This window comes from Pseudarthrobacter sp. TRD_SC_9 (genome assembly GCF_055361265.1).
Genome location: NZ_CM143956.1, coordinates 1647893 through 1763235, shown reverse-complemented (window position 1 = coordinate 1763235; position 115343 = coordinate 1647893). Strand labels below are relative to the sequence as shown.

Genomic DNA, 115343 nt, shown 5'->3' with positions numbered 1-115343 from the left:
TGGTCCTCGCCCAGGAACCGACCCGGCACCACCCAGTGTGCTTTCCCATCCCACTTGCGGTTCCGGGCGACCACGAGGTCCCCCACCTCCGGCGCCGCCGCAGTGCGGTCAGGTGGGTTGGACGTCACAGGATCGGCAGGCTTCCCGTGCTCGGATGCTGCTGGCCGGGCAGGGGACGCGCAAAAGGTACCTTGGTGCCCAAAACCTGCGCTACGACGTCGTGCGTTATTTGCTGCGCGGTAAGCCCGACGCGCTCCATGACCTGGCCACGCGTGCCATGGTCCAGGAAGTCGACGGGCAGGCCGACCTCGTTCAAAGCGGTGTCCACGCCGGCAGCGCGCATCTCCTGGCGGATCCGCGAACCCACGCCACCTGCCCGCACGCCATCCTCGATGCAGATCACCAGGCGGTGCCTCGAAGCGAGGGCAATGATCGATCGCCGGACCGGTAGCACCCAGCGCGGATCAACCACTGTGGTACTGATTCCCTGCGAGCCCAGGCGGTTGGATACGTCCAAAGCCAACTCGGACATGGCACCCACGCTGACGATCAGGACGTCATTATCTGTGGAGCCGGCCGGCCGACGGGCCAGGACGTCCACGCCGTCGGAGAGCCGCTCAATGGCTTCTACCTCTGCGCCGACAGTGCCCTTGGAGAAGCGGACCACGCTTGGGGCATCCGAAATCGCCACGGCCTCGCGAAGTTCTTCCCGCAGCCGTCCCGCGTCCCGCGGAGCCGCCAGATGCAACCCCGGCACAATCTGCACCATGGCCATGTCCCACATGCCGTGGTGGCTCGCACCATCAGGTCCGGTTACACCCGCCCGGTCCAGGACGATCGTCACGCCGGCCTTGTGCAGCGCGACGTCCATCAACAGTTGGTCGAAGGCACGGTTCAGGAACGTCGCGTAGATGGCCACCACAGGATGGAGCCCGCCAAAAGCCATCCCCGCAGCCGAGGTGAGGGCATGCTGTTCGGCAATTCCGACGTCGATCACGCGGGCCGGGTGCCGGGCCGCCAGCTTGTGCAGGCCGACCGGGATCAGCATTGCGCCGGTGATGCCGACGATGTCAGGGCGTTCATCCGCAATGTCAGCAATTTCCGTGGCAAAGACCGAGGTCCAGGACGGTGCGCCCGCCGGGTCAGTGGGCTCGCCCGTCTCGGGATCGATAATTCCGACGGCGTGGAACTGGTCCGCTTCGTGGGCCCGGGCCGGGGCGTAGCCGTGGCCCTTTTCCGTCATGCAGTGCACGATCACAGGGCCGGCGTAGTTCCGCGCCGTGGACAGGGCATGTTCAAGCGCGTGGAGGTCGTGGCCGTCCACCGGTCCGATGTACTTCATGCCAAGGTCCTCGAACATGCCCTGCGGAGCCCACCAGTCCTTGATGCCCTTTTTCATGGCGTGCAGGCTCTTATAGGTGAACTGGCCCACGGGGCCGCCGCTCTGAAGCTTCTTTTTCCACCAGTCCAGGGTGCCCTCGTAGGCGGGAGCGACGCGCAGCGAATCAATCGTGGGCCGCAGGGAGGCGAGGTAGTCAGCCAGCCCGCCCACCGTAGGTGCATAAGACCTGCCGTTGTCATTGACCACAATGACAACGCGGCGGCGTTTGTCCGCGGCGATATTGTTGAGGGCTTCCCACGTCATACCGCCGGTCAGGGCGCCGTCGCCCACAACGGCAACGACGTAGCGCTCACCCTCGCCCGTCAATTGCCGTGCACGCGAGATGCCGTCTGCCCAGGACAGCGAAGAGGAAGCGTGCGAGCTCTCAACGATGTCGTGTTCGGATTCGGCGCGGGACGGGTACCCGGACATCCCGCCCTGCTGGCGAAGGGTACTGAAGTCCTGCCGTCCGGTCAGCAGTTTGTGGACATAGGACTGATGGCCCGTGTCAAAGACAATGCTGTCCCGGGGGGAGTCAAAGATGCGGTGGACTGCCATGGTGAGCTCGACGACGCCGAGGTTGGGTCCAAGATGGCCGCCGGTCTGTGAGACGTTGCTGATCAGGAAAGACCGGATCTCCGCGGCCAGCTGGTCAAGCTGCTCACGGGACAACTCGCCCAGGTCCTGCGGGTTCCGGATGGTATCCAGGATTCCCAATGGCCCTCCTTCGGATGGTAGACATGCCTATTAACTCTAACGCCTCGGCTCCCCCTGGAACGTCAAGGCCCCGGCTGGTCCATGACCAGCCGGGGCCTTGAGGGGTGATGCGGGGGGAGGATTTCCGCTAGTTGGCGGAAATCTGGCGCAGCACGTACTGCAGGATTCCACCGTTGCGGTAGTAGTCCGCTTCGCCCGGGGTATCGATGCGCAGCACGGCATCGAAGGACTTGACGGAGCCGTCCTCGGACGTGGCGGTAACCTTCAGTGTCTTCGGCGTGGTGCCTTCGTTGAGGGCTGTCACGCCCTCAACAGCAAACGTTTCCGTGCCGGTCAGGCCGATGGTTGCCGCGGACTCGCCGGCCGGGAACTGCAGGGGCAGAACACCCATGCCGATCAGGTTGGAGCGGTGGATTCGCTCGTAGCTTTCAGCCAGGACAGCCTTGACACCCAGGAGCGCAGTGCCCTTGGCAGCCCAGTCACGCGAGGAACCCGATCCATATTCCTTGCCCGCCAGGACCACCAGCGGAGTGCCGGCTGCCTGGTAGTTCTGCGCGGCGTCGTAGACATATGCCTGCGGGCCGTCAGCCTGGGTAAAGTCACGGGTGAACCCGCCCTCCACACCGTCAAGCAACTGGTTCTTGATTCGGATGTTCGCGAACGTACCGCGGATCATGACCTCGTGGTTGCCCCGGCGTGAACCGTAGGAGTTGAAGTCCTTGCGCTCCACACCGTTGGCCAGCAGATACTGGCCGGCAGGGGTGTCGGACTTGAACGAACCGGCCGGGGAAATGTGGTCCGTGGTGACCGAATCGCCCAGCTTCAGCAGGACCCGGGCGCCCTCAATGTCCGTAACGGGAGACGGCGTGGCCTGCATGCCCTCGAAGTACGGGGGCTTCCGGACGTAAGTGGAGTTCGGATCCCAGGCGAAGGTATCGCCTGCCGGAGTGTCCAGGGCCTTCCAGCGGTCGTCGCCGTCGAAAACGCCCTCATAGCCGCGGGCGAACATTTCCTTGTCGATCGAGGAATCGATGACCTGCTGGACCTCTACCGGGTTCGGCCAGATGTCCCTGAGGAAGACGTCGTTGCCGGCATCGTCCTTGCCCAGGGGATCCGTCTCGAAGTCGAAGTCCATGGAACCCGCCAGGGCGTAGGCAATAACCAGCGGCGGCGAGGCCAGGTAGTTCATCTTCACGTCCGGGTTGATCCGGCCTTCGAAGTTGCGGTTGCCGGATAGCACTGCGGTAACCGAAAGGTCGTTGGCCTGGACGGCCTCGGAGATTTCGGCATCCAGCGGGCCGGAGTTACCGATGCAGGTGGCACAGCCGTAGCCAACAATGTAGAAGCCAAGCTTCTCCAGGTACGGGGTCAGGCCGGACTTTTCGTAGTAGTCGGTGACAACCTTGGAACCCGGGGCGACCGAGGTCTTGACCCATGGCTTGGATGTCAGGCCCTTGTCCACGGCATTGCGGGCCAGCAGTGCGGCGGCCAGCATCACGGAGGGGTTGGACGTGTTGGTGCAGGACGTGATGGAGGCAATGGCTACGGCCCCGTGGTCCAGCTCGAACTCGCGGCCGTCTTCCGTGGTCACCTTGACGGCGTTGGAAATCCGGCCGGCTGCACCGTGCGCCGCGGAGTAGATCGGCGGCTCGCGGTCCGTGTCCGTCACGTGGGTATCGGACTGCGTGAAAGAGGGCGGGTCCGAGGCCGGGAAGGTCTCCTCGAGGGACTCGTCCAGGGTGCCGGCGTCGGCATCGTGTGCGACGTAGTTGCGGAGGTCGTGCCGGAACTGGTCCTTGGCCTCGGTGAGCACGATGCGGTCCTGGGGACGCTTCGGGCCGGAGATCGAGGGGACGACGGTGGACAGGTCCAGTTCGATGAACTCTGAGAAGCGCAGTTCACGGGACGGGTCGTGCCAGAGTCCCTGTTCCTTGGCGTAAGCCTCGACCAGTGCGACGTTCTCGTCGGAACGGCCGGTAAGCCGCAGGTACTCGAGGGTGACGTCATCGATGGGGAACATTGCAGCCGTGGAACCGAATTCCGGGCTCATGTTGCCGATCGTGGCGCGGTTGGCCAGCGGCACGGCAGCGACGCCTTCACCGTAGAACTCAACGAACTTGCCCACCACACCGTGCTTACGCAGCATCTCGGTGATGGTCAGGACGACGTCGGTAGCGGTAGCACCGGCAGGGATGGAACCGCTGAGCTTGAAACCAACAACGCGCGGGATCAGCATGGAAACCGGCTGGCCCAGCATGGCAGCCTCGGCTTCGATGCCACCAACGCCCCAGCCCAGCACACCGAGGCCGTTGACCATGGTGGTGTGTGAGTCGGTGCCGACGCAGGTGTCCGGGTAGGCCCGGACGACGCCGTCAATTTCGCGGGTCATGACGGTGCGGGCCAGGTACTCAATGTTTACCTGGTGCACAATGCCCGTTCCCGGGGGAACAACCTTGAAGTCGTCAAAGGCCGTCTGGCCCCAGCGAAGGAACTGGTAGCGCTCACCATTGCGCTGGTATTCGATCTCCATGTTGCGTTCCAGTGCGCCGGCGTTGCCGAATGCATCGATCTGGACGGAGTGGTCGATGACCATTTCTGCCGGTGCCAACGGGTTTACCCGGGTAGGATCGCCGCCCAGTTCCTTAACAGCCTCACGCATGGTGGCGAGGTCGACGACACAGGGAACACCCGTAAAGTCCTGCATGATCACGCGGGCCGGCGTGAACTGGATTTCTGTATCTGGCTGGGCGTTGGGATCCCAGCCGGCCAAGGCGCGTACGTGATCGGCAGTGATGTTCGCGCCGTCCTCGGTCCTCAACAGGTTTTCAAGCAATACCTTGAGGCTGAACGGAAGGTTTTCTGCACCTTCAACGGAGTTCAACCGGAAAATTTCGTATTCGGTTCCGGCTACATTAAGTTTGCCTTTTGAACCGAAGCTGTCCACAGTGCTCATCGCAGGACTCCTCTCGCAACAGTTTTATCTTTGTCGCGCGGTTGTCCGCTAGCTAGTTAGGACTGCCTAATTAGCGGTTCCGGGCATATTGCTTGCCATCAGCTGTGATGGCGGACGCGACAGGACTACTGGGCCCATAGTAGTAGCTTCAGGCCCGGGGAGTCAGCAGCGCCACCGTTTCCAGGTGGTGGGTGTGCGGGTACAGATCGAAGGCACGGAGCGCGGCCAGCTGCCAGCCATCCTGCCGGAAGTAACCCAGATCACGTGCGAACGACGCCGGATCGCAGGACACATACGCGATGGCCCGCGGCTTCGACTCCATCAACTGGTGCACCACGACCTTGCCGGCTCCTGCACGGGGCGGGTCCAGCACCAGCGCGTCGAAGGCATAAGGCTTTTGCCGCAGTACCTTCTCCACTCGCCCCTGGACAATGCTCACCTGCGGCGCCCCGTGCAGGTTCTTGCGCGCATCGCGGCTGCCGCCGGGCGACCCCTCCACGGACAGGACAGCGCCGGACTCTCCCACAAGGTCAGCCAGTCTTGCTGTGAACAGGCCGGCCCCTGCGTATAGGTCAGCGACACTGCCTCCGGGCTGGAGGTAGCCGCCGTCGCCAAGGAAATCGGTCACCGCGCCCACCAGGGTCTCGGGGCCGTTCCGGTGAATCTGCCAGAATCCTGCGCCGGTGACCCGGTACGTGTGCCCCACTGCGGACTCCTGGACCCATGTGCGGCCACGGAGCTGCAGGGTTTCGGAGGTCTCGGGATCGAAGGTGGCAACCGATACGTCCCCTGGCAACTGCGCGAGGATGGCGGCCAGGCGCTTCGCCTTGGTGCCGGCGGCCGGCGCCAGCAGGATCAACGGCCGGGACCCGTTTGCCGGGGCAGCGACCTCAACGCGCTCAACGCCCTGCAGGTCCACGTCCCACAGCCGCAGGTTGTTGATGGCACTTACCGCAAGCGGCATCTCCCGCACCGCGTAGACCTCGTTGGAGCGGTGGGCGTGCATCCCCAGGCGTCCGCCCCGGGTGACGGAGAAACTGGCCCGGGTCCGCCAGCCGAGGCCGGCCGTGGCTCCATCGGCAGCTTCGCGACCGAGCGGGACCTCTTCGACATCAATGTTAAGTTCGACACCGGGCTCCAGTCCGGCGAGTCGCTTCAGCTGTTCAGCCAGCACCGCAGTCTTGAGGGCGCGTTGCCGCGCGGGGGCAATATGGCCAAACTCGGCCCCGCCCACCGGTGGATGGCCGTTGGCCCAGGCGCGCCCTGAATCTGCGGTGTGCCAGAAGTGTTCCACCCGGTCCGGGGATGCCTCCAGAACCTCCACGACATCGCCTCGCCAGAACCGGGCCGACGGCCCGGCTTCGGTCAGGCGCACCCGGACCCGCTCCCCCGGAATGCCGTGGCGGACAAAGATGACCCTGCCGTCGAGGCGGGCAACGCAGTGGCCGCCGTGGGCTACCGGGCCCACTTCCACCTCCAGTTCCGTGATCTCATCGGGAAATGTTCCCGGGCCTGCCTCCCGCCCGGACTCGACGACGGATGATGTGCTGGTGCTGGTAGTGCTGTTGATGTCTCTCCCAGATGGTGTCATCGCAGGTCCTGCAGGTTCTTGGCTTCTTCGGACGATTTTAGTTGCCACGGTACGCTGGCCACCATCACGCCGGGTTCAAAGTGCAGCCGGGTCTTGATCCGGAGGGCAGTCTGGTTGTGGACCAGTTGCTCCCACCATTTGCCCACCACGTACTCGGGGATGTAAACCACGATCAGGTCTCGCGGGGAGTCCCGCCGCATGTTGGTGATGTACTCCATGATCGGCGTAACGGTCTCGCGGTACGGGCTGTCCAGGACGGTGAGCGGCACCGGGATGTCGAGCTTTTCCCAGTCGGCAACCGTATGCGCGGTTTCTTCGGCATTGATGTCTACGGTGATTGCATCAAGGCGCGACGGCCGGGAGGCGCGGGCGTAAGCCAGGGCCCGAAGCACCGGCTTACGGACGTGGGAGACCAGCAGCACCGCGTGGACTCTGGTGGGCAGGGCCCGGGGCGAGGAATCCTCGTCGACGGCCAGTTCCTTCGCCACGTTGTCATAGTGCGCCTTGATACTCCACATGATCAGGAAGAGCGCGATCATCGCCAGCAGGGCAATCCAGGCTCCCTGTTCAAACTTGGTCACCAGAACGATGACCAGTACCAGTGCCGTCATGCCGAAACCGATCATGTTAATGGTCCGGGACTTGGCCATGCGCCGCCGGAGATTGCGGTCCTTGGCAAGTTTCAGTTCGCGTCCCCAGTGCCGCACCATGCCCAACTGGCTGGCCGTGAAGGAGATAAAGACGCCAACGATGTACAGCTGGATGAGCTTGGTGACATCGGCGTTGAACGCCACGATCAGCACCAGCGCCCCCGCGGCCAGGGCCAGCACGCCGTTGCTGAAGGCGAGCCGGTCCCCCCTGGTACGCAACTGCCGGGGCAGGTAGCCGTCCTGGGCCAGGATTGAGCCAAGAACGGGGAACCCATTGAAGGCGGTATTGGCGGCGAAAACGAGGATAAGGCCGGTGGCCGCCACCACGACGAAGAAGGGCACGGAACCCGCGCCAAAGATCGTCTGGGCGAGTTGGCTGATGGCCGGGTTCTGAATGTAGTCGGCAGGCAGCGGCTGGCCGTTGAGGCGGAATTCGGTGGCGGGATCGGCGACGACGTGGACCTTTGCGGCATTGGCAAGGAACATGATGCCCGCCATCATCGCCGAGGCAATCACGCCAAGGAGCAGGAGCGTGGTAGCCGCGTTTTTACTCTTCGGCTTACGGAAGTTCGGTACGCCGTTGCTGATGGCTTCAACGCCGGTCAGTGCCGCAGCACCGGACGAAAAGGCGCGAAGCAGCAGGAATGCGCCGGCCAGGCCCACCAGGCCCTCATCAAATCCCGGCGCGGGAACAATCTCGAGGGCGGCTGACGGTGCCTGCCTCAGTTGCCCGGTGGCTGCCTGGAAGATACCCACCGCCGTCATACCCAGGATCGTGAACAGGAAGATGTAAGTGGGAATAGCGAAGAGACGGCCCGCTTCCCGGACGCCACGCAGGTTCACCAACGCAAGGATTACGACGCCGATCGTGGCAATTGCCGTCTGCTGGCCGTACAGGGCAGGGATAGCCGTGCTGAGGTACACCGCGGCCGAGGACAAGGAAACGGCAACTGTCATCACGTAATCCACCAGCAGCGCCGAGGCGACTGTCAGCCCGGCGTACTTGCCCAGGTTCACGTTGGCGATTTCGTAGTCGCCGCCGCCGGAGGGATAGGCGTGCACGTTCTGCCGGTAAGAGGCCACCACGGTCAGCAGCACCACCATAACCGCGAGCCCGACCCAGGGCGAGAAGGCCACGGCGCTGACCCCGGCCAGTGCCAGGGTCAACAGGATTTCGTCCGGCGCATAAGCAATGGACGACAGCGCATCCGATGCAAATACAGGCAGGGCGATACGCTTCGGAAGCAGGGTGTGGGGCAGGCGGTCGTTCCGGAACGGCCTGCCGACGAGTACCCGCTTCGCCGCGTTCAGTATTGTCAGCACTCCACAAAGTTAGTCGTATTCGTCTTCGATGTCATGACGGCGGGTGCTTCCCCGCGAACGCGGAACCTATCCGCCCACTGCCGGTAGAGTTCTGACTGCAGCATGGAACATCAAATTGAGGAGATTGGCGTGGCGCACTTCGTGATCATGGGTTGCGGTCGTGTGGGCGCAACCCTGGCGCATACCCTGGAAGAAGCCGGGCATTCCGTGGCGATCATCGATCAGGATGACCGGGCATTCCGCAGGCTCCGTCAGGGCTTCACCGGACGCAAGGTAACGGGGGTCGGCTTCGACCGCGAAACCCTCAAGCAGGCGGGCGTTACCGAAGCGTATGCCTTCGCCGCCGTTTCCAGCGGTGACAACTCCAATATCCTGGCCACCCGGGTGGCCCGCGAAACTTTCCATGTTCCCCACGTTGTGGCACGCATCTATGATCCCGGTCGGGCCGAAATCTACCAGCGCCTGGGCATCCCCACCGTGGCTGCCGTCCGCTGGAGCGCAGACCAGGTCCTCCGCCGCATCCTGCCCGAACAGCATCTCGCCGGTGAGTACCGTGAGCCCTCCGGGCGGCTGGTACTCACCGAAATCGATCTTGATCCGGCCTGGATCGGGCATGGCATCGGCACGATCGAGAACGTCGCCGATGTCCGCATTGCCTACCTGACCCGGTTCGGCGAGGGTATTTTGCCCTCCGCCGCCGCCATTTACCAGGAAGGCGATACCGTGCACGCCATGCTGTCTCTGGACCGGGTCTCCGAAGTGGCCCATGTCCTGGCTAAACCGCCCGTCAAGGAGCTGTAGTGAAAGTCGTTATTGTCGGGGCCGGCAGTGTGGGCTCATCGATTGCCAGGGAGTTGCTTGCGCACAAGCATGACATTCTCCTGATCGATCTCAAGCCCGAGGTCATAGGCCGCAGCGGGCTCCGGGGCGCGCACTGGCTGGTGGGCGACGCGTGTGAACTGAGCACCCTGCAAGGTGCCAGGCTTGAGGATGCCGACGTCGTGGTTTCGGCCACGGGTGACGACAAGGTCAACCTGGTGGTATCGCTTCTGGCCAAAACAGAGTTCGGCGTGGGCCGCACGGTAGGCCGGGTCAATAACCCCAAAAACGACTGGATGTTCAATGACTCCTGGGGCGTGGACGTCGCGGTCAATACGCCTCAATTGATGACCGCACTCGTGGAGGAAGCCGTGGAGATCGGCGACCTCGTCAGGCTGCTGACCCTCCAGACCGGCGTCGCTTCGCTGGTGGAGTTCACCGTGCCGCATGACTCGCACGTGATCGGTTCAACGGTGGGCGACATCCAATGGCCCGAAGACGCCACTCTGGTGGCAATCCTCCGCGATCACGCGCCCATCACCCCCAGCCGTGATGACGTCATCGACGGCGGCGACGAACTGTTCTTCGTCACCACAATCGCAGCAGAGGACGACCTCAGGGCCCTGCTGTCACCGGAATCGGCCGAAGCCGAAGCTACAGGCGCGGCTGCTCAGGCATCGGTGGATGACGCGTTCGACGACGGCTTCGAAGGCTGATCGCCGGCAGGCACCGGGCGGGTCAGCAGCCAGGCTACCCAGATGCCCAGGATGTACAGCGGCGCGCCCATGAGCAGCCTGGTTGTGGCCAGGGCAGTCAGTCCCTCGGATCCCATCAGGTAGAGCGGTACCTGCACCACCAGTCGAAGTGCCAGGACCAGGACAATCACCCAGGTCCCCAGCCGGTAGGCCTTTAGCCGGGCGGGATCCTTGCGCCAGTCGAGTCCTTCGTTGCGGATGAAACCGAACAGCAATCCGGCGATGGGCCAGCGCAGGGCAATCGAAGCAACCATGGCCGCAATATAGGCGGCGTTGGTGATAAATCCCGGGAGATAGAAATCCTCTGCCTTACCCGTGGTATTGGCGAGCCAGGCCGAAATCCCGACACCCACGATCCCTGCCAGCGCCTGGGTCAGCGGTCGTCGTTGGATCAGCCTCACAACCGTGAACACCGCCGCCGAAGCCAGCGCGGCCACGAGCGAGACGGGAAGGTCGCGCCAGATGGTGAAGACAACCAGGAATACCAGACCCGGAAGGATGCTCTCCGCGATTCCCTGGATGCCACCGGCGCTCTTGAGGACGTCAACCTTGCCGTCACCGGAACGGTGAAGCCCGGCCTTCGCGGCGTAGCTGCCGGCAACGGCGCCCAGGCTGTCAGGCCGTTGTTCGGGCCGGTCCTGCTGCTCGGGACTCATACTCGCTCCTGTTTGGACAATATTTCGTAGCGTGGATTAAACATGGTGGCTTTGCCTTGGCTGCGGGTCAGCATTCCCTCGAGCTTGATTTCGGTGCCGGCTGCCAGTCCGGGTATCCGGCGCCTGCCCAGCCAGATGACCTGCAGCCTTTGGCGGTCGGTCCGACGGATAACGCCGGGGTCCGACACCATGGCGGTAAAGGCTGCGACGCCGCCGGACGGTGCGTACGTTACCGAATCGATGTTGCCGCGGCATACCACCCGCCCACGTTCGGGCAGGTGGTTGATCATCATAACGTTGGCTTTGGCCGGAGGCCGCCGGGCATCGCCGGGTTCAGCCAATGTGAGTGGTCTCCGGCCCGCGTTCAGGCTTGTGGAGTTCCGGCTGCTGTGGCTGTGGCTGTGGCTGTACCGATGTGTCCTTGGGAAGGCGCAGCGGCAGCAGGTCGCGCGGCGGCATGGGGCTGTCGCCCCGGATCACCACGACCTGGCGGAACAGTTCCTCCAACTCTTCGGCTGCGTCACGCTCCATGGCTGCAGAACCGCCCAGCACACCGCGCAGGAACCAGCGCGGCCCATCGACGCCGATGAAGCGGGCCACCCGGTAGCCCTGGCTGCCGTCGGCAGCAGCCGCAGGCAGTTTTGCCACCAGTTCGGTGCCGAAACCACCCTGGATTTCTTCAACCTGCCCGCCTTGGCTCCCTACAGACTGTCCGATCTGTTCCCGGATGTCGTCCCACAGCCCTTCAGACTTGGGAGCAGCAAAAGCCTGCAACTGCAGGCTTGAACCGTTCAGATCCAGAGTTACTGCGATAACCCGCTGCGTCTTTTCCTCGATTTCGAGTCGAAGCTGAAGTCCTTCGCTCGGCGCAATGAGGAGGGCGCCCAGATCAACGTAGCCCTCACGGCTGGTGATCTCAGAAATGTCAAAGGGGCCCGTAGTACTGCGGGCGTCATCAGTTTCTGTGGTGGCCGGGGCTGTGGCCTCCGGTTCCAGTGCGGCACCCGCCTCAGCGGATTCCGCCTCAGGGAATTCCGTCTCAGCCTGCTGTTCGTTCCTGGATTTCCTGCCTAGTCCAAAAACCATGGGTCGTCTCCTTCATTGGGATGGTGCGGGCCTTGCCGCTGATGGAAAGCGGCCGGCCCACCACGGTGCGCTGTGCCGGGATTCAAGCTCCCGGCGTCGTGAATCCACCGGTTGAACCGAAGCCACCGGCGCCACGGACGGATCCGCTCAATTCGTTCACAGGGACAAACTGCGCATGCTCCACACGCTGGATGACCATTTGGGCTATTCTATCGCCGCGGCGCAGCTCGATGGCGTCCCGGCGGTCCGTATTCAGGAGCGTGACGGCGATTTCTCCGCGGTAGCCGGCGTCCACGGTTCCGGGGGCATTGACCACAGTCAGTCCATGTTTGGTTGCCAGCCCGGAGCGAGGGTGGATGAGTGCCACAAAACCCTCAGGAAGTGCGATGGCCACACCGGTCGGCACCAGTTTCCGTTCGCCGGGCTCGAGACGGACGTCCACTGTGCAGCGGAGATCGGCACCGGCATCGCCGGGATGGGCGTAGGAAGGAGGTTCGAGTCCACTGTCCAGCATTTTCAGCTGGACCTGGAGGGTGGCTTGGGAGAGTCCTGGAAGTTCAGTCACAGTTCCTCACTCTAACGCGGCGGCGTTGCAGCGGCCTAGCCGTCCTCCAGAGGAGGAGGCGCCCGAAGATGAAAAGCCGGGTCAAAGGTGAAAAGCTGGGGTATGCCTGATTCCAGCCCCACATCCCCCCTGCCTAGCGGTGCCTCGCCTGATCCGAAGAACGGGCAGCCCGTTTTTGCCGAGAAGCTCCTGCCGTCCCTCTGGATCTGGCTGTTTGCCGTGGGGTTCTCCGGCGCCGGAATCCTGGTGTTCGCGCCCATCAGCCCCACTGCAGGATTCATCGCCGCAGCCGTCCTGCTGGTCATTGTGTCCACCCTGCTGCTGCTCTCCACGCCGCGGATCATTGTCACGGACACGGAATTGACCGTGGGCAGGGCAACGATCAGCCGTGACTTCATTTCCGGGGCGAGCGCCCATCGCGGACCGGACGCCACCCGTGAGCGGGGCACGGGTCTGAACGCCTTGGCATATCTGTGCATCCGGGGATGGATTGACCCGGTGGTCCGGATAGAACTCTCTGACCCGGCAGACCGCACCCCTTACTGGCTGACCTCAACACGACGGCCTGAGGAACTGGTCACAGCGCTCCAGCCCTTCCCCGGGAAGTAACTGCGGGACACGTCACTACAGGCTCATCCTTCACACTCGGCGCAAATGAGCTGGCCGCCCGACTCCCGCACCAGCTGCGAACGGTGATGAACCAGGAAACACGAAGCACACGTGAACTCGTCAGGCTGGGGCGGGAGAATCCGAACCAGCAACTCTTCGCCGGACAGGTCCGCGCCCGGCAGCTCGTAGCCACCGGCCAGATCGGTTTCGTCCTCTTCCACCCCTGCCGTGGGCTTGTCGATGCGGGCGGACTTGAGCTCCTCAAGTGAATCCGAAGCGAGGTCCTCTTCTGACTTGCGTGGCGCGTCGTAGTCTGTCGCCATGGCGTGCTGGTCACTCTCCGTATGCCGTTGAACGGGTCCTGCGTCAACATAACGCCCGGCGACACCCTTTTGTGCCCACGCTCCCCTTGAACCAGAGGGATTCACCCTGATTCGCCCGGAATTTCGCGGCGCGCCCTTTCCCCTAAGCGATAAACCCCCTGCCAGATGGCAGAGTTTCGATTGATAGTAATGCCAGGGTGGAGGATTTGTATGCAGGATCTACGGCTTGTAGGCGTGCACGACGACGGGACTCACCTCCTGTTGACCGGGCCCGGCGGCGAGATGTTCCGGCTGCCGATCGATGAAGCACTGCGATCGGCCAGCCGTCAGGTGGCCAAACCGGCCGTGGGGACGCCGGTGGCTTTGTCGCCCCGCGATATCCAGGCCCGGATCCGTGCCGGGGCCACCGCTTCGGAGGTGGCGGATCTGGCAGGCATTCCGCTGGCCAAGGTAGAGCGCTATGAGGGGCCGGTCCTTGCCGAACGTGATTATGTTGCCCGGCAGGCACGCAAGATCGAAGTAGCGGCGCCCTCCCCCGGCCATGAAGCGTACCGTGCCGCCTTTGGCGACCATCCCGCCACTCTGGATGACATGGTTTCGCATCGGCTCAGGGCGCACGGTATCGAGGAATCCGCCGTCGAATGGGATTCCTGGCGGCGCCCGGACGGTTTCTGGACGGTCGTGGCACGCTTTGAAATCAGCGCTGCGCGGCCCGCCGGAATCGGCGAGGAGCCCCCGGCCATGTGGACGTTTAGCCCTGCACGCAAGACCCTGCAGAACGCGAACCGCTGGGCACAGCAACTCAGCGAACTGGAACCCCTCGATGGACCCGTTCCTGCGCGTCGGCTGACTGCCGTGACTGACCGGCCCTTTGACTTCGAAGCCGAGGCTGAAGCCCCGGCCGAGCCTTCCGCAACGATGCCTTCCGCGGTACCGGGACAGGACGCCGATGGCATCCTGGATCTCCTCCGTGCCCGGCGTGGCCAGCGTCTTGGAGTGGATGAGGACGGTGACGATGCCCTCGCCCTGCTGCTCAGCCAGGGTGTGCCGGCAGCCCATCCGCGGCCATCGGAAGTGCCGGACGAGCCACGCCCGGCAGAAGACGGCCAGCACAGTAATGATCACGAAACGCCTGCGGCCCAGGGGGAGACCCGCGACGGCAGGCGTAAGGACGGACGGCCATCCATGATGGCGCGGCTAAGCCTCATCCCTCCGTTGCGCGAGAACAACACCGGTGCAGCGGAAGCCCCGGACCGCGAAGACCCGCTGGCATTGCACGACGGCGTCAGCACCGAAACTCGTGAGATCACCATTACGCCGTCCCCGGCAGGTCCTCCAGGCAACGGCTCTACGGGCAACGGTTCTACGGGCAACGGTTCAAGCGAAGGTTCCGGCGCGGGCCTCGATGAACTGCTTGGCGGCGGGCAAAGGCGGCGGAACACGGAGTCCGCCCACCCCGGCCCGCATGATCCAGGCCCGGCCTCACCTCCCGAACGGCCCGCAAAGGCTAAACGGTCAAGCGTCCCCACCTGGGACGAGATCGTTTTTGGTACCCGGGGCGATTAACCCCGCCAGTGGCACGCGTCCACTTCGAAGGGCAGCAACTGGTCCTGTTCGGCCATGATTCTTGCCCCGTGGGCGGTAACGCGCCGCATGTAGTGACGGCGGCACAGGGTCTCATAACCCACCACCGGACCCTGGCCGGAATCATGCCCGTCAGGCCCGGGATCGGCGCCCATGTCGACGTCGCCCACCACCACTTGGGCACCTTCGACCACCATGGCTCCATCAATTGTCCGGGCATTATGCGTTGCCCGCCGGCCGCACCAGCAGAGCGCTTCAACCTGAAGCACCTGGACCCGGTCCGCGAGCTCAATGAGACGCTGCGAACCGGGGAAGAGCCTGGTCCTGAAGTCAGCTGTGATACCAAAAGCGAAGACATCGATCTCCACCTCATCCACCAGCCTGGCCAGCTGTTCAACCTGTCCGGGTGAGTAGAACTGGGCTTCGTCGCAGATCAGGTAGTCCACGTGCTGACCGCGCATGCGCCGGGTCATCACTTCATCCCAGAAGTCCGTGTGGTCCAGGACTTCGTTGGCATCGGTCTCGAGTCCCAGTCGGCTGGAAATACGCGATCCACCGGCGCGGTCGTTCCGGCTGAACCGGACGCCGCCGCGTCCGCGGGCCCGATGGTTGTAGTCCATTTGCAGCGCCAAGGTTGATTTGCCGCAATCCATGGTTCCTGAGAAGAACACCAACTCAGCCACGGCGCGACGCCTTTCCCTGGGCCGTGAAGCAAAGCAACGGCACTTCCCGCTCAGCCCGGGTCAGCGAGCCATGCTGGCCGATGACGTCCAGGGCAGCAGGGCGCACGCGCCGGGTGTCGTAAAGGGCGATACCTTCCCGCGCGGCAATCATGAGATCACCGATCCTCTCCCCCACGCCGTCGCGGACTTCTCCGAAAAGTCCCGCTCGCACAGCCTCCTCCCGGGTAAAGACCCATGCCCTGTCGCCGAACCGGGCCTGCCAGCTCCGCAAGAGCCGCCCCCGCACGTCGCTCCCGGCATCGGGCTCCAGGTAGAGATGGACCATCCGGGGCTCGCCGGCTGTATGCCGGACTCCCTCTACCAGGGCCGGGTCAGCCGAGTAATCGATGCGTTGTGATTCGGGCACGTCAACCATCCCGTGGTCTGCGGTCAGGACTATGGTGGTTCCCGCAGGCAACCCAGTGTTGAGCCGCTTCACGGTGGCGTCGAGTTCCTCCAGCTGGTGCTCCCACTGCTCAGACGCGGAGCCATGCCGGTGCCCGGCTTTGTCCAGCTCATTGAGGTAGTAATACATGAGGGTGGGGCCCTGGCCTGACATAGCCTCGGCGGCCGCCGCAGTGCGGGCGTGGGGAGTCACAGCTGAGACGAACCGGCCACCGCGCAGGGCCGCACGGGTCATGGGCGAGTCTGCGAACTGTGGCAGGCTCACCGTGACCACATCTACCGTTCCGGCAACGTCCTCAAGAATGGTCGGGAGCGGCTGCCAGGCCGCCGGATCGACGCCGTCGTCCCAGTTGCCCAGCATATTTACCACCCGGTCCTGGGCCGGATCCAGCACGTCGTAGCCCACCAGTCCGTGCTGCCCGGGCGGGCGTCCGGTCCCCAGACTGGCAAGCGAGGCAGCAGTGGTGGAGGGAAAAGCGGAGTCGAGCCACACGGGAACGGCTCCCTGGCCCGCCTGGACCACGGAACGCAGGAATGGTGTGTGCGCAGCCTTTTTCTTGAGCAGGTTTCGTCCCAGGCCGTCTGCCAGCACGACGCAGACTCTCGAAGACGCGGGAAAGGCCAGGTGGTTGGAATAGCCGCCAACGCCCAGACTTGCGGCGGCGCTGCCAAAAACCTCAGCAATGGACTGGCGGCCGTACGCGGGCGGCTGTGGGAGGCGGATGGATTCGCTGGTCAGCTCAGGCAGCATGTCAGCGCTGGTGGCCGCGGCCAAGCCGGCTGCCAAAGACCCCTCGAGGCCATGTGGGCAGGGCTTTCGCCGGATGGCCAACCACACTCGAGGGCCCGGCCGTGCCTGTATTAACCGCCCTCAAGGCCCGGGCAAAGAGCTTGGCCTCCTGGACCGCCTGCAGGCCGTCCGCTTCGGCACTGATGCGGAGCACAATGTCCTCCTGGGCAATGGTGCCGGTGTAGCCGTGGTCCGCCTCGCACTGCGGGTCTCCGCAACTGGCCGGGCCCATGTCCAGCCGCTGGCCCCCGGACCACGCAATCGACAGGGTCACTTCACGTACGGGATCCGACGGCTTGTAATTGTGTGGCTGTGTGTACATGTAACTGAGCACTACGGAGCGGATCTGCGCCACCGGGACGGACTCGGTGGAAACCTGCGCCACCATCTGCTCGCCGGCTTCGTCCAGTTGCTGGTCGTCCACATGCGTGATCACCAGCATGTCGTCGGTCAACACCAGCACCGTAATGTGGCGGCGCACCTCGGCACGGTCAAAGTGCGTCTCCAGGTGCACCAGATGGGCAACACAGTCCCGTCCGTCCAGGGCATCTTCCACAACGTCGGCCACCAGCCGGGGGTAGAAACCCGCCTTCTGCAGTGCGGCGTCGAGGCTTTGCCCTTGGGCGCCATGGCTGTGCGTGCCCTGCTGGCGTCCGGCCGGCTGGCCACTGCTCTCTGGTTGCACCTGCGGTTGCTGCTGGGGCGCGGGTTGCGGCTTTGGCTGCGACGATGAGGGCTGTGGGGTCATGTCCCCATTTTCACAGATCGACTGGACACTTGCTAACTGCCAGCATGTTAGCCGAGCATGGCCCGGCGCGCGCTGTCCGTGCGCTGGGCCGGATTGGCGATCCGTACGTCGGCGGCAAGGATGGACAGTCCAGAGGTACCGCACAGAACCGGGTTGAATTCCACGAGCGCGATTTCGGGGTGGTTGTCTTTAAGGAGCGACAGTCGCGCTGCCAGGTCTTCGAGGGCTTCGACATCGGCCGGCGGGAGGCCCTGGTAGGCAAACAGTTTCCGGGACGCGCGCGGGGCACGGATGAATTCTCTGAGGTCCTCGGTAGTCAAAGGCGGCACCCGGTGGGCCCAGTCATCCAGCAGGTTTACAGCGTCTCCCGCCATGCCGAAGGAAACGACGGGGCCCAGGAGCGGATCCTCGATGGCGCGCATGGTGCAGGCCTGCCCCACAGGAGCCATCGCCTGCACTTCCAGGGCGGCAGTACCATAGCCGGCCAGTGCCCGGCGCATCTGGGCCAGGTTGCGCCGCAGGGAGTCAGCATCCTGGATGTCCAGCCTGACTCCGCCCAGGTCAAGGCGATGGCGAAGGGCCGGGTCTGTGGTCTTCAGGACTACTGGCCAGCCAAGGCGGTCTGCCGCTGCAACGGCCTCGTCATCCGTTTCAAAGCGCGCGGAAGGCAGCACCGAGATCCCGTAATGACCCAGCAGGGTTGTTGCCGCCTCCTGGTCAAGGGGTTTCAGCTGTTCACCGTGCACGTCCCGGAGCAGGACTTCAAGCCCGGCACGGACGGCGTCGGCATCGCAGCCCTCAGGCTCCACGAAGGCTCCGCGGTCGCGCCTGGCCCACTCCGCGTACCAGACGACGGCGGCAAGCGCGCTCACAGCCGCGCCGGAGTTGGCGTAGCACGGAACGCCGGGGCTCCTGCCGTCCTGATCCTTCCCGCCTGCCAGCCCCTCAACGTAGACCGAAGGGTCCATAATCCCGGCAAAAACGGCGATCACCGGTTTACCGGCTTCAGCAGCACACCCGGCCAGGATGCCTGCGATGTCTTCGACAGTCAGCCCCCGGGCCGGAAGCAGGGTGACCACGGCGGAGTCCACCGAGTCCTCAGCGAGAATGCCAGCCAACTGCTGACGGAGAACCGGAAGCGCAATCGACATGCCGGCGTCGAGGTTCAGGTCCGTAACGGTCCGCTCCACCACCAAACCATTGGCCGCGGCACTATCCGCAACCACCATGCCCAAGGCGTAGGAATTGCTGACCACCGCCACCCGGGGACCCGCCGGCAGTGGTGCTGCCGACACAATCTGGCTGACATCCATCAGGGCTTCGATAGTCTGCACCCGGATCACTCCGGACTGGCGCAGCATTGCGTCAAGGGCGCCCACTGGCGCTTGGGTGGTGCGGACGGCATGGCCGCGGGGAAGCTGCAGGCCCATGGTGTCGGACTTGGCAACTATTACCGGTTTGGTCTGCGCCAGCCTGCGGGCCAGCCGGGAAAACTTACGCGGGTTGCCGATGGACTCAAGATAGAGGGCGACGGCGCCGGTGTCGGAATCGTCCTCCCAGTACTGCATCAGATCGTTACCGGAAACGTCTGCCCGGTTGCCCGCAGACACGAACGTTGACACTCCCACCCGGCGCCGGCTGCAGGCGGCATACAGCGAAACACCGATGGCCGCAGACTGGCTGAATGCCCCGAGGCCGCCGCGTTTGGGCAGGTACGGTGCCATCGATGCGTTCAGCGAGATGTCCGGGTGGGTGTTGATCATGCCCAGCGAGGCCGGCCCGATCACCCGCATGCCGTTGGCCCTAGCCTTGCGTACCAGCTCCCGTTGCCGCAGCAGCCCGCGCTCGCCGTCGTCAGCGAACCCTGAGGTGGCGATCAAAAGGCCCTTAACGCCTGCAGCCGCGCAGTCGTCCACTACGGAAGACACTTCCTCGTACGGTACCGCGATAATTGCCAGCTGGATGGGTTCCGGAATCTCTGACAACCGGGAGTAGGAGAGCATGCCGGCGAGTTCCAGGGCTTCCGGATTCACGGCGTAGACGGGGCCCTTGAAACCACCTTCAATCAGGTGTTCCAGGAGCTGGTACCCAAGCTTTCCCCAAGTCCGGCTGGCGCCGATCACCGCAACGGACGATGGCGCCAGCAAACTCCGCACGCTGCGCGCCTCCGCCCGGTGCTCACGGGCCTCCATCACGGCACGGGATTTTTCCGTGGGGTCGATATTGAATTCGAGGCTGACGACGCCGTCGTCGAAATGCCTTTTGACGTCATAACCGGCATCGGAAAAAACCATCAGCATCTTGCGGTTTTCGGGGAGGACCTCGGCGGTGAAGCGCCGGATGCCGTTTTCCCTCGCTGCCGCAGCCAGGTGTTCGAGCAGGATGGAACCGATGCCGCGGCCCTGGTGCACATCCGCAATGTTGAAGGCCACCTCTGCCTCGGACGGATCATCGAGGCGGTCATAACGGCCGATCCCGATGATCGCGCCGCCGATGGTGATAACGAACGCAACGCGGTCATGGAAGTCCACTTCGGTGAACCGTTTGAGTTCTTTACTGCTCAGCCGTGCTTTGAGGGCAAAGAAACGCATGTAAATTGAGTTCTGGGACTGCCCGGTATGGAAGGCCTGGACGGCGTCCACATCTGTTGGCTGAATGGGCCTCAGATGGGCTGTTCCGCCATCGCGCAGAACGACATCGGCTTCCCAGTATTCCGGATATACGCCGTCCGCGGGCTGTTCCACCATAGGCTTAGCCTAGCTAAAAAACTCCCTTGCACACCCCTAAGGATCCATCAGCCCTATGGCCCGCCGCCAAAGCCCCGCCCCTGCCAGTGATCCCGGCGAGGATTACAGCGAGAGAATCGTTGACATCGATGTCACGTCCGAGATGGAGGGCTCCTTCCTGGAGTACGCCTACTCGGTGATCTATTCGCGCGCCCTGCCGGATGCCCGCGACGGCCTGAAGCCGGTACAGCGCCGCATCCTCTACATGATGAGCGAAATGGGACTGCGGCCGGACCGCGGGCACGTCAAGAGTGCACGCGTGGTGGGCGAGGTGATGGGCAAGCTGCACCCTCACGGCGACACCGCCATTTATGACGCCATGGTCCGGATGGCGCAGGACTTTGCGCTGCGGCTGCCGCTGATCGATGGCCACGGCAACTTCGGGTCCCTCGACGACGGTCCTGCCGCACCGCGGTACACCGAGGCCCGGATGGCTGCCGCAGCCCTCACCCTGACAGACCACCTCGACGAAGACGTCGTTGATTTTGTTCCCAACTACGACAACCAGCTCACCCAGCCAGAGGTGCTGCCGGCTGCTTTCCCCAACCTGCTGGTTAACGGCGCCACGGGCATCGCCGTCGGCATGGCCACTAACATGGCGCCGCACAACCTGGGTGAGGTAGTGGCAGCAGCCCGGCACCTGATCGCGAACCCTGACGCCACCCTGGACGACATCATGAAGTTCGTGCCGGGGCCGGACCTTCCTACCGGCGGCAGGATTGTGGGCCTGGACGGTGTGCGCGACGCCTACGCGACAGGCCGCGGTTCGTTCAAGACCCGGGCCAAGGTGGAGGTCGAACAACTCTCCGCCCGCCGCACGGGACTCGTGGTGACAGAGCTGCCTTACATGGTGGGTCCTGAAAAGGTCATCGAAAAGATCAAAGACGCCGTCAACGGCAAGAAGCTGTCCGGAATCAGCGACGTCGTAGACCTGACGGACCGCAAGCACGGGCTGCGCCTGGTCATTGAACTCAAGAACGGCTTCAACCCGCAGGCCGTCCTGCAGCAGCTGTACCGCTACACGCCGATGGAGGATTCGTTCGGCATCAATAACGTCACCCTGGTGGACGGGCAGCCGCAGACGCTGGGGCTGCTGCCGCTGCTCACCGTTTACGTGGACCACCGGATTGACGTGGTCCGGCGCCGTACCGTGTTCCGGCTGGGCAAGAAGAAGGACCGCCTGCACCTGGTGGAGGGCCTGCTCATCGCCATCGTGGACATCGATGAGGTCATCCAGATCATCCGGTCTTCGGACGAAGCAGCCGCGGCACGGGTGCGTCTGATGTCCATCTACGACCTCACCGAAATCCAGGCAAATTACATCCTGGAACTGCGGCTTCGACAGCTCACCAAGTACTCCCGTATTGAATTGGAGAAGGAACAGGACGAACTGCGCCGCGAGATCGCCGAACTTGAGGCAATCCTGGCCTCCGAGGAGCGGCTTCGCGGCCTGGTCTCGGCGGAGCTGGGCGAGCTCGCCGACAAGTACGCCACAGCCCGCCGCACCGTACTGCTCGAGTCCGAGGCTGTGCCCCCCACTGTCGCCGCTGCGCTCGCAGGGGGCAACGGAAAAGTCAAAGCCGTGCCCCTGGCCCTCGAAGTCGCCGACGATCCCTGCTGGGCTATCCTGACGGCCTCCGGCCAGATCGCCCGCACCCTTGCCCTGGAGCCGCTCAGCGAATCCGGCCCTCGTACCCGCCACGACGTTTTCCGCTCAGTGATTCCGACGTCGGCACGCGGCGAAATCGGGGCTGTCACCTCCACGGGGAGGATGCTTCGCCTGCAGGTGGTGGACATGCCTGTACTGCCCACCGTGTCCGGGTTGCCCAACATGGCAGGCGGCGTGGCGGCCAGGGACTTCCTGACACTGCTCAAGGGCGAGACCCTTGTGGCATTTGCACCGCTGGACCAGGTCCTGGCGTTGGGTACTGTGCAGGGCGTGGTGAAGCGGGTCCAGCCCGACTATCCCTTGAACCGGGAAGACTGGGAGATCATTGCCCTGAAGGACAAAGACTCGCTGGTGGGCGTGGTTCCGGCCGCGTCCGACGATGCCGAGCTGGTTTTTGTGACGCAGCAGGCGCAGCTGCTGCGTTTCCCGGCTTCGGCCGTCCGTCCGCAAGGCCGCACCGCGGGCGGTATGGCGGGCATCAAACTGGCACCGGGCGATGCCGTGCTGTTCTTCGGTGCGGTTGCAGCCGAGGACCCCGCCGCCGTCGTCGTCACCATTGCCGGCACCACCGGTGCCCTGCCGGGCACGGCTCCCGGCACGGCCAAGGTAACGGCCTTCGACGAGTACCCCGCGAAGGGCCGCGCCACCGCCGGGGTCCGTGCGCACCGCTTCCTCAAAGGCGAAGACACCTTGCTGCTCGGCTGGGCAGGCCACGGACCGGCAAAAGCATCCTCAGCGGCGGGCGTGGCGCGTTCGCTGCCACAGGAACACGGCAGGCGCGACGGCTCGGGGATTCCCCTGTCTCAGGCTGTCGACGCCATCGGTCCCGCCATGGCCTGGCCTGAGCATGTGGCCGAAGAAACCCCGGCTGTTCAGGAAACAATCATTTAGCGCACCGCATGGGAGATGCCGGGAAGCCGGCCACCTCCCGTAGACTGCAGCCATGCCGATCATTCCTGATGTAAAGGACTGGACGTGGGTGCTGTCCGAGCGGTGCCCCGAATGCTCCTTCGATCCTGCCACCGTTACGCCCGCTACCGTGCCCGGAACCGTCCGCAGCGTGCTGCCCAGGTGGAGGTCGGTCCTCCGGCGCCCTGACGTAGCCGAGCGACCCGATGACAGCACCTGGTCAACGCTTGAATACGCATGCCATGTGCGGGACGTTTTCAGCGTCTTCGACCAGCGGCTCAACCTGATGCTCACCAGCGACAACGCTGAGTTCGAGAACTGGGACCAGGATGCCACGGCAGTAGAGGCGGATTACGGTACAGCGGATCCTGCGAAGGTCAGTGCCCAACTCACGGCCGAAGGTGAGCAGATCGCCGAAGACTTTGCCCGCGTGCGGGAAAGCGACTGGAACCGCAAAGGCCTCCGGAGCAACGGCTCGGAGTTCACTGTGCTGACCTTTTCACGCTACTTCCTGCACGACGTCGTTCATCACCTTCATGACGTCAAAGGCTAAAGCAGTTTTTCCCAGCTCACGCGTTGGTTGACGGGCGTGTATCCCATCGTCAGGTACAGGGCCAACGCGCCCGTGGGGTTCGCCGAGTCAACGTCAAGCGAGGCCGCGTCCATGCCATCCGCTGCGAAGCGGCGCATCACGTCAGCCAACAACGCCTGTGCAATGCCGCGCCCACGGTAAGCCCGCCGGACACCAAGGAGCTCGGTGTAGCCTTCCTTGAATCCGCGCTCCGGGGCGCTGTCCGGATCGAAGCTCGCCACCTGATACCCGGCCACTTCACCCGTGGCCTTATCAAGCACCACGGTGGTCCAGTCCGGCCTGGCGAACGGGTGTTCCAGGGTGAAGCGCCATGACTGCTCGTCCCGCGGCTCGCTCCCCCAGTGGTCCCGGAACGCATCGTTGTGCGCGAGCCGGGCGGCCTCGTGCAGCGCCGGGTCCATCAGCACCAGTTCAAGCCCCTCGGCAACACCACGGTTCCACCGGCAGACTCACCGGCCACCGCGTCCGCGGCGAAGCGGGCTCGAGTCCTGGCCTCTTGCCAGGCCACGATGGCAGTGCCGACGCCCTTCCGCTGCCACTGCGGATCCACGCAGCCCATGGTCTGGGCCTTATCGCCGTGTGGATTCTTGCTGATGCGGCCGTAGGCACGCGGAACTCCGGAATCGTCAATCCCCAACACCGTGTGGGTCCGGGGATCATTGTTGCTGTTCTCCAGCACCTGCTCCAGGTCCCCGACTTTTTAGAACCAGGCAGGATGCTCGACGGAGGCGGTGCGGGCGATCAGCGCAGCCCAGGAGTCCAGGTCGGCTGCAGTGGCGGCCCGCCAGTGCAGCCCGGTCACCGGATCCGGCAGTTGGACAGCAACAGGGCGCGTTGATTCGGTCAGCCGATTGCTTGAGGAAGACATGACAACAGGCTACTGACGGCCGGCCCCCGCTGCCAGCAGCGCCGTGCCGTGGCCTGCCTGGCTCGGTTCGGCGGAGATTTCCCGGTCCTGTCCCGGCAGCTCCAGCCGGGAGTCGTCAGGATGTATGTCAACAACGTTGTGCGTCACCATAACCACCGTGACGTCCCGTAGCCCCGTCCGCAGCTGGGCCAGCAGCTCCCGGGCCGCGGCCGCGTCCAGGTGGGCTGTAGGCTCGTCCAGCAACAGCACCGGCGCACCGGTGAGCAGTGTCCGCGCCATGGCGAGCCGCTGCCGCTCCCCGCCGCTAAGGAAAGAGCCGCCGGGACCGATCCTCGCGTCCAGTCCTTCCGGAATAGCGGCCAGCAGCGGCCCAAGTCCGACGGCGTCCAGTGCGGCCAGGAGCTCGCTGTCTGCAGGTTTCCGGTCCGCGGGACGAGCGAGGAGCAGATTGCCGCGAACAGTGGAATCGAAGAGATGGGCGTCCTGGGGGCACCAGGCCGCCGCCCCGGTGACCCGCGCCGCGCCGTCGTACACCGGCAGGAAGCCGAGCAACACGGACAACAGCGTGGATTTTCCGGAGCCGGACGGTCCGGAAACCACCAGCCAGCGGCCGGGATCCCCCTGGGCCGTGAGGCCGCTGAACACGGGACTGCCGCCGGGCCAGGCCGCAGCGAGGTTCTCCAGCTCCAGGCCGGGAAGGCCGAGCGGACGGTCGGGAACCGCCACGATACCGTCGCCTTGGCCGCCATCGCCGGCCGTTGCTGAAAGGGCACCGGTTCGGGCAAGGCGCTGCAGGACCAGTGCCAGGGCCGGTGCCTGCCGGACGGCGGACACCACCGCTGCATAGGGCTCGATGAGTGCCAGCTGCATCAATACGACAGCCGCCACCAGCCCCGGGACCAGTCCGGCCGCCACGGCCGGGGCCGCCAGCACACCCGAGGCCAACGCGGCCAGTGTGCACGCCAGGACAGTGGTGGCCTGGCCGATCCCTTCGGCCCAGGCCGAACGCTGGGCAACTGCCGTTGCGGCCCTGTCGCGGCCGCGCAGTTCGTCGAGCACGGCCGGTGCGAGGCCATTGGCTGACAGTTCGGCCCTGGCATCCAGCGCCAATGTGATCCGGCGCAGCACCATCGAGCGCAATTGCTGCTCGGCCTGCGCCGCCCTGCGGTCTGCCGCAAGTGCCAGGACCGGGGATATCACGAGGCAAACGAGGGCGCAGATAACCACTGCAGGAACTGCCGGGGGCAACAAAACTGCTGTCGCCACAACGGCGGCTCCCGCGACGATGACCGCCGCAAGCGGCGGCAGGATCACCCGGGGCAGCAGTTCCCTCAGGGTGTCGACGTCGTCAACTACGGTTCCCAGGACATTGCCGCCCCGCAGCAGCCGCCTGAGCTGCAGTGCCCGCCGGCTGAGCGATTCCCAGAGTGAGCCGCGAAGTCTGGTCATCCCGGCGAAGACGGCATCGTGCGTCAGTAGGCGTTCCCAGTAGCGCAGTAAGGCCCGGCCGATGCCGAAGAACCGTACACCCACGATGGCACCAAGAAGGTACAGGATGGGCGGTTGCTCGCTGGCCCGGATGATGAGCCACCCGGACAACGCGGAAAGAGCTACCGCGAACAGCGCGGCCAAGGCGCCTACGAAGCAGGCACCGGTGAGACGTGGCCATACCGGGCCCAGGACGCCGGCAAGCGCACGGATGGTTCCGGGTGGCAGCGGCGCTGACCCCGGATCCGGTGTCACCGCCGTCTCTGCCGGGATGGACGTGCGGTCTGCCAGGTGGTTGGCATGAATGTTGCCGTACCCCGCGCCTGACACCGTCACATCTGCGTCTGCTCGGGTTTCAGATACCGTGACGGGCCCGGTGCCGGTGCCGGCGCCGCTGCCGGGGCCCGAACCAATAAACACCACTTGGTCCGCGAGTGCACTCGTGTCCGGGTCATGGGCAACGAGGATCACGGTAACCGTGTCCGGCAGCGAGATGATGGCGGAGCGCACTGCACCGGCGCTCACGGCATCAAGGTGCGCGGTGGGTTCGTCAAGCAACAGGACAGTGGCGCCGGACTGGAGCCGGGCCAGTCCGCGGGCAACGGCAACCCGACGCAGTTCCCCGGGGCTGAGTTCGGACGGGTGCTTCGCTGCCAGATGCGAGGCGGAAACCCGGTCCAGGAGCTCAAGCGCCAGCTGCCCGGTATCGCCGCTCCCTTGCCCCTTTTCTTGACAATTTTCCTGTCCCTTTTCTTGTACAGGGAGCCAGCCGGGATCGCGGCCGAGGTAAAGGAGGACTTCCCCGAGCACGGTCTCTTCGAGCATCACCGGGTGCTGCGGAACCCAGGCGATATTGGCGTCCGGGACACCGGATACCCTGCCGGACACCGAGGCTTCTGAGCCGTTGCGGATGGTGCCCGCCAGGACACCAAGAACAGTGCTCTTTCCCGTGCCGCTGGGTCCGGCAAGGGCCGTAATCCGGCCGGAGGGTGCGTGAAAGTCGACGGGCCCGACGGCGGCAGCCTCCCGGCCCGGATACCTCACCGACAGGCCGGACACATGGACGCCCGGAGCACCGTTGCCCAAGCCTGCGGCGGTTTCGGCTGCTGTCGATCCGGCCCCGGCGGAGGTGCCTGCCGAACCCGGGCCACTGCTGGCGTCCGGCTTGCCGGTTCCGTCCAGAAAGTCGTTGGCCGAGGCGAGCGCCGCCCGACCGTCGTCACTCGCGTGGTGGGCGGTGCCGAGTTCACGCAGGGGCAGGTAGCAGTCCGGGGCGAGGATGAGTGCCAGCAGCCCGGCCTCCAGCGCCATATCCCCCGCCACAAGCCGCACGCCGATGAAGACGGCCACCACTGCTACGGAGATCGTGGCGATGAGCTCAAGCGCCAGTGCCGAAAGGAACGCCGTGCGCAGGGTACCCATGGTCCGGTGCCGGTATTGTTCGGAGATTTCCTCGAGGGCGGCCCGTTGCTCACTCGCGCGACCGAGGCCCACCAGGACCGGGAGCCCCTTGGCCAGTTCGAGGATATGGCCTGACAGCCGGCGCAGGGTCGCCTGGGCTTCACCGACCCTGTCCTCGGTGTGCCGTCCGATCAGGATCATAAAGACTGGCACCAGGGGTACCGTCAACACAATCACTACGGCGCTGACCCAGTCGGCGAAGAGAATCCTGGCTCCGAGCAACAAGGGCACTGTGGCGCAGTTGACCAGGGCAGGGAGGAACTGTGTGTAGTAATTGTCCAGGGCGTCCAGGCCACGTGTCGCCAGGACGGCCACGCCACCGTCGTTCATGGGCGTGCCGGTTCCCACCGCTCCCTTTGGACCCAGCGCGTGGTGCAGGAGACGGGAACGGAGCTCTTCCTTGACCCCAAAGGCCGCCCGCCGGGCCGCAACGCCCTGGGCCCACACTAACGCGGCCCGCAGCATCGCCCCCGCCACCCCCCATACCAGCTCCTCGCGCCAACCGGTATCGCCGCCGGCAAGTCCGGCCAGCATGGCGGCTACCGCCTGTGCCATGAGCACCAGGGAAAGGGCCTTCAGGGCTGCCAGGAAGCCCAGCCAATAGAGGGCGCCGCGCGTGGCCGTCCCGCTCGGAAACTCCGGCCTCACGGTCGGTCACTGCTCCTGGCGGCAGCCTCGTCGCTGACCAGCACCCTGGCGGCGATCGCCGGGAGGAACCAGTGCGCCGCCGGAATGTGGTCCGCGCTGACGCGGCGGCGGAATACCCAATAGGTCCAGGACTGGTAGGCAATCACCAGCGGCAGCCCCACTGCCGCCACAATGCTCATCAGGCCCAGTGTGTAATCCGATGCCGAGGCGTTGTAGATGGTCAGGTCAAATTCCGGGCTGATGGTCGACGGCAGCACTACGGGAAAGGCTGCGCCGAAAATGGCTGCACTGCCCAGCAGCAGGAATGCACCGAGACCCATAAAGGCACGGCCTTCATTTCCCCGCCGCGCCGAGCGCCAGGAATAGGCGGCACAGGCTGCGGACAGGGCTACGGCGAGGATTGTCCAGATGTTGCCAGTCAGCATCTGGACAGCCAGGGCCCATCCCACCAGCGGCAGCAGAAGGAACGGCAGCAGCCGGGTAAACCAGAGCCGGGCGCGGTGCCGCACGTCGCCGTCGGTCTTCAGTGCCAGGAAGGCGAGGGCGTGCACCAGCGCGAAGCCCACCACGGCCAGCCCGCCCAAAACTGCATACCAGCTGAACCAGGCGAGCGGGCCACCCTGCCGGTCGCCGTTGGCATTGAGCGGCAACCCGGTTGTAGTCAGGGCGAGGGCGGCACCCACGCCGAAGGCCGCGAGGAAGGAGCCAACAGCTATGGCCCAGTCCCAGCGGTTGCGCCACTGGACCGAATCCACCTTGCCGCGGTATTCGAAGGCCACGGCGCGGAAGATCAGGGCAACCAGCACCACCAGCAGCGGCCCGTACATGGCAGAGAAGAGGGAAGCGTACCAGAACGGGAAGGCAGCGAACGTGGCTCCGGCGGCCGTGAGCAGCCATACCTCATTGCCGTCCCAGACCGGACCGATGGTGTTCAGCAATACCCGGCGTTCTGTATTGTCCCGGGCGAAGGTCTTCATCAGCATCCCTACTCCCAGATCAAACCCTTCGAGGAAGAGGTAGCCGGTCCACAGGACGGCGATTGCGATGAACCAGATCGTGGGCAGGAGTTCCATCAGTAGTTTCCCTTGCTCCTAGTAAGCGAAAGCCAGGACGTCATCCCGGTTCCGGTCGTCATCGTCAGTGTCGCCGTCGTTGCCGTCACCCTCACGGCCCGACGGCGCATGGGCGAGTTCCGGCATCCCGGCAACCACGCCGCCGCGGATGTACCTGACCAGCAGCTTGACCTCAACCACCAGCAACAGCGCGTAGATGGCCGTTAGGACTACCAGCGAGGTGAGGAGCTCGCCGGCGCTTACTCCGGGCGAAACCGCGGCCGCCGTGAACATAAACACCTGGTCGATTCCGTTGAGGTCAGGATTGGGTGCCACCACAAAGGGCTGGCGGCCCATCTCAGTGAATATCCAGCCGGCGGCATTGGCGCCAAAGGGGGCAAGGATGCCAAGGACGGCCAGCCGCATGAGCCATTTTGATTCCGGGACCGTGCCCTTACGGGTGATCCACAGGGCTGTCAGCGCAGCAGCAGCCGCCAGGCCACCGAAGCCAATCATTATGCGGAAGCCCCAGTACGTCACCTCCATAACAGGCACGTAGTCGATCTCCTGGCCGGCCCGCTCGCCGTACATGGGATCGATCGGAAGGTTGGTGCCGTAGTTGGCCTTGTATTCCTCCACGAGGCTGTTGACGCCGCGGATTTCTGTGGTGAAGTCACCCTTGGCCAGATAGGACAGAATGCCGGGAACTTCGATCAGCGCCACGATGTCGTCACAGTTCTGGGACCCCAGGTTTCCGACGCTCAGCACGGAGAATCCGGTTCCGTCGTGGCAGGCAGCCTCGGCGGCAGCCATCTTCATGGGCTGCTGTTCGAACATCAGCTTGCCTTGGAGGTCACCGGTAACTGCGGTGCCGGCGAAGGAGATCATGGCCACGACGGCGCCGATCCGCAACGAGCGGATCCAGACCGTGTGGTCGGTCCGGTCCCGGCCGGCGATATCGCTGGTCCCAGGCACTACCTTGCCATCCGGGCCAATGGTGTCGATGCCGTCCTTGCGGCGTCGCCACAGGTGGTACCAGGCGATGCCCAACAGGAATCCGCCAGCCACGGCCAGGGCGCCAAAGAGAGTGTGCGGGACGGCTACCAGCGCTGTGTTATTCGTGAACACGGCCCAGGCGTCAACCATGACCGGACGCCCGTCGATCAGCTCGACGCCTACCGGATGCTGCATCCAACTGTTCGCGACGATGATGAAGTACGCCGAGAAGATGGAGCCGACTACGGCGATCCACAGGCAAGCGAGGTGAACTGCCGGCTTCAACTGCTTCCAGCCGAAGATCCACAAGCCCAGGAACGTGGATTCCACAAAGAATGCCAGCAGGGCTTCAAGGGCCAAAGGTGCGCCAAACACGTCCCCGACGAACCGGCTGTACTCACTCCAGGCCATTCCGAACTGGAATTCCTGGACGATCCCTGTCGCGACGCCCATGATGAAGTTGATCAGGAACAGCTTGCCCCAGAACTTGGTCATCCGCAGGAATTCGGGTTTCCCCGTGCGGTGCCACAGAGTCTGCATGATGGCCACGAGGAGGCCCAGGCCGATGGTGAGGGGCACCATCATGAAGTGGTACACCGTGGTGATTCCGAACTGCCACCGCGCAATTTCCAAGGCTTCCAAGCGGGTCCCCTACTGTTGCTCTCCGATTCGGTAAACTTCTACGAGTTGTAGAAGTTTCGTCTTCTACAGAGTGTAGAACAGTCGGCCTGGGGTGTAAACCGTCGGTGAAGCGCCCGAGCCGCCCTTCTGTGCCCCACGCCACGCCGTGCGTTCTACCTGATGTAGAAAGCCTGGCGGAAAAAGGGTAACTTTAGTTCCAGGTCACGATTGTTGGATACCGGATGCGTACAGCACCGGTGCACGGATTTTAAGGATTTGATGAATGGCGAGTCTCGGCGAACTGGAACGGGCGGTTATGGACCTGCTCTGGGCAGGCCAGGAAGCAGCCACGGCCAACACCCTGCGCGACAGGCTGGCCCAAAGCACTGAAGCGGCGGCCGGCACCGCCGGCCACGAAGGCAAGGAACTGGCAGTCACCACTGTTCTGACGGTCCTTTCCAGGCTTGAGAAAAAAGGCCTTGTGGAGCGTGAGCGCGGTATGCGCCCGCACCGTTACCAGGCTGTTTCAAGCCGGGAGGATCACACAGCCGAACTGATGCACGAGGTCCTGGGCTCAGCGCCCGACCGCGAAGCCGTTCTGGCACGGTTCATCGGCTCGGTCAGCCCGAGCGAAGCGGAAAGCCTGCGCAAACTGCTCGGTCGCGACTAAGGCTCCATGTTCTGGGCCTCGTACCTGCTGGCCGCCTTGGCGGTAATACTGGCTTGGCCGGTACCGGTACTCCTGTCCAAGGCACAATGGCCTGCCCGCTCGCCGTTTACGGCAATGATCCTCTGGCAGGCGGTAGGGCTGGCCGGCGGCCTCTCCATGATCGGCGCGATGCTCGTCTATGGACTGGAGCCGCTGGGTGACAACCTCGTGGCCGGGCTACAGGGCCTGGCTTCCATGGTGCTTTTTAATGCACCCACCACGGCACTGGGCTTCTGGCACCTGTTTGCACTATCCGCTGCCGCGCTCCTGACAGCACACCTGGTGTTCACGCTGCTCCTCACGTACATCAGGATCCAGCGCCAGCGCAAGCGCCACCGTGAACTCCTGGAACTGCTGGCTTCGCCGTCGCCTGGGCGTGCCGGCACCATGGTCATCAGCCACGATTCACCCGTGGCGTACTGCCTTCCTGGCGGAGCGCGGTCTATCACTGTTCTCTCCGACGGATTGATGTCAGCCCTGGAGCCCGACGAACTGCGCGCCGTGTTGTGCCACGAAAATGCCCACTTGGGCCAACGCCATCACCTGCTGTTATGGGTGTTCGCCGCCTGGCGTCAGGCACTCCCCTGGCTGCCCACGACGCTCCTGGCCCAGCAGGCTGTCAACTCGCTGATCGAAATGCTGGCAGACGATGTTGCGCTGAAGGAAGTAAGCCGTCCGACACTCATCAAGGCCATTGCAATAGTGGCTGCCGGACCGGAAGGCAACCCGGCCATGCAACCGCCGGCGGCAGTGGCCGGCAGGGCCGCCGGCGCGTCAGGCATGGACGGACTGGACACAAGTCCTGCCACCGGCTCTGTCTCAGCCCGCACCACGGCGTCGCGTGTCAGCAGGCTGCTCTCAACACAGCCTCCGCTGCCCCGCTGGGTGAGAGCTGCCGTCCTGGCGCTCAGCGCCCTGCTCCTTGCCGTGCCGACTGCCCTGCTGATCGTCCCCGGCCTGTTGGGGTAGCTGTTCCCGCCCTCAGCTACGCGTCGATGCGTTCCCGGTCGAGGCTGGACGCTCCGGCGATGATAAAGTCCTTGCGCGGAGCAACGTCAGAGCCCATCAGCAGGTCAAAGACCGCCTCTGCTTGCTGGGCGTTTTCGATATTGACCTTACGCAGGGTCCGGTGCCGGGGATCCATGGTGGTCTCTGCCAACTGCCCGGCATCCATTTCGCCTAGACCCTTGTAGCGCTGGATGGGTTCCTTGTAGCGCTTGCCCTCCTTGGACAGTTTTGCCAGGAGGGTATGGAGTTCAGCTTCGGAGTAGGTGTAGACCATCTCGTTGGCCTTCTGACCGGCGTTGATGACCTCCACCCGGTGTAGTGGAGGGACGGCGGCGAAGACCCGGCCCTCCTCGACCATCGGCCGCATATACCTGAAGAAAAGCGTCAGGAGCAGGGTGCGGATATGGGCGCCGTCAACGTCGGCGTCAGTCATCAGGATGACCTTTCCGTAACGGGCTGCCTCGAGGGCGAAGCTCCTGCCTGAACCGGCGCCAACGACCTGGATAAGAGCGGCACATTCAGCGTTGGAGAGCATGTCCCCCACAGAGGCCTTCTGTACGTTGAGGATCTTGCCACGAATGGGAAGCAGGGCCTGGAAATCCGAGGACCGGGCCAGTTTCGCCGTACCCAGCGCCGAATCACCCTCAACAATGAAGAGCTCCGAACGGCTGACGTCGTCGGTCCGGCAGTCGGCCAGCTTGGTGGGCATGGAGGACGTCTCGAGGGCGTTTTTCCGGCGCTGGGTCTCCTTATGGACCCGGGCGGAAATGCGGGACTTCATCTCGCTGACGATCTTCTCCAGCAGCAGCGCAGCTTGGGCCTTGTCGTTACGGTTGGCAGAACTGAGCCGGGCCGTGATTTCCTTCTCCACCACCCGCGCCACGATCGCCCGGACTGCCGACGTACCCAGAATTTCCTTCGTCTGGCCCTCGAACTGTGGCTCCGCCAGGCGTACCGTCAGGACGGCTGTCAGCCCGGCGAAAATATCGTCCTTCTCGATTTTGTCGTTGCCGGCTTTGAGCTTGCGGGCGTTGCTTTCCACGGCCTTGCGGAAGGTCTTCACCAGGGCTTGTTCAAAACCGGCCTGATGCGTTCCGCCCTTGGGGGTGGCGATGATATTGACGAAACTGCGCAGTGTGGTGTCGTAGCCGATCCCCCAGCGCAAAGCAACGTCCACCTCGCAGTCCCGCTCAATTTCGGCAAGCTGGCTGTGGCCGGACTCGTCGATGATGGGAACTGTTTCCTTGAACTTGCCTGAACCATGGAGACGCCATACATCTGTCACGGCCGCGTCGATGGCAAGGAACTCAGCAAACTCGGAGATGCCGCCGTCGTGGTGGAAGAACTCTTCATGAGGCCCCGGCTCCCCTGGCGTTCCGGGAATTTTCCGCTCGTCCCGGACGGTCAGCTTGAGGCCGGGGACCAGAAAGGAGGTCTGGCGTGCCCGGGCTGCCAACTCCTCGTAGGAAAACTTGGCATCCTGGGTAAATATCTGCCGGTCCGCCCAGTAGCGGATCCGCGTACCGGTCACGCCACGCTTTGCTTTACCAATGACATCCAGCACCGAATCATCGACAAAGGCGGTGAAGGGCGCGGCCGGGTCGGAGCGGGTTCCGGTGTCCTTAAAGCGGCCGGGCTCGCCGCGGCGGAAGGACATCTTGTACGTCTTGCCGCCCCTGTCCACCTCGACGTCCAGCCGGGCCGAGAGCGCGTTTACAACGGAGGCACCAACACCGTGGAGGCCGCCGGAAGCGGCGTATGAGCCGCCACCGAATTTTCCGCCGGCATGCAGTTTCGTGAAGACAACCTCAACACCGGTAAGCCCGGTCTTGGGTTCCACGTCGATGGGAATGCCGCGGCCGTCGTCGTGGATTTCAACGGAATTATCCGCGTGCAGGATGATCTTGATGTCATGGCCGAAGCCGGCAAGGGCCTCATCAACGGCGTTGTCGATGATCTCCCAGAGGCAGTGCATCAGTCCGCGGGAGTCAGTGGAACCGATATACATGCCGGGCCGTTTGCGCACGGCCTCAAGGCCCTCCAGGACCGAGAGGTGCCTGGCGGTGTAATCAGAACTTGGTGCCACGGGTAATGCGCTCCTTTAAGGCCGGGGTAGATACTGGACGGCTTCCGGCTTACTGGACGGTCAATGCGCAGTCAGTGCCGGGAGTCCCGCCGCGAGGGCTCTTCCTAGGGTAGTCGTCCGGGCGGACATCCTCTGACTGCAACGCCTGCAGTGCCGGAGAACAACTTTGACCGTTACCGAGGTGTGATACGCGGACAGCGAAAGTCACCCATCCTTGGCCTTGTTTGGCCTCGAATGCTGGTTATATAGAGGTACAGATCTACTTAGGAGGCCGACATGACAGCAGCAGTAGCCGATCGAACGCTCAACGCACTTGACCGGTGCGATCGTTGTGGAGCTCAGGCATACGTCCGCGTTGTACTCGAGTCCTCCGGCGGGGAGCTGCTGTTTTGCGGCCACCACGCCCGTGCAGTCGAAGCAACGCTCAAGCCGTTGAGCTCAGACTGGCACGACGAAACCGGGCGTCTCCACGAGAAGGCTCCGGTACCGGTCGACTAGACCCATAAGCCAAAACGAAAAAGCAGGGTTCCTCCGCAGAGGGACCCTGCTTTTTGCATGGTGCGGCAGAACAGGCCGACAGCAAAGCCGCCGTGGGATTGCTCCCGTCGGCGGCTTTGCTGTGACTGACCCGAAGAGAACCGGGCCAAACGCTTAATCCAGGTAGTCGCGCAGCACCTGCGAACGTGACGGGTGACGCAGCTTGGACATGGTCTTGGACTCGATCTGTCGGATACGCTCACGCGTAACGCCGTAGACTTTTCCGATTTCGTCTAAAGTCTTAGGCTGTCCGTCGGTGAGGCCGAACCGCATGGCCACAACGCCGGCCTCGCGCTCTGACAACGTGTCCAGGACGGAGTGGAGCTGTTCCTGCAGCAAGGTGAAGCTGACGGCGTCTGCCGGCACCACGGCTTCGGAGTCCTCGATGAGGTCGCCGAATTCCGAATCGCCGTCCTCACCCAGAGGCGTGTGCAGCGAGATCGGTTCGCGTCCATACTTCTGGACCTCGACGACTTTCTCCGGAGTCATGTCCAATTCCAGGGCCAGCTCTTCCGGTGACGGCTCCCGGCCGAGGTCCTGGAGCATCTGGCGCTGGACACGGGCCAGCTTATTGATGACCTCCACCATGTGCACGGGAATGCGGATGGTGCGTGCCTGGTCAGCCATGGCGCGGGTGATGGCCTGGCGGATCCACCATGTTGCGTAGGTGGAAAACTTGAAGCCCTTGGTGTAGTCGAACTTCTCCACCGCGCGGATCAGCCCCAGGTTGCCTTCCTGGATCAGGTCCAGGAAGAGCATCCCACGGCCCGTGTAGCGCTTGGCAAGCGAGACGACCAGGCGCAGGTTGGCTTCCAGCAGGTGGTTCTTGGCGCGCTTGCCGTCGTGGATGATGAATTCAAGTTCGCGCTTGAACTTCGGGTCCATGGAACCGTCGTCCTTGGCAATCTTCTCCTCGGCAAAGAGTCCCGCCTCGATGCGCAGGGCAAGATCGACTTCCTGCTCTGCGTTCAGCAGGGCGACCTTGCCGATCTGCTTCAGGTAATCCTTGACGGGGTCGGCAGTTGCGCCGGCAGACATGACCTGCTGGACAGGAGCGTCGTCGTCGTCCGCGTCTGAATAGACGAAACCCGAGCCGGTGGCTGCGCCATCGGTCTTGGCAGCGGGGGCGTCGCCGTCCTCAACGAGTTCGGCCGGGTCAACGTCGATATCCTGATCGTCGTCAGCGTCAGCATCGGCGTCCTGCGGGGATTTTCCGGCAGCTTCGGCGGCAGCCTTGGCGCCGGGCTTGGGTCCACGCTTTTTGGGGGCAGGATTGGCGTCAGTGGCTGAGCCTTCGCCGGCGGCGTCACGAACAGCCTTATTGGCTGCCCTGGTGGCGGCACGCTTGGCGTTGGTGGCGGCCTGCTTCTCCTCAGGGGTCAGCTCAGCCTGGTCGGCGGGGTCCTTCTTCGCGGAAGACGGGGTCACAGAAAACCTTTCTAGCGGCGGTCTGTGGAATCGCCATACGGGCAACACCACTATGACCCTGTCAAGTCCGTGATGAACATCAGATGCAATCGCGGCTTGCAGAGTCTGTTAACTCAACCACCGGAAAGGGCGCTTTTGTTCCCGATTAAGGAATTTCAGCGGCACCTGATTCACGGACCCAACCGGGTCTCGGCATCCATTGTCTCATGGTTTTGCCGATAGGCACCGACTGCCCAACCGACTCACCGAAAAACCTTGTGCCCGGCCGCCACCTGCCAGGATGCCTTGCTGTCACCTTGCCGTGCCCGCCGCGGATCTCCGCACAACGTCAGGCAGCGTCCGCGCCGAACTTCTGCCAGGCCGATTGCGGGTTACCCGCCCAACCGCAAAGCGTTCCCCGGCTAATCATTTCGTGCAGAAGTTCCGCCAGCCTGTACTCCGGTACGAACTCCAAAGCCTGCCGGAGGAAGGCTGCGGCGTAGGAACCCCGGCCGCGGCACCAGGCGATCCACCCCCGACCTGTCGACGCCGCCGCGCCGGCCGCTCCCCCGCCATGGTTTACCAGCCGCTCCAACACACGATCCAAAGCGTCCAGGCTTTTCCAATCAGGTTTGCCCGGTGCCAGCCCAAGCAGAACCTCGCCATAGCCGGGGACGGCCGGCATCTCATGGCCGACAGGGTCTGGAACGGCAATATTTGTACCAGCAGCAGGTAGAGCAGAGCTGCCCGCGCCGGCGGCCCGGCGACCGGTAAATGTTGACGCGGCTGCCACGCCCGGCAATCCGACTGACAGGGCAGGGTCATCCCGAGCGACGTCAAAAATTGCAAACCGCTCTGCCCCGCCCAAAGCAGCGTCCCGGCCCGCCGCACACAGCACCAGGACCGCGTCACGCCAGGCGGGAACACGCAGCACCGCGCGGAGATAAGCCATCTGCTCCCGGTCCAGGCCACCCGACGTTGCCCTTTGCAACGCGTGCTCCCACGCGTCCAGCACCAGGGCAAACTGGGAACGGCTGGCCGAGCGGCCGGACAGCCTGCCAAACCAGCCGTCCTCCAGAGGCTCCGTAGGTTGCATGGAAGGCGAAGGTGAGGGCGCTTGCGGGACAGGAGGCGTTCCCACGCTGCTGCCTCGGTAAATTAGTTCGGCGTTCAGCCGGCTGTCCCGAATTTCTTGCAGCGACCTGCCAGGCCAGGGGCAACAGCCTGTGTCCCCACACAACGCGTCCCGCCAATACCGGTTGCCGACGTACCAGGCATCACGGACGCCAAGGCCTTCTCCCGCCAGCTCTTGTCCCAGTGCCGCCAGCAGCGGCCCGTATTCACGTGGCAGGTCTTCCCACTCATTTGCGCTGAATACGGCCAGCACCGCGCCATCCGCCTTGCGGTCAGCCTCAAGGTAGCGCCTCACGGCAACGGCGTACTGCATCAGGTCCGCCGGCTGGGTGCTGCGCGGCAGATCCACGCGCAGGGTGGCGCTGATCCGGTTTCCCTGGAGCGTGATGGCCACCAGGCTGTCTTCTGGCCAGTAGCCCAGCGAGTGCGGAATATAGCCCAGGATGTCTTCAGGGCCACTGACTGAAATCGATGCGGAAGCTGTCATGTATCCAGCGTGGTCCACGTCGCCAGGCATCTGCAGCAACTGATCCGGCTATGTGGATAAGGAGTGAACCTACATGAATGTGGAGGACCAGTCTGCCGGATCCCGGGCCCTGCGGGGCGTCGGGCTAGTCGGACCCGGTGCCGGGGTGCCTACTGGCCAACCGCGCCCGGCGCCGTGCGGCCAGCGTCTTCAATAGTGGCGGAACATTGACTCCCTGCGCTGCCATCTGGCGGCGCACTTTCCGGCGGGACGCCAGAACGGCGAAAGCTCCAAAGCCCAACAGCAGGAACTGGACGCTGAGTGCGATCCTGAACGGGTCCAAACCATAGAGGACACCGTTGGAATAGCCAGTGGAGTACAGGAAGTCAAGGACCAGGCCTACCAGGAAGATGCAGATGAGGGCTGCGCAGAAACCGCCCACGTTCACGATTCCGGTGGCTGTGCCCATCCGGTGGGCGGGGTTGAACGTCCTTGCGAAGTCGAACCCGATCATGGAACCCGGTCCGCCGATGGCGAGGACCACCACCAGGCCAACAAGCATCCATAGCGGAGCCCTGCCGGGCATCAGCAGCACCGTGGCCCAGGCAGCGGCCGTGGCGCCGGCAATCAGTAACACCAGGGTGGACCTTCGCAGCGGATGCCGGGAAACAAATCTGCCAATGAAAGGACCCACCACAATTCCGGTTGCCACGAAGAGTGCCATCAGCAAGGCGACTGCGGTGGGTTCCAGGCCCTGGGCGGAGATCAGGAAGGGGTACCCCCATGTCATGGCGAACACGGTGCCACTGAACTGGATGGTGAAGTGGCTCCACATTCCCAGCCGGGTACCCGGCTGGTGCCAGGCCCGCTTGAGTGAGGCTCCTGTCGCCCGCAGGCCCTGCACCGACTCGGCGCGGACAGTCCCAGCCGGCATGTCCCGCAACAGCACGATCACCAGGACAGCCGCCACACCTGACATCCCGGCCAGCATCAGGAACGCCGGGTTCCAGCCGGCAGAATGCAGCACCATAGCAAACGGCACCACGCTGATTAACTGGCCCAGCTGGCCGGACATACCCGTCAGCTGGGTGATCAATGGCACACGGGCGGGCGCAAACCACAGCGGAATGAGCCGGATCACTGAAATAAAAGTCATAGCGTCGCCGGCCCCCACCAGTACCCTGCCCAGAACGCCGCCCGGGATGCTCTCAGCGAAGGCCAGCTGCAGCTGGCCGGCCGCCATAAGCACCGCCCCGCCGGCGATCATGATCCGTGAGCCGAAGCGGTCCACAAGCACGCCCACGGGTATCTGCAGTCCGGCGTAAACCAGCAGCTGCAATACCGTGAAGAAGGAGATGGCTGAGGCGCTGGCATTGAACCTTTCGGTGGCTTCCAGGCCCACCACACCAAACGAAGTCCGCTGCGTTACCGCCACCAGATACGACACAACTCCGATGGTCCAGATCAGCCAGGCGCGGGGTGCAGTCACTACCTCATTATGCCGAACCGCCAGCCCCGCCGGCGGCAGGGCCGGGCCTGGCAGCCTCAGCTGGGAAGGTTACTGGCCAGGGTTTTCCCGCGCCAGGTAAGCTTCGACGGCCGCGCCAAGAGCATCCGCGTTAGGCAGTTCGTCGTTTTCGTCGGCAAGCAGTGAGCGCCGGACGGTACCTTCGGCCTTCTCGTCATAACGGACTTCAAGCCGCTCCACCACCTGCTGCACATCGACGGAAGCGTTCACCTGCTCGGCAATCTGGCGTCCCACCTCCCGTCCGGCCTCGCGCAGCCGGTCGGTGGGCAGCATCAGGGATGCAGCTGCCCCCAGGTATTCCAGGCCGGCCACCGCAGCAGTGGGGTACTCGGCGTCGGCAAGGTAGTGCGGCACGTGGATCACGTAGCCGGCCACATTGCGTCCCGCTTCGATGAGGCGAAGTTCCAGGATGTGCCCCACGGCGGCAGGTACTTCAACCGTTGGCTTCCATGCGGAAATGCCTTCGATCAGTTCGGGCCTGTTGCCGTGCACGGTCACGCCTACCGGGCGGGTGTGCGGGACCGGCATAGGGATGGAATGGATCCAGGTCACCAGGTTGACGTCCAGCTTTTCCACCAGTCCGACGACGGCACGGGCGAAGCGTTCCCACTGAAGGTCAGGTTCGAATCCGGCAAGCAGGAGGAACGGTTTGCCGAGGCCGTCGAGCAGCCGGTACAGGGCCAGCCGGGGCGCCTGGTAGTCCTCGATGTGGTCCTCCACAAAGGAGATATGCGGCCGGCGCGACCGATAGTCGATGAGCTGGTCAGCATCAAAAACGGCAACCGGCTCTGAATCCAGGACGTCGAGCAGTTCGGTATTGATCTGGCGGACAACGTGGCCGGCGTCGGCGAACCCGGTGAACCCCATCACCAGATTCAGTCCGCGGAGCTCCGGGCTGTGCAGCAACCCGTAGTTGCCCGCGTAGAGAGCGTCAGGGTCCAACAGGGAACCGGAAATCCGTTCAAGCACGGCACGATCCTTTCGTATTTTTGAGCGCTACAGGGCCTTTAAGATCTACAACGTAAGAGTCCCGCGGGACATTCCTGCCTACGTGGTGCCGCAGTCCCGGCCACGGGATTTCCGGGAAACGTCCGGCTGCCAGCCAAATTATCCGTGCCGCGCTACGATCGGAAGTGGCCTGCACGGCCGCGCACAGCATTTTCCGGAAACTGATCCGGTGGACGTTGCGCCGGTGCGGCCGGACAGCACGGCCTGGCGCAAAACCTGCAGCCTTGCCCGGTACTTCCCAGAGAATCGAGGACCGAACCCATGGTCAAGAATACTGAAATCAACCTTACTGCTCTCTCCCGCGAGCTGAAGAAGGCAGCTGCCGACGCCGTTGTCGTTGGGGTTGGAAAGGGATCGGACGGTCCGGTTCTGCTGGAGAATCCGCTCAGCGCCAAGGCAGCGGAAACACTGGCCGCCTCGTTCACAGCGCTCGGCGTCACCGGGGCAGCCGATCAGCTGTTGCGTCTCCCGGGCCTGCCGGAGACCGGCAATGCCGTGCTGGTGCTGGTTGGCACAGGGGCAGTGGAGGCAAACGGGGCAGTCTCCGGGGAGGCCTTGCGCAGGGCAGCCGGTTCGGCAGTGCGGCAACTTGCGGGCCTGGGGAGTGTCGTCCTGGCACTCCCGACGGCGGCACTCGCCGACGTCGCTGCAGTCGCCGAAGGTGCCGCAATGGGCGCCTACTCCTTCACCGAATTCCGCTCCGCCAAGGACGGCCTGAAGGATCCGGTCCGCAACGTGGCAATCTTCACCGAGCTGGCCGCGGACAAGGGCCTGCCGGCCGTACTTCGCCGGGCCGGCCTGGTTGGAAAGGCAGTTAACGCCACCCGCACCCTGGTCAACCAGCCGCCCAGCCACCTCTACCCCGAGTCATTCGCTGATGCCGCCCGGGAACTCGCCAAAGGCCTGCCCGTGAAGGTGACCGTCTGGGACGAGAAACGCCTCGAAAAGGAAGGCTTCGGCGGCATCATGGGCGTGGGCAAGGGCTCCACCCGCCAGCCGCGCCTGGTCAAGGTCGAATACGCCCCCTCGAAAGCAACTCAGAAGATCGCCCTCGTCGGCAAGGGCATCACCTTCGACACCGGCGGAATCTCGCTTAAGCCTGCCCTGGGCATGGGCGACATGAAGAGCGATATGGCCGGCGCCGCCGTCGTGCTTAATACTGTCCTGGCCATTGCTGAACTGGGGCTGCCGCTCAAGGCTACGGCCTGGCTGTGCATCGCCGAGAACATGCCGTCGGGAGCGGCTTCCCGCCCCTCCGACGTACTGACCATGTTCGGCGGCAAAACCGTTGAAGTCCTTAATACAGATGCCGAGGGGCGCCTGGTCATGGCAGACGGAATTGTGGCCGCCGGCCAGGAATTCCCGGACATCATCATTGATGTCGCCACCCTCACGGGAGCGCAATTGATCGCCCTGGGAAACCGGACGGCCGGCATCATGGGAGCAGACTCTGTGACTGCGCCGCTGAAGGCCGCCGCCGACCGCGCCGGTGAGCTTGTCTGGCCCATGCCCCTGCCCGAGGAGCTCCGTCCCAGCCTGGACTCACAGGTTGCCGATCTGGCGAACATCGGCGAACGCCACGGCGGGATGATGACCGCCGCCGTTTTCCTTCAGGAATTTGTGGGCAAGGGCAAGAACGGCGAACAGATTCCGTGGGCGCACATCGACATTGCCGGCCCGGCCTTTAATAGCGGCAGCCCCTACGGCTACACACCCAAGCAGGGAACCGGCTGCACGGTACGTACGCTCCTTGCCTATGCCGAGGACCGCGCGGCGTCCGCATAGGCTCTTCGCCATGGTGTGGCGCGGCCTTGGGGCGGCATCTTTTAGAGAAAGATCCGTTCGCCACAAGGCCGCGTGACACTGGACACAAGCGCTCCACAAACAGGGTGGCAAGGTGGAGCATGGATTAGTGGTTCGCTAAGGTGAACTTTGGTAGTCACAAATGCAAGGGAAATCAGCCTGCTGGCATAATCACGGCAGGATAGTTTCAAGACCAGATGATGCGTACTCTCGCGTCATCATTCACGCGAGGGAGCGTCTAAGTGGCCGATCAGGCAACTGCGCAAGAATTCGACATCCTGGTACTTGGTGGCGGCAGCGGCGGATACGCCGCCGCCCTGCGTGCCGTCCAGCTGGGCTTCACCGTTGGCCTCGTAGAAAAGGCGAAACTTGGTGGAACCTGCCTGCACAACGGCTGCATTCCCACCAAGGCACTCCTGCATTCGGCAGAGCTGGCCGACCACGCCCGTGATTCCGCCAAGTACGGCATCAATGTCACCCTGGACAGCATCGACATCAACGCCGTCAATGCGTACAAGGACGGCATCATCGCCGGCAAGTTCCGGGGCCTGCAGGGACTCATCAAGTCCAAGGGCATCACCGTCATCGAGGGTGAGGGCAAGCTGCAGGGCACCGATACCGTTGTAGTCAACGGCACCGCCTACAAGGGCAAGAACATCATCCTGGCAACAGGCTCCTACTCCCGCTCCCTGCCCGGCCTCGAAATCGGTGGCAAGGTCATCACCTCCGATGAAGCTTTGAAGATGGACTCCATCCCCAAGAGCGCCATCATCCTTGGCGGCGGCGTCATCGGCGTCGAGTTCGCTTCGGTCTGGAAGTCGTTCGGCGTGGACGTAACCATCGTCGAGGGCCTCCCCTCGCTGGTGCCGAACGAAGATGCCACCATTGTGAAGAGCCTGGAGCGCGCCTTCAAGAAGCGCGGCATCAAGTTCTCCACCGGGATTTTCTTCCAGGGTGTTGAGCAGAACGACGACGGCGTCAAGGTCACCCTCGTGGACGGCCAGACGTTTGAAGCCGACCTGCTCCTGGTGGCAGTCGGCCGCGGTCCCGCCACCGCAAACCTCGGCTTTGAGGAAGCCGGAGTCACCATTGACCGGGGCTTCGTTATCACCAATGAGCGCCTGCACACCGGAGTTGCCAACATCTATGCGGTGGGTGACATCGTCCCCGGCGTCCAGCTTGCGCACCGGGGATTCCAGCAGGGCATCTTCGTTGCCGAAGAGATCGCCGGACTCAAGCCCGTCATTGTTGAAGACGTCAACATTCCCAAGGTCACCTACTGCGACCCCGAAATCGCGACAGTCGGGTACACCGAAAAGTCCGCCAAAGAGAAGTTCGGCGAGGACCAGATCCAAACCCAGGAATACAACCTGGCCGGTAACGGCAAGAGCTCCATCCTGGGCACCAGCGGCCTGGTTAAGCTCGTGCGCCAGAAGGACGGTCCGGTCGTCGGCGTCCACATGATCGGCGCCCGCATGGGTGAGCAGATCGGCGAGGCCCAGCTGATCGTGAACTGGGAAGCCTACCCCGAGGATGTGGCCCAGTTGCTGCACGCCCACCCCACCCAGAATGAGTCCCTCGGCGAGGCCCACCTCGCGCTGGCGGGCAAAGCCCTGCACGGCTGATTTTCCGCAAGACCCCTGGGTTTAGTGCATCCGGCCTGATCCGCCGGGTGCACTAAGCTCAAATCCAGGCAGCAACCATCCGCACTAAACATCAATAAGGAGAACGGGGACGACATGTCTGAATCCGTTAACTTGCCCGCCCTCGGTGAGAGCGTCACCGAAGGAACCGTCACCCGCTGGCTTAAGCAGGTAGGTGACCGGGTAGAAGTGGACGAGCCGCTGCTCGAAGTCTCCACTGACAAGGTCGACACCGAAATCCCCTCTCCCATCGCTGGCGTGATCGAAGAGATCCTCGTCGCTGAAGACGAGACCGCAGAAGTTGGCGCCCCCCTGGTTCGGATTGGCGACGGCTCCGGGGCCGGTTCAGCACCCGCCGAAGAGGCTCCGGCGGCACAGGAAGCTGCCCCTGCTGAAGAAGCCCCCGCGGCGCCGGCAGACAATGCACCCGCCCCGGCAGAAGAGCCGGCAGCCGAAGCACCTGCCGCAGAAGCACCTGCCGCGGGCGGTGGGGAAGGCCACGAGGTCACCCTCCCCGCGCTCGGCGAGAGCGTTACCGAGGGCACTGTCACACGCTGGCTCAAGGCCGTGGGGGATTCGGTCGAGGTCGACGAGCCACTACTTGAGGTATCCACGGATAAGGTCGACACCGAAATCCCGTCGCCGGTAGCCGGCACCCTCCAGGAAATCCGCGTCAACGAGGACGAGACCGCTGAAGTCGGTTCTGTCCTTGCTGTTATCGGTTCCGGCGCGGCTCCCGCGCCGGCCAAGGAAGAAGCTCCCGCACCCGCCGCGGCTCCCGCACCCGCCAAGGAAGAGGCGCCTGCTCCGGCTCCTGCAGCTGCGCCGGCAAAGGAAGAAGCACCCGCCAAGGAAGAGGCGCCTGCTCCGGCTCCTGCAGCTGCGCCGGCAAAGGAAGAAGCACCCGCCGCTGGTGGCAGCGAATCCAACTATGTCACTCCGCTGGTCCGCAAGCTGGCCAACCAGCAGGGCGTCGACATTGCCTCCGTGACCGGCACCGGTGTTGGTGGCCGCATCCGCAAGCAGGACATCGTCGCTGCTGCTGAAGCCAAGGCTGCCGCTGCGAAGGCTCCGGCGGCTTCCGCCGCTCCCGCGGCATCCGGCTCGGCGGCTCCTGCCGCACCTGCACCGGCAGTTTCCTCGTTGCGGGGTACTGTCCAGAAGGCCCCCCGCATCCGTCAGGTCATCGCCCGCCGGATGCGCGAGTCGCTGGACATCTCCACGCAGCTGACGCAGGTGCACGAAGTGGACATGACCAAGGTGGCCAAGCTCCGTGCCCGTGCCAAGAACTCCTTCCAGGCACAGAACGGCAACAAGCTCACCTTCCTGCCGTTCATCGCCAAGGCGGTCGCCGAGGCCCTCAAGCAGCACCCCAAGCTCAACGCTGCGTACGACGAGGACAAGCAGGAGATCACCTACCACAACGCCGAGCACCTGGCGATTGCCGTCGACACCGAGAAGGGCCTCCTGGTTCCGGTTATTAACGACGCTGGCAACCTGAACCTGGCTGGCCTGGCCGGTAAGATCGCCGACGTCGCCAGCCGCACCCGCGACGGCAAGATTGGTCCGGACGAGCTGTCCGGCGGTACGTTCAGCATCACGAACATCGGATCGGTCGGCGCCCTGTTCGACACCCCGATCATCAACCAGCCGCAGGTGGCCATCCTGGGCACCGGTGCCATCGTCAAGCGTGCTGTGGTGGTTTCCGATGAGAACGGCGACGATTCGATTGCCATCCGCTCCATGATGTACCTGTCCCTCACATATGATCACCGCCTGGTCGATGGTGCGGATGCCGGCCGGTTCCTGCAGACTCTGAAGGCCCGCCTTGAGGCCGGTGCCTTCGAGGCAGACCTGGGCCTGTAACCCGCGCCCATCGGCTATGCCCAGTGGGACTAACGCCGGATGTTTGCGATTAGGTTCGCGAATATCCGGCGTTTGCCGTTTCCCCCAAAAGAACGACGCCGCGCCAGCCTTCTGCTACGCGTCGTAGAAATCTTCTGGCTAAGCTGTGACCATGACCATTCTCTACAGCATTCTGGTGTTCCTCCACATTGTCGGCGCAGCGATGATCGTGGGTTACTGGATCGCAACCCTGAAAGAACCTACTGTGCATCCGCGTCAGCGCGACGGCGCCTTCCTGCAGCTGTTGACCGGCATCGCCATGATGGGAATCATCCCCGTGATGCCCGACGCCGACCCCAACTACTTCAAGCTCGGCATCAAATTTGCGATCGCCGCAGCAGTAGCCGTCCTTGCCGTCATCGCGACACGCAAGATCAAGAAGGGCGAGCCAGTCTCCACCGGCCTGGCCCACGGCGTGGGCGGACTTGCATTGATCAACATCGCGATCGCCACCATCTGGAATTAGTCCACGGGAATAACCGGTAAGCGCGTCGGCCGAAAGCCGACGGGTCACAATCCACTGAGAGCGGACAGCCCGTGCGTGGGCCTGCAGGAGTGCCTAGGATTGAACCCGGCGGGCCCGGCAGCAGCCTGGCCTGACATTATCGACAGACAAGACTTGAGGAGTGGACATGGCAGCAACACGCACCGCACACACTGTTTGGAACGGCGACCTGATGGCCGGTTCCGGAGCCACCACACTGGACAGCTCCGGACTCGGAACCTACGAGGTCACCTGGAAGGCCCGCACGGAGGCTTCCGAAGGCAAGACCAGCCCGGAAGAGCTGATCGCCGCCGCCCACTCCGCCTGCTTCTCGATGGCATTCAGCCACGCCCTGGCACAGGCCGGCCACGCCCCGGAAGAAGTGAACACGAAGGCTGATGTCACGTTTGTACCTGGCACGGGCATCACTGGCAGCCACCTCACCATGTCGGCCCGGGTTCCCGGATTGTCGGAAGACGAATTCCAGAAGATCGCCAACGAAGCGAAGACTGGCTGCCCTGTTTCCGGAGCGCTGGCCAGCATCGAAATCACCTTGGACGCTACGCTTCAGTCCTAGCTTTCCGCAACAATGCAAAAGGCCCTGGCTGCAGTCGTTTGTCGACGGCGGCCGGGGCCTTTCGCATGCCGGGTTGGTTCAGTCTGAACCCTCAGCAGATGAGAGGCATCATCTGCGGGCTGGCAAGGGGGCAGGCTTGAGCTTCCGGTAGCCAACACGCGCCGGGGGCCGGTCCGTGGGAAGCTCCTCGATCATCTCCTTCAGCGAGGAGATTGCGTGTTCGAGTTGGGGATCCCTGCCGGCTGCATACGCGTGCGGTGGGAACAACACCTCGATATCCGGTTCAACTCCATAATTCTCCACCTGCCAACCCACGCCTCCGGAGAACCAGGTAGCGTAACGCGGCTGGGTCACACCGGTACCGTCGGCGAGCGAGAAGCGGTTGTCGATGCCCACCACGCCACCCCACGTGCGGGTACCGATGACAGGACCGATCCCCCGCAGCTTGGCAACCTGGGTGATGATGTCGCCGTCGGACCCTGCGAATTCATCGGCAAGGATGATGACAGGACCGCGCGGCGCATGGTGAGGATAGGTGCGCGGCCGCTCGCCACGGGGCATGCTCCATCCGGTGACCTTCCGGCCAATGAGTTCAGCGACAAGCTGTGAAGTGTGTCCCCCGCGGTTGCGGCGGACATCCACAATCAGGCCGTCCAGGGCTGTCTCGGTGTCAAGGTCGCGGTGCAGTTGCGCCCAGCCGTTGGCCATCATGTCAGGGACATGCAGGTAGCCGAACGCATCCTTGGACGCTTCGCGGACAGTCCTGCGGTTCGCGGATACCCAGTCCTGGTAGCGAAGGCGTTCCTCGTCCCGGATCGGGACCACCGCAACCCGGCGTTGGTCACCGGCGCCTTCGCCATGCAGGGGTCCGTTGCGCACCGTCAGTTCCACGGCCTTACCCGCGGCACCTGCCAGCAGCATGGCCGGTGTTACCCCGGCGCCCAAGGGCTGGCCGTCAATGGCGAGCAGGACGTCCCCGGCACGGACGTCCGCTCCCGGGCGGGTCAGCGGCGATGTCGCGAGCGGGTCCGAGGACTCCCCCGCCAGGATCCGCGTAATCTCCCAGCCGGATTCCGTCTGCGCGAGGTCTGCGCCGAGCCTGCCCTGCGGACTGCTTCCGTCCTCTTTTACCGGGGCAGGACGGACGTAGGCGTGGGATGTGCCCAGTTCACCGTGGAGTTCCCATAACAGGTCCGTCAGGTCGTCATGGGAACCCAGCCGCTCCACCACGGGCCGGTAGCGGTCCCTGATGGCTGCCCAATCCTGCCCCGCCATATCTTCGGTCCAGAAGAAGTCCCGTTGGAGCCGCCAGGCCTCGTCGAATGCCTGGCCCCAGACTCTCAGCGGGTCCAGCTGAACCCTGATCCTGCCAAGATCCACCGTGATGGCCTGGCCCGAATCCTCGTCAGCCTTCGCCGCGGAAGGCACCACAGTGACCTTCTGCTCGTGGATCACCACCAGCTTCTTTCCGTCGCCGGACAAACGGTAGCTGCCTGCCGAGTCCACCAAGGTGGTCTTCTTGCGCTTTTCCAGGTCAAAACGGACCAACGACGGCGGCGCGTCCTTGTCCTCCTGCGTGGCCCGGCCGTCGCCGGTCACCCCCGCCAGGGCCTGGTCAAGCCATAGTAGGCCACCGTCCACTGCCCGCAGTGCTGAGTAGTTGCCTTGCGCCACCGGGACGGTGATAACCCGGTGTGCGAGGCCTTCGGCGTCCACGACGGTTTTGGCGGCACCCTCCGCAGGTTGACCGGAGGCCGGAGTGCCCTCGTCGTCGGTTGTGTTGGCAGTGGGCTCCTGGTCAGCTTCCGCGGGGTGGACGGCCGGACCGAACGGCGACGGCGTACCTGCCGCAAGGGCCACCAGGTAAGGCTTGATGGGACTGGGGAAAGAAAGATCGAAGGAGTGCCCGTCATAAACCGGGTCGAAGCTTCGGTTGGACAGGAACGCCAGGAACTTGCCGTCCGGGGTGAAGGAAGGCGACCGGTCACCGAAGCGGCCATCAGTGACATCGATGATGTCCTCGGCCCCTGCATCTACGGCGGCCAGCCGGAGTTTGCTGCGGGACCCGAAAGATGTCACGGGTTCGGACCAGCCCAACCAGTGCGAATCCGGCGACCATGCGAGGTCGGTGACGCTTCCCTCCCCAATGCTGCTGAGCAGTGAGATGGTGCCGGACGTAGTGTCTGCCAGGTAGACGGCACCGAACGGGGTTCCCAGGGCCAGCCATCGGCCGTCGGGGCTGGCTTCCATCGAACTGGCGCGTACCGGCTGAGGAAAATCGAGCCGGAGCGGCCGGGCAACGGGGACCGGAGCCTCCGCTGCTTCTTCAGGGGCAACGTCGGCGCCTTCGATCCCCTGCCGGGAGTCGTCCTGCGGATGCACGGTGTCGGCGGCGGCCGAAGCTGCGGAGGATGCCGGAACCGGGCGGGGCAATTGCTGTTCCTGCGACAGCTCCGACTGCCCGGACTTCTCTGCCTGGCTGCTGGGATCGGCCTGTCCGTCCGCCGAAGCCGCGGATGACAGGCGGTCAGCCGGTGCAGCATCGTGGATTGGAGCAAAGAGTTCCCGCACATAAAGTGCTTCCTCGCCGCCATGGTCAGCGAGGTAGGCGATGCGGCCACCCGCAAGGGGCCGGGGCAACCTGCCGCGCACGCCGGGCGTGCCCTCGATGACCCGGGAGGGTCCGTCTTTATGGCGCAGCCAGTGGATGGTTCCGTGCGCTTCCACAGCACTCGCGTCGCCGCGGGCATCCGGAATCACCGAGCCGAGGTGCTTGGCAGCCTGGAGCATGGCCGGCCGGCGTGACTGCGAGGCCGAACCTAAAGTGACCGCCAGCGGCTCCGCTTCCGAGTCGAGGTCCTTGAGGATCCAGAGTTCCCCGGCGGATTCGAACACAATCCGCCGGCCGTCCGTGGACGCGTGTCGGACGTAGAAGTCCTGGTGGTCCGTATGCCGGCGAAGGTCCGAGCCGTTGGGCAGGACGGAGTACAGGTTGCCGTAGCCCTCGTGGTCGGACAGGAAGGCTATGCGGCCGGAAACCCACATGGGGTCCGTCAGGTTGCCGTCCAGCTCCGGCGCCAGCCGCTCGAATTCCCCGTTGCCATCGGCATCGATCCATAGCTTTCCCGCTGTTCCGCCGCGATACCGCTTCCACCAGGCCGGTTCCCGGGACAGAACGCTTGAGAGCACCACAGGGCGTTCGTCGCCAAGCTCCGGCCCGAAGGCCACGCACTCCACCGGGCCGAATGGCAACTCTTCCGCCCAGCCGCCGTCCAACGGCACGCGGTAAGCGTGCGTATGCCGGCTCTCGGCCTGGCGGAAGGCGCTGGTCACGACGGCATCACCGCCGGGCGTAAAACCCTTAACCCGGGTGCTGGCGTGGCCGAAGTAGGTCAGCTGCCGGTAGCCACCACCGTCGACGTCGGACGTCACCACCTCCGGAGCGGTGCCCTGCACGACGGTCCAGACCAGCCGCTTGCCGTCCGGACTGAACCGCGGATTCCTGGCTGGGAGCTGCAGAGCGGAAACGCGCCAGGCCCGGCCGCCTGCCAAGGGTGCCAGCCAGACGTCGTCCTCGGCCACGAAAGTGACCAGATCGCCATGCAAATGCGGGAATCGGAAGTAGCTCGAAGAGGTCATCGTTCGATCATAGTCAACGCGGATATCGGACTTAGCGCGGCGCCCCGGTGGCACGGGCATGGTGAGATGGATCATGCATATTGTGATCTCAGGCGCCTCAGGCTTCATCGGCAAAGAATTGCAGCGCGCCCTGCGGGAATCCGGCCACACCGTTGCCACGCTGGTACGCAGGGGTCCGGCCAATGCCGCGGAGATCCGCTGGGATCCGGCGCGCCACGAGCTGGATCCTGCGGCTCTCGCCACGGCAGATGCGGTGATCAACCTGTCCGGGGCCGGCATCGGCGACCGGCCCTGGACGCGTAAGCGCAAGGCTGAACTGTTCAATTCCCGGCTGGATGCCACCAGGACCCTGACTGCGGCAATGGCACGGATGGAGACTCCGCCAGGTGTCTTCCTCAGCCAGTCCGCCTCCGGGTACTACGGGGATGCCGGAGACGCCGTCCTGCGTGAGGACCACCCGAACGGCAACGGCCTCCTGCCCCGATTGTGTGAGGAATGGGAGGCGGCCGCGCTTCAGGCACCCCCTGGGGTGAGGGTGGTGACTCCACGGACAGGTGTGGTGCTGAGTCCTGCGGGAGGCGCGCTGGCGAGGTTTTTGCCCTTGATTCGGCTGGGTCTGGGCGGCCCGCTCGGGGATGGGCGCCAATACTGGCCCTGGGTCACTCTGCCGGACCTGACTGCTGCCTTTACGTTCCTGTTGACGGCCGAGGTACGGGGTCCGGTCAACGTGTGCGGACCGAAAGCTGCGGACCTCAACACGCTGATCCACGGGCTCGGCAAGGCCCTGCACCGGCCCACGGTTGCCAGGGTCCCGGCCTTCATCCTGAAGCTCGTGATGGACGGGCTGGCATCTGAGTTGCTTTTGGCCAGCCAGCGGATGGAGCCCGCGGTGCTGGCAGAAGCCGGATTCCGGTGGCAGCACGCGGACATCGAGGCAGCCACAGAGTGGGTGGCAGCCGGAGTCCGAAGGAAGTAGGTGCCGGGAGGGAGATCCTTTCCGGCAATCAGCCAGGAAGGATCCCGGAAATCCGCCAGCGCCCGTCGGACCGTTCGAGCTGCACTATCAATCTCCGGGAGGGTGCGGCGGCGCGCTCAGCCACCTGTTCTCCTGCCGTCGTCAGTTCCCGATAGGCAGTGGTGGCTGAATCAACTCCCACCAGGGCACGGCTTTCCGTGCCCCCGGGCTGGACGTCAATGCTGCGCAGTTCCATGGAAAAGCCGGCCAGCACCTGCCCTGAAGCCTGGAGACCGTCCATGATGCGGGCGTCCGCGGCTCCGGCGGGGGAGCCTGCCACGTTGACCTGTTCCAAGAGTTCCGGCCTGCCCTCACGGAAGGCCTCAGAACGCAGCCAGGCCAGCCCGAGGACCGCGAGGGCAGGGTCAGGTGACCGAAGCTGTTCCTCCACGCCTGCCGGAATACCTTTGCCGTCATCCGACCGGTCCGTGGAATCCTGGCTGCTGCCGGCGTCAGCCGGGGAGGTCGCCGTGGCGGCAGGACCCCCGTGGAGCACTTCGTCCGGACCATTCGGCATGCGGCCGGGCGCCCAGAAGACAATTGCCGCAACAAGACCGACGGTCAGAACCGCTAACGTACCGGTCATGACAAACCGCGGCAGCCTGGCGTGCCGGCTCCGGGCCTTTACTGCAGCCGTTGCCCGGCCGGGAGTGCTGCTGACGCCTGGAACGCGGGTGTGAACATGACGGCGTTGCTTTGTGTTCCCTGGCGGGCGCAACCACGTCAGGCGCCGCCGCCACGTCTGAAACTTCCCGCGCAAGCTCCCTGGAGTGGAGTCAGGCAACCGACGCCGGGTCAGCAGTTCCGGGATGACACTGGGGTGCACCGACGTGGACAGTCCGACGGCGGCGGGCGCGGCGCTCCTGTAGACCGCTGTAGCGAAACCGGCCGCCGTAGGACGCTGTCGCCGGTCCTCATTGAGGCCGGATTCCAGCGCGGCAGCCAGGGCACCTGGAACCTCAGGATGGATCAGGGGCAACGGCGGGCGGTCGCGCGTAGCCGGCGGGACCTCGCCCGTCAGGCAAAACCAGCCCACAGCGGCCAGTGAGTAGAGGTCCCGCTCCGGCTGCAGGCCTATCCGCATACTGTCCACCGGGGACGGATCGCAGAACCCGGGGGTTCCCTCACGCGCGGCAGAAGCGGGATCTCCCACCATGCGCGCTATGCCGACGTCGGCCAGCAGGGGTTTGCCCTCAGCCGAGAACAGAACATTGCCGGGGGAAACGTCTGCATGGGTAAAACCGTTGGCATGCAGGTAAGCCAGCGCCTGCGCCAGGGGTGTCAGGACAGTGACCGTTTCACCCACGGTAAGCCGGCCGCGGGTTGCCACCAGCTGCGCGAGCGACCCGCCGGCCGCGAAGTCAAGCAGGATTCCGAGCTGCCGGGCATCAGCCCCACCCAGCCGGACGACGTCGTGCGCCTTGACCAGATGCGGGTGATCCAGAACGGACAGGATCCGGATTTCACGGCGCACGTCCTCTTCAGACAGTCCAGCTGCCGGTTCCCCGGTCCCGGCGGGCAGGGAATGAGCCGGGGGATGGAAACATTTCAAGGCAAAGCGGCGGCCCGTCTTTGCTGCCTCCACAAGCCAGACGTCTGCGCTGCTTCCCCGGCCAAGTTTCCGCCCCACCGAGTATCCCGGCACCGCGGGAGGGGTGGTGTCCTGTAGTCCGCCATTGCTCATGGTTAACAAGTACCGGACCTGGAGATCTGCCGCAGAAGTTATCCACAGGCAGTCATATGCGGTCAGGAATGCGAGCTTGGACACTAAACCGGTCACGACAGCGGCCGGGGACTAAGCTGGTGGGCATGACTCTCGAGTTTAAGCAGCTGGGTCTTGCCCCCGATTATGTCGACTACCCGCGTGCTTGGGATATACAGCGCGAACTCCACGACGCCGTGGTCGCAGGCGAGGCCCCGAGCACAGTCCTGTTTTTGGAACATTCCGCCGTGTACACGGCGGGTAAGCGCACGGAAGACCACGAACGGCCTTTTGATGGAACGCCGGTAGTCGCCGTCGACCGCGGCGGGAAGCTCACGTGGCACGGTCCGGGGCAACTGGTGGGGTATCCGATCATCAAGCTGAAAAACCCTGCCGGTATCCGCGACTACGTCGAACGCCTCGAGGCAGTGATGATCGCGGTGCTCGCAGACTATGGCATCACCGCCGAACGCATCAAAGGACGGGCGGGCGTCTGGATCAATGCCGATGACCGCGGCCCCGCGCGGAAGATCGCCGCTATTGGTATTCGGGTTTCCGAGGGCGTAACCATGCACGGCTTCGCCATCAACTGCAACAACGATCTCGCGCCATACGCCCAGATCATCGCGTGCGGCATCACCGACGCCGGTGTCACCACCATTTCCCAGGAAACCGGCCGCAATGTGGCTCCGGCAGACCTGGTTTTCCGCATCACCGAAGAACTGCGCAAGAATGAAGACGCCCTAGTCGCCACCCATGAAGGAGCACTGCTGTGACACTGGCACCAGAAGGCCGAAAAATGCTGCGGATCGAGCAGCGGAACGCGGCTGTACCGGTGGAGCGGAAACCGGAGTGGATCAAGGCCAAGGTCCAGATGGGCCCGGAGTTCGTTAACCTGAAGAACCTTGTGAAGAAGGAAGGCCTGCACACGGTGTGTGAAGAGGCCGGTTGCCCCAACATCTTTGAGTGCTGGGAAGACAAGGAAGCCACCTTCCTAATCGGCGGTTCCGAGTGCACGCGCCGCTGCGACTTCTGCCAGATCGATACAGGCAAACCATCACCGGTGGACATGTTCGAACCCACCAAAGTTGCACGTTCGGTCCAGTCCATGCAGCTGCGCTACGCCACTGTCACCGGCGTAGCCCGTGACGACCTCGCGGACGAAGGCGTCTGGCTCTACGCCGAGACGGTGCGCAAGATCCACGAGCTCAACCCGGGTACCGGCGTTGAACTGCTGATTCCGGATTTTTCAGGCAAGCCGGAACACATCGAAGCAATCTGCGATTCGAAACCCGAAGTCTTTGCCCACAACGTGGAGACGGTCCCCAGAATCTTCAAGCGGATCCGGCCGGCCTTCCGGTACGAGCGCTCCCTGGATGTCATTACCCAGGGCCGCAACCTGGGCATGGTGACCAAGTCCAACCTGATCCTGGGCATGGGCGAGACCCGCGAAGAGATTTCGGAAGCACTCCGTGACCTGCACCAGGCAGGTTGTGACCTCATCACCATCACGCAGTACCTGCGCCCCTCTGAACGCCACCTGCCGGTGGACCGCTGGGTCAAGCCGCAGGAGTTCGTGGAGCTTCAGGAGGAAGCGGATGAAATTGGCTTCCTCGGCGTGATGAGCGGTCCCCTGGTCCGTTCGTCCTACCGCGCCGGCCGCCTATGGGCCACCGCAATGCGGAAGAAGGGCTGGGAGATCCCCGCCCACCTGGCCCACATCGAAAGTTCAGGCAGCACCCGCCAGGAAGCAAGCTCGCTGATCGCGGCCCACTCTTAGGCACAACCACCACCATTTAGCACGGCCTGGGGCCGGGCGTCGGGACTTCCCGGCGTCCGGCCCCCTGCCGTGAATCACGTAGAATTAAGGCACTATGGCTAAATCCCCAGATTCCAGCAGCGGCGCCTCTGCGCCTGCCGAAAAAACCAAGCGCGGCCTCTTTTCCCGGAAGCCCAAAGAGGCAAAGGTCAAGAAGCCGAGCCGGGTGAAGCAGATCGTCGAGGTCTTCCAGATGACCCGCCGGCATGATCCCATGGTTCCGTGGCTGATGCTGCTGGTATTCCTGGGCATCGTGGCAATCGGCCTGGTCGTCGGCCTCCTGCTCGAGAACTGGATCACCGGCCTCCTTATCGCGATCCCGCTGGGCCTGCTTGGCGCCACGCTGATTCTCTCCCGGCGGGCTGAACGTGCCGCCTTCGCGAGGATTGAAGGACAGCCGGGCGCGTCCGGCGCCGCCTTGGGAACTCTCCGCCGCGGCTGGATCACGGAAGAACAGCCGGTCGCGGTAAATCCGCGCACGCAGGATGCCGTGTTCCGCGCCATCGGCCGTCCCGGCGTCGTACTGATCAGCGAAGGCCCCTCCCACCGGGTGAGGCCCCTGCTCGATGCCGAGCGCAAGCGCCTCAGCCGCATCCTTCCGAACGTCACCATCCACATCATCGAAACAGGCCGCGGCGAGGGCCAGGTCCCCATCAGCCAGGTAGCCAAGAAGATGGGCAAGCTCAAGAAAGAGCTGACCAAGGTGGAGGTCAGTGCTGTGTCGAAGAGGATTTCCTCCCTGGGAACCAAGCTGCCGATCCCCAAGGGCATCGACCCCTACAAGGTCCGCCCCAGCCGCGGGCGCTGAGCCCCAGCCGTTGGGGTCTGCGTAAAAAACCAACCAAAGACAGCACACGAAAACCGCCCCGCATGCCGTATCAGGCCGGCGCCCGGGGCGGTTTTTGTGTAGCTAATGCGTTTGTGCCACCTGGGTACAGAAACGCGAACAGGAAGGATCAGCGGCGAAGGAGCAGCGTATTCATAGCCTTGTCGTGCAGGCCACGGTGATCGGGATCAAAGATAACGGCCGGAATCACCAGACAGATCAGGACCGCCCGCACCAGTCCTGCCAACAGGCCCGGAGCACCGCCCTCGGCCCGCACCACATGGATTCCCACGATCCGGTGCCCGATGCTGTAGCCCAGCGTGCCTACCAGAAGTGTTTGTTCAACGGCAAAGATTGCCAAGGTGGCCCAGGAGTTCCCGGCGAAGACAAAGTTGCTGATCAGCAAGGCAATGCCCCAGTCCAGCACAATGGCAACAATCCTGCGTCCTGCGCGGGCTATCGATCCGGGACCCGATTCCGGCAGTCCCAGCCGCTCTCCCGGGTATTTTGATATGCCGGAGGTGTCCGGTCCGCTGAGCCAGGAACCAATGTCTTTACGATCTACCACCATCCAAGCTTACCGACTCACCACCGTTCGCACTGTGGAAGCGGTTAGACCAGAGTGTGGACACCGGGTACGGTTTCATAGCAAGGCATTCTGTAACCTCCCCGAAACAAAGCGGACATGGACGGGAAATCCCATATCCCTAGGGTGGTACAAGTTGCAAGCGGCCAGATGACCGGAAGCTATCGTTTTCCCGGTTTCCGGATTGCGCTGGACCAGCTGGCTGTCAGCCAGAGATTCAATATGCATAAGGAGCATAGATGTTCAAGACTGCGGACGAAGTCCTCGAGTTCATCAAGAACGAAGACATTAAATTTGTCGATATCCGCTTCACCGACCTCCCCGGCGTCCAGCAGCACTTCAATGTGCCCGCCAAGAGCGTCGACGCCGACTTCTTCATCAACGGCCAGCTTTTCGACGGTTCCTCCATCCGCGGCTTCCAGGGCATCGCAGAGTCCGACATGCAGCTGATTCCTGATGTCACCACGGCATTCCTGGACACCTTCCGCATGGAGAAGACCCTCGCGCTGAACTTCTCGATCGTCAACCCCCGCACGGGCGATCCTTACCACCGCGATCCCCGTGGAGTTGCCGAGAAGGCCGAAGCATACCTCGCATCGACCGGCATCGCCGACACCGCGTTCTTCGCTCCCGAAGCAGAGTTCTTCGTGTTCGACAACGTGCAGTACCAGTCCTCCCCACAGGGCAGCTTCTACAAGATCGATTCCGAAGAAGCACACTGGAACACCGGGCGTGAAGAAGAGGGTGGAAACCTCGGCTACAAGACTCCGGTCAAGGGTGGCTACTTCCCCGTCTCCCCCACGGACAAGCAGGCCGACCTCCGCGACGCCATGTGTGTTGCGCTGGACGAGGCCGGCCTTGAGGTCGAGCGCAGCCACCACGAAGTCGGTTCCGCTGGCCAGGCTGAGATCAACTACAAGTTCACCACCCTGACCCACGCTGCCGATGACCTGCAGAAGTTCAAGTACGTCATCAAGAACACTGCTGACGCCTGGGGTAAGTCAGTTACCTTCATGCCGAAGCCGGTCTTCGGTGACAACGGCTCCGGCATGCACTGCCACCAGTCCCTGTGGAACGGCAGCGAGCCGCTGTTCTACGACGAGAAGGGCTATGCCGGCCTGTCCGACACCGCCCGCTGGTACATCGGCGGCCTGCTGAAGCACTCTTCTGCTGTTCTGGCCTTCACCAACCCGACGGTGAACTCATACCGCCGCCTGGTCAAGGGCTTCGAGGCTCCGGTTAACATGGTCTACTCGCAGGGCAACCGCTCTGCCGGTATCCGTATCCCGATCACGGGCTCCAACCCGAAGGCCAAGCGCATCGAGTTCCGCGCACCGGACCCCTCCTCCAACCCGTACCTGGCCTTCGCTGCCCAGCTGATGGCCGGCATTGACGGCATCCGCAACCGCATCGAACCCCCGGCTCCGATCGACAAGGATCTCTACGAGCTTCCCTACGAAGAAGCCAAGGACATCCCCAAGGCTCCGGGCACCCTGGAAGAAGCACTTGAGGCACTGCGCGAGGACAACGAGTTCCTGCAGGCCGGCGGCGTTTTCACCCAGGACCTGATCGACACCTGGATCGAGTACAAGTACGAGAACGAGATCCGGCCGCTGTCGCTGCGCCCGAACCCGTACGAGTTTGAGCTCTACTACGGCGTCTAGCCCGAATCTGCGGCTGGAAGCGGTGATAGTCCGCTGACAGTCCGCTGACAGTCCGTTACAGGCTGCATCAAAAGGCCGGTCCAGGTCAGAACCTGGACCGGCCTTTTTGCGCCCTGGAAGCAGATTCTTCCAGGATCGGCCATCCAGCAAATGCCGTCAATCCGGGAGGTGCCGGCACCCGGAGCCGGACTGGCTCAGTCGTTCCGTTTGCTTGGCTGCTCCCCGTGTTCGGACGGATCCTGCACATCTGCAGGCTGATCCCCGTGGACTTTTCGAGGCATCTTGCCCTCAAGGTCGGCAGGTACAGGAGGGTCCTTCTCATCATCAGTAGACATGGCCCAAGCATAAGGCGCCAGCAAGGTCCGCAGGGCGCCCACGCTGGGCCACCGCTGGTAGAAGCGTCAATCTCGACCAGCTGGGGCCCGTTCCGACCGCTCCCCTTAGAAGGGCCGGTACATCACCCGCTGCGGGCCTGCACGTCCGCCCAGATACTCGCCGACGTCGGAGAACCCGGCGCGGAGGTATGCGGCCTTGCCTGCCGGGTTGCGTGAGTTGACGGAGAGGACCACGCCCGACTCCCGGCTCTCGGAGCGCCGGCTGAGGTTCCTGGCCGCCCTGACCGCAGCAATAGTTGCAGCAGTGCCCAATCCTTCGCCTTGCCGCCGGCGGTCAATCAGGAATCCGCGGAGCAGCCAGGCAGAATCGTCATCGTCCCAGCCCGCGAGGGTGGCGGCCCCGCGCTGCAGCGTCAGGACTCCGACGGCGGCACCACCGCTCTCGATCACGTGCGGATAGCGCGTCCCGTCTTCAAGGGCGGCCATGACCATCCGCAGCGGCTCCCCCACAAAGTCCAGCTGGCCGGGTGCCAGTTCCAGCTCCGCCACTGCACCGAGCTGGATGTCCCTGGCATCGGAATCAAGGTCCTTGAGGGGAATAAGCCAGACGGTGGAATCCATTAGTTCAGCTTATGGCCGCACAACATGTGCCTGACTATCCGGCACCAGGTTACCGGCCGTAGAACACCCTTTCGAAGACTCCCCGCGCCCGGCGGCTGATCCTGAGGTAATCCTCTTCCAGGACCGCTGCCTGCCCGGGTTCATAGCCGCACCAGCGGGCCACGGCTTCGAGGTCGCGGCGGGAGGACGGCAGCAGGTCAGATGTCCGGCCCGTCCAAATGACGTTTGCAGACCTGATGCGGCTTGCCAGCCGCCACGCGGTGCTGAGCAGCGCCGCCTCCCCTGGCTCAAGCAGCCCCAATTCAGCGGCGGCGGCCAGCGCCTGGACGGTTGACGTCGTCTGCAGTTCCGGGTGCCGTGCAGCATGCTGGAGCTGCAGCAACTGCACCAGCCATTCGACGTCGCTCAGGCCGCCTCGGCCCAGCTTTACATGGCGTGCAGGATCGGCGCCGCGCGGCAGCCGTTCGGCCTCCACCCGTGCCTTCACCCTGCGGACTTCCCGGACATCCTGCTCACTCACGGACTCCGGATACCGGAGCGGATTGATGACGTCCATGAAAGCCTGGGCCAGTGCGTCGTCGCCCGCCATGGGACGGGCCCGCAGCAGGGCCTGGGCTTCCCAGATCAGCGACCAGCGGCGGTAGTACTCGGCAAAGGAGTCGAGGGACCTGACCATGGCGCCATTCTTACCTTCGGGGCGGAGATCGGCGTCCACCTGCAGGACCCGCTCCGCCTGGATGGCAGGCTTTAGCGGCTGCGTCAACAGGCTGGACAGCTTTCCCACTATGCGAAGGGCCTGTTGCTGGGCCTCTTCCTCACCGAAGCCCGGCAGCGCCCTGTGCACATAGATGACGTCGGCATCCGAGCCGTAACCGATCTCCCGGCCGCCCTGGCGGCCCATGGCCACCACCACCACCGACGTCTTCAGCGGCTCACGCGCTGACACCACGGTTTCGGCGACGCGGAGGGCACCCAGCACGGCTGCCCGGTCTGCATCAGAAAGCGCCTGGCCAACCTGGTCCTGGTTAAGCAGGCCGGCCGAATCGGCAATCGCCGTTCGCAGGATTTCCCGGCGCCTGATCAGCCGGATCAGCCGCATGGCACTTTCCGGATCAGAATGCCGGGACATCTTGGCGGTGATTTCCTGCCACTGGGCCTCGTAGCTGATGGGTGCCAACTCTTTGTCCGAGCCCAACCAGGCCACGGATTCCGGTGACACCTCCATCAAGTCCGCTATGAGCCGCGAGTTGGATAGCACATGGCACAGCCTTTCGGCCGCTGCGGAGGAATCACGGAGCAGGCCCAGGTACCAATGCGTGGTTCCCAACGCCTCGCTGACCCGGCGAAAGCCAAGCAACCCGGCGTCCGGATCCACGCCTTCGGCCAGCCAGTCCAACAACACCGGCAGCAGCTGGCGCTGCAAGGCCGCGCGCCTGCTCACGCCGCTGGTCAGGGCCTGGATGTGCCGCATGGCTCCTTGCGGGTCGCGGTAGCCCAATGCCGCCAGGCGCCCTTCGGCAGCTTCCGGGCTCAACCGTGCGTCTTCGGTGCTCAACTTCGCGGCGGTATTCAGCAGCGGGCGGTAGAAGATGCGCTCATGTAGTTCACGCACGGAGCGTTTGGTTTTTTGCCAGGCGCCCATCAGTGCATCCGGGTGCGGCCGCTCCGTCGAAAACGGTCCCAGCACCGCTTTGGCCAACGAGCGAAGGGCGTCATCGCGAACCGGCATCAAGTGCGTCCGCCGCAGCTGGAACAGCTGGATCCGGTGCTCCAGGAGCCGGAGATAACGGTAAGCACGGTCAAAATTCGTGGCGTCCGCCCGGCCGATGTAGCCGCCGGCAGATAGCGCGGCGATGGCTGACGTCGTGTCCCGGACCCGGAGTGTTTCATCCGATTTGCCGTGAACCAGCTGCAGCAGCTGGACCGTGAATTCGACGTCCCGGAGCCCGCCGCGGCCAAGTTTAATTTGCCGTTGTTCCTCGGCGGCCGGGATATGTTCCGTCACCCGGCGGCGCATTGCCTGGACAGACTCCACGAAGCCGTCACGGCCTGCCGAGCTCCAGATCAGCGGCGCTACGGCCTCTTCATAGCGCTTCCCCAGGGCGGTGTCGCCGGCGATGGTCCTGGCCTTCAGCAAGGCCTGAAACTCCCAGCTTTCGGCCCAGCGCGCGTAGTAGCTCTGATGCGACGCCAGCGTCCGTACCAGCGGCCCGGACTGTCCTTCCGGACGAAGGTTGGCGTCCACTTCCCAGAGCCCGGGCTCCCGCCCCACCGCCGAGATGGCCCGGGAGATTCCGCTGGCCAGTGCCGTGCCAATAGTGGAGGCGCGCGCATCCTCCAGTCCGCCGTCGTCAATCACGTAGATAACATCGACGTCGGAAATATAGTTCAGTTCCCGGGCGCCGCACTTACCCATACCAATCACCGCAAGGCCGACGGCGGCAACATCCGCGACGCCGAACTGGTCAGCCACCTCGGCCCGGGCCACGGCGAGGGCAGCTTCGATGGCGGCACCCGCGAGGTCCGCCAATTCGGCGCCGGCAAAGGGCAGGAAGTCTAAGGGGTCAGCCGCGCACATGTCCTTCACCGCCAGGTCCACCACGCCGCGCCGGTAAGCCGCCCGCAGCGCAACGTAAGCGTCCGGTCCAGCCAATCCCGCCACTGGCCGGAGAGAACGGGGATCAGCCTGCACGGACCTCAAGAGCCGGGTCCGCAGTTCCTCCGGGTCGGCACCCAAGGGCTCCGGGCTGGGCCGGACATCGAAGGCATCAAGGTGCTCCGGGTGGCGGATGAGGAACTCCCCCAACGCTTCAGAGGCACCCAACACCCGGTACAGGGGCTCGCTTCGCTCAGGACCTGCCACAGCCAGTTCCCGGAGCGCCGGGTGCTTCTCGATCAGGCGGACCAGCGACTGCAGGGCGACGTCCGGGTTGGCCGCCATCTGCAAGCCTTCGAACAAACGGTCCTGGTCAAGGCCATCGAGCTCGCGGGCGGCCAGGAAGCGTTCACCTTTTTCAAGGTCGCTGAAGCCGGTTGCAATCAGGCGTCGAGCAAAACTCACGGGGCGGGCTTACAGGATGCCGAGATTGCGCTGCAACTCATAGGGCGTGACCTGGAGCCGGTAGTCCTGCCATTCAGCGCGCTTGTTGCGCAGGAAGTGCTCGTAAACCTGCTCGCCCAGGATCTGGGGCATAAGCTCGGAGTCTTCCATGGCGCGGATGGCGTCGTGCAGGCTGGCCGGAAGGGGATCATGTCCCATGGCACGGCGTTCGGCCGAACTGAGCGACCACACATCGTCTTCGGCAGCGGCGGGCAGTTCGTAACCTTCTTCGATTCCCTTGAGGCCTGCACCAAGCAGTACCGCGTAGGCGAGGTAGGGATTGGCGGCAGAGTCGATTCCGCGGTACTCGATCCGGGCCGACTGGCCCTTGCCCGGCTTGTACAGCGGAACCCGGACCAGTGCTGAACGGTTGTTGTGGCCCCAGCTGAGGTAGCTGGGGGCCTCGCCGCCGCCCCACAGGCGCTTGTACGAGTTGACGAACTGGTTGGTCACTGCGGTGAATTCCGGCGCATGCTTGAGGACGCCGGCGATGAACTGCTTGGCCGTCTTTGACAGCTGGTACTCCGCGCCGGCTTCATAGAAGGCATTGGTGTCGCCTTCGAAGAGCGAGAAGTGCGTGTGCATGCCCGAGCCCGGGTGGGCCGTGAACGGCTTGGGCATGAAGGTGGCGTAGGTGCCCTGCTGGAGTGCTACTTCCTTAATTACGGTGCGGAACGTCATGATGTTGTCAGCTGTCTGCAGCGCGTCAGCGTAACGGAGATCAATTTCGTTCTGGCCGGGACCGGCTTCATGGTGGCTGAACTCCACGGAGATTCCGACCGACTCCAGCATGGTGACCGCGGTGCGGCGGAAGTCCTGGGCAACGCCACCCGGGACATGGTCGAAGTAGCCGCCCTCGTCTACCGGGATGGGCGAACCGTCCGGGCCGGGCTGCTGGGACTTGAGCAGGTAGAACTCGATTTCAGGGTGTGTGTAGCAGGTGAAGCCCATGTCCGCGGCCTTAGCCAGCGTCCGCTTGAGGACGTTGCGGGGATCGGCGGCGGACGGCTCGCCGTCCGGGGTAAGAATGTCGCAGAACATTCTGGAGGTCTGTTCGGTTTCGCCCCGCCAGGGCAGAATCTGGAAGGTGGCCGGGTCCGGCTGCGCCAGCATGTCCGATTCGAAGACACGCGCCAGTCCTTCAATGGCCGAACCGTCAAAGCCCAGGCCCTCCTCGAAAGCGCCTTCCACCTCAGCAGGCGCCAGGGCGACGGACTTGAGGGAGCCGACCACATCGGTGAACCACAGGCGTACAAAACGTACGTCGCGCTCTTCGATTGTGCGCAGAACAAACTCTTGCTGGCGGTCCATGGTGGCCTCTCTCGCGTCTACAGTCTTGCCCCGGGTCCGTCATGAGAAAGCCGGCAGCAGTTCACGAATCACTGTACTAAGCATTCGCACCGAATGCGGGCACGAAGCGCTCGAACACCTGCAGGCCCTGTTCCGGTTGTTTCTGTTACGCCATTTGTATGCCGCTGCCGGGGAGTGGCCAAACGCCGCGCGGTGGATATGGAAGGACACCCGGCATTACGCTCTAGCCATGTCCACAAGCAATAATCCTGAGTCCAGCGCGTCCACCGAAGTACCCGCACCTTATGGCAACGGTCCGGCCGGACCGGCTCCGGCGGCGCCGGCCGCGGGCGCGCCCAAAGCACCTGCACGGGTGCGGACGCACCACCTCCAGCAGGCCAAGGACAACGGCCGGCGCTTTGCGATGCTGACAGCGTACGAGCAGTACACGGCAGAAATCTTTGACCAGGCCGGTGTGGAGGTGCTGCTGATCGGCGACTCCGCTTCGAACAACGTCTTCGGCAACGACACCAGCATTCCGGTCACCGTGGACGAGCTGCTCCCCCTGTGCCGCGCCGTTGCGAGGTCCGCCCGCCGCGCGCTCATCGTCGCCGACCTGCCTTTCGGCAGCTACGAGGTCTCCCCGCAACAGGCCGTGGCCACCGGAGTCCGCTTCCTGAAGGAAGGCCTGGCCCACGCCGTCAAGATCGAGGGTGGCAGGTTCTATGCGGAGACCGTCCGGGCCATGGTGCAGGCCGGGATCCCCGTCATGGCCCACATTGGCTTTACGCCGCAAAGCGAACATTCCTTGGGCGGGTACCGGGTCCAGGGACGGGGCGAAGACGCACAGCGACTTATTGACGACGCCGTCGCTCTGGCTGATGCCGGGGCCTTCAGTGTGCTGATGGAAATGGTCCCCGCAGAGACTGCGGCCGCCGTCGATGCCGCCGTCCGCGTCCCCACGGTGGGCATCGGCGCCGGAAACGCTACAACAGGCCAGGTGCTGGTGTGGCAGGACATGGCGGGCCTGCGCGGCGGGAAGATGGCCAGGTTCGTCAAACAGTACGCCGACATCCGCTCCACCCTGCACGATGCGGCCACGGCTTATGCAGATGACGTCCGCTCCGGCCAGTTCCCCGGACCGGAACACTCCTTCTAAACGGCCGCGGCCTGGGCCGCCTCAGTCGTCCTCGTCCTGCTTGTCCCAGGCATCGTTGCGCGCCCGCACCTTTTCTATCGCGTGCTCGGCTTCCTCGCGGGTCTTGTAGGGCCCAATCAGCTGGCTCCAGTCTGACAGGGCGTCTTCCTCGACTTCATGGGTGTTGACGTTGTACCAGTACTCGGTCATTGCTCTGCCTTCAGTTATAGGTGTTACGCACCGCCTTATATGATCAATCTATGCCTTCCCTTGCCTCGACCGCACCCCCCGGTACGCTGACCCGCGGGACCGTGAACCCGCAACTGCCGGTGCCGGCATCCATCCCCCGTCCTGAGTATGTGGGTAAGCCTGCCCCGGCGAAATTCACCGGCTCCGAGGTCAAGTCCGCCGAGACGATCGAAAAGATCCGGATCGCCAGCAGGATCGCGGCACAGGCAATTGTGGAGGTAGGCAAGCACATCAGGCCAGGCGTCACCACGGACTCCCTCGATCGTGTGGGCCACGAATTCCTGCTGGACCACAAGGCTTACCCGTCCACGCTGGGATACCGGGGCTTTCCCAAGTCGCTGTGCTCGTCACTGAATGAAGTTATCTGCCACGGAATCCCGGATTCCACGGTGATCCAGGACGGCGACATCATCAACATCGACATCACCGCCTTTATCAACGGCGTCCATGGCGATACCAACTACACCTTCCTGGTGGGTGACGTTGACGAGGAGTCCCGGCTGCTGGTCGAGCGCACCCGGGAGTCGCTGAACCGGGCCATCAAGGTGGTTGCCCCGGGCCGTGAGATCAATGTCATCGGCCGGGCGATCCAGTCTTACGCGAAGCGCTTCGGTTATGGAGTAGTGCGCGACTTTACCGGCCACGGAGTGGGTGAGGCCTTCCACACCGGGCTGATCATTCCGCATTATGATGCCGCTCCCGCTTACAACACGGTGATTGAGGCGGGCATGGTGTTTACCATTGAACCCATGCTGACGCTCGGTACCATCGAGTGGGACCTGTGGCCGGACGACTGGACTGTCGTCACCAAGGACCGCAAACGGACTGCGCAGTTTGAGCACACGCTGCTGGTCACCGAGTCCGGCGCCGAGATCCTTACCCTCCCCTGATCCTTGCGGGAAACCGCCAGCATCGCCACCTTGCCCACCCCTGCCACGAACGGAAACACATTGGCCAAGAAGGATGAAAAGTCCCATAAAAACTCCCCCCTGATCGGCATCGACATCGGCGGTACGGGGATCAAGGGAGGCATCGTCGACCTCAAGAAGGGCAAGCTGCTCGGCGAACGTTTCCGCGTACCTACACCGCAACCGGCCACCCCTGAGGCGGTAGCTGACGTTGTGGCCCAGGTGGTTGCCGAACTCGCACTGCGTGAGGACGCTCCCGATCCCAGTGCACCGGTGGGTGTCACCTTCCCGGGCATCATCCAGCACGGCGTGGTGCTCTCCGCTGCCAATGTGGACAAGGCCTGGCTGAACACTGATATTGATGCCCTGCTCACCGAGCGCCTGGGACGTCCCGTGGAAGTGATTAACGACGCCGATGCCGCTGGTCTGGCCGAGGCGCGCTATGGCGCGGGTAAAGGTGTGGACGGCACGGTCCTGGTGATCACGCTCGGGACGGGCATCGGCTCTGCCTTCATTTTCGACGGGCGCCTGGTTCCCAACGCTGAACTGGGCCACCTTGAGATCGACGGTTTCGACGCCGAAACGAAAGCCTCAGCAGTTGCCCGGGAACGCGACGGACTCACCTGGGACGAATACAGCGTCCTCCTGCAGCGCTACTTCTCGCACGTGGAATTCCTGTTCTCGCCGGAGCTCTTTATTGTGGGCGGCGGCATCTCCAAACGGGCTGACGAATACCTGCCCAACCTCAGGCTTCGGACGCCGATTGTGCCGGCCGAGCTGAAGAACGAGGCCGGGATCGTCGGCGCAGCCCTCGAAATCGCAGTTAAGCACAAACTCAGCAAATGATGCCGCAGGACCGTACTGTCACCATCGTGACCGGTGCCAGCCGTGGCATCGGTGCCGCGATCGCCCTGCGGGCTGCGGGCCAGGGTCACGCCGTCGTAGTGAACTACTCCAACGATGCCGAGGGCGCCCGTTCAGTGGTGGACTCCATCATCAACGACGGCGGAACAGCCGTGGCAGCCCACGCGGATATCAGCGATCCTTCAGCGGTCAAGGACCTCTTCAACCTGGCTGAATCCCTGGGTACGGTGACCGCCGTCGTTAATAACGCGGGTATTACCGGGAATCTGATCGGCCCGCTGGTGGACGTACCGGCGGCTACGGTCCAGCGCGTGCTTGATGTCAATGTGGCGGGCCTGCTCTTTGTCTGCCAGGAAGCCGTCAGGAGGCTCAGCACGCTGCGCGGCGGAGCCGGCGGCACCATCATCAACATCTCGTCCACGGCTACCAAGGCGGGCTCCCCCGGAACCTGGGTGCACTATGCGGCGTCCAAGGGTGCCGTTGACGTGTTGACCACCGGTTTGGCCGCGGAGGTGGCGCGCGAGGGCATCCGGGTCAACGCCGTGGCGCCCGGCAGCACCAACACCGGGCTGCACGCTGCCGCGGGAATGCCGGACCGCGTTGAACGGCTGAACCCCACTATTCCGATGGGACGCGGGGCGGAGCCGGATGAGGTCGCAGCCGCCGTAATGTGGTTGATGTCCGCAGAGGCCGGCTACATTACAGGAGCCATCCTGCCGGTCTCCGGAGGGCGCTGAATACTTCGGGCCATGCCGGAAGATGGCCGGTGGCGGCTGCGGCTTCCCCTCCGCTGCCGCCACCGGAATTTAGAGGGCGCTTTTCTCCGGGTTCCGCGGCGCCGCAGACTCAGGTCCGGATTCGGCCTCGTGGCGGAGGATGGCGATAGCCGTTTCAAAATCCTCAAGGGATTCGAACGCCTGGTACACGCTGGCAAAACGCAGGTATGCCACCTTATCCAGCTTCTGCAGGGGACCGAGGATCACCAGGCCGACTTCATGGGCATCAATTTCGGCCGCGCCCGAGGCCCGGATGTTCTCTTCGACTTCCTGGGCCAGCAGGGCAAGATCATCCTCGCTGACAGGCCGGCCCTGACAGGCTTTACGGACACCGTTGATGACCTTGCTGCGGCTGAACGGTTCGCCAACGCCTGACCGCTTGATCACCGACAGACTCGTGGTTTCCACGGTGGTGAACCTGCGGCCACACTCCGGACATTGCCTGCGCCTGCGGATGGACGAGCCGTCATCCGCCATCCGGCTGTCCACCACGCGGGAATCGGGATTGCGGCAGAAGGGACAGTACATTCGTGATTCCCCATTCCGACAGAAGACTTTTCCGGATGCAATTTTACAACTACATGTTGCGGAATAACAAGCCTGTAATTACCACATGTAGTAGTCAGGTCTATTGTGGCCCGGCAGCGTTGAAGCGGACAGTCACGGCATCGCCATGGGCCGGCAGCCCCTCGGCCTTGGCCAGGCTGACAATGTGCCCGCTGACCTTCCGAAGCGCGTCCGCGCTGTAATTGATGACCTGGATGGCGCGGAGGAAGGTGGTGACGTTCAGCCCGGAGGAGAACGCTGCCGTTCCGCTGGTAGGAAGCACATGGTTGGACCCGGCGCAGTAGTCACCCAGGCTGACGGGACTGTAGTCGCCAACAAAGATGGCACCGGCGTTGCGTACCCGGGCGGCAACAGCCGGGGCGTCAGCAGTCATGATCTCAAGGTGTTCCGCCGCATAGGCGTCACAGGCGGCAATCCCCTGATCCAGGTCGTCAACCAGCACTACACCGGACTGGGCCCCCGACAGCGCGGTCCGGACCCTCTCCGCGTGCCGGGTGGAGCCTGCCTGGCGTTCCAGTTCAGTCCTGACTGCCGCTGCGAGGTCTTCAGAGTCGGTGATAAGTACCGAGGCCGCGCCCGGATCGTGCTCGGCCTGGCTGATGAGGTCCGCAGCGACCAGGTCAGCCCGCGCACCGGAATCGGCAAGAATGGCAATCTCAGTGGTACCGGCCTCGGAGTCGATTCCCACTGTGCCTTTGACCAGCCGCTTGGCAGTGGCCACAAAGATGTTGCCCGGCCCGGTCACTACATCTACAGGTTCGATGGCCGGCCCGGACTCGTCCGCCGGAACGCCGTAGGCAAACGCGGCGATTGCCTGCGCCCCGCCAACCGCATAGACCTCCGTGATGCCCAGGAGTGCAGCGGCTGCGAGGATAGTGGGGTGCGGCAGTCCGCCGAAATCTTTCTGCGGCGGCGATGCCAGTGCAATGGACGGCACCCCCGCAGCCAGTGCCGGCACCACGTTCATCACCACTGACGATGCCAGGGGTGCCAGCCCGCCGGGAACGTACAGGCCCACCCTGGAAACCGGAACCCAGTTCTGGCTGACCACGGCACCGTCGCCAAAATCAACGTCCACGTTGCGGGGCCGCTGCCGGTCCGCAAATTCGCGCGCCCTCCGGATCGACTCTTCCAGGGCATTACGGACGTCGGCAGGCGCAGCGGCCAGGGCTTCCGCAAGGGCAGCTTCCGGAACCCGGGGGTGAAGCTGCTCGACGCCGTCGAAAGTACTGGCAAGCCGACGGAGACCGGAGAGTCCCTCGCTGCGGACGGTCGAGATGATGCCCCGGACGGCTTCCTCAGCATCTGCCGTGGTTTCCTGCCGGACACGGGGTACCGCGGCCCGCATTTCCGCCAGTCCCAGGCTCTTGCCCCGAAGGTCAACGGTACGGAAGGTCAGGGTGGATTCAGGCTGCCCTGCGGAAACGTCAGAAGAAAGGCTCACCCGATCCATTTTACTCATCCGCGTCGTGGTTGGTGGATGCAGGGCGCCCGACGATGCTGAGCAGGCTCGTCACGAATGTCGCTATAGCCGTGGCCGCGGGCCACACCAGGAGGACCGGGAGGGAGCGCAGGGAAAAAGCGATGCTTGCATTGGCTGTTGCGTCCAGTGGCTCCCCCCACCACGCCGCTGCCAGCATCCCCGTACGCCAGGCGATGACAGCTCCCAAGAGCCCGCCGGCCAGCGCAAAGGCGAACTTCAGCTGACTGAACCGCATGATCTTGCCGGTAAGCACAACGCCGGAGAGACATCCGGCAAAAAGGAACAATCCCGCAAGCGTCAGGTCGCGGGGAAGCCAGGCGGCAGTGTCCAGCCCGGTGGCCAAGGCAGGGTCACCACCAGTTACCAAGTTCAACCCCGCGGGCGCCAGGATCCACCACAACGGACCAATAGCCACTCCAGCAACCGCGGACCAGGCCAGCCACCGCCAAGGAAGACCGGACCGTCTCCTATGCCTGCGGTTCGCCGGCTCCGGGCCAGCACTGTTGTGGAGTTGAGTCATGGAACAAACCTTAACAAACCTGCCGGTCCTTGCCCGCCACGACGTCCCAGGTAACCAAGTACCGTCGGGCCCTTTAGCGGTCATAGGGTTGGTGCCAGACTTAGGAGCAGGGATACGGATACGCAGGGAGTTCAAACGGTGGCGCCAAACCAGCCGGCCTACGGGGTGATGTTCAGGGAGATGTTCCGCCGCCATGCGGCCGGAGTGGCTATCATCACGGCCAACTTCGATGGCAAGCCCTTCGGCTTCACGGCAACATCGGTGGCCTCACTGTCCGCCGAACCACCCCGGTTCACGTTCAACATGGCGCGGAGCTCCAGTTCCTGGCCGGCCGTGGCAAATTCAAGCTACATCGGCGTCCATATGCTGGGCCTGGAAAACCGCGGACTGGCCGACAGGTTTGCCCGGACGCGGGACCGTTTCGAAGGAGACCACTGGGCCGAGGGTCCGCACGGCGTCCCCATCCTGAAGGACGTTGCGGGCTGGTTGGTGGGCAAGATCCAAATGCGGATGTCGTTCGAAAACAATGCAGTAGTTGTAGTTGAAGTGATCGACGGCGAGATGGGCGGCAGCGGTTCCCCGCTGCTCTACCACTCCGGAGGCTACAGTCAGCCGGTGCCGCTCGACTACGAAATCTAACTGTCCAGGCAGGCCGGGCCGAGCAACACCTTCAGGTCTCCGAACAGTGACGGCGTGGGGTTAACCCGCAGGTGAACCGGCAGCGCCATGACTTCGATCCGCGAATCCCCCATCAGGTTCAGGCGGACCTCGGAATTGCCACGGTGGTTCTTCAGGACATCTCCCAACTCCGTGACCACCATCTCAGTGGCCTTATGGGTGGGCATGGTGATCACTACCGGGCCGTTTGTTCCCTCGGTGAGGTCAGGTACGGACAGTTCCATGCAGTTCAACGTCACGGCTCCGTCGTCGCGGCGCTGGAGCCGTCCTTTGACCACCACAATCAGGTCTTCAGCGAGGACTGAGGCGATGGGCCCGTACACCTGGCCGAAGAACATCACTTCGATCGAACCGCCCAGATCCTCAATCTCTGCCCTGGCGTAGGCATTACCGCTGGCCTTCGCGATCCTGCGGCTGAGGGAAGTGATCATCCCCGAAATGGTCACGATGGCACCGTCGTGAGGGCCGTCGTCGGCGATCAGTGACGTGATTGACTGATCGGCGTGCTGGCTCAACACCCCTTCCAGCCCCTGCAACGGGTGGTCCGAGACGTAGAGTCCCAGCATGTCCCGTTCGAAGGACAGTTTGTCCTTCTTTTCCCACTCGGGAAGGTCAGGGATCTCGATGCTCAGTGAAGCCTGGGATTCCGCCTCTTCGAAGCCGGCAAAGAGGTCGAACTGGCCGATTGCCTCGTTGCGCTTGAGCGTGATCACGGAGTCGATGGCTTCTTCATGGATCATCACCAGGGAGCGGCGATGGTGGTTCAGCGAGTCAAAAGCGCCCGCCTTAATCAAGGACTCGATGGTCCGCTTGTTGCAGACCACAGCCGGGACTTTCATCAGGAAGTCCTTGAATGAGGTGTAGGCACCCTCTTCTTCACGGGCGGCCACCATAGCCTGGACCACGTTGGAACCCACGTTGCGGATGGCCCCCATACCGAAGCGGATGTCGTTGCCAACAGGGGTGAAATTCAGTGCCGATTCGTTGACGTCCGGCGGCAGCACCGTAATGCCCATTCGACGGCACTCGTTGAGGTAGATCGCTGACTTGTCCTTGTCGTCGCCGACGGAAGTCAGCAGTGCGGCCATGTACTCCGGGGCATAGTGGGCCTTCAGGTACGCGGTCCAATAGGAGATCACGCCGTAAGCGGCGGAGTGGGCCTTGTTGAACGCGTAGTCGGAGAAAGGAAGCAGGATGTCCCAGAGCGTCTTGACCGCTTCCATGGAGTAGCCGTTGTCCTGCATGCCCTGGGAGAAGCCGGCGAACTGCTTGTCCAGCTCGGATTTCTTCTTCTTACCCATGGCACGGCGCAGGATGTCGGCCTGGCCCAGGGAGTACCCGGCCAGTTTCTGGGCTACGGCCATGACCTGTTCCTGGTACACGATCAGGCCGTAGGTGCCGCCCAGGATTTCCGCTAGCGGTTCCTTAAGCTCCGGGTGGATTGGAATGACTTCCTGGATCCCGTTCTTGCGGAGCGCGTAGTCGGTATGCGCATTGGCGCCCATGGGTCCGGGGCGGTAGAGGGCCAGGACGGCGGAGATGTCTTCGAAGTTGTCGGGCTTCATCAGCTTGAGCAGCGAACGCATCGGACCGCCGTCGAGCTGGAAAACGCCCAGGGTATCGCCACGGGCCAGGAGCTCGTACGATGCTTTGTCGTCCAGCGCCAGGGAGTCCAGATCAAGGTCATGGCCGCGGTTGAGCTTGATGTTTTCCAGGGCGTCCGAAATAATCGTCAGGTTTCGAAGGCCCAGGAAGTCCATTTTGATGAGGCCAAGGCCTTCACAGGTGGGGTAGTCAAACTGCGTGATCACCTGGCCGTCCTGGATGCGGCGCATAATCGGAATGACGTCGATGATGGGATCCGAAGACATGATGACACCGGCTGCGTGGACACCCCACTGCCTCTTTAGGCCTTCGATGCCCAGGGCCGTCTCAAAGACCTTGGCAGCCTCCGGATCAGTGCCGATCAGTTGGCGGAAATCACCGGCTTCGCCGTACCGCTTGGAGTCGGGGTTCTGGATGTCCGCCAGGGGAATGTCCTTGGCCATGACCGCCGGCGGCAGCGCCTTGGTCAGCTGCTCCCCCATGCTGAACGGGTAGCCCAGCACGCGCGAGGAGTCCTTGAGCGCCTGTTTGGTCTTGATGGTGCCATAGGTGACGATCATGGCAACGCGCTCATCACCATATTTGCGCGTTACATAGTCGATCACTTCGGACCGCCGCCGGTCATCGAAGTCGACGTCGAAGTCGGGCATGGAGACACGGTCCGGGTTCAGGAAGCGCTCAAAGATGAGGCCGTGTTCCAGGGGATCAAGGTCCGTGATGCGCATGGCATAGGCCACCATGGAACCGGCACCGGAACCACGTCCCGGCCCCACCCGGATGCCGTTGTTCTTGGCCCAGTTGATGAAGTCCGCAACCACCAGGAAGTACCCGGGGAAGCCCATGGAGGTGATGACCTCAAGCTCGTAATCGGCCTGCTTGCGGACCTTGTCCGGGACACCGCCGGGGTAGCGGACGGTCAGGCCCCTGGCCACTTCCTTCACCAGCCAGGAGGTTTCATCTTCGCCGGGCGGGCAGGGGAACCTGGGCATGTAGTTCGCCCCGGTGTTGAAGGAGACTTCACAACGTTCGGCGATCAGCAGCGTGTTATCACAGGCGTCTGGATGGTCACGGAAGAGTTCGCGCATTTCCTGAGGGGACTTCAGGTAGTAGCCACTGCCGGAGAACGCGAAGCGCGAGCCGCCGTTGTCATACGTTGGTTCCAGGAGCGTCGAGCCTGACTGGATGGCCAGCAGCGCCTCGTGGGCCTTCGCGTCATGCTCATGGGTGTAGTGGAGGTCGTTGGTGGCTACCAGCGGAAGATTGAGTTCCTTGGCCAGCCGGAGGAGATCCCCGGTGACCCGGCGTTCAATATCCAGGCCGTGGTCCATCAGCTCGCAGAAGTAGTTCTCTGCGCCAAAGATGTCCCTGAATTCTGCCGCTGCCTCCAGGGCTTCCCGGTACTGGCCCAGCCGCAGGCGCGTCTGGACTTCACCGGACGGGCAGCCGGTAGTGGCGATCAAGCCCTCCGAATACGTGTTCAGCAGTTCCCGGTCAAGACGGGGCCACTTGCCGAACACCGCGTCCAGGGAAGCGATGGAGGAGGCCCGGAAGAGGTTGCGCATGCCGGTGTTGTTGTAGCTCAGCAGCGTCATGTGGGTGTAGGAACCACCGCCGGAGATGTCGTCTTTGCGCTGGTGTTCTTCACCCCAGCGCACACGGCTCTTGTCGGTGCGGGCGGTCCCGGGAGTGACGTAGGCTTCCACACCGATAATCGGCTTGATGCCCTGGTCCGTGGCGCGTTTCCAGAAATCAAAGGCGCCGAACAGGTATCCGTGGTCCGTGGTGGCCAACGCAGGCATTCCCAGGCGCTCAGTCTCGTTGAACAACTCCCCCAGCCGGGCGGCGCCGTCCAGCATGGAGTATTCGGTGTGGTTGTGGAGATGGACAAACGAGGCATTGCTGGAAGTCACCGGGACAGTCTACCGGTCGCTTGAAGCCCCTGCGGGCAGGACACGTAAGACCCGGCGGTCAGGCCTGGCCGCTTTCCAGGAGCTCCAGCGCATACCTTAGATCAGCGGGATAATCGCTGGTTACTTGCACGGGCTCGCCGGTCCGGGGGTGGGCGAAGGTGAGGCTACGCGCATGCAGCCACTGGCGGGTCAAGCCAAGATTGGCTGCCAGCCGTGGATCGGCGCCGTAGGTCAAATCACCTGCACAGGGATGACGAAGCGCGGAAAAATGAACCCGGATCTGATGGGTGCGACCCGTTTCCAGATGTACCTCCACCAGGGTGGCTTTGCCAAAAGCTTCCAGCACCTCGTAGTGCGTGACGGACGGCCGGCCGTCTTCGATCACCGCAAAGCGCCAATCGTGACCGGGGTGCCGGCCGATCGGGGCATCGATGGTGCCCTCGAGCGGATCCGGGAGCCCCTGGACCACGGCGTGGTAAACCTTCTCCACGGTGCGCTCCTTGAAGGCCCGCTTGAGAACTGTATAGGCGTGCTCGGTCTTGGCCACCACCATAACCCCGGATGTCCCGACGTCCAGCCGGTGCACGATACCGGCCCGCTCCGATGCCCCGGAGGTGGAGATCCGGTAGCCGAGGCCCGCGAGCCCGCCCACCACAGTGGGGCCAACCCAGCCCGGCGACGGGTGAGCTGCTACCCCCACCGGCTTATCAATGACGACCAAGTCCTCGTCATCGAACAAGACGTTCAGGCCTTCCACAACTTCCTCCACAACATTCAGCGGGTCCGGGCGTTCCGGTATGGTGACCTGCAGTACGGTTCCCTCTTGGAGCCTTGCCGACTTTCCCACCGGACGGCCGGCATCGAGGACGTTCCCTTCGGCGAGCAGGACTGCGGCGGCGGAACGGGAGATCCCGAGCAGTCCGGCGACAGCGGCATCGGCACGCAGTCCGGAGTGGCCGGCGTCGACAATGTATTCCTCACTCATGGCCGGCTTCCTTGGCTGGATCCTGGCTTACACCATCAAGCGGTATCCCTTTGAGGGTCAGCAGACAAATGATGACCACCGCGGACACCACCGCGGAATCGGCAATGTTGAAGATGGCGAAGTTGGGCAGCTGGATGAAATCCACGACGTGCCCCATGCCGAAGGACGGTTCCCGGAAAAGTCGGTCTGTCAGATTGCCCAGCGCCCCGCCCAGCAGCAGCCCAAGAGCCAGAGCCCACCACTTTGACCCCAACTTCCGGACCTGGAACAGAATAGCCACTGAGACGGCGGCCATCACGATCGTGAACACCCAGGTGATGTTCTCGCCAATCGAAAAAGCTGCGCCTGAATTACGGATGAAGTACCAGTGCAGCAGTGGCGGTAAGACCGGAATCTGCTCGCCTTCGACCATATTGGCCGTCACCCAGAGCTTGGTGAGCTGGTCAAAGACGTAGGCGAAGACGGCAAAGCCCGCAAAAAGGCTAATGAGAACCTTCCGCTGAGGCCGTCGGGCGGCGGAGGTCAATGGGGCGTCGTCGACGGTGTCGTCTGTCATGGTGCTTTCATTCGAGGTAAAACCTGTAGGACTGGAACAGCGAGGTAAAACTGAAGGCCGGCGGCCGAGGAATCCTCAGCCGCCGGCCTTCAGAATACTTGCTGGTGGATCAGTTGGCGTCGCTGGACTCAGGGGCAGCAACGGAACCGCGTGCGTCAAGGTCGCGCAGTTGGCCTTCGATGTAGGCCTTGAGGCGTGAGCGGTAGTCACGCTCGAAGCCGCGAAGCTGCTCCACCTTGCGCTCCAGGACGGACCGCTGCTGTTCCAGGGCGCCCAGGATTTTGCGGGACTTTTCCTGTGCGTCGTTGACCAGGCTGCTCGCTTCGATCTGCGCCTCGGCGATGATCTTGTCCTTGAGCTCCTGGCCATCGGCAACGTGGCGGTCGTGCATCTGCTGCGCCATAGCGAGCAGGCCGGCAGCGGACTCAGCCGAAGCCGAACCCGTCGCTGCCGTGGCAGGCACCGGTGCGGATACGGCTGCAACCGGCTCGACTTCCTTCTTTTCGGCCTTGGGAGCGGGCTCAGGCTTAGCCTCCTGCTGCTTCTCCGGCTTGGCGGGAGCGGGCACGCTCTCAACAACCGGTGATGCTGCCGTGGTGTTAGCGCTGGTACCGGAACCGGATTCGGCGAGCTTCTTGCGAAGTTCGTCGTTCTCCTGGTTCAGGCGCCGCAGTTCGACGACGATTTCGTCCAGGAAGTCGTCAACCTCGTCCTGATCGTAGCCTTCGCGAAACTTGGTCGGCTGAAAGCGCTTGTTGACAACGTCTTCTGGCGTCAAAGCCATCTGGTCACCTCTTGGTCTAGTTAGTCAGTAGGGCCTTCCGGCCGTCCAAAACTACGGTACCTAAATATCGTGTGCTTACTCTAATTCAACACCGTAGTGTCAAACCCGGGTTTCTCCGGAAATTTACGCCAGGCCCCGCGTGATGCCCATCGCGATACTGACCGCGAAGAACAGCAACAGGAAGCCCAGATCCAGGCTGATTCCACCCAGTCGCAGCGGCGGGATCAGGCGTCGCAGGACTTTCAAGGGCGGGTCAGTGACGGAGTACACCGTATGGGCCGTGACAAGAGACACGCCCCGTGGCCTCCATTCGCGGGCAAACATCTGCACCCAGTCAAAAACGAGGCGGATGATCAGCGCCACGAGAAACAACAACAAAGCAATGTAGACAAGCCCGAAGACTAAACCCATGACTTAACCCATAACTCCGTGTTGATCGCGGACAGACCCGCTGCCCTGGTGGTGGTGTTTCTATTCCAGCACAGATGCCAGACAGTTTCCTGCCTGGCATCCGCGGTGGAAAGCTGTCAGGTTCAGCTCTGGTTAAAGAAGCTGGCCTGCGTCTCGCTGACCTTTTTGTCATCGCCGATAACTTCAATGTACGACGGCGACAGCAGGAAAACCTTATTCGTGACGCGTTCGATGCTGCCTCGGAGGCCAAACACCAAGCCGGCAGAGAAGTCGACCAGCCGCTTGGCGTCGGACTCCCCCATATCCGTCACATTCATGATTACGGGAATGCCGTCCCGGAAACTCTCGCCGATCAGCTTGGCATCGTTGTACGAACGCGGGTGGATCGTCGTGATCTGGCGCAGTCCGCCAGTGTCTTCGCGGCTGGAGGCCGCACGTTTGATAGGAGTCACAGGTGCGCGGTATTCCTCTTCGGCGGCATGGGACGATTCACGGACGACCTCGCGGACAGGCGCCGGTGCACGGCGTTCCTCGCGGTCATGTTCCATCGATTCGTCCCCGTCCTTCTGGTGGGTGTGGATCTCGGACTCGTAATGCTCATCGCCATCGGCGAGCCCAAGATAGATCATTGTCTTGCGCAGAGCGCCGGCCATGGTCGACTCCTAATCGTGTCCGAAGGGCGGGCGTGCCCATGTGTAGGCAACCGGAGCCCGGCCATTCACTTCCAATACCACGACGCTACCCCACGGCCGGACGCGATCCGAGAATATCGGAGCCTATCCTCAGGTGTGTCGCCTCGAACCGCATGGCTGATTCGAGGTCCTGGCTCATGCCGGCGGAAATACCTGTGGCGCCCGGGTGTTCCGACTGCAGCCGTGCAGAAATCCCCGCAAGTTTTTCGAACGCTGCATCGGCGGGGGCCCCCAGCGGAGCCACTGCCATCACTCCTGCCAGGCGAAGCAGCGGGGATGAGGAAATGCGGTCTGCCAACTCCGGAACAGCGTGTGGTGCAGCGCCGCCACGCTGCAGATTTTCCGGATGACCGGCCCGATCACCGGAGCCTTCGTCGAGGTTCACCTGGATAAAGCACTCCAAGGGGGCCCTGCCACTGCGCTCAACCTCCATCGTCATGGCCTTATCCAGCGCACTGGCCAACTGGAGGCGGTCCACCGAGTGGACCGAATGTGCATACTTCACGACGGATCTAGCCTTGTTGCTCTGCAGTTGCCCAATAAAATGCCAACGAGCTGGACCGGTGATGTCAGGGAACCCGGAAACCTCCGCGGCCTTGGCAGCGGCCTCCTGGTCGCGGTTCTCACCGAAATCCTGGATGCCCAGGGAAGCCAGCAGTCTTACATCGGCGGCCGGATGGAACTTTGTTACGACGATCAGCTGCGGGGCCGGTACGGCGCGGAGGGCGGCTGCAACCGCAATGCGGCCCTGAACGGCGGCGAGGTTGCTGGCAAGCTGCTCACGGCGGTCGACATCAGGAACACCTTCAGCCATGGCTCCACACCAGCCCCGCAAATCGTCCGGCCTGCTGGTTACGGCGGTAGGAGTAGAGAGTTGGTGTTTCAAGAGTGCAGGGCCCCGAATACTTGATATCGACGTCGGCAGCTTTCAGTTGGCTCCGGACCCCGTGTGGCAGGTCAAGGGCAGGTGTCCCCCAGCTTGTCTCGGAGGCGGTGCCGGGCACGGCCTGATCCACCTCGGCCCGCATGGCGGGAGGAACCTCGTAGCAACGCCCGCAAATGGACGGACCAAGCCACGCACTGATCCGCCCCGCCCCGGCTCTGCGCATCTGCACAACAGTGCGCGGGATAACGCCAGCGGCGAGGCCGGGCCGCCCCGCATGGGCGACCGCCAAAACAGCCGGCCCTGACGTGGTTTCGCCCACCATGATCACCGGGACGCAGTCAGCCACCATCACGGCGAGCGGGACTGCAGAGCTCACCATGGCGTCCACAGCCGGTGCGGCGCCGGCAGGTCCGTCCAGCACCGCCACGTCAGCGCCGTGAACCTGGTTCATGAACTGGAAATGGCGGGGTGAAATTCCGGCGGCCAACTCAACGGCAGCACGACGCCGGGCAACATCCGCCGCGTCATCTCCAACGTGCAGCGCGAGGTTCCCCGCGCGGGCGTCGGTGAAAGCGACCGAAACACCGGGCAGGGCTTCGCTACGCCACAAGAACAAGTGATGCCTACTTCAGGAAATCAGGGACATCCAGATCGTCCGAGTTGCTGCCCGAAAGGTCTGGCTCCACGACTGCGGGAAGGTCGACGTCGAACCCTGAGTCTGCGGGTACGGCTGCCGGACGCTGCTGTCCCCAGTTACTGAGGCCCGCGGCACCCATTCCGGCGTGCACCGGCTGAACCTGCGACGAACGCGAATCAGCCTGCTGCGAAGGAGCTGCGGCAGGTGCGGCAGGACGCTGCGGAGCCGACTGCGGCTGCGACTGGTCCATGGACGGCGACGTGGCTTTGACGTCGTCAAAACCGGCGGCAATGACGGTGACACGGGCTTCGTCGCCCAGCGCATCATCGATCACGGCGCCGAAGATGATGTTGGCCTCGGGGTGCGCAACCTCCTGGACCAGCCGTGCGGCCTCGTTGATCTCGAAGAGGCCAAGGTCCGAACCACCCTGGATGGAGAGCAGCACGCCGTGGGCGCCGTCGATGGATGCCTCCAGGAGCGGCGAGGCGATGGCGAGCTCTGCGGCCTTCACCGCGCGGTCCTCACCGCGGGCGGAGCCAATGCCCATCAAAGCCGATCCGGCACCCTGCATCACTGACTTGACGTCGGCAAAGTCGAGGTTAATCAAGCCGGGCGTCGTGATGAGATCCGTGATGCCCTGCACGCCCGAAAGCAGGACCTGGTCCGCGGAACGGAAGGCGTCCAGGACGGAGACGTTGCGGTCGCTGATGGACAGCAAGCGGTCGTTGGGGATGACGATGAGGGTATCGACTTCGTCCCGGAGCGCGTCGATGCCGGCCTCGGCGGAACCGGCGCGGCGGCGGCCTTCGAAGGTGAAGGGACGCGTAACGACGCCGATGGTAAGCGCGCCGAGCGAACGGGCAATCCGTGCGACGACGGGGGCACCGCCAGTTCCCGTGCCACCACCTTCGCCTGCGGTAACGAACACCATGTCAGCCCCGCGGATGACTTCCTCGATCTCATCGGCATGATCCTCCGCGGCCTGCTTACCCACCTCCGGGTTGGCACCGGCCCCGAGGCCCCTGGTGAGTTCCCGGCCGACGTCAAGCTTGACGTCGGCGTCACTCATAAGGAGGGCCTGGGCGTCGGTGTTGATGGCGATGAACTCGACTCCGCGGAGGCCAACCTCGATCATCCGGTTGACTGCGTTCACGCCACCGCCGCCGATGCCGACGACCTTGATGACGGCCAAGTAATTCTGCGGTGCTGCCACGTTACGTGTCCCTTGTTCGTGTCCTGTTGCGAAATCTGCTGGAGTCGAGCTTGAAGCCAGCAACCTTAACCTTCGACCTGAAGGTTACAGTTATGTCAAGTAACTCTTGTCTGTGACGCTATTTCCTATGCTTCCCACATTCAATAACCGCCCCCGCGTGTCGTGGTAATCCACAGTAATTTCGCCCGTTAGCGGGTTACGGGGTTGCGGGGCGCGCTGACGTCGTAGATCCTGACTGGATTCTCCGGGTCCATCGGGACCTGCAGCAAAGCTTGAAGTACCTTTGCCTTCAGCTCGCGCTCCTCCGCGTTGCCCCAGACCACCGTCTGCCCGTCGAGGAGTTTGAGTTCCACGGCGTCCACCGACTGGGCTGTTGCATTCGAGAGCCGGGCGAGGATTTCCGGGGGCAGAGCGCCCAACACCGCCGCCGTTGCCTGGAACAGTTCCTGCCCAATGGCTCCGGCGCCGCCATCGATCACTGGGAGTGCCGTTGACGCGGGATCCGCGATGGTGGCCAGCTGGACGCCATCGACATCAACCATCAGGTACTGCTCCCCCTGCTTGACCAGTGCCACCGGCACCCGCTCCTGGATTTTTACCACCAACTCGGACGGCGGCCGTGCCTGCACGCTGACGTCCTTCACCTGAACCAGCGGCACAAGAAGCGCCTCCACCTCAGCCTCTGCCACCTGCGGCAGCGGAACGCCCTGCACCGGCCGGAGTGCCGCCTGGACCTGATCGGCAGTGAGCAGCTGGGTACCGGAGACCGTGACCGTCCGGATGGCCAGGACCGGCGAAAACACAGCAGCACCAACAATCCCCGCCGTCAAGGCTGCTGCAATGCATGCTGCCAGGAGGATGTTGCGACGCAGCCGCTTTCCCCTGGGTTCGGGAAAGGCGAGGATGCTAGCTCCTGCCGGGCTCCCCGTCACTTTGCTGCTGACGGCGGGATCCGGCGGGTCGGGAAGATCCCTCGACGCCGAAATGACACCGGTACTGGCGGATTTCCCGGCGGTACCGTTGGAACTTCGGGTACCGGAACTGCCGCCGCCCGGGCCGGCGGACTTGTCCCGCGGAACGGGCGGTTTCCGGCCGCTAGCCATCCAGCGCCGCCACGATGAGGGGCCCGTAAGCGGTGACGTCGCCCGCTCCAACTGTCAGGACAATGTCACCGTGGACGGCCACGCCTGCCACTGCGTTGACGGCATCCCCGGCGCTCACCAGCCGGCCGCCCGCGCCGAGGTGCCGGGTGATCAGTTCACTGCTCACACCCGGGATCGGGTCCTCCCGGGCGGGATAGATATCCAACACCAGGGACGAATCCGCAAGCTTCAGCGCGTCCGCGAATTCATCAGCAAATTCCCTCGTCCGTGAAAACAGGTGCGGCTGGAACAGGACATGGACTTTGTTGTTCCCCGCCACACTCCGGGCGGCCGCAATAGCCGCCCGGACTTCGGTGGGGTGGTGTGCGTAGTCGTCGTAAACCCGAACTCCCCGGGCAGCGCCCTTGAACTCAAACCTGCGCGAGGCGCCGGAGAACTGCTCGAGGGCGGCGGCGGCGGCGTTCAGGGGCACACCAAGCTCCAGGGCAACCGCCACCGCTGCTGCGGCGTTGAGGGCATTGTGCCGCCCCGGCACCTGCAGCTTGAGCGGGTACCGTCCTGCACCTGCACTGACCCACACCTGCCCCGGGCCGCCGTCATCAATTCTCACGTCAGCGTCCTGGCCTGTCCCATAACGGACCACCCTGCTACTTCCGCGGGCGGCCGTCCGGGTAGCCAGGGCTTCTGCCCCGGCGTCATCAGCGCAGGCAATAAGCGTCCCGTCCGCGGGGAGGAGTTCACTGAACTTGTCGAAGGATGCGTAAACGGCCTCTGCCGTGCCGTAGTGGTCCAGATGGTCAGGTTCAACATTCGTCACGACGGCGATCTGCGGCCGGTAGTTCAGGAAAGAACCATCCGACTCATCCGCTTCGGCAACAAAAATGTCCGTGGTACCGTCAGCAGCGTTCACGCCGAGTGCCGGGACGTTGGCACCAATGGCGAACGAGGGATCCAGGCCGGCGCCGCGGAGCAGCACGGTAATCATGGACGTCGTGGTGGACTTGCCATGCGTACCGGCAACGGCAACTACTGTGTCGGTGGCCATCACAGCGGCGAGGGCCTCCGAACGGTGCAACACAGTGAGGCCGGCTTCCCGGGCGGCCGCCAGTTCAGGGTTGTCCTGCCGGATGGCCGAACCCGCTACTACCGTCGTGGCATCACCAAGGTTCGCGGCCTCGTATCCAACGGCAATCCGGGCACCCGCCGCGGCAAGCTCTGTCATGACAGGCAGATCCTTCGCGTCCGATCCACTGACGGGCACCCCCCTTGCCACCATGATGCGAGCCACCGCGGACATCCCCACGCCACCTACGCCGATGAAGTGGATCCGGCCCAGGGAGCTGATGCCGTCTGAGGCTGGTGTTGTCATGCTGATACCGCTTCCAGGACAAGATCAGCCATCCGCTGATCGGCGTTTCGGATTCCCAGGGTGTAGGCCGCGCTGTTCATCGCCTTAAGCCGGGCTGAATCCCCGAGCAAGGGCAGCAGTGACGCTTGGACCCACCCGGGCGTGAACTCCCGGTCCGCCACGAGGACAGCTCCGCCTGCTCGAACCAGTCCCCCGGCATTGAGGGCCTGCTCGCCGTTGCCGATGGGCAGCGGAACCAGGATAGCGGGGAGGCCGACTGCAGCCACCTCACTGACCGTGGCTGCGCCTGCCCGGGCCAGCAGCAGGTCAGCCGCGGCATAGACCTGTTCCATGCCGTCCACATATTCAATTTGGTGGTAGTTGGATGCCGTCAGCAACGAGCCGTCCCCGGCAAGCACAGCCTTGCCACGACCCGTGATGTGGAGCGTCTGGATTCCGGCGGCGGCAAGCGCCGGCAGAGACGCAGCGATGGTCCTGTTGATCGATTGCGCGCCGGATGAGCCGCCGGTCACGATCAAGGTGGGAAGATCCGGGGCCAGGCCCAGGGACTCGCGGGCTGCAGCCTGGGCCGCTGTCCTGTCGAGGCCGGATATGCGCGTGCGCATGGGCATGCCCACGTGCCGGGCACCACGCAGGGGCGTACCCTCGAAAGCAACGCCGACATGCGTGGCAAAGAGGGCCCCCACCCGGTTTGCCAGGCCTGGCCGGGCGTTGGCCTCGTGGATGACGATGGGAATTCTTCTTTTCCTGGCTGCCAGGTACATCGGGGTGCAGACGTAGCCGCCCACGCCCACCAGGACATCGGCCGCGGCCTCATCAAGAATCGCATCGGCCTGCCTGACAGCCCCGGCCATCCTGCCCGGCAAGCGCAGCAGGTCGATGGAAGGGCGCCGCGGAAACGGCACGCGGTCGATGGTCTGCAGCGGCAGACCGGCCGCCGGGACAAGCCGCGTCTCCATGCCGGCGGCCGTGCCAACTGCCACGAGGCGGACGTCGGCCCGGGCAGACTGCAGGGCGGCTGCGATGGCCAGCAGGGGGCTGATATGTCCTGCGGTGCCACCGCCTGCGAGGACGATGGACGGTGCTGTGGAAGTCATGGAGATTACTTACGCTTTCTTGCGGTGGATTGTTTCGCGGGCCCGGTTCCTGCAACTGCTGCGCTGCCAAACCCCAGGAGGCGCCTCGAACGGAGCACTGGATCCATCTGTTCCCTCGCGAGCGATAGGACCACACCGATGGCGCACAGCGACATCAGCAACGCCGACCCGCCGTATGAAATAAAGGGCAGCGGCACGCCAATCACCGGCATCAGGCCGGTCACCACCGCCATGTTGACGGTGGCCTGGCCGAGGAGCCACACCATGATGGTGCCGGCGAGGACGCGGTGGAAGGGGTCCTGCTGGGCCACCACCACGCGGTAGATGGCAGCGCCAAGGATGGCAAACAAGATCAGTACGACGCCGGTACCCACCAGGCCGAGTTCCTCACCGATGATGGCGAAAATGAAGTCGTTGTGGGCTTCCGGAATCCAGCTGTACTTCTGCCGGCTCTGCCCAAGCCCTACGCCGAACCAGCCCCCCGACGCCAGGCCGTAGAGGCCGTGCATTGCCTGGTAGTTGGCGTCGGTATCGGTGGCGTCCTCGCCTGTCCACCAGGAGGTGATGCGGCGCACGCGGTTGGCGTTGGTCAGCGCCATCACAGAAACCCCGACGATCGCTGCGATGGCTGCTATGCCGAAGAAGTACAGCCGCACTCCGGCGAAGAACAGCGCCGCGGCGGCAACCATGACGATGATCATGACGGTTCCGAGGTCTTTTCCCGCAAGTACCAGGCCAATGATTATTCCGGCAACGGGAACAACCGGGATGAAGGCGTGCCAGCCGCGCTCCACGAGCCGGCCCTTCCGCGCCAAAACGGTGGCCATCCACAGTGCCAGGGCCAGCTTCGCCGCTTCTGAAGGCTGGAACGTAAATCCTTCGACTTCGATCCAGTTTCTGTTTCCGTTGACGTCTTTACCAATCAGCAACACCAGGACCAGGAGCACGCACGCCAAGCCAATGGCCGGCCAGGCGAGCCGCTTCAGCCAGGTGACATTGATGCGGGACAGGATAAACATCACCACCAGGCCGACGATTGCGAAAATTCCCTGCTTGATGGCATCACCGTATGGAGATTCACCGGCAGCAATGGATTCGACGCTGGAGGCGGACAGCACCATCATGATGCCGATCGCGGTGAGGGCGATCGCTGAACCCAGGATCAGGTAGTAAGTGGAGCCATTCCGGGAGGTACCGGTACCTTCCAGTGCCGCCCAGAAATTCCGGTACCACTCCATCGGGTACGCCCTGGCCCGCTTCGTGGGAGTGCTTGCCATCGTCACTCCTCGCCGGTGTGGGCCTGGCCTTCCACCAGCTCGCGGACAGCTTCGATGAAGGCGTCACCACGGTGAGCGTAGGAAGAGAATTGATCCATTGATGCAGCCGCCGGGGCCATCAGGACGATGTCCCCTGGTGCGGCAAGCTGCGCTGCTGCCGCAACGGCCCGGGTCATCACCGCTTCACCGGAATCCTCGAGACCTGTTGCCGTAGCGTGGTCTACGCCCGTCGTGGCAGTCTGCATATTTTCAGTCTGGCCCGCCGAAGCCGTGATCACCGGGACATCAGGCGCGTGTCTCCGAAGCGCCTCCTGCAGCGGGGCCGGGTCCTTGCCCAGCAGGACAACGCCCTTCAGCCGGCCGGAGTGGTCCCGCACGAGGTCGTCATAGCTCACGCCCTTGGAGAGTCCACCGGCAATCCAGACCACGCTGCTGAAAGAAGCCAACGAGGCCGCAGCAGCGTGCGGATTGGTGGCTTTGGAGTCGTTGACCCAGAGGACGTCGTTCACGCTGGCGACGGGCTGGATACGGTGATCGCCGGGCAGGTAGCTGCGGATCCCCTGCCTGACGGCGTCCGGAGCGACCCCGTAGGCGCGCACGAGGGCGGCAGCGGCGAGGGCATTGGCCACCATGTGCCGCGGGGCTACCCTCCCCAGGTCCGGGATGGAGGCAAGCTCGGCTGCACTGTCCTTGCGCTGTTCAATGAAGGCGCGGTCCACCAGGAGGTCTTCGACCACACCCAGCATGCTGACGGCGGGAGTGAGCGTCGTGAAGCCTATAGCCCGGCAGCCCTCGACGACGTCGGCGTTTTCCACCATTCGTTCGGTTTCAATCTGCTCCGCGTTGTAGATGCAGGCCTTCTGGGTACGTTCGTAAACCTTGGCCTTGTCCGCCAGATACGAACCATAGGAACCGTGCCAGTCCACGTGGTCTTCGGCGACGTTCAGGCAAACGCTGGCCACCGGAGACAGGGAATGCGCCCAGTGAAGCTGGAAGCTGGACAGTTCCACCGCTAGGACGTCGTACTCTACGGGGTCGCGCAAAGCGTCGAGGATTGGCGTGCCCACGTTTCCTACCGCTATCGCCTTCAGGCCGGCGGCCTGAAGCATGGATTCGGTGAGGCCCACAGTGGTGGTCTTGCCATTGGTTCCCGTGATGCAAAGCCAGTCGGCGGTCTTACGGCCGGCCCGTTCGCGCACACGCCAGGCCAGCTCCACATCTCCCCACACCGGAATGTGCCTGCGCGCTGCGGAGGCGAGCAGGGCCTGGTCAGGACGCCACCCGGGCGAGGTCACGATCAGTTCGGGCCACTCGCCGTCGACCTTTGGGACAGATTGGACGGCGTCCTCGCCGAGGAGGACGTCCGCGGCACCCACAATGCGCAGGGTGTCTGCCTGGGCTTTGGCCCGTTCGGTAGTGGCAGCGTCCGCCACCACTACCCTGGCACCTAGTTCAATGAGGGTGTCGGCGGCGGCGAATCCGGAAACACCGATGCCCGTGACCACTACCTTCAGCCCTGCCCAGTCGGCGTCCCAGCTGGTGAGGCCATTCAGTCTTTCGATACCGGCGGAGTTCACAGGAGGACGACCCATTCGGCATAGAAGATGCCCAGGCCCATGGCAACGAACAGGCCACCGAGGATCCAGAACCTGACCACTACGGTGACCTCGGCCCAGCCTTTAAGTTCGAAGTGGTGCTGCAAGGGCGCCATCTTGAAGAAGCGCTTGCCACCAGTTGCTTTGAAGTAGCCCACCTGGATGATGACGGAAAGGGTGATCAGGACAAACAGACCACCGATGAATGCGAGCAGCAGTTCGGTACGCGAAAGAATGGCAAATCCGGCCACTGCCCCGCCAATAGCCAGTGAGCCGGTGTCGCCCATGAAAATCTTGGCCGGTGACGTGTTCCACCAGAGGAATCCGACGAGTGCAGCGCTGATGATGGCAGCCAGCAGCGCCAGGTCCAGGGGATCCCGCACCGTGTAACAGCCACCACCTGCCTGGCGGGGTGAGCCGCAGGCCTGGTTGCTCTGCCAGATTCCCATCAGGGTGTAGGCGCCGAAGACCATTACCGAAGCACCGGCGGCAAGCCCGTCCAACCCGTCGGTCAGGTTCACGCCGTTGGTAGCTGCCGTGACGATCAGGTTGGACCACAGGACAAACAGGATGGCGCCCAGCACGGTGCCGCCAAAGGCAAGGTCCAGCCATGGAATATCGCGGACAAGGGATATCCGGGTTGACGCGGGGGTGAGGCCGTCCTCATCGGGAAAGTTCAGTGCCAGGACGGCGAAGATGATGCCCACCGCCGCCTGCAGGATCAGTTTGGCCTTGGCGTTCAGGCCCAGGCTGCGCTGCCGGGAAATCTTGATGAAATCGTCCAGGAACCCCACCAGACCCATACCGACCATCAGGAACAGGAGGATCAACGCCGAGACTGATGGTCCGGGAGAGCGCGGATTAATCATCCACATGATCACGTGCGTCAGTCCGTAACCCAGCAGGACAGCGCCAACCACGACGGTTCCGCCCATGGTGGGTGTACCGCGCTTGGTGTGATGGGAGGTGGGTCCGTCATCCCTGATGAACTGGCCGTAGCTTTTGCGGACCAGGAGCCGGATGAACAGCGGGGTTCCTACCAGTGCCAGCAGCAAAGCCAGCCCGGCGCCAATCAAAAGTGCAATCACAGCAGGGCGCTCCCGTCGTGGGCTGTAGCTTCGGCGTGTGGAGGTAATGCTATCCGATCGCCCAAATGCCTCAGGCCAACACTATTGGAGGACTTGAAGAGGACAAGGTCCCCCGCGGCAAGTTCTGCTGACAGGATTTGGTAGGCCTCGTCAAGGGTTTCTGCGAAGATGCATTCGTCGCCCCAGGAACCTTCCTGGACCGCGGAGACATAGAGGGCCCGGGCTTCCCGGCCCACTACCAGGAGGCGCGAGATATTCAGCCGGACCACCTGTGTGCCCACAGCAGTGTGCTCCCGGATGGAGTCCTCCCCCAGTTCCAGCATGGCGCCAAGGACCGCCCAGGTGCGGCGTCCCTGGCCCAGGTCCGCCAGGGTACGCAGTGCGGCCCTCATCGATTCCGGGTTGGCGTTATAGGCGTCGTTGATGACGGTCACGCCGTCGGCACGCTCCGTGCGCTCCATCCGCCATCGGCTGGCGGTCCCCTGGCTGCTCAGTGCCATTGCGATCCGGTCTGCAGGAACCCCCGCTGCGTGCGCGGCGGCGGCAGCGGCCAGGAGGTTCGCCACGTGATGGACGCCAATCAGTTGGCTCGTCACGGCCACCGATTCCACGGTGCCTGGTACGAAGAGCTCAAAAACCGGATTGCCGGCGTCGTTTGTATCAACGGCAGCAGCCCGCAGGAAGGCGTCGTCCTGAAGCGGCGTTTTTCGTTCCGCATCCTGGATTGCAGTGAACCCCAGCACCTTCGCCCGGGTGCGCGATGCCATGGCCGCCACGCGCTGGTCATCGAGGTTCAGCACCGCCGTACCGTCTTCGGCGAGGGCTTCGACTAACTCGCCCTTTGCCTTGGCAATGTTTTCGACGCCGCCGAACTCGCCGGAGTGGGCAGAGCCAACGCCCAGTACCACTCCGATGTCAGGGGCGACGATTCCGGCCAGGTACTGGATGTGCCCTATTCGTGTAGCTCCCATTTCGATCACCAGGTAGCGGGTGTCCGCGTCTGCCGCCAAAACAGTCAGCGGGACGCCAACCTCGCCGTTATAGGAGCCCTGGGGAGCCACGGTGGGACCCTCCGCGGAGAACAGGCCGGCCAGGAGGTCCTTGGTGGTGGTCTTCCCTGCGGATCCCGTAATGCCGATCACCGTGAAGTCCCCGCCTGCTGCGGCGCGCTCCGCCCGGATGCGTCGAACGGCTTCGCGGGCAAGGTCGCCCATGGCCAGCACGGCGTCGGGCACGATCACTGCGGGGTAATCGCTGCCATCAGGCGACGGGACAGGCCGCTCGGAGAGCGTCAGCACTGCTCCACGCTCGAAGGCGGCGGCGGTAAAATCATGCCCGTCCGCGTGCTCGCCGGGCTTGGCCACGTACAACGCGCCAGCGCCCGCTTCCCGCGAGTCGGTCACAATCGACGTCGGCACAACGGCCGGGTCTGCAGTGAGGCGGCCATGGGTGATATCGGCGATTTCCGCCGCAGTAAATGCAATCATCTCGGTTTAGGACTCTATCCGCTCGTCTTGGAGAACGTTGAATCCCCTTGCTGTCAAGGCAGCCCGCAGCTCAACTCTGTCGTCGAGGGCCAGGTTGACTCCTTTGACTTCCTGCCACACCTCATGCCCCCGACCGGCCACCAGAATCGTGTCAAGAGGGCCTGCCAGTTCAACGGCCCGACGAATGGCTTCTGCGCGCGGGAAAATTTCCGTGATCACGCATCCGAGGTTCTGCTCGTACCGTGCCTTGATGGCACCGGCAAGGACGCCGGCGCGGATTGCTGCAGCATCCTCGTCGTGGGGATCATCGTCTGTGACAATCACAACGTCCGCGCCCGCGGCTGCAATGGCACCCATGCCGGGCCGCTTTCCCTGGTCCCGCTGGCCGGTGGCGCCAAAGACAACAATCAGCTTCCCTTCGGCAGCGGGCGGACGCACGGCTTCCAGGGCCCGGGCAAGGGCGTCGGGGTTGTGTGCAAAATCGACGACGGCGGCGGGCCGGGTTGCCACCAGCTGCATCCGTCCGGGGACGGCAACCATAAAGGGATCATGGGTGTCCAGCGCCCGCTGGAGCTCATCGGGAGCCACGCCGGAGGCAAGCACCATCAGGGTGGCGAGGGCGGCGTTGGAGACGTTGAAGGCACCCGGGAGGCCGCAATGGACTGTCAGTTCCACCCCGTCCGGCCCGCTCAGGGTGAACTCCGTACCCAGGTCCCTGGGCCGCTGGGTCGAAACAGTCCAGTCGGCGGCAGTCGTTGCCCCGGATCCTGTGGCAAGTGTCACTACAGGTATCACGGCCTGGCCGGCCAGTTGCCTTCCCCAGGCATCATCCACGGTGACAACGGCCGTCCGCGCCCTGGCCGGGGTGAACAGCTCCGCCTTGGTACGGAAGTACTCCTCGAGCGTTCCGTGCAGGTCCAGGTGATCCTGGGTCAGGTTCGTGAATCCGGCAACATCGAAGGTCACCGCGTCCACGCGATGGAATTGCAGCGCGTGCGAGGAAACTTCCATCGACGCCGAATCGAGGCCGCTTTCCCCCATCAAAGCCAGGAGTGCATGAACGTCCGGCGACTCCGGCGTGGTAAGGAGGCTGGGGATCGGGGCGGAGCCCGCCAGGATTTCGATCGTGCCGATCAGCCCCGGCTTCTGCCCCAGTGCGTGAAGGAGTGAGTTGATGAAGTATGTCGTGGTGGTCTTGCCATTTGTACCGGTGACCGCGAACAGCCGGAGGTCACTTTCGCTGGACTGGCCGCGGTAGATCCGGGCAGCGAGCCGTCCGACATCACGGCGTGGTTCACTGGCCACCACCACCGGCACCTGTATGCCTTCGTCCAGGGCAAGGATGCGTGCACCGGCGTCGTCAGTCAGAACGGCGGCGGCACCCCGCTCCACTGCCTGCGCCACAAAGTCGGCTCCATGACGCGAGGCACCTGGCAGGGCAACATAGAGGTCGCCTGGCTGCACCGTGCGGGAGTTCAGGGAAATACCCGTAACCGCGGCGGCACCGGTGGCGCCAGTCAGTTCCACACCGACGGCAGCGGCCAGTTCTGCCAGCGGGACAGGGCGGACGGAGGAAGGCCGGAAGGCGGAACCGCTCTCGCCTTCAGGGGCTGTGGCTTTCGCCGCTTCCGGGGATGGGCCGCGTCCGTTGGTGCCGGGCGTTACAGGTTCTGACAAAAGGGTCTCCGATGGCGCTAGTCATACTTCCCTGCCTGCGGGGTAGTCCCCGCGGCAGGTCATGCTGGATAAAAACGAACCTTGTGCCCGGAATGCGGAAGCGGGCAGAGCCCGCCTGGCAGGCCCGGCCCCGCCTACTCGGCGAACTGCGGGAGCCGCACTGGTTCTCCGGTGGACGGCTGGACGTTGTGTGTCCGCAATACCTGGCCCATCACTGACCGGAACACCGGCCCCAGTGAGAAGGTTGTTAATTTGGGCTGTGGCCGTTGCACCACTACCTCAACAATAAACTGTGGGTCGTCCATGGGAGCCATTCCCACAATCGACGACGTAAAACCGCAGAACCCCAAGCCGTTGTCGCACGGGGATTCGGCGGTTCCCGTTTTGGCGCCCACGCGGTAACCATCGATAGCCGCGTCCTTGATGCGGCCCTCGGTTACGGCGCTCTCCAGCATGTCCTGGACCTGCTGGGCCGTTTCGTCAGACACCACCTGTTGTGCAGGCCTGGCCTCTACCTTTTCCTCAGTCCCATCCGGGCCAATGTAGCTGTCTATCAACCTGGGCTGGAGCATAACGCCGTTATTCCCAATGGACTGATAGGCGCGGACAGTCTGCAAGGTCGACTGGGAGACGCCCTGCCCGAACATCACCGTCAATTCCTGCCGCTCATCCCACTGCTCCCATGAGCTGAGGATGCCTGAGGCCTGGGAGGGCAGCCCTATGTCGGGAGCGTCGCCTATGCCGAACTTCTTCAGCCAGTTATAACGTTGTTCCTTGGTCAGGGCCTGGCCGGCTGCCACGGTACCGGTGTTCATGGAGTAGCCCAAGATGCCTGCCAGTGTCCGCTTCTCCGGGCCGTGTTCGAATGAGTCGCCGATAGTCTGCCCGTTGAAGTTCATTTCGTGGGAAGGCAGCGAGTACTCGGACAACGGCGTCGCTTTGCCCTCCTCGATCAGTGCTGCAAGGGTCATCATCTTTTCCACTGATCCGGGCTCATACGCCGCTGTGACTGACCGGACGCCGCGGTCCTTGGCGTCCACAGCACCGGGATTGTTTGGGTCCGGAGCGTTGGTGTCTGCCATCGCAATAATGTTGCCGGTCTTGATCTCCGAGACAACGATTGAGGCCCACTCTGCACCCAGCGCTTCCTTCTGCGTCTGGATCGCCTGCTGAGCAAAGTACTGAAGATCCGCGTTCAAGGTCAGTTTGACGTCCTTGCCGTCTACTGCCGGCGTCAGTTCGTCAATGCCCACCGGAATCCGGAGCCCGTCGGCGCCGATTTCAAACAGCCGTTCACCGTCCTTTCCTCGAAGCACCTCATCCTGAGTCTGCTCCAGGCCCGCCTGGCCGGTGGTTCCGTCTACCAGGAAACCGACGATGCCGCCGGCTACCGACCCGTTGGGATAGACGCGCTTACTGACGCCTTCAGTGACCAGGCCCGGTATACGCAGCTTGGAAATCCGGGCTTCCACGTCCGGCTCCACGTCCTTGGCCAGGATGGTGTAGCGGGACTCCCCTGTCACTGCCTGGCGGACGTCCTCCACTTTCAAACCCAGGAGTGCTGCCAGCTCCCCGATGCCCTGGTCGCGGCTGACCTCCACCAGTTCGCCCTCGTCGGTGAGCCTGTAGAACGAGTCATTTTCAGTGTTACGGAGTTGGTCCACTACTACGTTGTAGCGGATCACGCTGTTGGCCAGCACGGTTCCATCCGCGTCCAATATGCTGCCACGTTCGGCCAGGAGCACGGCAGGCTGCAGGCGGTTTTTCAACGCCGCTTCAGCCATCCCACCCACGTCCAGCCCCTGCACCATGAACAACCTTCCACCCACCACCAGGAGGAGGACCAACATGATTCCCAGTCCCAAGCGCAGGCGACCGCTTGCCCCCGGAGGCTGGGGACGACCACTCGAACGGGCGTTGGCTTTGCGTTGTTCGGCCTTGAATCCGGTTGCAGTCCTTGCCTTGCCCAGCGGTTTGGCCTGCCACGCAGTGGCGGACAGCCGCGGCTTCTTTCCTGATGCTCCAGGTTTGCCGGTATCTTGCGCCACGATTATCCCTTGCTGCCTGGTGGGGCCGATCGTTGGTTACTGTCCTGGGGTCCGCTGTTCCGGTGCCGGCACCGAGCCGCCGTTCAATTCGACAGCCGGCGCCGGCGCCGCGGGGGGCTGAGCTTCTGCCGCGGCCCCTGCCTCCGCTGCAGCACCCGTTGCCGGCACCTCCGGAGATTCCGGCGCGGCGTCAGCCGGTCCCGACGCCTCAGCAGGAGTCCGGTTCTCCAGGGGTTCACCCGATGTGGCGGGCGGTACGACGCTGAGTTGTCCGGCGACGGCCGGAGCCGGGATGACTGCCCCGGCCGGAGCCCCGGACGCTGCCGGAGTGGCCTTTCCGGTGACCTTAAGCGTGGAAAGGTCAATCTGGCCCTTGTTTGGGGAAGCAACCATACCCAACTGGGTGGCCTTGGCAGCCAGGTTCTGTGGAGCTTCAAAGTTCTGCACCTGCTGCGCCAACTCCTGATTTTCCTTCGTCAGGGTGGACTGCGTGCTTTTGAGTTGAACCAGGCTGTACTGCGCTGAGGAGACCTGAATATTCAGGACGAGAACGGTCACCAGGGCAAACGCCAACATAGCAAAGCACATCACCACAAAAGGTGTGCGGCGCTTCCGTGGCACCGACCGGACAACGGAGAGCGGGGTGCGCTCCCGGCGGCGACCCGGGTCCAGGCTGCGGGGGCTGCCGCCTGCAGACAGGGGCAAGTTTGGTGCTGCTGCTGAGCTCATGCGGACCTCCCGGGCCTGATCCGTTCGACGGCGCGCAGCCGAGCTGACGCGGCACGCGGGTTCTCTTCGATTTCTGCCGCAGTGGGCACTTCAGTCCCCTTGGTCAGGGTTTTCAGATGCGCTTTGTGTTCCTCCAGTTCCACCGGAAAGCCCAACGGTGCGGAGGACCTGGAACCGGCCTGGAACACGGACTTAACAATCTTGTCTTCCAGTGAGTGGTATGACATCACCACTACTCGTCCGCCGAGCGCCGTCACAGCGACCGCAGCGGGCACCGCCCGCTGAAGGACATCCAGTTCTTCATTGACCTCGATGCGGAGAGCCTGAAAGGTCCTTTTGGCCGGATGTCCGCCGGACTTGGCGGCACCGGCGGGAACGACGGCCCGAATGACGTCCACCAGTTGGCCGGTGGTAGTAAATGGCCGTGAGGCGCGCGCAGAGACTATCCGGTTGGCAATCCGGCCCGCGAACTTCTCCTCGCCCCACGTTCGGATAATCCGCACCAGGTCTTCTTCGCTGTAGTTGTTAACCACGTCCGCCGCAGTCTGCCCCCGGCTGGTGTCCATACGCATGTCCAGCGGTGCGTCGAAGGAGTACGCGAAGCCACGCTCGCGCTCGTCCAGTTGCAGGGAGGATACGCCAAGGTCCATCAGGACGCCGTGGACTTCAGCAAAGCCAAGATCGTCCAGTACGTCTTCGATTTCGTCGTAAACGGCGTGGACCAGGTCCGTCCGTTCCTGATAAGGAGCCAGCCTGGCCCCTGCCAGCGCAAGGGCTTCTTCGTCGCGATCAATGCCGATCAGGTGCAGGTCCGGGAAGCGCTGGAGCATAGCCTCCGAGTGGCCGCCCATACCGAGCGTTGCGTCGATCGCTACGGGCGTCTCGGCCCGTTTCCGTGCAGCCTCGAATCCGGGAGCCAACAAATTGATGCACCGGTCCCGCAGGACCGGTACATGGCGTTCGGACGTTGGCTTGGGCTGGTCTGTCATGCCTTCGTCCTCCTGTCGACTCGGTGAAGTGGAATTCTGGACACTGAGCTGGTTCTTAAACCGGATCCCCATCCGCGCCTATCCCCCGCGTCCGCCTGGCTCCGGGGAAGTGAGTCAGGTGGAACGTTGGATGGGCGGCTGGAGATCCCATTCAAGAACCTTTCGGCGGGCTGCCCGCGGTGATCACAGGATCCCCGGAATAGCGTCGTCGGTTTCGGAGAAGGCAGTTTCCTGCTCCGCGAGGTACTGGCTCCAGGCTTGGGCATCCCAGATCTCAGCGCGCGTTCCGGCTCCGATAACGGCCAGCTCGCGCCCCAATCCTGCGTACTCCCTTAGCGCGGGCGGAATGGTTATCCGCCCCTGCCTGTCGGGTACCTCGTCAGAGGCTCCAGAAAGAAAGACGCGGATATAGTCACGGGCCTGCCGGGAAGAGATGGGCGCCTCCCGCATTTGCTCGTGTACCCGCGCGAATTCCTTCTCGCTGAAGACGTAGATGCAACGCTCCTGGCCCCTGGTCAGGACCAAACCGGCCGCAAGTTCCTCGCGGAACTTGGCCGGCAGGATAATCCGCCCCTTCTCATCAAGCCGCGGCGAATGAGTGCCCAAAAACACTGGCCCACCGCCCGTCTGATGTCAGGGATTGCACTCCTGCGCTGCCACTACCCTCTTATGTCCTCCACATTACTCCACTTTCCTCCCCAGTCAACGCGACACGGAGCAAATGGCTGCACTAAGGCGCAACAAATCCGCGCGGGCACTGGGCAAAAGTCGGTGGTGGGAAGTGGAGGGCTCAGGCGCCTTTCCTCGACATCTGGAAGCCTGAGAGTGCCGAAAGGGCCCGTTAAATGGCGAATGACCCGCCGAAGCGGGTCATTCGATGCCTGTTGGCAAGTAGGGCGGGACGTCCAGGGAGGAAAGTGGAGCGTGGGCCTAGGGTTCGCCGCGGCGCCTTTCGTCCCAGCGTTCCTCGAGGCTGCTCATAAACGAGCTGCGCTGCTTGGCACCCTTGGCGGAGCGTCCGGCATCCTTACCGGATTTGCCAGCAGAGCTACGGAGGGTCGCGAAATAAACGCCTGCGCCCATGATGATGAACCCGAGGACACCGACGAAAATATTCTGTATGGTTACGCCGACGAGCAGCAACAAGATTCCGGCCAAGGCACAGAACACACCCATGATGATGTGCCGCGTTGACCACGTGCGGGAAGGATCGGACCCCATGGAACTGGCAAACTTGGGATCGTCCTCATGCAGTTGCTTCTCGAGCTGTTCCAGCAGCTTCTGTTCGTGCTCCGAGAGCGGCATCACGACCTCCTTTATGTAGGCCAACGTCCGGCCAGGCCCAGCAAACACTTCCACTTCTCTAACGCCCGGCCACCCTACTTGGTTCCGCCGCCGCCGTCACTGGCGAAACTAACCAAAGTACGCCCGGACTCAAAAGCAGCAGCCCCAATTGCGACAGCCCCTGAACCATGTCCAAACGTTCGAAAATCTATGTACAACTAAGGATAGTTTGTCCGGGCCGGAACTGAAAGACACTGGCGGTTCAATGTGCCAGGACTGCCCTCCAGGAAGTCAGCAGGCCTCGCCAGGGGCGTCCAGCAGCCTCGCCGGGAGGACCGATTTGGTGCCGAAACGCCGGGTCACCTCATCCAGGACTTCCTCGGCCGCCCGCCAGTTATCGTCCCGACGGTCAAGGCTGAGTTGCAGGGCTGTGTGTGATTTGGGCTCAAGCTGCTCCGCACGCACCCCGACCAGCCGGACGGCCAGGGGACGCGCGCCCAGGCCGGCCAGCAACTGGACGGCCACTTCATAGACCAGCTGTGCGCTGTCAATGGGTGTGGGAACAGTCCGGCTCCGGGTAACAGTCGAAAAGTCGGAGTAGCGGAGCTTCAGAGCCACGGTCCTTGCCAGCATTCCGGAACTACGCAGCCTCGACGCAGTGCGGTGGGCAAGCCGAAGCAACTCGCGGTGGAGGAGGACGTCATCTACCGTGTCCATGATAAATGTCTCTTCGGCCCCGATGCTCTTTTCTTCCCTGATGGGGCTGACCGGTCTGGAGTCGATCCCCCAGGCAAGGCGGTGGATGTGCTCTCCGGTGGCGCCCAGTGCCCTTTTGAGGGACGGGGCCGGTGTGGCAGCAACATCCGCGACAGTCCTGATCCCCATCCGTGCCAGCACCTGGGCGGTCTTTTCACCCACGCCCCAGAGGGCTCCCACCGGAAGGGAGTGCAGGTACTGCACAGTTTGTTCAGGCTCGATCACCAGCAGCCCGTCCGGCTTGCAGCGGGTTGAGGCAATCTTTGCCACGAATTTGTTGACGGCTATTCCTACCGAAGCGGTGATCCCCAGCTCGCTGGACACCCGGCGCCGGATAAGGGCCCCGATCTCCGCAGGAGGACCAAGCCGGCGGATGGCGCCGCTGACGTCCAGGAAGGCCTCATCCACGCTCAACGGCTCAACCAGGTCCGTAATGGATTCAAAGAGCGACATTAACTGGGCGGAGACCTCGTAATAGAGGCCGTGGCGGGGTTCAATCACGAGGGCCTGCGGGCACATCCGGACAGCTACGGCCATCGGCATGGCCGATTTCACGCCCGAAGAGCGCGCTTCATACGAGGCGGACAACACCACCGAGCGTTCGCCGGGAAACCCCACGATGATGGGTTTGCCGCGCAGCTCCGGGCGGCTGCGAAGTTCAACCGAAACGAAAAATGCATCCATATCCACGTGCAGGATGGCGCTGCGGGGGCCCGGCCCGGCCGGCGCCGATGGCAGGCCGACGCTACCCTCCTGCACCCTGCCGATCTTTCCGCTTCTATCCCTATCTACGCGCACGCTGCAATCCTATGTTGGGGGACTGACTAAACTGGAGGCAGTATCCCGTTTTTCAACTTCCGTTTTACAACTCCAGGAGGAACTGCCCTGTGACGACTATTGGTATGAAGGCGCCGCTTCGCGTGGTGCTGCTCGCCACGGGGGCCGTCCTGGCGCTAACCGCCTGCACGTCCGGCGGCCCGGTTCAATCATCCTCTCCGGCGCCGTCCGCCACAACGTCCGTGGACCCGCTCCCCGTCCCGGCCACAGAAAAGGGGGACGGCGGACAACCCACTGCCTCCGCAACAGTGGGGACCGTCGTCGAAGGTTTCCCGACCGCCCTGCTGCCGCTGATGCCTGGGGCAACCGTCGTTTCCAGCAGCTTCGACAAGTCATCGGTCCCTGCCAACGCGGCCCTGGTGGCCAGCATTCCGGGGCAGCCTGCCGCCGTCGTCGAGTTCTACACTGCAGCCATCGGGGGGCAGGGCTTTACAGCCGTTCCAGGAGAGTCCGTCGGAAGCGTGGCGTCAAAGGACTTTATCCGCGGCACCAACGAGACCATCAACCTTGCTGTGGTCGAAGCCGGCGGCACGTCTACTTTCACCCTCGGCGCGAACGTCGCGCCGGAGTCCATCAAGTGACGGCGGCCGAACAGCTCCTCGTTGAGCAAGCGGATTACGTCGCAGCAGTGGCAGCCAGGCTGCGCGGGTTCCTGGCAGGCCGCCACGAGATTATGTCTGCCATCTCCCCCGACATCGATCCCATTATGGATTCCATCTCCAACCTGGTCACCGGGGGCAAGCGGCTTCGAGCCCTGATGTGCTACTGGGGATGGCGGGGCGCCGGCGGCAGCGCCGATGCAGAGGAAATTGTTACCGCGGGTGCGGCCCTGGAACTCTTCCAGGCAGCGGCATTGATTCACGACGACATCATCGACCGTTCGGATACCCGCCGCGGTGGCCCCAGTGTCCATCGGCGGTTCGGCCAGCTGCACCAGGAACAGGGATGGGCGCTGGACGGTGAACGGTTTGGCCAGGCAGCCGGCATTCTTGCCGGCGATCTTTGCCTGTCTTTCAGTGAAGAGGCTTTTACCGACATCGGCCCCAGGGCCGCTTCAGGGAGCCGCGCCCGGTTGATTTTCAACCTCATGCGGGCGGAGGTCATGGCCGGGCAATATCTTGACATCCTGGAAGAAGTGGCCGGACCGGTCCGGGACCGGGCGCAGGCCGTGACACGCGCGCAGTCGATCATCCGCTTCAAATCCGCCAAGTATTCAACGGAGCACCCGCTGGCGCTGGGCGGTGCGCTGGCCGGGGCACATGACGACCTTCTCCGTGGCTACTCGGCCTTTGCCCTGCCACTGGGCGAAGCTTTCCAGCTGCGGGACGATGTCCTGGGAGTCTTTGGCGATCCCATCACCACCGGTAAGCCTGCCGGTGACGATCTGCGGGAAGGCAAACGCACAGTTCTCGTTGCCCTCGCCCTGGAGCAGGCCAACCCAGCGGAGTCGGCGTTCATCGACCAGAAACTGGGGAGCCCTGAGCTCGATGCAACAGATGTGGAAGAGATCCGCCGGATCATTATGGACTGCGGCGCACTGCAAGCGACAGAGCTGCTCATCAGCCAGTTTGCCGATTCGGCCGTGACGGCCCTGGCGGAAATGCCGGTGGATGAATTCTCCCGTACCGCACTGCGAAAGCTGGCAGAGGCTTCCGTCAGCCGCGCTTCCTGAGCGGCGGCCGGCCCGTCAGAGCCGGGCCGGCTTCCGTGGGTTCGCGATGCTGGGCCAGCCGAACGGCGAAGCTGCTACCAGGCCAGCGTCTGGGCGCGGCGTCGGATTTCAGTCTTGCGGCCCTCGCGGAGGGCATCAATGGGCCTTCCACGCAGGGATTCGTCAGGCGTGAACAGCCAGGTGATGAGGTCTTCATCTGAATATCCGGCGTCCGACAACACCACGATAGTTCCCCTAAGGCTGTCCACCACTTCACCGTCCTGGACGAAGGCGGCCGGAACTTTACGGATATTCCTGTCGCCAACGCGCAGAGCCGCGAGGGACCGCTCATCCAACAGGCTGTGAACCCGGGTGATGGAAACATTCAGGAGTTTGGCGACATCTGGCAGGGGCAGCCATTCGCCCACAAGGCTTTCGATATTACTCACGACATAAGGTTGCCATGCCCCCTGCCCGGGCGCCTAGTCGGAGCCCGGCTGGGGCCGTGTCAAAGCCCGACACACCGCCTGATCAGGGATTTCTTCAGAAAGCCAATTCTTGTGCTAGCGGTAAATTCGTGAGACATTCACATTAATCACTTTAACAACTTCAGTAACATGAGTAACAGCAGTGCCCCGAACCCGCGCTCGAAGATACCAGTCACCAACACGTGCCAGCAGCAGCCCGGCCGAGAAGAGGAACCTCCTTCCATGACCCCGTCACGTCTGCCCCAACAGCCGAACCGTCCACGTCTGCCCCTCATGGCCGCGGCTACCGCTGCCCTTCCCGCCGTGATGCTTTCCTCCCTGGCGCTGGCCCAGCCTGCCCAGGCCCAGTCACCGGCCCGGTCGCTGCCCGCCTCGCTCAATGCGGCAATCAAGGCGCAGACCCAGGCTGCAGTCGCAAAGACGACTATTCCCGCGTCTGCCGTCTCTTCTGCCCTGCCCAAGGCCTTCCTGCCGGCCGCGCCCTCCACCCCTGGCGACTACACGGTGGTCCGTGGCGATACAGTAACGGCCATTGCCGCGAAATTCGGCCTGAACACAGCCGAAGTACTGTCCCTGAACAATCTCTCGCCCAACACGCTGATCTATCCGGGCCAGAAGATTAAGCTCACCGGCCAGCCCGGGTCCTCGACGACGGCGCCAACAGCCGCCCCAACGGCAGCGCCGGCGCCAGCCGGGACCGCCAGCTACACCGTCCGCGCCGGGGACACACTAAGTGGCATCGCTGCCAGGCACGGGGTGTCCTTGTCCGACCTCCTGAGCTGGAACCAGCTCTCACCCGCGAAGTTCATCCACCCGGGCCAGCAGATCAAGGTATCCAGCCAGCCGGGAGCGCCAGCATCCGCGCCGGTACCCGGACCCGCACCAACAGCCGCGCCGGCGCCCACGCCGGCCCCCGCCCCCGCCGGGGCCGCCAGCTACACCGTCCGCGCCGGGGACACATTGTCCGGCATCGCCGCTAAGCATGGCGTGTCCCTGTCTGATCTGCTGAGCTGGAACCAGCTCTCAGCCACCAAACTCATCCACCCCGGCCAGCAGATCAAGGTCTCGCCTGCCGGCGGTGCCGCCCCCGCCGTCGCCCCGCTTCAGCCGGCGTCCACCGTAGCGCCGCTGGTTCCCAGTTCCTTCCTGGGCTTCGAGTACCCCGCAGCCGTCGTGAGTTCGGCGAACGAGAATAAGGCACTCCTCAATGCCTCACCAGTTCCCAGCCGGGACGAGATGCGCGCGATCGTCGCAAGCACAGCCCGCTCCATGGGTGTGGATCCTTCGCTGGCACTGGCCTTCGCCTTCCAGGAATCGGGCTTCAACCAGCGCGCCGTTTCGCCGGCAAACGCCATCGGCACCATGCAGGTGATTCCCAGTTCCGGGGAATGGGCCTCAGACATGGTGGGCCGCCGCCTGAACCTGCTCGATCCCCACGACAACGCCACGGCCGGCGTTGCCATTATCAGCAGGCTGCTGGCCACCAGCAACGGCATGGAAAATGCGATCGCCGGCTACTACCAGGGGCAGTACTCGGTCAGCAAGAACGGCATGTACGACGACACGAAGGCCTACGTGGCAGCCATCCTGGCGCACCAGAAAAACTTCCAGTAACCGTCGGGGCGGGCCGCCTGCCACAAAGGTTGATCGGCCCGTCCATCGCTTGCCGGCCGGTGCAGCGGAACAATAACGATACGGTCCGGGCCCGTCTGTCGGCTGGGGCCCTGATCCAGTCAGGATTAGGATCGTAAGGTGCAGGAAAACCTCTATGACAGCCTGGTGGGAACGGCAGTGGATCATCGCTATGCCATCCGCTCCCGCATTGCCCGCGGCGGCATGTCCACTGTCTACCTGGCCACGGACCTCCGACTTGACCGTGACGTTGCGCTGAAGGTTCTGCACCCGCATCTGGCCCACGACCAGAACTTCCTGGACCGGCTGGGGCGTGAAGCGAAGGCGGCAGCAAGGCTGTCCCACCCCCACGTTGTTGGAATGCTTGACCAGGGCCATGACGGCAACACGGGGTATCTGGTCATGGAGTACATTGACGGCCACACCCTGCGTGACGTGATTACCGAGAAAGGCGGGCTGACCACGCGGCTGGCACTCGCGCTGATAAGCCCTGTCGTCGAAGGGCTGGGTGCTGCCCACCTGGCCGGTCTTATTCACCGGGACGTCAAGCCGGAGAATGTACTCATTGCCAAGGACGGCCGGATCAAGATTGGCGACTTCGGCCTGTCCCGCGCTGTGACCACATCCACCAGCACGGGCGCGCTGCTGGGCACCGTTGCCTACATTTCCCCTGAGCTGGTGCTCGGCAAGCCGGCAGACGCGCGCAGCGATATCTACTCTGCGGGAATCATGCTGTACGAAATGCTCACAGGCCGGCAGCCCTTCCAGGGCGATGTCCCCATCCAGGTGGCCTACCAGCATGTTAACGGCGTGGTCCCGCCGCCGTCGCAGCTGGTGCCGGGGCTGGCCGCAGACGTTGACGAGCTGGTTCAGTGGTGCACGGCTAACGATCCCGAAAACCGCCCGGTAGACGGGCTGGCTCTCTTCGAGGAGCTAAGCCACATCCGCACGCGCCTGACAGACGAGGAACTCGACGCCCAGCCTGCCGCCGCGACGGCCGGCCACCAGGTAGCCAAACCTGTCCAGACCCCAAGCCGCGCCATGCCCCCCGCTCCATCCCGGCCGCCCGGAACGGAACCGCAGCAACACACCGAAGTCATCTCTGCCACCAGCAATCCCACGGCTATCTTCCCCGCCAACGCCGTGAGGGCAGGCGCCCCCTACCTCCCAAGGGAGTACCCCACCGCACAGATCGAGTCTGTTCACGGACAATCCGAGAGGCCGGGTGTATCCGGGCCACAAGTGCCGCCATCCGACATGGGTGCAGGTAGTGGCTGGCCCGGCCCGTACGCAGGACAACCGCCGCTTGCTCCGGACCCCCGGCGACCGCTGGGCAAACGCGCGCAAAAGAAGGCTGCCCGGGAAGAGGACAAGGCCCGTTCCAAAGCAGCCGCCACGCCGGTGCGGAACCTCCGCGAAGGAAACCCCCGCCGTCGTGGGGTGCTTTGGGTTATTGTCCTGATCCTGGTGGCCGCACTGGCTACTGGAGCTGGTTGGTTCTTCGGAATGGGACCCGGCTCTCCTGGCGTCATCCCCCAACTGGTCAACAAAACAGAGGACGCCGCTAAGCTCGAGCTTACCGAAGCAGGCTTCCAGTACAGCACCGCCCGTGCCTTTGACGACGCCGTACCCTTGGGTCACGTTATCGGCACGGAACCGCCCGGGGGTACTGAAATCCGGCGCTTCGAACTGATCTCGCTGATCGTCTCCCGGGGCCCGCAGCTGTTCCCGCTTGAAGATCTAACCGGCGGCTCGCTGGATGAGGCAAAATCCACGCTTAACAGCATGGGAATGGCACTGGGGCCTGTCACCGAGGTCTTCAATGAGACTGTGCCTGCGGGGACCGTCCTTAGCCAGGACCCGGCGCCCGCCACCGAAGTCCGCCGCGGCACTCCCATTGCCCTGACGGTTTCCAAGGGACCGGAACCCATCGCGGTCCCGGTCGTCACGGGGATGGAGAAGGACGCTGCGGAGGACGCAATCGAGGCCGTTGGCCTCGAAGCCGAGGTAGTGAACGAGGTCAATGACCGGAACGTGCCCGAGGACAACGTGGTGGCGCAGTCGCCGGCCAATGGCACCCTGGTGCGTGGTGGAACAGTGGAACTGACCATCTCCAAGGGACCGAAAATGGTGAAAGTACCCAATTTCGTGGGCAAGCAGGCCAACGTGGCCGCGGCCGAGCTCAGGCGACTGGGCTTCGACGTCAGAATCAACGAGGTCCTGGGCGGATTGTTCGGCACTGTCCGCGCACAGGAACCCGGAAATAAGGAACTCCCCGAGGGCTCGGTCATCACCCTGACAGTGGTTTAGTTCCCTTAGCAAAACTGCGCCTGCCCCTTCCGGAGTCCGGGAGCGGCAGGCGCAGTTCTTTGACGCTGTCTTCGGTGGTTACTTCTTGGAAAGCGCCCCTGCAACCAGGAAGGCCATCTCAAGGGACTGCATGTGGTTGAGCCGCGGATCGCACACCGATTCGTAGCGGTCCAGGAAGGCATCCTGGTCGATGGGGTCGGCGCCGCCAAGGCATTCGGCGACATCGTCACCGGTCATCTCGACGTGCAGGCCGCCGGGTACCGTTCCCAGTGCCTGATGCACTTCGAAGAAGCCGCGCACCTCGTCAATGACGTCGTCGAAATTCCGGGTCTTGTAGCCGTTCGGCGACGTGACGGTGTTGCCGTGCATGGGGTCGGTGACCCAGAGGACCTGGGCGCCGGAGGCTGTGACCTTTTCGACGACGGCGGGCAGCTTCTCGCGGATGTTACCGGCACCCATCCGCGTGATGAAGGTCAGGCGCCCAGGTTCGCGGTTGGGATCAAGCTTGTCGATGAGGCGCAGAGCATCGTCTCCGCTGGTTCCGGGGCCCAGCTTGACGCCGATCGGGTTGCGTACCCGGGACAGGAAATCCACGTGTGCGTGGTCCAGTTCGCGGGTGCGTTCACCGATCCAGAGGAAGTGAGCTGACGTGTCGTACGGCAGGCCGGTCCGCGAATCGATGCGGGTGAGCGCGCGCTCGTAGTCCAGGAGCAGGGCTTCATGGCTGGCGAAGAACTCCACCCTCTTGAGGGCCTCGAAGTCAGCGCCACAGGAGTCCATGAACGTGATGGCACGGTCGATCTCGCGGGCCAGGGATTCGTAGCGTGCATGGGCAGGGTTTTCCGTGAACCCCTTGTTCCAGTGGTGGACCAGGCGGAGGTCGGCAAAACCACCTTGCGTGAAGGCACGGATCAGGTTCAGCGTGGAAGCGGACGTGTGGTAGGCGCGGAGCATGCGGGAGGCATCGTGGCCGCGGGATTCCGGGGTGAACTCGTAGCCATTAACAATGTCCCCGCGGTACGCCGGCAAGGTGACACCTTCGCGGGTCTCGTCGTTAGAGGAGCGCGGCTTGGCGAACTGCCCGGCCATCCGCCCCATCTTGATGACGGGCATGGCCGCCCCGTACGTGAGCACTACCGCCATCTGGAGGATTGTGCGGACGCGGGCGCTGATCTTGTCAGCCGTGGCGGCCTCGAATGTTTCGGCACAGTCTCCGCCCTGGAGCAGGAACGCTTTGCCCTGCGCGGCGGCGGCGAGGCGGTCACGAAGGATGTCCACTTCACCGGCGAAGACCAACGGCGGCACCACCGATAGTTCACGCACCGAGGCGTCAAAGACCGCTTTGTCCTGCCAGTTGGGCTGCTGCGAAATGGGCAGATCACGCCAGTGATCAAGCCCTGGATAGTCTGCGGCGCCGCTCTGGGCGGTACTGGACAGGGAAAAGACAGGTTTTGCGGATAGCTCAGTCACTATACAAGAGTAGTATCCTCCGGCGGGATCTGCGTACAGGTGCCGTCATCAGGGGTACCCTGACGTCATACTCAGCTACCGGCGTCGGGCGTTCCTGGTGGGTCGGCAACGATTCCTGAGTCAGGGCCGGAGCCGGGATCCGGACCGGCAGGACCAGCCCCGCTGAGCCGCAGCTTGACGACGGCGGCGTACTCGTCCACGTATTCCTGGCCGGAGAGGCGCATCAGCCGGGACATGATCTGGTCGGTCACCTCGCGTTGCACTGCACGGTCCTCCGACTGGCCCTGGTACTGGCTGAAATCCAGCGGTTCGCCGAAAATCATGCCAATCCTGCGGATGTTAGGCAGCCGCTTGCCGATGGGCTGGACCTTGTCAGTGCCGATCATGGCTACCGGGATTACCGGTACCCCGGCTTCCAGGGCCAGCTTGGCCACGCCGACCTTGCCACGGTACAGGCGGGCATCCGGGCTGCGCGTTCCTTCGGGGTAGATTCCCAGCAGGCCGCCGTTGCGCAGCACGTCCATGCCGGCGTTGAGCGAGACGGCCGAAGCGGCTCCTCCCGAGCGGTCCATGGGCAACTGGTTGGTCAGGCGAAAGAACATCGCCGTGAGGCGGCCCTTAATGCCGGTCCCCGTGAAGTACTCAGACTTGGCGAGGAAAACCACTGGCCGCCGCACCATCAGCGGCATAAAAATGGAGTCCGAAAAAGACAGGTGGTTTGACGCCAGGATTGCCGCTCCATGCTCCGGAATATTGTCCAGGCCCTTGACCCATGGCCTGAAAAGTAACTTGAGGACCGGCCCGAGGAAGATCCTTTTCATGACCCAATAAAACACGCGACGCACCTCTCCGGACGGCAGCAGCCCGGCTCAACAGGCCGCTGGGCGGGAATCCACTGCCACCCTACTCTAGTGAGAATTGCATCGAACAGTGACACGATGGAGCCATGATGGAAAGCAGCGAGCAGCGAACCCCGGCCGGGTTCAGCTACCCCGGCCATGGCGCCAATGCTTCGATCGGTATTGCCGTTTGCCACGGCTTTACCGGCAGCCCACTGAGCATCCTGCCCTGGGCCGAACACCTGGCCGGCCAGGGCTTCGCGGTCTCCGTCCCGCTGCTGCCGGGCCACGGAACCAATTGGCAGGAGCTGGCAGGTTCACGCTGGCGCGATTGGCACCTTACCTTCGAAGAGGCCTACCTGGAACTGGCAGCCACCACACGGACGACCTTCGTGGCCGGACTGTCGATGGGCGGCGCCATTGCCCTGTTAACAGCCTCGCGCCATTCGGTGGCCGGGGTTTCAATCGTAAATCCGGGCCTGAGCTTTTACGACAGACGGGTCCGGATGATCGGCGTCCTCAAGCACTTCCAGCGGACCACCATGCCGATCGTGGAAGAGAATGTCACCGCGGCGCCCACTGATGACGGCGACTACTCACGTACTCCGCTGGCTGCGGTCCACGAGCTGAAAAAGTTGTTCGGTGCGGCCACGCGCGCCCTCCGCAGCGTAACGGCGCCCGTGCAGGTGTTCCGCTCCCTGACCGACGTCGTGGTACCTCCCACTTCCCTTGCGATCCTTCAACGTGGACTTCCAACGCCACCAACGGTCATCGACCTTCCCGCCAGTGGGCACGTGGCGACCCTGGACGCCGATGCCGCCACGATTTTCGCCGGTTCGGTAAATTTCTTCCTTCACCAGGCGGGTCGTGGCACCCAACCTTCAACGGGAAATAAAACCGAGCCTTATGTCCAGGAATCAACGAAGGAACCCGGTGAAAGTAATTCCCGACCATAGCCCCTTCAGCAGTGCCTTTCGGGGCGAGGGTCCCGCCGTGGGTGTTGTACTGTCCCATGGCTTTACCGGAAGCCCGCACGGGCTCAGAAACTGGGCCACCGCGCTGGCCGACGCCGGATTCGCTGTGCGGATGCCGCTGCTCCCTGGCCACGGCACTACGTGGCAGGAACTCGCCCGGACAAACTGGCGGCAGTGGCATGAGGCCGTAGACAACGCGTACCTGGAACTCGATGCCGAATGCGGGCAGGTGTTCTCGGCCGGGCTCTCCATGGGAGGGGCCCTGGCCCTCCGGCTGGCCGCCACCCGGCCAGTTGCGGGCGTACTGCTGGTTAACCCTGCGCTGCGGATTGACGATCCCCGGTCCTCATTGGCGGGGCTGCTGAAATTTGTCCTGCGGAGCACACCCGCCATCGCCAATGACATCATGAAGGAGGGGATCGACGAAGGCGCGTATCCCCGGACGCCGGTAGCGGCGGCACACCAGCTGCACCTGATGTTCAAGGACACGGTCCGACTGCTGCCCAGAATTGCGGCGCCGGTTCGCGTCTTCCGCTCCACCGTGGACCACGTCGTCTCGGACGCCTCCATGAACCTGCTGCGCGACCGCCTTACCGGAGCCCCGTTGGACGTAAGCTACTTGGAAAACAGCTACCACGTGGCCACCCTGGACAACGATGCCGCCAGCATCTTTACCGGCTCCGTGGACTTCATTCGTCGCCAGGCCGCAACCGGCCAGGCAACACTTCCGGAAGGCACGGCAGGATGAACAGACCGGATCCAGGATCACCTGATCAGGGCGCCAACCAGGACGACGCCGTCTGGCTGGATCTGGTGTCGCGGCTGCAGGGAGAGCCGCAGACTCCGCCGCATGAGCAGGATGCTTCGGCGACTTCCGGTACGGAGCAGGCATCTGGAACACCGGAACCACCGTCTGCGGGCCCCTTGCCGCCAGACGCCTCTACCGGTGCTCGCCGGCCCGGATTCGCCGACTTCGACCCCTTGGGCCTCGCTGGTTCTGCCCGCCGTGAGCCGTCCGCCGCGGAGCGTGCCCAGGCAGCCGGATCTATGGGCCCTGTTGGGCCAGGGCCGCGTGACTATGCAACCGATGACGCCGGGGACGAATTCGTGCCGGAAGAGCCACCCAGCCTTGCAGGGACAGAGCCGCTGACCATGCTGGCCTGGCTCGGAGCGCTGGGCGGACCGATCACGTTGCTGCTGTTCGCGATGTTCTGGCGAGCGGCGCCGCTCCTGGCGATCCTGGGTGTTATCGCGGCTTTCGTTGCTGCCGTTGGCTACCTCATCATGCGGCTGCCCCATGACAAAAACGACTCGGACGACGGCGCCCGCGTCTAGGAGTGTCAGCGCCGGCTGCGGCTGCTGACACGGGAAAGGTCCGCCGCGCCGATCAGTCCGGCGCTCGGCCCAAGTGCCGCACGTTCAATCGTGGCGGCCGGCCGGAAACCACGCCCCGTGAGGTTGCGTGTGAAGGCTCTCCGCGCAGGTTCCAGCAGTAGGTCACCGGCCGAACAGAGTCCCCCTCCGATGACGAACATTCCGGGATCGAGGGCGGCTGCCAGGTTCGCCAGGCCCAGCCCCAGCCATTCGCCGACGTCTTCGATCAGTTCAATGCAGGCGGCATCCCCGGCTAGCGCAAGCTCCGTCACGACGGCACCCGTGATCCGTTCCGGATCTCCTTGGACTGCGGCCAGGAGCTCCCTGGCGATCGGCGAGTTGGCTTCCGCCAGCGCCCTCGCTTCGCGGCCCAAGGCGTTGCCGGACGCGTATTGCTCCCAGCAACCACGGTTTCCGCACTGGCAGCGGTGGCCGCCGGGCATCATGATCTGATGGCCGAACTCCCCCGCGACGCCATACATGCCCCGTTCGACCCTGCCATCCATCACCATGGCGCCGCCGATGCCCGTTCCAAGCGTGATGCATACCAGTCGGCGCTGCCCCTGGCCGCGGCCGAACCGCCATTCGGCCCAAGCGGCAGCGTCGGCATCGTTACTGATAAACACAGGACGCCTCAGGAGCCGCTGGAGGTTCGCCCGCAACGGTTCATTCCGCCAAGCCAAATGGGGGCTGAAAAGGACAGTACCGCCGTCGACGTCCATCCATCCCGCAGCGCCGATCCCTACGGTACCCACCCGGTACTGCGATGCCAGTTCCCCAACGAGCTCCACGATCACGTTTTCGACCGCCCGCGGGTCGTTCCCAGGCGTGGACCTCCGGGCCCCGCTGAGGATCCTGCCGCTGGCGTCGACAACTCCTGCGGCCACCTTGGTGCCACCGATGTCGATGCCGATGGCCAGGCCGCGCCGCCCCAGCCGGAGGCGGGGACCGGACGGTCGGCTCCCGGCGAGCGGGGACACTGCGAGGGGCGCCGGAAGGCGGGACTTCCGCCGCCAGCCGCCGGGGCGGAGATTGGTTCCGGGGTCCTCCCCAGGAAGCGTGGCGCTCATAGTTCTTCAGTCTAGGCGGCGTGTCGCCCGAATCCGCTGGTCAGGTCGTTGACCTGCTTGTTACTGGCCAGTAGCTTTTAACTCTGCACATGCGCTGCACCTGCGTACTAGTCTTAGACCAGTAGTCGCAAGGGCAGTCTGATATCAAAGGAGCTACAGTGCGCGAATCCAGTGTTCCGCCCCTGGTTGTTGTCCCGCCGGAGACGAACATTACTGACCTGGTGGTCAAGCAGGCCGAAAAAGCCAGCAACCCTGCCCTTTTCTCCAAAATTGGTTCTTCCGGCACGTGGGAAGACATCCGCGCCCGTGATTTCCTGGCGGACGTTTCGGCACTTGCCAAAGGCCTGATGGCCAGCGGTGTAGGCCCGGGCGACCGCGTGGGCATCATGTCAAGGACCCGCTATGAATGGGCGCTGGTGGACTTCGCGATCTGGTTCGCGGGCGGTATCTCGGTCCCCATCTACGAAACCTCCTCGCCTTCCCAGGTCGCCTGGAACCTTGGCGACTCCGGTGCCGTCGCTGCTTTCGGTGAGACCGCCCACCACGAGAACATCATCCGCCAGGCGGCAACCTCTGAAGGGCTTTCGGCACTGCAGCACGTGTGGCAGCTGGAAGGCGCCGGACTTGACGCCTTGCGCCAGGCGGGCACGGGAATCGACGATGCGGAACTGGAAGCACGGCGCAGTGCAGCCAACCTCGCCGACGTCGCCACCATCATCTACACCTCAGGGACCACCGGCCGGCCGAAGGGTTGTGAACTCACCCACGGCAACTTCGTCGAACTCTCCGAGAACGCCCTGGCCATCCTCAGCGACGTGGTCAATGAAAATGCCAAGACCATCATGTTCCTGCCCCTCGCGCACGTCTTCGCCCGGTTTATCTCAGTGCTGGCCGTAGCCGCGGGAGCCACCGTAGCCCACACTCCGGACATCAAGAACCTGCTGGCGGACCTGCAGAGTTACCAGCCCACCTTCATCCTGGCGGTGCCACGAGTATTCGAGAAGGTCTACAACTCGGCATTGACCAAAGCGGAGGACGGTGGCAAGGGGGCCATCTTCCACAAGGCGGCGGACACCGCCATCGCCTACTCCAAGGCGCGCGAGTCCGGCCGGATCGGCCTTGGGCTCAAGCTCAAGCATGCTCTGTTCGACAAGCTCGTCTACGGCAAGCTCCGTGCCGCCATGGGCGGCAATGTGGCACATGCGGTCTCCGGCGGCGGGCCCCTGGGTGAACGGCTGGGACACTTCTTCCAAGGCATCGGACTGCAGATCCTCGAAGGTTACGGGCTCACCGAAACCACAGCACCCGTCTCGGTCAACACTCCGTCCCGGATTCGGATCGGCACCGTGGGCAAGCCGCTGCCCGGCAACTCGGTCAGGATTGACGACGACGGCGAGATCCTGGCCAAGGGCGTCTGCGTAATGAAGGGCTACTACAAACGCGAAGACCTCACAGCGGAAACCTTTACTGACGGCTGGTTCAGGACCGGGGACATCGGGCAGTTGGACGACGAAGGCTTCCTGCGCATCACCGGCCGCAAGAAGGAAATCATCGTCACTGCCAGCGGCAAGAATGTAGTCCCCGCACTGCTGGAAGATCAGATCCGCGCTGACGCACTGGTTTCCCAGGTGCTGGTAGTAGGTGACAACCGTCCGTTCATCGGCGCGCTGGTCACCCTTGATCCGGAGGCACTCCCCGGCTGGCTTCAGCGCCATGGCCAACCTGCTGACACCACCATGGACCAGGCTGCGGAAAACGCCGTGGTAAAGGCCGCCGTGCAGGAACTCATCACCAAGGCCAACGACTCGGTTTCCCAGGCCGAAGCCATAAAGTCCTTCCGGATTGTGCCGTCCGACTTCACCGAGGCGTCCGGTCACCTGACGCCATCGATGAAGGTCAAGCGCGCACAGGTGGCCAAGGACTTCGAAACGGTCATCGAAGAGATGTACGCGGCGCCGCGGGTCTAGAATCCTGCACCTGGCAGGCTCGATCACCAATGCAAAAAGGAGGCCCAACCGGTGCAAACCCGGTTGGGCCTCCTGTTTTAGTTGACCCTTTACTCCACGACGAGCAGCAGGTCGCCGCCCTGCACCTGCTCGATTTCAGCGACCGCGAGCCGGGAAACCTTGCCGCCCACCGGCGTCGTGATTGACGCTTCCATCTTCATGGCCTCGATGGTGGCCACGGTGTCCCCGGGGTTGACTTCGTCGCCCGGACGTACGGTGAGCGTCACGGCGCCGGCAAACGGCGCCGCTACGTGGCCCTTGTTGGCCGGGTCTGCTTTTTCTGCTGCCTTGACGTTGCTGTCCACCGACTGGTCGCGGACCACTACGGGACGCGACTGGCCGTTGAGCTTGCACATTACTGTGCGCATACCCTTCTCGTCCGGCTCGGATACTGCTTCAAGTTCAGCGATCAGGCGCACGCCGCGCTCGAGCTGGATCACGTGTTCCTGGCCGAGCTGCAGGCCATACAGGTAATCGCGGGTGTCCAGAACCGAGACGTTGCCGTAGGTTTCCTGACTCTTCTCGTAGTCCTTGGTGGGGCCGGCGAACAGCAGTCGGTTCAAGGTCCGCTGCCGGGTCTTGGAATCCCCCGCCAGGGCTTCGCTGTCCTCGGGGCTCAGCTCGGCGTCGCGCACCTTGACGGTACGCCCCTGCAGGGCCTTGGTGCGGAACGGCTCAGGCCATCCTCCGGGAGGGTCGCCCAGTTCGCCTGACAGGAAGCCAATCACAGAGTCCGGGATGTCGTAGTTCTGCGGATTCTCGTTGAAGTCGGCGGGATCGGCGCCGAGGCCTACCAGGTGCAGGGCGAGGTCGCCCACCACCTTGGACGAAGGCGTGACCTTGACCAGGCGCCCAAGGATCCGGTCCGCCGCCGTGTACATGTCCTCAATGGCTTCGAACCGTTCGCCCAGGCCCAGCGCCATCGCCTGCTGACGCAGGTTGGAAAGCTGCCCGCCGGGGATTTCGTGCTGGTAAACGCGGCCTGTGGGGCCCGGCAGTCCGGACTCAAAGGGAGCGTAGACCCGGCGCACTGCTTCCCAGTAGGGCTCCATGGAACTGACCGCGGCCAGGCTGAGGCCAGTATCACGCGGGGTGTGCTCCAGGGCGGCCACCAGGGCTGAGGCCGATGGCTGGCTGGTGGTTCCAGCCAGTGAAGCGGCAGCGACGTCCACGGCGTCCACTCCGGCGTCGACCGCTGCAAGCAGGGTGGCGAGCTGTCCACCGGCGGTGTCGTGGGTGTGCAGGTGGACTGGCAGGTCGAACCGTTCACGGAGGGCAGCAACAAGCTTGGCGGCCGCGGCGGGACGCAGGAGCCCTGCCATGTCCTTGATGGCCAGGATGTGTGCCCCGGCGTCGACGATCCTCTGCGCCAATTCCAGGTAGTAGTCCAGCGTGTAGAGCTGCTCTGCCGGGTCCAGCATGTCGCCGGTGTAGCAGAGTGCCACCTCGGCGACGGCGGTTCCGGTAGCCCTGACAGCGCGGATTGCCGGGGCCATCTGGTTGACGTCATTGAGGGCATCGAAGATGCGGAAGATGTCGATGCCGGTAGCTGCAGCCTCATTGACGAAGGCTTCGGTGACTTCCTCCGGGTACGGCGTGTAGCCCACGGTGTTGCGGCCGCGCAGCAGCATCTGCAGGCACACGTTGGGCATGGCCTTCCGCAGGGCGGCCAGCCGGTCCCAGGGGTCCTCGCCCAGGAACCGAAGTGCGACGTCGTAGGTGGCACCGCCCCATGCTTCCACCGACAACAGTTCGGGCAGGAGGCTGGAAACGGCCGGACCTGCCGCCAGGAGGTCGCGCGTCCGGACACGGGTGGCCAACAGGGACTGGTGCGCGTCGCGGAAGGTGGTGTCCGTGACCGCGACAGCGCTCTGTTCGCGCAGTGCCCGGGCGAACCCTTCCGGACCGAGGTCCAGGAGCCGCTGGCGGGATCCCGGCGGCGGTGTTCCTTCGGGCAGTGCCGGCAGCTTCCGGGCGGGGTCGGTCATGACCTTGAGTTCGCCGTTGGGCTTGTTGACGGTGACCTCTGCAAGCCAGGTCAGCAGCTTGGTGCCGCGGTCAGCGGAGACGCGGGACTTGAGCAGCTCCGGGCGCTCGTCAATGAAGGAGGTGGCGATATTGCCGGCAACGAATTCGGCATCATCAAGGACCGCCTGCAGGAACGAAATGTTCGTGGACACACCGCGGATTCGGAACTCAGCCAGGGCGCGGCGTGCGCGGGCTACGGCCGCAGGGTAATCGCGTCCACGGCACGTCAGCTTCACCAGCATGGAGTCGAAGTGCGGGCTGATCTCGGCACCCGAGTAGACGGTGCCGCCGTCGAGCCTTACACCGGCGCCGCCGGCGGAACGGTAACCGGTGATCTTTCCAACATCGGGGCGGAACCCGTTGGCGGGATCCTCGGTGGTGATGCGGGACTGCAACGCAGCGCCGCGGAGCTGCACGGTGTCCTGCGAGAGGCCGAGGTCTGCCAGCGTCTCCCCCGAGGCGATCCGCAGCTGGGCCTGCACCAGGTCGACGTCCGTGACTTCCTCGGTGACTGTGTGCTCCACCTGGATGCGGGGATTCATTTCGATGAAGACGTGCTGGCCTGCCCGCTCGCCCACGGTGTCCACGAGGAACTCCACGGTGCCGGCATTGACGTAGTTGAGGGCCTTCGCGAACTTGACGGCGTCACGGTACAGTGCCTGCCGGATACCCTCGTCCAGATTGGGTGCCGGAGCGATTTCGATGACCTTCTGGTGGCGCCGCTGGATGGAACAGTCGCGCTCGAACAAGTGCATGACATTGCCCTCGGCGTCGGCCAGGATCTGCACTTCGATGTGCCGGGGGCGGAGTACTGCCTGCTCAAGGAACATGGTGGGATCACCGAAGGCCGCGTCCGCCTCACGCATGGCGGCCTGCAGGGCATCGGGAAGGGCCTCACGGGTGTCAACACGGCGCATCCCGCGGCCACCACCGCCGGCTACAGCCTTGGCGAAGATGGGGAAGCCGATTTCATCAGCCGCGGCAATGAGCTCGTCCAGGTCCTTGGACGGCGCACTGGACTTCAGGACGGGCACGCCAGCGGCCTTGGCTGCTGCCAGGGCGGTTACCTTGTTGCCGGCCAGTTCCAGGACCTCGGCGGGTGGTCCGACAAAGGTGATTCCCGCCGCCGCGGCGGCCCGCGCCAGATCCGGATTCTCGGAGAGGAAGCCGTAGCCGGGGTAGATGGCGTCAGCCCCGGCTTCCTTGGCCACCCGCACCACTTCTTCCACGTCCAGGTACGCACGGACCGGGTGTCCCTCTTTACCGATCAGATAGGCCTCGTCGGCCTTCTGGCGGTGAATGGAGTTCCTGTCCTCATGCGGAAACACGGCGACAGTCTTGGCGCCCAGTTCATAGCCGGCGCGAAAGGCGCGGATGGCAATTTCGCCACGGTTGGCCACCAGAATTTTAGAAAACATGCTGCTCCTGCATCATTGCGGGTGGATCGGTAGGTGGTCACAGTGTCTAAGACGGCTGCGGTCAAACACAAATGCTTGTGGTCACCGTCACATCCACAACCGTCATGTGCGCAGCACAATCCGGAACACGCGTCGCGGCGGCCTCACCAGTCTGCCATGCCGGGGCAGCCAAAGCGCCGATTCGCTGACAGGTCAACATATGATGGGGATGCGGGCTCCGAATTGC

The 115343-nt window shown here is 63.8% G+C and carries 96 protein-coding genes (1 of these 96 cut by a window edge); 32 read left to right on the top strand and 64 right to left on the bottom strand.

What is annotated here, in order from left to right; all coding sequences use genetic code 11:
• The 5 genes from ACWA13_RS08210 to ACWA13_RS08190 all read right to left on the bottom strand — a co-directional run.
• A protein-coding gene (locus tag ACWA13_RS08210; RefSeq protein WP_463937641.1) for a DUF402 domain-containing protein crosses the window boundary here: on the bottom strand, positions 1 to 128 show its beginning. 436 nt of this gene lie to the left of the window's left edge; only the first 128 of its 564 coding nucleotides appear in the window; it begins with the start codon at positions 126 to 128; its stop codon lies off the left edge, out of view.
• Entirely contained in the window at positions 125 to 2098 is a 1974-nt protein-coding gene (gene dxs, locus ACWA13_RS08205) for a 1-deoxy-D-xylulose-5-phosphate synthase (protein ID WP_463937640.1), read from the bottom strand. Before dxs ends, ACWA13_RS08210 begins: the two co-directional genes overlap by 4 nt.
• Positions 2099 to 2225: 127 nt before the next feature.
• Positions 2226 to 5051, bottom strand: a complete 2826-nt coding sequence (locus tag ACWA13_RS08200; protein WP_463937639.1) for an aconitate hydratase — start codon at positions 5049 to 5051, stop codon at positions 2226 to 2228.
• A 148-nt stretch (positions 5052 to 5199) separates the two neighbouring features.
• Complete coding sequence (locus ACWA13_RS08195) at positions 5200 to 6642, bottom strand: class I SAM-dependent RNA methyltransferase (protein ID WP_463937638.1); 1443 nt, start codon at positions 6640 to 6642, stop codon at positions 5200 to 5202.
• On the bottom strand, positions 6639 to 8615 hold the full coding sequence (locus ACWA13_RS08190; RefSeq protein ID WP_463937637.1) for an APC family permease: 1977 nt from the start codon (positions 8613 to 8615) through the stop codon (positions 6639 to 6641). The genes ACWA13_RS08195 and ACWA13_RS08190 overlap by 4 nt, the downstream gene beginning before the upstream one ends.
• A gap of 129 nt (positions 8616 to 8744) precedes the next feature.
• On the opposite strand from ACWA13_RS08190, the gene ACWA13_RS08185 reads away from it, so the two are divergent.
• Complete coding sequence (locus ACWA13_RS08185) at positions 8745 to 9416, top strand: potassium channel family protein (RefSeq protein ID WP_463937877.1); 672 nt, start codon at positions 8745 to 8747, stop codon at positions 9414 to 9416.
• On the top strand, positions 9416 to 10150 hold the full coding sequence (locus ACWA13_RS08180; RefSeq protein WP_463937636.1) for a potassium channel family protein: 735 nt from the start codon (positions 9416 to 9418) through the stop codon (positions 10148 to 10150). Before ACWA13_RS08185 ends, ACWA13_RS08180 begins: the two co-directional genes overlap by 1 nt.
• Here the strand turns inward: ACWA13_RS08180 and ACWA13_RS08175 are convergent.
• The 4 genes from ACWA13_RS08175 to dut form a co-directional block, all read right to left on the bottom strand.
• Positions 10105 to 10845: a DUF3159 domain-containing protein gene (locus tag ACWA13_RS08175; protein ID WP_463937635.1), complete on the bottom strand. Its 741-nt coding sequence runs from the start codon at positions 10843 to 10845 to the stop codon at positions 10105 to 10107. The two genes, ACWA13_RS08180 and ACWA13_RS08175, sit on opposite strands and share 46 nt — an antisense overlap.
• Positions 10842 to 11138: a single stranded DNA-binding domain-containing protein gene (locus ACWA13_RS08170; RefSeq protein WP_463937634.1), complete on the bottom strand. Its 297-nt coding sequence runs from the start codon at positions 11136 to 11138 to the stop codon at positions 10842 to 10844. Before ACWA13_RS08170 ends, ACWA13_RS08175 begins: the two co-directional genes overlap by 4 nt.
• A 40-nt stretch (positions 11139 to 11178) precedes the next feature.
• Positions 11179 to 11931: a DUF3710 domain-containing protein gene (locus tag ACWA13_RS08165; RefSeq protein WP_463937633.1), complete on the bottom strand. Its 753-nt coding sequence runs from the start codon at positions 11929 to 11931 to the stop codon at positions 11179 to 11181.
• A gap of 82 nt (positions 11932 to 12013) precedes the next feature.
• Entirely contained in the window at positions 12014 to 12496 is a 483-nt protein-coding gene (dut, locus tag ACWA13_RS08160; RefSeq protein ID WP_463937632.1) for a dUTP diphosphatase, read from the bottom strand.
• Between the two features lie 102 nt (positions 12497 to 12598).
• On the opposite strand from dut, the gene ACWA13_RS08155 reads away from it, so the two are divergent.
• On the top strand, positions 12599 to 13105 hold the full coding sequence (locus ACWA13_RS08155) for a DUF3093 domain-containing protein (RefSeq protein ID WP_463937631.1): 507 nt from the start codon (positions 12599 to 12601) through the stop codon (positions 13103 to 13105).
• Positions 13106 to 13128: 23 nt separating this feature from the next.
• Here the strand turns inward: ACWA13_RS08155 and ACWA13_RS08150 are convergent, their stop codons facing one another.
• On the bottom strand, positions 13129 to 13428 hold the full coding sequence (locus ACWA13_RS08150; RefSeq protein ID WP_463937630.1) for a DUF4193 domain-containing protein: 300 nt from the start codon (positions 13426 to 13428) through the stop codon (positions 13129 to 13131).
• A gap of 210 nt (positions 13429 to 13638) precedes the next feature.
• Between ACWA13_RS08150 and sepH the strand changes: the two genes are divergently transcribed.
• A complete protein-coding gene (sepH, locus tag ACWA13_RS08145) occupies positions 13639 to 14994 on the top strand; it encodes a septation protein SepH (RefSeq protein WP_463937629.1) in 1356 nt (451 codons plus the stop codon).
• Here sepH and ACWA13_RS08140 read toward each other — a convergent pair.
• The 4 genes from ACWA13_RS08140 to ACWA13_RS08125 are packed head-to-tail and all read right to left on the bottom strand — an operon-like array spanning position 14991 to position 20424.
• Entirely contained in the window at positions 14991 to 15695 is a 705-nt protein-coding gene (locus ACWA13_RS08140; protein ID WP_463937628.1) for a thymidine kinase, read from the bottom strand. The two genes, sepH and ACWA13_RS08140, sit on opposite strands and share 4 nt — an antisense overlap.
• Complete coding sequence (locus ACWA13_RS08135; protein WP_463937876.1) at positions 15688 to 16890, bottom strand: alkaline phosphatase family protein; 1203 nt, start codon at positions 16888 to 16890, stop codon at positions 15688 to 15690. The genes ACWA13_RS08140 and ACWA13_RS08135 overlap by 8 nt, the downstream gene beginning before the upstream one ends.
• A 1-nt stretch (position 16891) precedes the next feature.
• Positions 16892 to 17677, bottom strand: a complete 786-nt coding sequence (locus ACWA13_RS08130) for a DUF5998 family protein (RefSeq protein ID WP_463937626.1) — start codon at positions 17675 to 17677, stop codon at positions 16892 to 16894.
• A gap of 47 nt (positions 17678 to 17724) precedes the next feature.
• Positions 17725 to 20424 (bottom strand): bifunctional acetate--CoA ligase family protein/GNAT family N-acetyltransferase, encoded by a 2700-nt coding sequence (locus ACWA13_RS08125; protein ID WP_463937625.1) that lies wholly within the window; start codon positions 20422 to 20424, stop codon positions 17725 to 17727.
• 55 nt (positions 20425 to 20479) lie between these two features.
• Between ACWA13_RS08125 and ACWA13_RS08120 the strand changes: the two genes are divergently transcribed.
• A complete protein-coding gene (locus ACWA13_RS08120) occupies positions 20480 to 23023 on the top strand; it encodes a DNA gyrase/topoisomerase IV subunit A (protein WP_463937624.1) in 2544 nt (847 codons plus the stop codon).
• A 52-nt stretch (positions 23024 to 23075) separates the two neighbouring features.
• Positions 23076 to 23594 (top strand): DinB family protein, encoded by a 519-nt coding sequence (locus tag ACWA13_RS08115; protein ID WP_463937623.1) that lies wholly within the window; start codon positions 23076 to 23078, stop codon positions 23592 to 23594.
• On the opposite strand, the gene ACWA13_RS08110 is transcribed toward ACWA13_RS08115, so the two are convergent.
• From ACWA13_RS08110 to ACWA13_RS08085, 6 genes are read right to left on the bottom strand one after another with little or no spacing between them, the layout of a single operon-like run.
• Complete coding sequence (locus ACWA13_RS08110; RefSeq protein ID WP_463937875.1) at positions 23591 to 24034, bottom strand: GNAT family N-acetyltransferase; 444 nt, start codon at positions 24032 to 24034, stop codon at positions 23591 to 23593. The two genes, ACWA13_RS08115 and ACWA13_RS08110, sit on opposite strands and share 4 nt — an antisense overlap.
• A complete protein-coding gene (locus ACWA13_RS08105) occupies positions 24034 to 24312 on the bottom strand; it encodes a GNAT family N-acetyltransferase (protein WP_463937622.1) in 279 nt (92 codons plus the stop codon). Before ACWA13_RS08105 ends, ACWA13_RS08110 begins: the two co-directional genes overlap by 1 nt.
• 21 nt (positions 24313 to 24333) lie before the next feature.
• A complete protein-coding gene (locus ACWA13_RS08100) occupies positions 24334 to 24501 on the bottom strand; it encodes a hypothetical protein (RefSeq protein ID WP_463937621.1) in 168 nt (55 codons plus the stop codon).
• Positions 24502 to 24510: 9 nt separating this feature from the next.
• Positions 24511 to 28098, bottom strand: coding sequence for a thiol reductant ABC exporter subunit CydD (gene cydD / locus ACWA13_RS08095; protein WP_463937620.1), 3588 nt, complete (start codon positions 28096 to 28098; stop codon positions 24511 to 24513).
• Positions 28095 to 29171, bottom strand: a complete 1077-nt coding sequence (gene cydB / locus ACWA13_RS08090; RefSeq protein ID WP_463937619.1) for a cytochrome d ubiquinol oxidase subunit II — start codon at positions 29169 to 29171, stop codon at positions 28095 to 28097. The genes cydD and cydB overlap by 4 nt, the downstream gene beginning before the upstream one ends.
• A gap of 18 nt (positions 29172 to 29189) precedes the next feature.
• Positions 29190 to 30788 (bottom strand): cytochrome ubiquinol oxidase subunit I, encoded by a 1599-nt coding sequence (locus tag ACWA13_RS08085; protein ID WP_463937618.1) that lies wholly within the window; start codon positions 30786 to 30788, stop codon positions 29190 to 29192.
• 262 nt (positions 30789 to 31050) lie between these two features.
• Here ACWA13_RS08085 and ACWA13_RS08080 point away from each other — a divergent pair, with 262 nt between their 5' ends.
• A complete protein-coding gene (locus tag ACWA13_RS08080; RefSeq protein WP_463937617.1) occupies positions 31051 to 31437 on the top strand; it encodes a BlaI/MecI/CopY family transcriptional regulator in 387 nt (128 codons plus the stop codon).
• A gap of 6 nt (positions 31438 to 31443) precedes the next feature.
• Positions 31444 to 32445, top strand: a complete 1002-nt coding sequence (locus tag ACWA13_RS08075; RefSeq protein WP_463937616.1) for a M56 family metallopeptidase — start codon at positions 31444 to 31446, stop codon at positions 32443 to 32445.
• Positions 32446 to 32461: 16 nt separating this feature from the next.
• Here ACWA13_RS08075 and ACWA13_RS08070 read toward each other — a convergent pair whose 3' ends face one another.
• On the bottom strand, positions 32462 to 34570 hold the full coding sequence (locus ACWA13_RS08070) for a DNA gyrase/topoisomerase IV subunit B (RefSeq protein WP_463937615.1): 2109 nt from the start codon (positions 34568 to 34570) through the stop codon (positions 32462 to 32464).
• A gap of 276 nt (positions 34571 to 34846) precedes the next feature.
• On the opposite strand from ACWA13_RS08070, the gene ACWA13_RS08065 reads away from it, so the two are divergent.
• Positions 34847 to 35068 (top strand): DUF7455 domain-containing protein, encoded by a 222-nt coding sequence (locus ACWA13_RS08065; RefSeq protein ID WP_463937614.1) that lies wholly within the window; start codon positions 34847 to 34849, stop codon positions 35066 to 35068.
• 153 nt (positions 35069 to 35221) lie between these two features.
• Here the strand turns inward: ACWA13_RS08065 and ACWA13_RS08060 are convergent, their stop codons facing one another.
• From ACWA13_RS08060 to ACWA13_RS08045, 4 genes are all read right to left on the bottom strand, one after another.
• The gene (locus tag ACWA13_RS08060; RefSeq protein ID WP_463937613.1) at positions 35222 to 36535 is read right to left on the bottom strand and encodes an RNA polymerase sigma factor; all 1314 of its coding nucleotides are present in this window, start codon (positions 36533 to 36535) and stop codon (positions 35222 to 35224) included.
• Between the two features lie 328 nt (positions 36536 to 36863).
• Positions 36864 to 38135, bottom strand: coding sequence for a DUF4192 domain-containing protein (locus tag ACWA13_RS08055; RefSeq protein ID WP_463937612.1), 1272 nt, complete (start codon positions 38133 to 38135; stop codon positions 36864 to 36866).
• A gap of 124 nt (positions 38136 to 38259) precedes the next feature.
• Positions 38260 to 39603 carry an MFS transporter gene (locus ACWA13_RS08050; protein WP_463937611.1) on the bottom strand — a complete coding sequence of 448 codons (1344 nt, stop codon included), beginning with the start codon at positions 39601 to 39603 and terminating at the stop codon, positions 38260 to 38262.
• 69 nt (positions 39604 to 39672) lie between these two features.
• The gene (locus ACWA13_RS08045) at positions 39673 to 40611 is read right to left on the bottom strand and encodes a proteasome assembly chaperone family protein (protein ID WP_463937610.1); all 939 of its coding nucleotides are present in this window, start codon (positions 40609 to 40611) and stop codon (positions 39673 to 39675) included.
• A gap of 300 nt (positions 40612 to 40911) precedes the next feature.
• On the opposite strand from ACWA13_RS08045, the gene ACWA13_RS08040 reads away from it, so the two are divergent.
• The 5 genes from ACWA13_RS08040 (at position 40912) to ACWA13_RS08020 (ending at position 47062) form a co-directional block, all read left to right on the top strand.
• Positions 40912 to 42435, top strand: coding sequence for a leucyl aminopeptidase (locus ACWA13_RS08040; protein WP_463937609.1), 1524 nt, complete (start codon positions 40912 to 40914; stop codon positions 42433 to 42435).
• Between the two features lie 260 nt (positions 42436 to 42695).
• Positions 42696 to 44078, top strand: coding sequence for a dihydrolipoyl dehydrogenase (gene lpdA, locus ACWA13_RS08035; RefSeq protein WP_463937608.1), 1383 nt, complete (start codon positions 42696 to 42698; stop codon positions 44076 to 44078).
• A gap of 114 nt (positions 44079 to 44192) precedes the next feature.
• Positions 44193 to 45962, top strand: a complete 1770-nt coding sequence (gene sucB / locus ACWA13_RS08030) for a 2-oxoglutarate dehydrogenase, E2 component, dihydrolipoamide succinyltransferase (RefSeq protein ID WP_463937607.1) — start codon at positions 44193 to 44195, stop codon at positions 45960 to 45962.
• Positions 45963 to 46113: 151 nt separating this feature from the next.
• Positions 46114 to 46467 carry a hypothetical protein gene (locus ACWA13_RS08025; protein ID WP_463937606.1) on the top strand — a complete coding sequence of 118 codons (354 nt, stop codon included), beginning with the start codon at positions 46114 to 46116 and terminating at the stop codon, positions 46465 to 46467.
• Positions 46468 to 46633: 166 nt separating this feature from the next.
• Positions 46634 to 47062, top strand: a complete 429-nt coding sequence (locus ACWA13_RS08020; protein WP_463937605.1) for an OsmC family protein — start codon at positions 46634 to 46636, stop codon at positions 47060 to 47062.
• 108 nt (positions 47063 to 47170) lie between these two features.
• Here ACWA13_RS08020 and ACWA13_RS08015 read toward each other — a convergent pair whose 3' ends face one another.
• Complete coding sequence (locus ACWA13_RS08015) at positions 47171 to 50701, bottom strand: S41 family peptidase (protein WP_463937604.1); 3531 nt, start codon at positions 50699 to 50701, stop codon at positions 47171 to 47173.
• A gap of 73 nt (positions 50702 to 50774) precedes the next feature.
• On the opposite strand from ACWA13_RS08015, the gene ACWA13_RS08010 reads away from it, so the two are divergent.
• Positions 50775 to 51677 (top strand): TIGR01777 family oxidoreductase, encoded by a 903-nt coding sequence (locus ACWA13_RS08010; RefSeq protein ID WP_463937603.1) that lies wholly within the window; start codon positions 50775 to 50777, stop codon positions 51675 to 51677.
• A 28-nt stretch (positions 51678 to 51705) separates the two neighbouring features.
• Here the strand turns inward: ACWA13_RS08010 and ACWA13_RS08005 are convergent, their stop codons facing one another.
• Positions 51706 to 53400: a protein kinase domain-containing protein gene (locus tag ACWA13_RS08005; RefSeq protein WP_463937602.1), complete on the bottom strand. Its 1695-nt coding sequence runs from the start codon at positions 53398 to 53400 to the stop codon at positions 51706 to 51708.
• A 125-nt stretch (positions 53401 to 53525) separates the two neighbouring features.
• Here ACWA13_RS08005 and lipB point away from each other — a divergent pair, with 125 nt between their 5' ends.
• The 3 genes from lipB to ACWA13_RS07990 all read left to right on the top strand — a co-directional run bounded on the left by lipB (position 53526) and on the right by ACWA13_RS07990 (position 56045).
• Positions 53526 to 54194: a lipoyl(octanoyl) transferase LipB gene (gene lipB, locus ACWA13_RS08000; protein ID WP_463937601.1), complete on the top strand. Its 669-nt coding sequence runs from the start codon at positions 53526 to 53528 to the stop codon at positions 54192 to 54194.
• Positions 54191 to 55198 carry a lipoyl synthase gene (gene lipA / locus ACWA13_RS07995; RefSeq protein ID WP_463937600.1) on the top strand — a complete coding sequence of 336 codons (1008 nt, stop codon included), beginning with the start codon at positions 54191 to 54193 and terminating at the stop codon, positions 55196 to 55198. Before lipB ends, lipA begins: the two co-directional genes overlap by 4 nt.
• Positions 55199 to 55292: 94 nt before the next feature.
• Positions 55293 to 56045, top strand: coding sequence for a DUF4191 domain-containing protein (locus ACWA13_RS07990; RefSeq protein WP_463937599.1), 753 nt, complete (start codon positions 55293 to 55295; stop codon positions 56043 to 56045).
• 148 nt (positions 56046 to 56193) lie between these two features.
• Here ACWA13_RS07990 and ACWA13_RS07985 read toward each other — a convergent pair whose 3' ends face one another.
• Entirely contained in the window at positions 56194 to 56631 is a 438-nt protein-coding gene (locus ACWA13_RS07985) for an RDD family protein (RefSeq protein ID WP_463937598.1), read from the bottom strand.
• 257 nt (positions 56632 to 56888) lie between these two features.
• Between ACWA13_RS07985 and glnA (ACWA13_RS07980) the strand changes: the two genes are divergently transcribed.
• Positions 56889 to 58313 carry a type I glutamate--ammonia ligase gene (gene glnA, locus ACWA13_RS07980; RefSeq protein WP_463937597.1) on the top strand — a complete coding sequence of 475 codons (1425 nt, stop codon included), beginning with the start codon at positions 56889 to 56891 and terminating at the stop codon, positions 58311 to 58313.
• Positions 58314 to 58507: 194 nt separating this feature from the next.
• On the opposite strand, the gene ACWA13_RS07975 is transcribed toward glnA (ACWA13_RS07980), so the two are convergent.
• The 4 genes from ACWA13_RS07975 to glnA (ACWA13_RS07960) form a co-directional block, all read right to left on the bottom strand.
• The gene (locus ACWA13_RS07975) at positions 58508 to 58648 is read right to left on the bottom strand and encodes a hypothetical protein (RefSeq protein WP_463937596.1); all 141 of its coding nucleotides are present in this window, start codon (positions 58646 to 58648) and stop codon (positions 58508 to 58510) included.
• A 105-nt stretch (positions 58649 to 58753) separates the two neighbouring features.
• Positions 58754 to 59269, bottom strand: a complete 516-nt coding sequence (locus ACWA13_RS07970) for an N-acetyltransferase (RefSeq protein ID WP_463937595.1) — start codon at positions 59267 to 59269, stop codon at positions 58754 to 58756.
• A 49-nt stretch (positions 59270 to 59318) separates the two neighbouring features.
• Entirely contained in the window at positions 59319 to 62330 is a 3012-nt protein-coding gene (locus ACWA13_RS07965; RefSeq protein WP_463937594.1) for a bifunctional [glutamine synthetase] adenylyltransferase/[glutamine synthetase]-adenylyl-L-tyrosine phosphorylase, read from the bottom strand.
• A gap of 9 nt (positions 62331 to 62339) precedes the next feature.
• Complete coding sequence (glnA, locus tag ACWA13_RS07960; protein WP_463937593.1) at positions 62340 to 63680, bottom strand: type I glutamate--ammonia ligase; 1341 nt, start codon at positions 63678 to 63680, stop codon at positions 62340 to 62342.
• 229 nt (positions 63681 to 63909) lie between these two features.
• Here glnA (ACWA13_RS07960) and panB point away from each other — a divergent pair, with 229 nt between their 5' ends.
• Positions 63910 to 64818: a 3-methyl-2-oxobutanoate hydroxymethyltransferase gene (panB, locus tag ACWA13_RS07955; RefSeq protein ID WP_463937592.1), complete on the top strand. Its 909-nt coding sequence runs from the start codon at positions 63910 to 63912 to the stop codon at positions 64816 to 64818.
• 21 nt (positions 64819 to 64839) lie between these two features.
• On the opposite strand, the gene ACWA13_RS07950 is transcribed toward panB, so the two are convergent.
• Positions 64840 to 65007 carry an SPOR domain-containing protein gene (locus ACWA13_RS07950; RefSeq protein WP_463937591.1) on the bottom strand — a complete coding sequence of 56 codons (168 nt, stop codon included), beginning with the start codon at positions 65005 to 65007 and terminating at the stop codon, positions 64840 to 64842.
• A gap of 50 nt (positions 65008 to 65057) precedes the next feature.
• On the opposite strand from ACWA13_RS07950, the gene map reads away from it, so the two are divergent.
• Genes map through ACWA13_RS07935 form a run of 3 tightly spaced genes read left to right on the top strand, consistent with a single transcriptional unit; the run spans position 65058 to position 67555 of the window.
• Positions 65058 to 65936 (top strand): type I methionyl aminopeptidase, encoded by an 879-nt coding sequence (gene map, locus ACWA13_RS07945; RefSeq protein ID WP_463937590.1) that lies wholly within the window; start codon positions 65058 to 65060, stop codon positions 65934 to 65936.
• 60 nt (positions 65937 to 65996) lie between these two features.
• Positions 65997 to 66800 carry a polyphosphate--glucose phosphotransferase gene (ppgK, locus tag ACWA13_RS07940; RefSeq protein ID WP_463937874.1) on the top strand — a complete coding sequence of 268 codons (804 nt, stop codon included), beginning with the start codon at positions 65997 to 65999 and terminating at the stop codon, positions 66798 to 66800.
• Positions 66797 to 67555 (top strand): SDR family oxidoreductase, encoded by a 759-nt coding sequence (locus tag ACWA13_RS07935; protein ID WP_463937589.1) that lies wholly within the window; start codon positions 66797 to 66799, stop codon positions 67553 to 67555. The genes ppgK and ACWA13_RS07935 overlap by 4 nt, the downstream gene beginning before the upstream one ends.
• 69 nt (positions 67556 to 67624) lie before the next feature.
• Here ACWA13_RS07935 and nrdR read toward each other — a convergent pair whose 3' ends face one another.
• From nrdR to ACWA13_RS07920, 3 genes are all read right to left on the bottom strand, one after another.
• Positions 67625 to 68122, bottom strand: a complete 498-nt coding sequence (gene nrdR / locus ACWA13_RS07930) for a transcriptional regulator NrdR (protein WP_463937588.1) — start codon at positions 68120 to 68122, stop codon at positions 67625 to 67627.
• Positions 68123 to 68222: 100 nt separating this feature from the next.
• Positions 68223 to 69605: a histidinol dehydrogenase gene (gene hisD, locus ACWA13_RS07925; RefSeq protein WP_463937587.1), complete on the bottom strand. Its 1383-nt coding sequence runs from the start codon at positions 69603 to 69605 to the stop codon at positions 68223 to 68225.
• 10 nt (positions 69606 to 69615) lie between these two features.
• Positions 69616 to 70017 carry a hypothetical protein gene (locus ACWA13_RS07920; RefSeq protein WP_463937586.1) on the bottom strand — a complete coding sequence of 134 codons (402 nt, stop codon included), beginning with the start codon at positions 70015 to 70017 and terminating at the stop codon, positions 69616 to 69618.
• Between the two features lie 315 nt (positions 70018 to 70332).
• On the opposite strand from ACWA13_RS07920, the gene ACWA13_RS07915 reads away from it, so the two are divergent.
• Entirely contained in the window at positions 70333 to 70803 is a 471-nt protein-coding gene (locus ACWA13_RS07915; RefSeq protein WP_463937873.1) for a flavin reductase family protein, read from the top strand.
• Here the strand turns inward: ACWA13_RS07915 and dnaE are convergent.
• The 23 genes from dnaE to dinB form a co-directional block, all read right to left on the bottom strand.
• On the bottom strand, positions 70800 to 74357 hold the full coding sequence (gene dnaE, locus ACWA13_RS07910; protein ID WP_463937585.1) for a DNA polymerase III subunit alpha: 3558 nt from the start codon (positions 74355 to 74357) through the stop codon (positions 70800 to 70802). The two genes, ACWA13_RS07915 and dnaE, sit on opposite strands and share 4 nt — an antisense overlap.
• Positions 74358 to 74415: 58 nt before the next feature.
• The gene (locus ACWA13_RS07905) at positions 74416 to 75342 is read right to left on the bottom strand and encodes an RluA family pseudouridine synthase (protein WP_463937584.1); all 927 of its coding nucleotides are present in this window, start codon (positions 75340 to 75342) and stop codon (positions 74416 to 74418) included.
• The gene (lspA, locus tag ACWA13_RS07900) at positions 75335 to 75898 is read right to left on the bottom strand and encodes a signal peptidase II (protein WP_463937583.1); all 564 of its coding nucleotides are present in this window, start codon (positions 75896 to 75898) and stop codon (positions 75335 to 75337) included. The genes ACWA13_RS07905 and lspA overlap by 8 nt, the downstream gene beginning before the upstream one ends.
• 109 nt (positions 75899 to 76007) lie before the next feature.
• Positions 76008 to 76682: a DivIVA domain-containing protein gene (locus ACWA13_RS07895; protein ID WP_463937582.1), complete on the bottom strand. Its 675-nt coding sequence runs from the start codon at positions 76680 to 76682 to the stop codon at positions 76008 to 76010.
• Between the two features lie 123 nt (positions 76683 to 76805).
• Complete coding sequence (locus ACWA13_RS07890; protein ID WP_463937581.1) at positions 76806 to 77093, bottom strand: YggT family protein; 288 nt, start codon at positions 77091 to 77093, stop codon at positions 76806 to 76808.
• Positions 77094 to 77215: 122 nt separating this feature from the next.
• Positions 77216 to 77746, bottom strand: a complete 531-nt coding sequence (locus ACWA13_RS07885; RefSeq protein ID WP_463937580.1) for a cell division protein SepF — start codon at positions 77744 to 77746, stop codon at positions 77216 to 77218.
• Positions 77747 to 77831: 85 nt separating this feature from the next.
• Complete coding sequence (locus ACWA13_RS07880) at positions 77832 to 78599, bottom strand: YggS family pyridoxal phosphate-dependent enzyme (protein ID WP_463937579.1); 768 nt, start codon at positions 78597 to 78599, stop codon at positions 77832 to 77834.
• The gene (locus ACWA13_RS07875) at positions 78592 to 79287 is read right to left on the bottom strand and encodes a purine nucleoside phosphorylase YfiH/LACC1 family protein (protein WP_463937578.1); all 696 of its coding nucleotides are present in this window, start codon (positions 79285 to 79287) and stop codon (positions 78592 to 78594) included. Before ACWA13_RS07875 ends, ACWA13_RS07880 begins: the two co-directional genes overlap by 8 nt.
• Positions 79288 to 79294: 7 nt before the next feature.
• Positions 79295 to 80521: a cell division protein FtsZ gene (gene ftsZ, locus ACWA13_RS07870; RefSeq protein ID WP_463937577.1), complete on the bottom strand. Its 1227-nt coding sequence runs from the start codon at positions 80519 to 80521 to the stop codon at positions 79295 to 79297.
• A 188-nt stretch (positions 80522 to 80709) separates the two neighbouring features.
• On the bottom strand, positions 80710 to 81624 hold the full coding sequence (locus ACWA13_RS07865; RefSeq protein WP_463937576.1) for a cell division protein FtsQ/DivIB: 915 nt from the start codon (positions 81622 to 81624) through the stop codon (positions 80710 to 80712).
• Complete coding sequence (gene murC, locus ACWA13_RS07860) at positions 81617 to 82993, bottom strand: UDP-N-acetylmuramate--L-alanine ligase (RefSeq protein WP_463937574.1); 1377 nt, start codon at positions 82991 to 82993, stop codon at positions 81617 to 81619. Before murC ends, ACWA13_RS07865 begins: the two co-directional genes overlap by 8 nt.
• The gene (gene murG / locus ACWA13_RS07855; protein WP_463937573.1) at positions 82990 to 84090 is read right to left on the bottom strand and encodes an undecaprenyldiphospho-muramoylpentapeptide beta-N-acetylglucosaminyltransferase; all 1101 of its coding nucleotides are present in this window, start codon (positions 84088 to 84090) and stop codon (positions 82990 to 82992) included. The genes murC and murG overlap by 4 nt, the downstream gene beginning before the upstream one ends.
• 5 nt (positions 84091 to 84095) lie before the next feature.
• On the bottom strand, positions 84096 to 85367 hold the full coding sequence (gene ftsW / locus ACWA13_RS07850; protein WP_463937572.1) for a putative lipid II flippase FtsW: 1272 nt from the start codon (positions 85365 to 85367) through the stop codon (positions 84096 to 84098).
• 2 nt (positions 85368 to 85369) lie between these two features.
• A complete protein-coding gene (gene murD / locus ACWA13_RS07845) occupies positions 85370 to 86959 on the bottom strand; it encodes a UDP-N-acetylmuramoyl-L-alanine--D-glutamate ligase (protein WP_463937571.1) in 1590 nt (529 codons plus the stop codon).
• Positions 86941 to 88050, bottom strand: a complete 1110-nt coding sequence (gene mraY / locus ACWA13_RS07840) for a phospho-N-acetylmuramoyl-pentapeptide-transferase (RefSeq protein ID WP_463937570.1) — start codon at positions 88048 to 88050, stop codon at positions 86941 to 86943. The genes murD and mraY overlap by 19 nt, the downstream gene beginning before the upstream one ends.
• The gene (locus ACWA13_RS07835) at positions 88047 to 89537 is read right to left on the bottom strand and encodes a UDP-N-acetylmuramoyl-tripeptide--D-alanyl-D-alanine ligase (protein ID WP_463937569.1); all 1491 of its coding nucleotides are present in this window, start codon (positions 89535 to 89537) and stop codon (positions 88047 to 88049) included. The genes mraY and ACWA13_RS07835 overlap by 4 nt, the downstream gene beginning before the upstream one ends.
• Before the next feature lie 6 nt (positions 89538 to 89543).
• Positions 89544 to 91214, bottom strand: coding sequence for a UDP-N-acetylmuramoyl-L-alanyl-D-glutamate--2,6-diaminopimelate ligase (locus tag ACWA13_RS07830; protein WP_463937568.1), 1671 nt, complete (start codon positions 91212 to 91214; stop codon positions 89544 to 89546).
• A gap of 134 nt (positions 91215 to 91348) precedes the next feature.
• Complete coding sequence (locus ACWA13_RS07825) at positions 91349 to 93085, bottom strand: peptidoglycan D,D-transpeptidase FtsI family protein (protein ID WP_463937872.1); 1737 nt, start codon at positions 93083 to 93085, stop codon at positions 91349 to 91351.
• Positions 93086 to 93298: 213 nt separating this feature from the next.
• Entirely contained in the window at positions 93299 to 93991 is a 693-nt protein-coding gene (gene ftsL, locus ACWA13_RS07820) for a cell division protein FtsL (RefSeq protein WP_463937567.1), read from the bottom strand.
• Positions 93988 to 94980 carry a 16S rRNA (cytosine(1402)-N(4))-methyltransferase RsmH gene (gene rsmH / locus ACWA13_RS07815; protein ID WP_463937566.1) on the bottom strand — a complete coding sequence of 331 codons (993 nt, stop codon included), beginning with the start codon at positions 94978 to 94980 and terminating at the stop codon, positions 93988 to 93990. The genes ftsL and rsmH overlap by 4 nt, the downstream gene beginning before the upstream one ends.
• A 183-nt stretch (positions 94981 to 95163) precedes the next feature.
• Positions 95164 to 95592 carry a division/cell wall cluster transcriptional repressor MraZ gene (gene mraZ / locus ACWA13_RS07810; protein ID WP_463937565.1) on the bottom strand — a complete coding sequence of 143 codons (429 nt, stop codon included), beginning with the start codon at positions 95590 to 95592 and terminating at the stop codon, positions 95164 to 95166.
• 318 nt (positions 95593 to 95910) lie between these two features.
• On the bottom strand, positions 95911 to 96285 hold the full coding sequence (locus ACWA13_RS07805; protein WP_463937564.1) for a DUF3040 domain-containing protein: 375 nt from the start codon (positions 96283 to 96285) through the stop codon (positions 95911 to 95913).
• A gap of 270 nt (positions 96286 to 96555) precedes the next feature.
• Positions 96556 to 97779 carry a DNA polymerase IV gene (gene dinB / locus ACWA13_RS07800; RefSeq protein WP_463937871.1) on the bottom strand — a complete coding sequence of 408 codons (1224 nt, stop codon included), beginning with the start codon at positions 97777 to 97779 and terminating at the stop codon, positions 96556 to 96558.
• 128 nt (positions 97780 to 97907) lie between these two features.
• On the opposite strand from dinB, the gene ACWA13_RS07795 reads away from it, so the two are divergent.
• Together ACWA13_RS07795 and ACWA13_RS07790 are read left to right on the top strand one after the other, a co-directional pair.
• Positions 97908 to 98438, top strand: a complete 531-nt coding sequence (locus ACWA13_RS07795) for a hypothetical protein (protein WP_463937563.1) — start codon at positions 97908 to 97910, stop codon at positions 98436 to 98438.
• Entirely contained in the window at positions 98435 to 99529 is a 1095-nt protein-coding gene (locus ACWA13_RS07790) for a polyprenyl synthetase family protein (RefSeq protein ID WP_463937562.1), read from the top strand. Before ACWA13_RS07795 ends, ACWA13_RS07790 begins: the two co-directional genes overlap by 4 nt.
• A 74-nt stretch (positions 99530 to 99603) precedes the next feature.
• On the opposite strand, the gene ACWA13_RS07785 is transcribed toward ACWA13_RS07790, so the two are convergent.
• Positions 99604 to 99957: an Rv2175c family DNA-binding protein gene (locus ACWA13_RS07785; RefSeq protein ID WP_463937561.1), complete on the bottom strand. Its 354-nt coding sequence runs from the start codon at positions 99955 to 99957 to the stop codon at positions 99604 to 99606.
• Positions 99958 to 100218: 261 nt separating this feature from the next.
• Here ACWA13_RS07785 and ACWA13_RS07780 point away from each other — a divergent pair, with 261 nt between their 5' ends.
• Both ACWA13_RS07780 and ACWA13_RS07775 read left to right on the top strand, forming a co-directional pair.
• Positions 100219 to 101610, top strand: coding sequence for a LysM peptidoglycan-binding domain-containing protein (locus tag ACWA13_RS07780; protein ID WP_463937560.1), 1392 nt, complete (start codon positions 100219 to 100221; stop codon positions 101608 to 101610).
• 138 nt (positions 101611 to 101748) lie between these two features.
• The gene (locus tag ACWA13_RS07775) at positions 101749 to 103938 is read left to right on the top strand and encodes a Stk1 family PASTA domain-containing Ser/Thr kinase (protein WP_463937559.1); all 2190 of its coding nucleotides are present in this window, start codon (positions 101749 to 101751) and stop codon (positions 103936 to 103938) included.
• Positions 103939 to 104016: 78 nt separating this feature from the next.
• Here the strand turns inward: ACWA13_RS07775 and ACWA13_RS07770 are convergent, their stop codons facing one another.
• Positions 104017 to 105408: a class II 3-deoxy-7-phosphoheptulonate synthase gene (locus ACWA13_RS07770; protein WP_463937558.1), complete on the bottom strand. Its 1392-nt coding sequence runs from the start codon at positions 105406 to 105408 to the stop codon at positions 104017 to 104019.
• Positions 105409 to 105479: 71 nt separating this feature from the next.
• Positions 105480 to 106244 (bottom strand): lysophospholipid acyltransferase family protein, encoded by a 765-nt coding sequence (locus ACWA13_RS07765; protein ID WP_463937557.1) that lies wholly within the window; start codon positions 106242 to 106244, stop codon positions 105480 to 105482.
• Positions 106245 to 106354: 110 nt separating this feature from the next.
• Here ACWA13_RS07765 and ACWA13_RS07760 point away from each other — a divergent pair, with 110 nt between their 5' ends.
• The 3 genes from ACWA13_RS07760 to ACWA13_RS07750 are packed head-to-tail and all read left to right on the top strand — an operon-like array spanning position 106355 to position 108556.
• The gene (locus tag ACWA13_RS07760; protein WP_463937556.1) at positions 106355 to 107203 is read left to right on the top strand and encodes an alpha/beta hydrolase; all 849 of its coding nucleotides are present in this window, start codon (positions 106355 to 106357) and stop codon (positions 107201 to 107203) included.
• Positions 107181 to 107969: an alpha/beta hydrolase gene (locus ACWA13_RS07755; RefSeq protein ID WP_463937555.1), complete on the top strand. Its 789-nt coding sequence runs from the start codon at positions 107181 to 107183 to the stop codon at positions 107967 to 107969. Before ACWA13_RS07760 ends, ACWA13_RS07755 begins: the two co-directional genes overlap by 23 nt.
• On the top strand, positions 107966 to 108556 hold the full coding sequence (locus ACWA13_RS07750; protein ID WP_463937554.1) for a hypothetical protein: 591 nt from the start codon (positions 107966 to 107968) through the stop codon (positions 108554 to 108556). The genes ACWA13_RS07755 and ACWA13_RS07750 overlap by 4 nt, the downstream gene beginning before the upstream one ends.
• A 5-nt stretch (positions 108557 to 108561) precedes the next feature.
• Here ACWA13_RS07750 and ACWA13_RS07745 read toward each other — a convergent pair whose 3' ends face one another.
• Positions 108562 to 109665, bottom strand: coding sequence for an ROK family glucokinase (locus tag ACWA13_RS07745; protein WP_463937553.1), 1104 nt, complete (start codon positions 109663 to 109665; stop codon positions 108562 to 108564).
• A gap of 158 nt (positions 109666 to 109823) precedes the next feature.
• On the opposite strand from ACWA13_RS07745, the gene ACWA13_RS07740 reads away from it, so the two are divergent.
• Positions 109824 to 111632: an AMP-dependent synthetase/ligase gene (locus tag ACWA13_RS07740; protein WP_463937552.1), complete on the top strand. Its 1809-nt coding sequence runs from the start codon at positions 109824 to 109826 to the stop codon at positions 111630 to 111632.
• An 89-nt stretch (positions 111633 to 111721) separates the two neighbouring features.
• Here ACWA13_RS07740 and ACWA13_RS07735 read toward each other — a convergent pair whose 3' ends face one another.
• A complete protein-coding gene (locus ACWA13_RS07735; protein ID WP_463937551.1) occupies positions 111722 to 115117 on the bottom strand; it encodes a pyruvate carboxylase in 3396 nt (1131 codons plus the stop codon).
• Positions 115118 to 115343 lie beyond the last annotated feature (226 nt).

Excerpts from the sequence above, each read along its gene's own strand:
- ACWA13_RS08200 (WP_463937639.1), bottom strand. The coding sequence starts at position 5,051 with ATGAGCACTGTGGACAGCTTCGGTTCAAAAGGCAAACTTAATGTAGCC.
- ACWA13_RS08195 (WP_463937638.1), bottom strand. The coding sequence starts at position 6,642 with ATGACACCATCTGGGAGAGACATCAACAGCACTACCAGCACCAGCACA.
- ACWA13_RS08175 (WP_463937635.1), bottom strand. The coding sequence starts at position 10,845 with ATGAGTCCCGAGCAGCAGGACCGGCCCGAACAACGGCCTGACAGCCTG.
- ACWA13_RS08170 (WP_463937634.1), bottom strand. The coding sequence starts at position 11,138 with ATGATGATCAACCACCTGCCCGAACGTGGGCGGGTGGTATGCCGCGGC.
- ACWA13_RS08165 (WP_463937633.1), bottom strand. The coding sequence starts at position 11,931 with ATGGTTTTTGGACTAGGCAGGAAATCCAGGAACGAACAGCAGGCTGAG.
- ACWA13_RS08155 (WP_463937631.1), top strand. The coding sequence starts at position 12,599 with ATGCCTGATTCCAGCCCCACATCCCCCCTGCCTAGCGGTGCCTCGCCT.
- ACWA13_RS08150 (WP_463937630.1), bottom strand. The coding sequence starts at position 13,428 with ATGGCGACAGACTACGACGCGCCACGCAAGTCAGAAGAGGACCTCGCT.
- sepH (WP_463937629.1), top strand. The coding sequence starts at position 13,639 with ATGCAGGATCTACGGCTTGTAGGCGTGCACGACGACGGGACTCACCTC.
- ACWA13_RS08135 (WP_463937876.1), bottom strand. The coding sequence starts at position 16,890 with ATGCTGCCTGAGCTGACCAGCGAATCCATCCGCCTCCCACAGCCGCCC.
- ACWA13_RS08130 (WP_463937626.1), bottom strand. The coding sequence starts at position 17,677 with ATGACCCCACAGCCCTCATCGTCGCAGCCAAAGCCGCAACCCGCGCCC.
- ACWA13_RS08125 (WP_463937625.1), bottom strand. The coding sequence starts at position 20,424 with ATGGTGGAACAGCCCGCGGACGGCGTATATCCGGAATACTGGGAAGCC.
- ACWA13_RS08120 (WP_463937624.1), top strand. The coding sequence starts at position 20,480 with ATGGCCCGCCGCCAAAGCCCCGCCCCTGCCAGTGATCCCGGCGAGGAT.
- ACWA13_RS08115 (WP_463937623.1), top strand. The coding sequence starts at position 23,076 with ATGCCGATCATTCCTGATGTAAAGGACTGGACGTGGGTGCTGTCCGAG.
- ACWA13_RS08110 (WP_463937875.1), bottom strand. The coding sequence starts at position 24,034 with ATGGACCCGGCGCTGCACGAGGCCGCCCGGCTCGCGCACAACGATGCG.
- ACWA13_RS08100 (WP_463937621.1), bottom strand. The coding sequence starts at position 24,501 with ATGTCTTCCTCAAGCAATCGGCTGACCGAATCAACGCGCCCTGTTGCT.
- cydB (WP_463937619.1), bottom strand. The coding sequence starts at position 29,171 with ATGGAACTCCTGCCCACGATCTGGTTCATCGCAATCGCCGTCCTGTGG.
- ACWA13_RS08080 (WP_463937617.1), top strand. The coding sequence starts at position 31,051 with ATGGCGAGTCTCGGCGAACTGGAACGGGCGGTTATGGACCTGCTCTGG.
- ACWA13_RS08075 (WP_463937616.1), top strand. The coding sequence starts at position 31,444 with ATGTTCTGGGCCTCGTACCTGCTGGCCGCCTTGGCGGTAATACTGGCT.
- ACWA13_RS08065 (WP_463937614.1), top strand. The coding sequence starts at position 34,847 with ATGACAGCAGCAGTAGCCGATCGAACGCTCAACGCACTTGACCGGTGC.
- ACWA13_RS08055 (WP_463937612.1), bottom strand. The coding sequence starts at position 38,135 with ATGACAGCTTCCGCATCGATTTCAGTCAGTGGCCCTGAAGACATCCTG.
- ACWA13_RS08040 (WP_463937609.1), top strand. The coding sequence starts at position 40,912 with ATGGTCAAGAATACTGAAATCAACCTTACTGCTCTCTCCCGCGAGCTG.
- sucB (WP_463937607.1), top strand. The coding sequence starts at position 44,193 with ATGTCTGAATCCGTTAACTTGCCCGCCCTCGGTGAGAGCGTCACCGAA.
- ACWA13_RS08025 (WP_463937606.1), top strand. The coding sequence starts at position 46,114 with ATGACCATTCTCTACAGCATTCTGGTGTTCCTCCACATTGTCGGCGCA.
- ACWA13_RS08020 (WP_463937605.1), top strand. The coding sequence starts at position 46,634 with ATGGCAGCAACACGCACCGCACACACTGTTTGGAACGGCGACCTGATG.
- ACWA13_RS08015 (WP_463937604.1), bottom strand. The coding sequence starts at position 50,701 with ATGACCTCTTCGAGCTACTTCCGATTCCCGCATTTGCATGGCGATCTG.
- ACWA13_RS08010 (WP_463937603.1), top strand. The coding sequence starts at position 50,775 with ATGCATATTGTGATCTCAGGCGCCTCAGGCTTCATCGGCAAAGAATTG.
- ACWA13_RS08005 (WP_463937602.1), bottom strand. The coding sequence starts at position 53,400 with ATGAGCAATGGCGGACTACAGGACACCACCCCTCCCGCGGTGCCGGGA.
- lipB (WP_463937601.1), top strand. The coding sequence starts at position 53,526 with ATGACTCTCGAGTTTAAGCAGCTGGGTCTTGCCCCCGATTATGTCGAC.
- ACWA13_RS07990 (WP_463937599.1), top strand. The coding sequence starts at position 55,293 with ATGGCTAAATCCCCAGATTCCAGCAGCGGCGCCTCTGCGCCTGCCGAA.
- glnA (WP_463937597.1), top strand. The coding sequence starts at position 56,889 with ATGTTCAAGACTGCGGACGAAGTCCTCGAGTTCATCAAGAACGAAGAC.
- ACWA13_RS07975 (WP_463937596.1), bottom strand. The coding sequence starts at position 58,648 with ATGTCTACTGATGATGAGAAGGACCCTCCTGTACCTGCCGACCTTGAG.
- ACWA13_RS07970 (WP_463937595.1), bottom strand. The coding sequence starts at position 59,269 with ATGGATTCCACCGTCTGGCTTATTCCCCTCAAGGACCTTGATTCCGAT.
- glnA (WP_463937593.1), bottom strand. The coding sequence starts at position 63,680 with ATGGACCGCCAGCAAGAGTTTGTTCTGCGCACAATCGAAGAGCGCGAC.
- panB (WP_463937592.1), top strand. The coding sequence starts at position 63,910 with ATGTCCACAAGCAATAATCCTGAGTCCAGCGCGTCCACCGAAGTACCC.
- ACWA13_RS07950 (WP_463937591.1), bottom strand. The coding sequence starts at position 65,007 with ATGACCGAGTACTGGTACAACGTCAACACCCATGAAGTCGAGGAAGAC.
- map (WP_463937590.1), top strand. The coding sequence starts at position 65,058 with ATGCCTTCCCTTGCCTCGACCGCACCCCCCGGTACGCTGACCCGCGGG.
- ACWA13_RS07935 (WP_463937589.1), top strand. The coding sequence starts at position 66,797 with ATGATGCCGCAGGACCGTACTGTCACCATCGTGACCGGTGCCAGCCGT.
- nrdR (WP_463937588.1), bottom strand. The coding sequence starts at position 68,122 with ATGTACTGTCCCTTCTGCCGCAATCCCGATTCCCGCGTGGTGGACAGC.
- ACWA13_RS07915 (WP_463937873.1), top strand. The coding sequence starts at position 70,333 with ATGTTCAGGGAGATGTTCCGCCGCCATGCGGCCGGAGTGGCTATCATC.
- ACWA13_RS07905 (WP_463937584.1), bottom strand. The coding sequence starts at position 75,342 with ATGAGTGAGGAATACATTGTCGACGCCGGCCACTCCGGACTGCGTGCC.
- lspA (WP_463937583.1), bottom strand. The coding sequence starts at position 75,898 with ATGACAGACGACACCGTCGACGACGCCCCATTGACCTCCGCCGCCCGA.
- ACWA13_RS07895 (WP_463937582.1), bottom strand. The coding sequence starts at position 76,682 with ATGGCTTTGACGCCAGAAGACGTTGTCAACAAGCGCTTTCAGCCGACC.
- ACWA13_RS07890 (WP_463937581.1), bottom strand. The coding sequence starts at position 77,093 with ATGGGTTTAGTCTTCGGGCTTGTCTACATTGCTTTGTTGTTGTTTCTC.
- ACWA13_RS07885 (WP_463937580.1), bottom strand. The coding sequence starts at position 77,746 with ATGGCCGGCGCTCTGCGCAAGACAATGATCTATCTTGGGCTCGCCGAT.
- ACWA13_RS07880 (WP_463937579.1), bottom strand. The coding sequence starts at position 78,599 with ATGGCTGAAGGTGTTCCTGATGTCGACCGCCGTGAGCAGCTTGCCAGC.
- ACWA13_RS07865 (WP_463937576.1), bottom strand. The coding sequence starts at position 81,624 with ATGGCTAGCGGCCGGAAACCGCCCGTTCCGCGGGACAAGTCCGCCGGC.
- murC (WP_463937574.1), bottom strand. The coding sequence starts at position 82,993 with ATGACAACACCAGCCTCAGACGGCATCAGCTCCCTGGGCCGGATCCAC.
- murG (WP_463937573.1), bottom strand. The coding sequence starts at position 84,090 with ATGACTTCCACAGCACCGTCCATCGTCCTCGCAGGCGGTGGCACCGCA.
- ftsW (WP_463937572.1), bottom strand. The coding sequence starts at position 85,367 with ATGGCAAGCACTCCCACGAAGCGGGCCAGGGCGTACCCGATGGAGTGG.
- murD (WP_463937571.1), bottom strand. The coding sequence starts at position 86,959 with ATGGGTCGTCCTCCTGTGAACTCCGCCGGTATCGAAAGACTGAATGGC.
- ACWA13_RS07835 (WP_463937569.1), bottom strand. The coding sequence starts at position 89,537 with ATGATTGCATTTACTGCGGCGGAAATCGCCGATATCACCCATGGCCGC.
- ftsL (WP_463937567.1), bottom strand. The coding sequence starts at position 93,991 with ATGAGCTCAGCAGCAGCACCAAACTTGCCCCTGTCTGCAGGCGGCAGC.
- rsmH (WP_463937566.1), bottom strand. The coding sequence starts at position 94,980 with ATGACAGACCAGCCCAAGCCAACGTCCGAACGCCATGTACCGGTCCTG.
- ACWA13_RS07805 (WP_463937564.1), bottom strand. The coding sequence starts at position 96,285 with ATGCCGCTCTCGGAGCACGAACAGAAGCTGCTGGAACAGCTCGAGAAG.
- ACWA13_RS07780 (WP_463937560.1), top strand. The coding sequence starts at position 100,219 with ATGACCCCGTCACGTCTGCCCCAACAGCCGAACCGTCCACGTCTGCCC.
- ACWA13_RS07760 (WP_463937556.1), top strand. The coding sequence starts at position 106,355 with ATGATGGAAAGCAGCGAGCAGCGAACCCCGGCCGGGTTCAGCTACCCC.
- ACWA13_RS07750 (WP_463937554.1), top strand. The coding sequence starts at position 107,966 with ATGAACAGACCGGATCCAGGATCACCTGATCAGGGCGCCAACCAGGAC.
- ACWA13_RS07745 (WP_463937553.1), bottom strand. The coding sequence starts at position 109,665 with ATGAGCGCCACGCTTCCTGGGGAGGACCCCGGAACCAATCTCCGCCCC.
- ACWA13_RS07735 (WP_463937551.1), bottom strand. The coding sequence starts at position 115,117 with ATGTTTTCTAAAATTCTGGTGGCCAACCGTGGCGAAATTGCCATCCGC.